This is a genomic window from Streptomyces sp. NPDC107559 (genome assembly GCF_055657365.1).
Map to the genome: position 1 here is coordinate 228,485 of NZ_JBVKBD010000008.1, position 112,635 is coordinate 341,119.

Below are 112,635 nucleotides of genomic sequence, written 5' to 3' on the forward strand. Positions count from 1 at the left end.
AGAAGCGCAAGCAGAAGGCCCAGGCCGCGCTGACTGCCGAGCGGCAGCGCGCAAAGGACACTGCCGAGTTCTCCTCCGCCTTGATCACCGCAGCCAGGGAGCAGGAACTGCAGCAGGTGGTCCTGACCCGGCTCGCCGCGACCTTCGGCGCCGGTGGCGCCCTGCTCGCACTCGTCGACGACAGCCGCCTGCGCATCTCCACCGACGCCAGAATAGACATGCACGAGGTCCAGGCCCTGCACGGCCTGCGGCTGGACCAGCCGACCCCGCTGTCGGAGGCGATCCGTACCGGAAAGCCGCAGTTCATCACCGACCGCGCGGACTTCGTCCGCCGCTGGCCGCAAGCCCCACTCCTGCGGTTGCTCCGGCTCGGCTCCGACTACGCCATCTCGATCACCCCTCTCGGCGAGCCCGGCGACCAGCCACTCGGGGCCTGGGCGATGCTGTACCGCCGCGGACACCTGCCGCCCCTGGACGAGCGGATCCTCGTGGGCACGCTGGCCGACCTGGCGGGCCAGGCACTCAAGCGGATCAGGCTGCAACAGGCACACGTCGAGCTGGCCACGGCGCTGCAGCAGACCATGCTCCCCGCGCTGCCGGAGCACCTCCCGGGCCTGGAGGTCGCCGCCCGCTACCGCCCCAGCCGGGTCGGGCTGGACATCGGCGGAGACTGGTACGACGCCTTCATGATGCCCGACGGCGCGATCGCGCTGGAGATCGGCGACGTGCAGGGGCACGACGCCGACGCCGCCGCCTTCATGGGACAGGTCCGCGTCTCCCTGCGCGCGATCGCCGCCCAGGAACCGGATCCCGGTAGCGTGCTGACCCGCGCCAACGATCTGCTCGTCACGACCGCCCCCGCACGATTCGCCAGTTGCACCATGCTGCACATCGACCCGCACGACGGACAGGTGACCGGCACCAGCGCCGGCCATGTGCCGCTGCTGTACGCACACGGAGACGGCAGTCACGAGGTCCGCGAGCTGCCGGGCGGGCCGGTCCTGGGCGTCCTGTCCGGCACCGAGTACCGCGAGGAGATCTTCACCCTGGAAGACGACAGTGCGCTGGTCATGGTCACCGACGGAGTGGTCGAAGGACCGGGCCTGACGCTGGAAGCCGGACTGGAACGAGCCGGAACACTGGCCGCCCGAGCCGTCCACGACGGACTGAACGCCGAAGAGACCGCTGATCGCATTCTCGACGCCGCGTTCGCGGTCGACCACCTCGACGACGTGGCCGTGCTGGTCATTCGACGCGCCTGACGAGGAGGCGGCCGTCACGGTCTTCTCCCGGTCCCGGTCGCCGCCGAGCGGACCGACTGGGTCACCCCGGCCGGTGAGGCGAACTGGATGGAGGAGGCCGGCCACCTCGGAGCGCCACCGGCTGGTGACGACGACCGAACGCTGAGAGGGCAGCTCGACCACGGCTGCCGCACCGGCATGCAGGGAGCCTGTCCTGTGATCCCGGCTACAGAGGGCGGCAGCGACTGGCATTCTGACGAGATAGAACGTTCTATATACCTAACGCATCGTTTCCGAGAGGGTCCACGAGCAGTCGCCGGACCCTGATCCCCTCCGAGAGGAACCCTCATGTCCGTGCCCGAGATCGGTACCCCCGCACCCGACTTCACGCTCCGTGGCGTCCTGCTGGGCGACGGCGGCGCTGTCGAGCGCCGCGACTTCTCCCTGTCGGCGCACCGTGGGGCCCCGGTGGTGCTCGCCTTCTACCCGGGTGACGACTCGCTCGTGTGCACCAAACAGCTCTGCTCCTACGCCTCCGAACTGGACCGCTTCCGTGATCTCGGGACGACGGTCTGGGGGATCAACTTCGGAGACCTGGACAGCCACGAGCAGTTCGCCCGCAAGCGCGACCTGCGTTTCCCGCTGCTCTCCGACGTCGACCGCAAGGTCGTCGAGGCCTACGGCATCCAGATGCCCGGCCTGGGCCTGAAGCGCTCGGTGTTCGTCATCGACGCCGACGGCGTCGTGCGCTGGAAGCATGTCGCCCGCCTGGGACTCACCTTCCAGGACACCGACACGATCACCAAGGAGATCGCCGCGCTGAGCCCGCGCTGACCTGTGTCTCCTCGTGCTCGCCCGGCCGGGCGAGCACGATCTGCCGTGCCGCAGATTCTCGCGCCGCCACTGTGGATCGCGGTCAACGGAAATGGCCGGGCGTGAGCCGCTGGTGTCGGACTCGGACTCGTGGCATTCATGTCCCGCGGCCAGACCACCCTCGCGGACATCAGCGAGATGCTCTGCGCAGTCGCGGGCGGCGCCGCCTCGCTGCCGCTGCCGATGATCGGATCACTGCTGGAGCAGATCCGCACCCGGCGCTGGAACGACCAGGCTCCCGAGGGCGACGGCGCCCGGTCGCCCTTCACCGCCAGAGAGCTCGCCGTGCTTCGACAACTGGCCGCCCTGAGAGAACCTCAGTGGTACGCGTTCCTCGGCGACCGTACCGAAGCGGGCGTCACACGGCGGATGGAGCAATGACGTCCGCGATGGGGCCGGCGAGGTGACGCAGTCTCGGCAGCGCGGCGGGAGACCCGTTCAGTCGGCGACCGCATCCTCGGCGGGAACAATTCCATAGGCACAGAGCGCTACTACTTCATGTACGGCTCAAAAGGTGCGGCCGGGGGACAGCTGGCGCCGGGGACGACCCGGCTCGGCGGCGAGGGAGTGAGACCGATGGCAACGGTGGAGGACGGGTCGCTTCACGAAGGTGCGCAGAGCCGGACCGGTGACGGTCCCCTCGTCACCGGGTGCGGGCGCAGGATCGAACTGCGGCACCTGCGGATCGGCCGCCCGGACCGGCCCGCTCACCGGATCGCGTTGGCCGTGGGGGAGGCCCGTGGCGGCGTGTCCGGCGCCTGGGCGGCGCTCAGCCTCGACGAGGCGCGCGCCCTGGGCCGGCTCCTGCTGCAGGAGGCCGGTGCCGAGGGCTCCTCCGACTCCCGGGCCGGGGATCTCACTCGGTGAGAGCGTGTCTGGTGAGCCTGCAGGGCTCTCCAGCCTCCGGTGCTGCACCGGGGTTGAAGCCACTGGGGTAGGGCCGAAGCGTCCGCCAGCCGAGGCGGCGTCGCCGACGCCCCCGCGGACAGCCGCGTGAGGAGCGCAGGCGGCACGCATGCCGATCAGGCTGTCGGCCTCCCCGGGCTCGAGGTCTTCCCACTCGGCGACTCCGGCAGCCGCGCTGCGCCGATTTCGGCGAGCATGCCGGGAAGGTCCTCCTCCAGGCAGAGGCCGTCGATGACGATGTCAGCGACCTGCTCGCCGTCGGCGGCGTAGGTGACACTGGCGTCCCCGTGCATGGTGTACACGGCTGTCCGCCCACCTCCGGACACGGCCTGCCCGTCGTCTGTGGGGTGCGGGTCGCGGCCCGCTGAAGCGGGGGCCTGAGTACGTCGGGAAGACCTTGGGGAAGACCTGCTGCCCGAGTCGGCGAGCCGGTGGCGGGGGCGGCCACGGGCGGCGTCGGGGCAGGTGGACGCGCTGGATGCCGGCTCGGGGGTCCGGCGGAACAGGAAATCGGGCGCAGCCGGAATAGGTCGGCGGACCGCGGCGTTGTATAGGTTGAATGTTCAACTAGCTCGGTTCTTTCTACCGCCCGAGCCACCTCTCTTTCAGGAGCAGACAGACCATGGGCATCTTCGGACGCAAGAACAGCGCCCCCCAGACCGCCGCCACCGCCACCGTCGCCGCGAACCCGCACACCGCCGCGATCAGCGGCGCGTACACCATCGACCCCACGCACTCCACGTTCGGATTCGTCGCGCGGCATGCCATGGTCACCAACGTCAAGGGCAAGTTCAACAACTTCGCCGGCAGCCTGCACCTGGACGGCCGCAACCCGGCCGTCTCCACCGCGACCATCGACATCACGATGGACAGCATCGACACGGGATCCGCCGACCGCGACGGTCACCTCAAGAGCGCCGACTTCTTCAAGACCGACGAGTTCCCGGTGATGACCTTCCGCTCCACGAAGGCCGAAGCGCTGGGCGGCGACGACTTCAGGATCACCGGAGACCTGACCATCCTCGGCGTGACCAAGCCGCTGAGCATCGACCTGGAGTTCAGCGGCGTCGCCAAGGACCCCTTCGGCAACGAGCGCGTCGGCTTCGAGGGCAAGGCCGAGATCCTGCGCTCCGAGTGGGGCCTGACCTGGAACGCCGCCCTGGAGACCGGGGGCGTGCTGGTCTCGGACAAGATCAAGCTGCACTTCGACATCTCCGCGATCAAGAACGCCTGATCCGGGCGCACCGCGCGCCACAGCCCCGGCCCGGGCCATGCCGCACGGGAGAGCCCCGCTCCCATGCGGCGCCGGACGACCGGGGAGCGAGGGCCGGCCGCGGTCCGTGGACACCCACGGACCGCCGGACCCGCGACATCGCTCTCACTCCGGCGGCCGGGCCGGTCCCTGCCGGTCCGAGCCGAGGGACGACCCATTCTGATGACTGCGTACAGCGACAAGCGGGCTGACTCCCCCTCGGGGCGAAGCCGGCCGTTTCCGGGCACCTCGTGAAGGCCGCTGTCACCGCCAGCCGAGCGACGGGGCGACGTGGGTGAGGATGCTGTCGATCACGTGGGCGTTGTAGTCGACTCCAAGCTGGTTGGGCACGGTGAGCAGCAGCGTGTCGGCGGCGGTGACGGCCTCGTCCTCGGCGAGCTGCTCGACGAGGACGTCGGGTTCGGCCGCGTAGGAGCGTCCGAAGATGCTGCGCGTGTCGGCGTCGATGTAGCCGATCTGGTCCTTGGAACTGCGTTCCCGGCCGAAGTGCGCGCGGTCCCGGTCGTCGGTGAGCGCGAAGATGCTGCGACTGACCGACACCCGCGGCTCGCGGGTGTGGCCCTCGGCCCGCCACGCCTCGCGATAGGCATCGATCTGCTTGCGTTGCTGGACATGGAGCGGCTCGCCGCTCTCGTCGTCCTTGAGGGTGGAGCTCTGCAGGTTCATTCCGAGCCGGGCGGCCCAGACCGCGGTGGTGTTCGAGCCTGATCCCCACCAGATGCGCTCGCGCAGTCCCTCGGAGTGCGGTTCGATGCGCAGCAGGCCCGGCGGGTTGGCGAACATCGGATGGGGTTCGGGCTCTGCGAAGCCCTCGCCCCTGAGGACTTCGAGCAGTCGCTCGGTGCGCGCCCGTGCCATGTCGGCGGCGGTTTGGCCCTCCTCGGGCAGGTGGCCGAAGTGCCGCCAGCCCTCGACGACCTGCTCCGGGGATCCCCGGCTGAGGCCGAGCTGGAGCCGGCCGCCGGAGATCAGGTCGGCCGCGCCCGCGTCCTCGGCCATGTACAGGGGATTCTCGTAGCGCATGTCGATCACGCCGGTGCCGATCTCGATCCGGCTGGTGCGCGCGCCGACGGCCGCGAGCAGCGGGAACGGAGAGGCGTACTGCCGGGCGAAGTGGTGGACCCGGAAGTAGGCGCCGTCGGCACCCAGTTCCTCCGCGGCGACCGCGAGGTCGATCGCCTGGAGCAGGGAGTCCGCCGCGGAACGCGTCTGCAAGTGCGGTGACGGTGCCCAGTGACCGAAGGACAGGAACCCGATCTTTTTCGTATAGGTTTCAACAATCAGAGATCGACTTCATTCCCCGGTGACCTGGTCTTGGGCGTCTTGGCGGTCCGCATCCTCGGTGCGGTGGCGCCTCGTCGGACCGGCCGCACCGGGCTCGCTACAGCCGCACGGCCGAGGGGGTCCAGTCAGGGGATGACGCTGCTCACCACGCCGCCGTCGACGCATAGCGCGGCGCCTGTGGTGGCGGAAGCGCCGAAGCCGGGGCGCCTGCTCGCCGGACGACGCCGACGTTGCCGGTGTGTCGGAGGCCGCGCCCGTGACGATGATCGAGCCGAGGATGACGGTTCGCGACTGGCATTCGAGCAAACTTGTTTTTTGCAAGTTAGCGTTCTAGTGTCCTGTGCCATGGACGAGCAGCAGGGCTCGAGGCGCGGGCGGTGGGGCCGTATGGCCCAGGTGCGGCCATGTGCCGGACGGGAGGCGCTCTTGGGGCGGACTTCAGCCCGGGAGGTCACGGGGCCCGGGCCCGCTCCGGCGGTCGCGGTGTGACGGTTGAGGGGCGTGCCGGCGGCCTGGGCGCTGCCTCTTGCCGTCGCCGCGTCGGCTTTGCCGGAACCTCGGCCGCCGGCGTCGCGCGCAGCAATCTGATGGCCCATCGGAATGGCCCCAAAGGGTATGCAGTTCAAAAGCTTCGGTGTGGGGGGCGCGGTGTTCGAGCGAGGGCTCAACGATGACTGAGGCCGCGGAAATGATCAAAAGGGGTCAGATGTCGTTTCTGCGATCGCGTCGGGAGCAGCTGAGACCAGAGCAAGTGGGTTTGCCCTCTCATGGCCGACGACGGACCCCCGGGTTGCGGCGGGAGGAACTTGCTGCGCTTGCTGGCGTGAGTGTCGAGTACGTGGAACGGCTGGAGCGGGGCCGGGACACGAATCCCTCGCATGCGGTACTCGCCGCGCTTGCCGATGCACTGCAGCTCTCCGACGAGGAGAAGCAGTACCTTGCGGCGTTGGCCATGAAACGCCACAGCGCCGCTCTCCTGCCGCCTCCGCATCCGGTCAGCGACGACACGCGACCCACGGTGCGCACGCTGCTTGCGAATCTCGGCCCCATGCCGGCCAGCGTGTTCGGGCCGATCTGTAATGTCGTGGCATGGAACAGCGCATGGGAAGCAACGGTCAGGCCGCTGGGACTGCTGGATGAGGAATCGCCCAACTTGCTTCGCTACCACTTCCTGCATCCCATGTCGCGCCGGATATTGGCCGAGAGCGAGTGGGCGGCGAAGGCGGACCAGGTGGTGGGCTGGCTGCGGGCTGCCCAGCCGGACTGGGGCGGCGATCACGAGTTCCGGACCCTCCTCGACGACCTGAGCGGGGTTGACGAGTTCACCTCGCGATGGGCCGCTCATCCTGTTGCGTGCCAGCGGCCTTCCGGCGCGAGTTTCTCTCACCCGGTTGCCGGGATCATGAACGTCACCACCGAGGTTCTCCACGTCGGGGAGGCGGGCCAGTGGCTCCAGATGTGGCTTGCGGCAGACGAGGCGACCGCGTCCGCCATCGCGTCCCTCTGCGCACGCCGCCCCTCCACGCCGTGAAACCGGGGCAGGGCTACGGGGTGATGGCGCGCCATGGGCAGATCTCGGACAGCATCCGCTGATCGCGCCCCATGGAGGGGCCAAGCCGGGCCTGGTCTCGCCAATGTGCGCGGGTGCCTGCTGGGGGTGCACATCCGTCGGCGGGGCATGCTTCCCGGACAAGGGGCAGGGCATCGCGCAAGCCACCTGGCGAATGCCGGGTTCGGCCAGGGAGGGCAACACGATGGCCGTGTTCGGGTCGGAGAGGGTGCGGCTGCCCTGGTCGCCACGCCAGGCCGACGGAGCCGAAGCAATCAGGAGGGTGTGGGAATGCATCCTGCAGGAGCTGATCGGGGCCCCGCCGCCGAGCTGATTGATGCCACCCCGGGGCGAGCGCTTTGGCAGTCGTTCGGCATGGCGCAACGGACACTGCGAGTGCCTTCCGGCCGTTGAGGCCAGGCGCTCCTGCAGCCGCCGTAGCTGGCCGAGAAGCGTATCGACGCCGTCGGGCTGAGCGGATTGCGCCCTCCGCGTCGAATGCCTCGACCGGGCCGCCGACCGAGCGGGCCGAGACCCCGCGCAGGCGCGCCCCCATCACTACGGCGAACAGCGCCCTGCCGATCCGTTATCGGCGTAACGGCGCCGAAGAAGAGAACGTCTTGGCGCCTACCGTTGGGATCCTCAGGGCCGGGCCGCCCGGCCCGGCCGAATGCGTCGGGTCTACACCGTAGTCGAGTCTGGTGCTTCTACCCCCGTACTGGCAGGGGGAGGCTAGCGCTCCGTCTGCGCCCTAATGTGGCCCAGGTGACGCCAGGTTGCAGCGGGACGAACCTCCGCACCCGCCGCAACCCACCTGCCGGCCCGCGCGCCTGGCTGGCGGCGGGCGGCTGAATCAGGACGGCGCCGTCACTCTGGACGGTCGCAGGCCCCGGCAGGTCCCGGCCCGTGTTCCGAGGCAGATCAACGCTGTTGAAGCGACCCCGGGAATTAGTCGAGAGATCAACTACATGCCCGAACTATTTCAATCATCAAGTAATCCGCGCGCCGGATCTGTATCAGCAGGAGGAGTGCAATGACGGCCACAGTGTTCGAATTGGGGCTGAACTCATTCGGGGAGGTCGCCACCGACGGTGGCCGGCCGATGAGCGATGCCGAGACCGTTCGCCTGCTGATCGAGGAGGCCCGACTCGCCGAAGCCGTAGGGATCGACGTGTTCAGCATCGGTGAGCACTACCGCGCCGGCCACAACGACAGTGCCACCCCCGTCCTGCTCGCTGCGATCGCCACCGCCACGCAGCGGATCCGGCTGGGCACCTCGGTGACCGTACTGAGCACCAATGACCCCGTGCGGCTCCACCACGAGTTCTCCACGCTGGATGCCGCCTCGAACGGCCGCGCCCAGCTGGTACTGGGGCGGGCGTCGGCCACCGAGTCGTTCCCGCTGTTCGGATACGACCTTGCCGACTACGAGGCGCTGTTCGAGGAGAAGCTCGACCTGTTCATGCGCCTCCAGCGTGAGGAGACGGTGACCTGGTCGGGCCGGTTCCGGCCGCCGCTCGTCGAGCAGCAACTGCGTCCCCGGATGCCGCCCGGCGGCATTCCCACCTGGATCGGCGTGGGCGGCAGCCCGAACTCCGTGGTTCGTGCGGCCCGCTACGGCCTGCCGCTCATGCTGGCGGCCATCGGGGGACACCCACAGCGCTTCGCCGGCCATGTCAAGCTCTACCACCGGTCGCTCGAACAGTTCGGGCACGCCAGGCAGCCCGTCGCCCAGCACTCGCTGGGGCTCGTCGCCGACAGCGACGAGGAGGCGATCGAGACCTGGTGGCAGTACTGGCAACCGGTCGTCGCCGCCCTCGCGCAGGAGCGCGGGTTCTACCAGCCGACCCGCGAGCGCTACCTGGCGGAAGTGGACAAGGGTGCGCTCTTCGTCGGCTCCCCCGAGACCGTCGCACGCAAGATCGCGACGATGGCCCGTGCTCTGCACCTCGACCGTTTCGATCTCAAGTACGACGTCATGCACCTTCCCCGCGAAACCCGGGCCCGCACGATCGAGCTGCTGGGCCGCGAAGTCGCGCCGCGGGTGAGGGAACTGCTCGCGAAAGAGGCGGCTCGTGCCTGATCTCGTCTCCGGCCTGGACACGTTCGGTGAGGTGCCGCAGGACGACAGGCATCCCGGCGTCCGACGCGCCGCCCGTCGGACAGATCCTCGACGAGACCGTCTTCATGCAGCAGCAGGCGGGCGTCGACGTCTTCCCGTCGAGCATGACTCGCTCGACACAGGCCGGCCCGAGGCGGCCGTCCGAAGTCGGCTCGCGCCCTCCAGGCACTCGGTGCCGGCCGCTTCGACCTCATCCACACCACGGGGCACAGCCGATCGCGACACCTGCGCAGGCTGACTCCACGAACGGAGCAGACATGGACACTACCTCCACCACGGCCGTGCGCACGGTCGGCATTCTGGGCGCGGGGAAGGTCGGCACGGCGCTGGCGCGCCTTGCCCTGGTGGGCGGCTATCGCGTGCTCATCGCCGGATCGGGCGACCCAGCCAAGATCGCACTCACCGTGGAAGTCCTCACCCCGGACGCCGTCCCCGTCACCGCGGCGCAGGCCGCGGAAGCGGACGTGGTCATTCTGGCGCTCCCGCTCGGCAAGTACCGCACGATCCAGGCGGAGAAGCTGCGGGGCAAGGTTGTCATCGACGCCATGAACTACTGGTGGGAGGTCGACGGCATCCGCGATGACCTCGCCGACCCGCTCACCTCCTCGAGCGAGATCGTGCAGGCCTATCTGCCGGAAGCACGGGTGGTCAAAGCGTTCAACCACATGGGCTACCACGATCTCGAATACGGCGCGCAGCCCGAGGGAACGCCCGGGCGCAAGGCGATCGCGATCGCCGGTGACGACCCGGACGACCTCGCCACCGTCGCGCGCCTCGTCAACGCTCTCGGCTTCGACTCCGTCATCGCAGGTTCCCTCGCCGAAGGAGTACGGCTCGAACCGGGCACCGAGCCTTTCGGAGCCAACGTCACCGCCGGGGAACTGCGCGGGATGCTCAGCCGCTTCCCGGAATCGGAGCGCGGACGGGCCGTGATCAGCGCGCGGACCGTCGCGTCGGCGGCGAGCTCCCCAGCAGCTTGACCGCCATCCCCGTGCCGGTCTGCCGACGTACGGCCGAGCCGCCCTGCACGGCCTGCACGGCAGCGTGGTCCAGTGACGCATGTGACGCGATCACCCGGCCGTACGCGACGGCGCTGCGGTGCAGTTGATCCGAGACTTCGTGCCGACTGCTGACGGCCATAGCCCCTGATGCTCGACGCGTCGCGCGTCAGGTGCCTTCATCCACCGATCAGTTGATTGATCAGTAAGTTTCAATGCCAATCGAGGTGTTCCCCATGGGAACTTTCACTGCGGCCGTGACAGGCGGCTCCTTCGCACCCCACCGCTCCGTCGGCCGGTCAGACCGCTCACCACGCACCGGGGCGCACTTCCGACGTAGAGGTGCACGCATGGAGCCCGTCCGCGGCATGTCGGCGGTCAGGGGTGTCGGGCGGTCTCCGGACGTGTTTGTGGGGCAGTGTCTGACCCCATGCGCCAGTGACATCCGAACCGGAAACCGCAGCAGCGCTGTCGAGCCCGGGTGCAACCGGTGAAGTCGGCGATGCGTGGTCCCGCATACGGTCGGTCGCGATGAAGCGGATGTTGGGCCGGGCGGGAACGGGCGCGGCGGCGCTCGCTCTCCTTCACGCGGCCCTTCTCGCACTGTTCCCCGGCGACCGAGGCAGCCTCGGCCTGCTGCAGACGTCGCACGCAGTCTCACAGGTGCAGGGCGTTGTTGCCCTGGCGCTGATGGCACCGACCCTGCTGTGGCTGGCGCACCGGCATCCCGCGGCCTACGCTCGCGCGGCCATTGCGCTGCTGCTGTGCGTCACGGCCGGCCTCGTCGTCGCCGAGTCTGCATCCGTGCGCGGGCTGCGAACGCCTGAAGCGTCTGGCATCAGTGACTACGCCGCGCTGCCAGGTGTCTTCGCGGGCTGGTACCTGCTGACGGGACTGGCATGGGCCGCCGGCTTCGCGACCGTGCGGGCAGGTATCGCCGCAATGACGGTCGCGGTGTCGGCTGTTTGGGCGTCTGTGCTGAACGCCAACAATCCCGTGCACGGCGCAGTGTGGGCCGCGGGCGTGCCTCTTGTCGCGTGGTACGTCGCCGGACGCATCCAGCGGCCCGGGGCACACAGTTGCGGGCACGCGGACATCGGGGATTCCGATGGCCGGGTCGTGCCGTTCCCGCCTCGTGGCGGAGCGATGCGGCAAGGGCAGACCACCGCCTCCCTGCCGCCGCGCAAGGCAGGCTGACGACCTTGCGTGCCGAGGGTTTCATCGAAGCTGCCGGATGGTGGTCCTACGCTGCCGTGTTCGCCGCGACAGCCGGCGAGACCAGCGCCTTCGTCGGGCTGCTGGTCCCTGGGGGGTCCGTCGTCCTTGTCGCGTCCGCCGTCGCCGGCCGAGGCGACCTCAACGTCCTGATCGTGGTCGCAGCCGTCGTCACCGGGGCAGTCACCGGTGACAACCTCGGGTATGCGCTGGGGCGTCGGTGCGCGCGTCGTCCCGGCGGACGGTGCACACGCAGGGCCGGCCGCTCCCACCCGCAAGGACGGGCCCAAGCTCTTCTGACGCATCACGGTGGCGCGGCGTTGTTCACCGGCCGGTTCATCGGTTTCGTGCGGGCCTTCTTGCCCTACGTTGCCGGTGTATCGGGCATGCCGTATCGCCGCTTTTTCGTCTACAGCACCACTGCTTCGTTGGTCTGGGGTATCGGAAATGTGCTGCTCGGCTATTTCGCCGGGGCGGCCGCCGCCGACTTCCTGCATACGGCCGGGCCGATCGGCGTCGCTGTCCTCGCCACCCTGACCGTGGCGGCCTGTACCGTCAGAAAGTTCCGAGGACGCCGCGGAGGCCGCCCCGTCACGCCGACCACGCCCAAGCCCCTGGCGCACGGCGAGACCGAGCGAGCCCCCGATCCCAGGCCGACACATGCTGGCACGCAGTCACAGCGGTAGCCGGTTCTGTCCGTCGACGATCTCGAACGGGCTGTCGTACCGCTGGACGCCCCTGAAGCCGAGAACCCGAACCTCACCGGCGCACAGGCCGCGCACCCGGCCCGCGTGGTCATGGCGCGACTGCCCGTGCGGTCCGGCCCACCCCTGGCCCCTCTTCAAGAGCAGCGAACAACCCACCCCTGGGAAGGAAGCCATGTCTACCTCCATCAACGACAGCCAGACCGATCGCTCCTGGTCCGCGAGTTCCCCTCGTCTCCCCGGCGTCGGCCGGCACCGGGGCCGACGCGCGGACGACGATCGCTGCCCGCGTGGAGACGAAGCCTTTGCGGGGCACGGCCGTCACCGCGGAACCGTCCTCGGCCTCGCGGTTGGGCTCACTCCGGTCGAGAACGTTCCACGCGACGAGAAGGCATCCGACACGCAGGGACTCCTCCGCAAGGTCCCGGCACGGACTTCGTGCTTCGGTCGGGGGCGGGCCTGACGGCCCAGGCCGTCCGGCGTGCGGCCGTCAGACGCCGGAGGGCACGCTGACCGGCTGCGACAGGGCGGCTTTGATGCGCCGGGTTTCCTCGTCGGCGAGGACTTCGAACCGGTCGCCGGCCAGGGCGTCCATGGTCAGCTCGGCCACCGTGGCCGGGCTGATCTTCGCAGCGTCGGTCCAGGCGCTGAGATCCGTGTCGACGAACCCGGCATGCACCCCCACCACCAGGGTTCCCTGCGCGTGCAGGGCCTGTCGCAGGGCGTCCGTCAGTGACCACTGCGCCGCCTTGGATGCCGCGTAGCCGGGAAACTGCGGCTGGCCGGCCCAGGAAGCCAGCGAGAGCATGTTGACCAGTGCTCCACCACCGTTGCGGGCCAATACCGGAGCGAAGGCCCGGGCCACCGCCCAGGTGCCGAAGTAGTTGACTTCCATCGCCTGGCGCGCCCCGTCGAAGCTGCCTTCCAGGAGCCGGGTGCTTGCACCGCCGATCCCCGCGTTGTTGATCACGATGGTGACGTCGTCTGCGAGGGCGGCGGCCGCGGTGACCTCCGCGTGGTCGGTGACATCCAGGCGCAGCGGGACCAGATCGGCATCTGTCACGCTGGCAGGATCGCGGACGCCGGCGTAGACCTTCGCGGCCCCGTGGTTGATCAGCGAGCGGGCGAATGCGCGGCCGATGCCGCGGTTGGCGCCTGTCACCAGGGCGACCGATCCCTTGATTTGCATCGTGAGTTCCTCTGCAGCAGGCACGCCTTGTCCAGGCGGGCTCATGGGTACGTGGTCGTCTGCCGGCCAGGTATGACCGGCAGGAACGCGAGGGGAGGCCGGCTCGACGGCCCCAGCCGCTCCATCCGGGAACGGCCTTGCGTAGTCAGGTGTTGCTGAGCGGCTCGCAAGCAGCTCACCCCTCATGACGTGCGACTCTATCGGCTGAATTTAGATTTGCAAGTCAGATGGCCGGACCGGAGCCGCGTGACCTGACGGAGGTGTGCCACCGTCGGCAGCCGCAGGCCTGAATTGCGATATACAATCCAGAGGGGCGAAGACTTTGGTGCGCCGTGGCGTCTACGCCGCGGGCGGCAGTGCGTGGGAGGTGGACGATGTCAACCGGACGGCAGCGGTCAGGGCCCAGTAACGACGAGCCGCCCTGTTCCATCGAGCGCAGCCTGCAGATTCTCGGCGAACGCTGGGCACTCCTGGTGCTTCGCGAGATCTTCGCCGGCAGGCACCGGTTCGCCGAGATCCAGTCATCCCTCGGCATCGCAACGAACCTGCTCAGCTCCCGTCTCAAGCTACTTGTCGAGGCCGGCGTACTTCAGACGCAGACCTACCAGGAGCCGGGCAGCAGGCCGCGGCAGAGCTATCACCTGACAGAGGCGGGGCGCGACTTGCGCATCGTGCTGATCGCGCTCCAGCAGTGGGGCGACGTCCACCGTCCACGCCCGTCGGGCCCCTCCGCATTGCGGCGGACCCGGTCGACCGGCCGGCCCGTCCATGTCGGGTTCCTCGACGACAACGGTCATGAAGTGCCCAGCACCGCAGTGGTCACCATCGCGGCCGTGGCGGACGAGAGTTGACCGAAATCACGGAGGGACCGAGCCGTCCCCCTGCCCGTCGCAGCCTGAGAGCCGCTTCGCCTTCCGGGTGAATTTCACGCTGTCCGGGCCGTGTTGCTCAGCCGACTGGTCCTGCACGGACCCGGATCTCCACGGTGGCCACGTGACCGGAGGACCGCCCTTCAGGGTCTGTCCAGGGTCATGGGTGACATCGGTGCGGCACCTCGAATGGCCTGCCCTCGGCGCTTGGCCAACGACCCACAGGCCGTACGGAAGGCCCTGGACATCAACAACGGAACCTATCCGCCATGACGTACAACCTTCTCGCCCTGGAGCCTCTGACTCTCGACAGGATCACGGCGGCGCTCGCGCAGTGCCTGCACGTGCGGGCACAAGAAGTGGACGTCGCCGACGAGGACACCGAACCGGAGCTGCGCAATTGGGACGCTCCGGTGCTCTGCGAGAAGGTGACCGTCCAGGGTGACGTATCCACTCGCCTGGACATCTACGTGCGGGAATCGGTGCGCCCGCGGCCCACCGAGTGCGAACTGGCCTGCGCTTTCGCCCGTACGACAGGTACCGCGGTTCTCTTCCCCGCTGAGGAAGCGCGGCCGAGCGCGTACTGGCTGGCCACAGAAGGCGGGGTCGTCATGCGAGCGCGCGTGGATGAGTCCGACGACGAAGAAGCCCACTGCACGATCGACAGGATTGAGGCTCCGGTCGGCCGACTACCGCATGTCACGGTTGCCCGTATCCCCGAAGTGATCGGCGATGCGAAGATCGCCACCCCGATCGCCGACATCTTTGCGGCGCACCTGCAGCGCATGTACCCGCAGAAGGACGCCACTCCGGGAGTGGCGCTGTGGCAGGCGCGAACCTCCTTGGGGGCGTGGGAGAAACTCGTGAGGCCGATGCATGCGGCCTGGGCGCCCTCCGGCTGGTATCCGTGCGACCTCTACCACCAACGACTCCACTCGCGCGGTCAGTTGGAGCAGGTATCCGGTCAACTCCCGGAAAATGTGACCGTCCTGCTCCGGAACGCTCTTGAGCCCCTGGACGCCCTGTTCGTCGAGCTGACGGTCGAGGACACCGGCGGTCTGCTCGACACAGAACCGGCTGACGGGGAGGGTACGGCCTCGGAACGAGGCTGGTGGTGGAGTTGCCGACCTGACTCGCTGCCCTGGTGGCAGGAGCCGGCCCGTCCAAGGTGTTTGCATGTGCTCGCCTGGCATCGTCCGCGCACATGGCTGACCTGCGGCTTCTGGCGGACCTTCCGACGGCCGACCGAGCGGGCCTCGTGGGCAATCCCCGGGTGTGTCAACGCTCTCGCGGAACTGAACACCCACCAGTCGCGCAGAATTACCCCCTGGGGGCTTGCGGTTGGGTCAAGCGGCTCGCTCTGCCCGGCATCATGGGCGTATGGAAGAGGATCTCGCGACCGTGTCGGTGCGCCTGTGGCGTGCGGATGCCATCGTGTTGTTCGACTGGCTGATGACCACGGATCTCGACTCGGTGCCGGTCAACCATCCTGCTCAGAAACAAGCCCTGGCCGATCTGCTGTCACGGCTGGAGTGGGCCGCGGACGCCGATGTGACCGGGGCGAGCGCCGAGGACATCGCGGCGGCTCAGAGCGAAGTCGCCCGGGACATGGGTTGGTAGTTCGGCCGTGGTGCGCGTGCTTCTCCTCGGCCGGCAACTCGCCTCGCTGGCGGGTCCGGTAGGAGTCTTCGGTGAGGGTGAGAACTCCGGCTGGATGGTAGTCATGAACCCTTGACGGAATGCCGACCGGGCCGAAGCCCTGCCCTGGCGCTCGAAGCATGGAAAACGGCGTGGACCGTCAGTTCGCTGCCCACAATCTCACTGTGGTGTCGACGCCGCAGCCGGCGAGCATCCGTCCGTCCGGGCTGAACGCCAGACTCCGTACGGCCTTGCGGTGGCCGGTGAGATGGGCGGTCGGGGTCAGGTGCGTGGGGTCGGTGACATCCCACAGGGTCACGGTCGCGTTCTCGCATCCGGAGGCCAACAACCGGCCGTCCGGACTGAACGCCACTGCATACATCTGCCCTGTGTCCCCACCACTGGCCAGAGGGAGGGTGCCTACGCCCGTTCTCACGGGATGGGCCGGGTCGGTGACGTTCCACACCGTGACGGCACCCTGTCGCCACGACCCGTAGGTGCCGGAGACGACGCCCAGATCACCGCTGCTGGTGGCCAGTAGCCGCCCCCGTCATGACGGAATCCCACCGAATGGACGGCCGGCGCCCCACCCGAGGACAGGGCCTTTGGCCAAGTGCGGGCTTGTGGTCGGAGGACGGCGGTCCGGACCGGATGGGCCGGATCGCTGACATCCCACAGCACGCCGGTGTTCTTGGCGCCGTCGCAACCCGAGGCCAGTAACCGTCCGTTCGGACTGAACATCACCGATGTGACGGGACCTGATCGCCACAGACGCCGATGGTGGGTGACGCGGGTGCACCGGCTCGGTCGTTCCGGGTCGGAGAGGTCCCAGACGACCACGGTGCGGTCGCTGGCGCAGGCGATGAACCGTCCGTCCGGGCTGAAACTCACCGCGTGGACACCGCCTTGCCGCCAGCCGTCGCGTGACAACCAGCCGGGGCGTTTATGGGCGAGGACCGCCGACCGGGTCGGATCGTCCGGGTTCGTGACGTCCCAGAGGATCACGCTGCGGTCGGTGCTTCCTGACGCCAGCAGCCGTCCGTGCGGACTGAACGCCACCGCGTTGACCGCTCTGCGGTGGCCGGTGAGGGCGGCGGTCGGGGTCGCCCGGCATACGTCCGCCACATCCCAGAGGACTGAACCCAGGCTGCCTGGCCTTGCCCGGATCAGCGACCGGGCAGCGCTTCGCCTCGGTTCTCGACCTGCCGGCCAGCCAGCCGGCAGGAACGCCCGCAGGCGGTTCGGTACCGCCCAGCGAGCACGAGCACGAGCCAGCCGCACGAGTGAGGGATCGAACTCTCAAGCGGTGCTTCCCGAAGTCATCGCATCATGGGTACATGGTGCTGCAAGGGGAACCGGCCCTGGTGGAAAGGGCGTTGCTGGCGAACGAGCTGCGCCTCGATCCAGACGCCATTTACGAGCTGGAACGCTCTCTGCTGCTCATGCCCGGAGACCAAGTCCACCGTCGGGGTCAACAAGTGATCGTCGAGCGTGCAACCGGGAACGTGGAGGCGCTGGCCGGCCGCTGGGAGCCATGGTGCTGGGAGTGGCGTCTTCTCTGACGATCGCACCCGTACGGCAGTGCTCAGGACGCCGCACCAGAACCGCACCAGATCGAGCGGGGAACAGCGGGCACCACGGTGACAGCAGTCGAGCCCGACGAGGCCACACGCCTGCTGTTCGACCGGGTCAGCCCTCGAGCCCAGGCGCGAGTGAGGTGCGCAGGACGTTCTCGGCATGTCAATTCCAGGGCTACTCGGCCGCGGGGATGGCGAGCGGCAGATCGGCGGTGACGGTGGCACCCTCGGGGGTGGTCTCGATGGTGAGTGCGCCACCGATCTCTTCGACGCGTTCGTGCATGGACTGGATGCCCACACCGGGTGTCCACGGCAGGGTGCACCGGCCGCGGTCGCTGACGGTCACGCGCAGCAGCGCGGGGTCCGTGAGCTGCACGGACAGGTGGGCGACGGTGCCGTCGGAATGCCGGGCGATGTTGGTGATGGCCTCCACCGCCACCCGGTACGCGGCCACTTCGACTGCCGCCGGGAGCGGCGGCAGCCGTGGGGGAGCGTCGATCGTGACCGTCAGAGCCCGGTCGTCCGCGGCGCACAGCGGGGCGATGCGCTGGCGTACGGCGTCGACGAGGCCGAGTTCGTCGAGGGCCCGAGGTCGCAGGCCGTAGACGATCCGGCGGATCTCGGTGATGGCGTCGCCTATGTCGGCGCGCAGTCCGCGCATCGTCTGGACGGCACGCTCCGGGTCGGCGGCCATGAGGTTGGCGGCCGCGTCGGCGGTGTAGGCGATGCCGGTCAGGGCCGGGCCGAGACCGTCGTGCAGATCCCGGCGCATCCGGCGGCGTTCCTCTTCGAGCGCGGTCACCACCCGGCCGCGGGAGACGCGCAGTTGCTCGCTCAGCCGTGCGGCGTGCAGGGCCTGGGCGAGTGGTACCGCCACGAGTTCGAGCACCGCCGTGGCGGCCTGGGGCAGCCGCAGGTGTCCGGGTGGGAGGCACACGACGAGGTCGCCCACGTGGTCGGCCCCCGCGCTCAGGGCGATGGGGGTGGTGTGGCCGTCGTCCATGCTGCCCGCCAGGCCGACGGTGGTTCCTCCCTGGCGCAGGGCGATGCCGGGCACACCGAGGGTGGAGCGCAGGGTCTGCAGCCATCTCGGGGGCGGGGCGCCCGCCGTGAGATCCGTACCGAGCCGGGTCAGCGTCTCGACCGGGTCGGCCGACCTGCCGAACAGCATCTCGTCCATGCCGGCCTCGACCTGCCGCTTCACGGGCTGGTACCCGGCGGCTATCGCGGCCGCCAGCAGGGCCGGCACCCCCTTGCCGGGCCGGGCTCCGACCACCAACTCCCAGACCGCCGCGGCCCCCTCGTACACGGCCGCGCTCAGCGCCAGCATCACGATGAGGATGGTCGCCCCGCGGATGACGACGCGTACGTCGGCCCGGCGCGGCGCGACGAGCGCGACGGTGATGGTGAGGGGGAGCAGCAGTGACACCGCGCTCGTGATCATCGCCGAGGGTACGGGGCCCACGGGCAGGGAGTTCTCGGCGGCGAACTGGAATATGCCGGCCAGCGTTGTGGCGGCGGCGCCCAGCACCAGCCACAGTACGCGGCGTCGGTCGTCCCCGGCCGTGAGCTCGAAGAGCACCCATGTTCCGGCGAGCATGACGGTGCCGGCCGCGATGATCGCCGTGACCTGGGCGGTCTTCACATCGGTCGTCGCGGCCACCGCGCATCCGGTGCCGGTGACGACGAGGGCCGCGTCGACGCCGAGCAGCAGTCGGGACGGCGGTCGTTCCGGTACGACGCGTAGGGCCGCCAGGGGCAGGCTCACGGTCGCCGCCAGGACGGCGAGCGCCACGGCGAGTGCGTGGGCACCCGCGGCGAGTGCGAGCGGGGCGGCCAGCAGACCGGCCGCGGACGCGCCGAGGAACGGAAGCGCCGCCACGCCAGGGCGTCGGGCGATGACCGTCCCGCAGCAGATCCCCAGGAACGTGCCGACGACGACCGCCCAGATCACCCACTGCTCGGAGGCGGGCGAGGGCGGGGCGAGGCCGAGGGAGGCCAGGTCGGCAGCAGAGAGAAGCGCGAGCGGGCCGCAGACGCTCAGAACCCGTACGCTCACGGTCCTGCCGCCTCCGGTGCACCACCGCCCAGCCCGTGTTCGCGGGCCATGATCACCGCCTCGGTCCGTCCGCTCACGCCCAGCTTGAGGAAGATCGCGGACAGCCGGTTCGACACGGTCTTCTCGGCCAGCGACAAGTCGGCCGCCACCCGGGCGTTGGAGTATCCCCGGGCCAGGCGGTCGAGCACCTCCCGCTCACGGTCGGTCAGTTCGGGGAAGGGGACGGCCCGCGCCGGCGCGGGGGAGAGGCGGCCGAGGAGGCGTGCCGCGACCCCGGGCGTGATCACGTACTGCCCGGCCGCGACCGCGCGCAGCGTGGTCAGGATCTCCTCCTGCTGGGCGCCCTTGAGGAGGTAGCCGTGGGCGCCGGCGCGCATCGCGGACATCACCGTCTCGTCGTCCTCGAACATGGTGACCACCAGCACCGCCACGTCCGGCAGCAGTGCGGTCATCCGCCGGGTCGCCTCGACGCCGTCCAGCGCGGGCATCTGGATGTCCATCACGACGACGTCGGGCCGACTCAACTGGGCCTCACGTAACGCCTCTTCGCCGTTCGCCGCCTCTGCCACCACCTCCACGCCGTCCAGCGAGGCGAGCAGCGCGCTCATACCGCGTCGTACGACGGGGTGGTCGTCGGCGATGAGGACCCGGATCGGGCCGGCGGGGGAGGTCATGTCCCGATGATGGCCGACGGGATTCCCGGCCGGGAGAGTTCACGGTCCCTGAGGACGGGGAAATCCTCCCGGGCGGGCGGGAGTTTCTGACGATGCGCGCCGAGGGGCCGTGCCGCGACAGTCGGTTCATCGGCCGTCGCGTGAACGGCCCCAACACCCGGACGGGGGAGACGACATGAGCCGGAAGGAAGCGGTGCGGCCCGCGCTCAGCCGCAAGAACAAGGTGGGCCTCGGGCTCGCCGCCCTACTCGGGCTGATGGACACGAGCTCCGCGAGCGACGTCCTGGCGCCGGACAGCGGCGAGGCAGGGCCGCCGACAAGCATCATCGTCGCCGACGTCGTTCTTGGACTGATCACCGTCGTCGCCGTCGTCTACACCTGGCGTACCGGCAACCGCACCGGGTCCCGCGTCGTCGCGGGGTCCCGCATCCTGTCGGCGATCACCGCGCTCCCGGCACTGTTCGTCACCGGTGTCCCGGCGTGGGTCGTGGCGGTCGTCGCCGTCTTCATCTTGGTCACCGTCGTCACGACCGGCCTGGTCCTGTCCCGTACGGCTCCGGAATCGGCGCTCACGTGACGGCGTAACACCTCCACGGATCCGGGCCGCGGCGGTGTCGCACGCGCCCGCGTTCCGCTCACCGCACCGGCTCGTGCGTCGTCGCGGCCGGATTCCGCCGGCTCACCGCCGTCCGCGCGCTGTTCGTCGCCGGGGATGCGCGATGAGTCCGGAGGACCGCCCGCCCAACGGCAACTCCTCACGCAACCGTCCCGCAGGCGCCGGCCTGCTCGGGATCTCCTCATCGCGCATGCGCAGAAAGGCAGTCATGGGGCGCATCATTCGAACTCAACTCGTAGAGGCCGTCGTCGGTTTGATCATTTCCGCGGTTCTGGCGCACTTCGGTGACCTCGCCGCGTTCGCCGGCATCACCGGCACCAGTGTGGTGATGGCGCTGACCGCCCTGGCCGCCCGATCGGCCAAGGCCGTTTTGGCCGTGGTGGCACTCGCCCTCCCCTTCGCGTCGATCACGACGCTGGAGGCAACCCTGGGCCAGCCCCTCTCGGCGCTGGCCCACGGACCCGCCGACGGGGGCGGAGGCACCACGGTCCGGTCCGTGTACGACAAGTACCGCGACGACTGGGACCTCCCGTCCCTTCCCATCTCCAACACAGGCCCGGAAAAGATCGACAAGAACGCGGGTGCCGAGGTGTCCCCGGCCTCGCTCGAACTGTCCTGCGTCGGCAAGGAGTGCCGACAGGAGGTCACCATCAGGAGTACGGGCAGCGCAGATCTGCGGCTCACCTCCATGGCGTTCGAGGGCGAGGGCGCCGCCGCCTGGCACCGGAGCGACGACTGCGAGAACAAGGTCATCCCGCCGGGACAGGACTGCAGGTTGCGGGTCTGGGCCGTGCGGACTGACGGGCTGACCGACTACGCCGCGCGGTTCGTCATCCACCAGAACACTCCGGGCCCGGCCTCCCAAGTGGCCCTGACCGCCCGGACCGACCAGGTCACACCGCCGGTCACCCCCACGGAGGAGCCGACCCTCTCCGCCGCCGGCTCCACCGGCATCGCCCCCGCCGACTGCACCGCCCTCGACGGCTCGGTCACGGTCCTCGCGTCCGACGGCCCGGTCGAGTGGACCGCGGCCCTGACCGACACGGCGGGCGCCGCCGGCGCCGACTTGCTGTCCGGCGTGACCGTGGATCCCCCGTCGGGGTCGGTGGCGGCCGGGGAAAGCCAGACCATCGGGATCCACGGTATCTACACCGGTTCCGGTGGAGGATTCGAGCTGGCCATCCGATACGGCGGCAAGAGCGTCGACTTTCCTGTCGGGTGCTGATCACGTGCGGGTGCGCGGATCCGGACGCCGGATGCCGATGCCTCTGGCCGAGTGCCCGTATTCGGTCGACCATGAGCAACTCTGGCAAGAAGGTCGCCGGGCCGCCGGTCACTGAGCGGTGCTGGGAGGCTGCGCCTCCCAGTAGGGAGGGGACAAGTCGTGGCGCCGGCCGCCTTCGGGCACGGAGCATGGACCGAGTGAGGCGCTGGGCACCGCGGGCCTCCCAGCGACCGGACAGTCAGAGACGCCCGTCGCGCACGGCCCGGAGGCGCCCGATGAACGGCAACCGTCCTGGAACGAACGCGCTGAGGGTCACGGTCTTCGTGTTCCCCGGCGTGCGACTGCTCGATGTCACGGGCCCCGTCGAGGTGTTCGCCTCGGCCAACGAGTTCGGGGGCCGCTATCAGGTGCAGATCGTCTCCGAGGACGGGGCAGCCGTGATCACCTCGGCCGGGACCCGCATCGGTGCCGACCGCGCCGCCGACGAGGTCCGTGAGCCGTCCGACGTGCTGATCATTCCGGGGGGTCCGGAGTGGGAGACGCTGATCAAGGACGATGTACTGGTGGATGCCGTCCGCCGACTGAGCGGGACAGCGGCCTGTACGGCCTCTGTGTGCTCGGGAGCGTTCCTGCTGGCCGCGGCCGGTCTTCTGGACGGCCGTCGTGCCACGACCCATTGGCGCTTCACACGCCGATTGACGCAGCGTTTCCCGTCCGTGCGGGTCGAGCCGGACGCCATCTTCGTACGGGACGGCACGATGATGACATCGGCGGGCGTGAGCTCCGGTATCGATCTCTCCTTGGCGCTGGTGGAGGAGCACTACGGTGCGGCGGTCGCTCGGGCGGTGGCGAAGGACATGGTCGTCTTCATGCAACGACCGGGAGGCCAGTCGCAGTTCAGCGTCCGGTCTCAAATTCCCCACTCCCGGCAGGAGTTGCTCCGCCGGGTCCTGGACGCTGTGGCCGAGGACCCGGGAGCCAACCACAGCCTCGCCGCGATGGCGCGACGGGCAGGAGTCAGCGCCCGCCACCTGACCCGGCTCTTTCACGAGGAGACGGAGACGACACCGGCCAGGTACGTGGAGCAGGTGCGGGTCGAGGCGGCCCAGGTCCTGCTGGAGACAGGGGACGACCCCATGGAGGTGGTGGCGCGACGCACAGGGTTCGGCTCTCCCGAGTCGCTGCGCAGAGCGTTCGTACGGCACCTGGGCGTCACGCCCGGCGCTTTTCGCACCAGCTTCCGGACGACGGGCGTGAGACACAAGTCCCCGGAATCGGCGGGGGCTTCGGGATAGTGGGGCGATGCTGACGCCCGCCTGCTGCGTCGCCCTGAGCTACACCGCCGCCGACCGCAAGCCCCACTACGCCGAGACCGACTTCGGAGGATCACGTCCCGGGGTTCAGCCGACGATCCGACGGGCGGAGCGGCGCATGTGCTGGGTGGCGTGGCGCAGGGACCGGCCCGCCACCACCAGCCAGGCGAGGACAAGAGCCGCGTACAGCACGGCGGTCACCCAGCCGAGCGGTGCGGAGCCCGTGCGGGAGGCCAGGGTCCCGGTGGCCGTGACGCCGGCACCCATCGGGAAGATGAAGGACCACCACGTGGGCGCGAACGGCAGACCGGCCCGGACCGTCCGTATCGTCAGCCCCGTGGCGAGGGCCAGCCACAGCATGGCGAAGCCCCACACCATGATGCCGCCCACCAGCGCGAACACCTCCGCACCACGCGTGTAGGGCGCGGTCAGCGCACTCGGTGCCGCCGATGCCAGCGCGCCGAGGGCCGTCACGGACTGCCCCAGCGCGCCCAGGCCGATCCATACGGTGGGCACCGCGGCCCCGGTGGGCACCTCATGGTGCACCAGACGGCCGTAGATCATGGTCAGTATCAGCAGCGTCGCGACCAGGCCGAGGCCCAGCATCGCGTAGCAGCCCAGCAGGAGGCTGAGCCGCAGCTGGCCGGCCGGTGCGTACGGCACCAGCAGCGCACCCGTCGCGGCGGAGACCATCGGCGGCACCACCGGCATCAGCCAGCCGCCGAACGCAGCGTCCGGGGAGAAACGGTGCCGCGTGACCATGAGGTGCGGCACCGCGCAGGCGGTGGCCAGGCCGAGTGCGGTACCCGTGAGCCACAGGACCCAGTCCACGGTTACTGCCGCGTCGAGCCCGATCAGGTCCTTGCCCAGCAGCAGCGCGCCGGCGCCCACGGTGAGCAGTGCCATCGGTGGAGCGCCGAGGAACTGGGCCATCGCCGGGTCGGCGGCGTGGGAACGGATCGGTTTCTGCCGGAGGTAGCACGCGGCCAGTACCACCAGCAGGATCCCGGCGCCCGCCCAGACCACCGTGGCGGCCGTCCGTTGCCCGGGAAAGGTCCATGGGAGGAATGTCGCTGCGTCGGCCACGATGCCTGTGCCCATCACCGCCGCGAACCAGGTGGGGCCGAGGAGCGGAGGTGTCGTCGTGGTAGCGGTGAGCGGTGAAGGGCGGGTCGGCAGCGAGAGATCCATGATTCGGAGCCTAGGCTCGGGCAGGTGCAGGTCTGTTGACCATGTCCTCATGTGATGGGCTGCTGGCGCACATCGAGGTGCCGCATGCCGTGCGGGCCGGTGTGTTCCACCGGCGCGCCCGACCGCCTTCGCGGGGCGCCGTGACGGGAGCCGGTGATTTCGCGCTGAGGGCGCGGGGCCGGATCATGGGCACGTCTACGGCAGTGCCCGATCGGTGCCTGGTTCCCGGGCACCTGTGGCGCGGGGGAACCGGGCGGCCGCCATCGCCGCGAACACCAGGACCCACACGGCTGCGGCCAGCCAGATCTCCCAGCGCCCCGTACCGGTCATCCACGAGGTCCCGGTCGCGCGCCCCAACTCGTGGGTGGTGACCGCATACATACCGATGGGGAAGACGAGGTTCCACCAGCCGACCTCGTAGCGCAACGGGATGCGGCGCAGCACGTGCCGCCAGACCCCGAGGGCGAGCAGGAGCGGGATCAGCCAGCTGGAGAAGGCCCACAGCACCACGGCCACCCCGACCAGCAGCGGACGCGAGAGCAGCGTGTCACTCGGTGGAAGAGCCGTCAGCCGGACGGCGGCGAGCACGGCGATCGCCGCCGCTCCCATGAAGATCCAGACGGATGTCAGGAGACCATCCGGCTGGATGGGGCGCGCGAGCAGCCTGGTCAGGACGATCGGGGCCGTGAGCAGGTACTGGAGCAGGCCGATGCCCCAGCACACGACGGCCAGTACAGCCAGGGCTTGGCCGTGCGTGGTCCGGGCCAGCGCGGCTGCGGCGACCGCCACCGATTCCGAGCCCACCGCCCACAGGAACCACGTGCCGTTGGCCTGGTCCAGCGAGGGGGCCCGCTTCACGGTGGTGATGAGCGCGAGTGGTACGGCGTAGTCCAGCACCAGCCATCCCAGCGTCCCGAACGCCAGGAACGCCGCGGCCACCGCGGTGTGACCGTCCAGCACCAGACGCGCCGCCAGCACGTTGGCAGAGATGGTGAGGGTGAGCAGCACGAAGGACCGCGGCCCGACGAAGGCCGCCACGAAGCGTCGGCGTCGGCGCAGCATCCACCAGCCGCAGGCGGGCACCAGCACCGCGAAGCCCGCCAGAGCCACCCACAGCAGTACCGCGGAGGCCGTGCCGGCGCCGTTGACGTAGAGACCCGTGGAGACGATTCCGGTGCCCATGACCAACGAGAGCGACGCGGCGTTGAAGTTGGTCACCGCCGCCGAGAGGATCGCGCGGTATCCGGACGGTGGCGGAGCGTGCTCTGTGGCCCCCGGGCCGGGAGGGCGGGTGCCCGGGCGCTGTGCACCGTCCTGGTCGTCGGTGAGCCATTCCGCGAGGACGGCGGCATGGCTGTGATCCGTGTCCCGGGCGGCGGTCAGCAGGGTGAGACTGCGGCGCTCGGCCATTTCCCGCAGCCGGGCGGCCGCGTGCCGATGTCCCGGGTCGGTCAGTTCGGTGAGATGACGGCGACGGAACTCGCCGAACTGCAGTGGGTGTCGGCCGTACCAGTCCTGCAGTTCACGGGACGGCGCGATGTCCGACAACCACTCGTCGAGCGGAGCAGTCTGCCGCCGAAGACCCTCCGGCCAGAGCCGGTCGACCAGGATGCGCCCGCCTGCATCACCGTCCTGGTCGGAGGTCGGCTCGGTCATCCTGCGGTAGGTGATCTGCCTGGCCATGACGCACCTTTCGGCCGCTTTCGCCGTATGGGTATTTTACTGTTATGCGCATTTAGTCGGCGTTCTGGCAGCGCGACTGTGCGGGCCGGGACGGCCACCATGAAGACGGTGCGCTGACCGAGCTGTGTCACGTCGCGTCGGCGAGCAAGGTGCTCCCGTGTCCTGATCCGAGGCCGTCGTGTCCGTCAGGCGCGCCATCGGAGTCGTACCGGACCTGGTTGCAGACAGTCATGAGCACCCTTGATCCGTCGGACACCACACGACAGTCCCCGTCCCTCCTGCCGAGCCTCGCGCTCCTGCATGGAGAGTTGCGGATGCTGCACGGTATGTCGCTCCACGAGTACCTCGTTCTCGGCGTCGTCGGCGCGGCCGAGGGGCGGGCTGTGCCCGTGGCTGAGCTGACGGCGTCCCTCAAGGAAGCGGGTACCCGTATGACCTTCGTGCTCAAGGGGCTGCAGGCGGCCGGACTGATCGAACGCGCTCGCCGTGCGGGAGACCGCAGGACGGTCGAGGTCACCCTGACCGGCACGGGACGCGCCCGGCTCGCCGAGGCGGAGGGAACAGCGCGCACCTGGCTGCGCCGCCATGCCGGCCTTCAACCGGCCGGCTGACCGAACGGGCCGTCGCCGATCAGGCCCGAACGATCGGGCAGACCGGTGGCGACCCGTAGCCTGGCGAACTCCACGGCGAGTGCCGAGGGCGGATAGTGCGCGTTGAGACCGCTGGGATTCGGCAGGACCCATACACGCGCTCCGCCGATGACCGCCGACTGTCGGCCCACGCCCGCGTCGACCGCCCCGAACGCGGCGCGGTACCCGGTGACGCCCAGGAAGGCGAGCCATTTCGGGTGCAGGGCTGCCATACGCCGGACCAGGTCCATACCTCCCTGGGCATACTCGGCGGCCGTGAGCTGCGATGCCCGAGCCGTGGGCCGCCGGACGATGCTCGTGATACCCAGGCCCAGGCCGAGCAGGTCGCGCTCCTGCTCGGGCCGGAACCGGTGCGGCGTGAACCCTGAGCGGTGGAGGGCCGGCCACATCCTGTTGCCCGGCGTCGAGAAGCTGTGGCCCCGAACCGCCGATGCCAGACCGGGATTGATCCCCACGAAGACGACGTCCAGGTGCTCGGCGACGACATCGTCGAGGGTCGGGTACGTATCGCTGTCGATGGTCGCTCCACGGTGCCTCGAAACACAAGCCGATTCCGGCGGGCGGCAGTTCAGCGGAAGGCGGCTGCCACCAGCGACTTCTGCTCGTCGGCGTGCCGGCGGGCGGAACCCACTGCCGGCGCCGATGCCGGCGGCCGACTGACGCATGTGACGGGACGGCCCGTCAGGCGCTGCAGGTGGGGGGCCACGAACATCCAGGGCCCCTGGTTCTCCGCCTCCTCCTGCACCCACCGCACTTCGGCGTCGGCGGGGAAACGAGCGAGCTCCGCGCCCAGTTCCCTCTTCGGGAACGGGTGGAGGGGCTCCACGCGGATGATGGCCGTGTCGGCCGCGTCCTGGGCGCGCCGGTAGGCGTCGAGGCCGTAGAAGATCTTGCCCGAACACACCAGGACGCGCTTGATCCGTCCGGCATCAGCCGTGTCCTGCGGCAGGATCGCACGGAAGCCCGACGTCGTGAGTTCCGCCAGCGTGGACGTGGCCGACTTCAGGCGCAGCATCGACTTCGGGGTGAAGACGACCAGGGGCCTCTTGTTCTCCCGTGTACCGAGGGCCTGACGCCTGAGCAGATGGAAGTAGTTGCCGGGCACGGAAGGCATGGCGACACTCATGTTCCCCTGCGCGCAGAGTTGGAGGAACCGTTCGATCCTGGCCGAGGAGTGGTCCGGACCCTGGCCCTCGAGCCCGTGCGGCAGCAGCAGTGTCACCCCGCAGCGCTGTCCCCATTTCTGCTCCGACGATGCGATGTACTCGTCGATGACGGTCTGGGCCTCGTCTGCGAAGTCGCCGAACTGCGCCTCCCAGAGCACCAGCGCGTCCGGTCGTGCGAGGGCGTAGCCGTACTCGAAGCCGAGTGCCGCCAACTCGGACAGAGAGGAGTCGTTGGGCGCGAAGCGCGCCTGTGCGCCGAGCGTGTTCAGCGGTGTGTGCTCCATGCCGGTGTGCCGGTCGGTGAGCACGGCATGCCGTTGCCCGAACGCGCCGCGGCGGGTGTCCTGTCCGGTCAGACGGACCGGAACCCCGTCGAGGAGCAGGGAGCCGAAAGCGAGGGTCTCCGCGGCGGCCCAGTCGATCGTGTCGCTGTCGAGCGCCGCGACCCGTCCGTTCAGCTGCGGCAGCACACGGGGGTGCACGGTGAAGCCGGGGGGCAGGTCGGTCTGGGAGGCCATGACACGGCGCGCCGCGGCCTCGGAGATCGCGGTGGCGACTTCGCAGGCACCCGCTCCACCGGCGTCACCGGGTGTCTGCGTGGCGGATGGGCCGGGCGTGGTGCGGGTCTCGGCGAAGGCACGTTCGAGGCGTCCCCGGAAGTCCTGCAATGCGCCCTGCACCTGCCGTGCGCTCACCTCGCCCCGGCGGAGCAGCGTATCCGCGTAGAGCATGCGTACGGAGGGCACGGCATCGATGCGGTCGTACATCGCAGGCTGGGTGATGGACGGGTCGTCCACCTCGCTGTGCCCGTGGCGCCGGTAACATACGAGGTCGATGACGACGTCCTTGCGGAAGGTCTGGCGGTAGTCGAACGCCAGCCGTGCGGCGCGCACGACAGCCTCGGGATCGTCACCGTTCGCCCGGTAGGTTCCTTCGGCGCCGAGGTGGTACTTCACGTCTCCGGAGCCTTGGACCGACTGGACGTCCACCGTGTCCTCGAACTCCTGGAAGATCTCGGCGTACGACTTGCCGACGATGTTGGCCAGGACGTTCAGCCGGCCGCGGTGGGCCATGCCGATGACGGCTTCCTGCACCCCGTGACGGATGCAGCGGTGCAGCAAGGCGTCCAGCAGGACGATCGCCGATTCGGCGCCCTCGAGCGAATAGCGCTTCTGACCCACGTACTTGGTGTGCAGGAATCTCTCGAATGCCTCCGCGGCGCCCAGCCGGTACAGGATCTGCAACTGTTCGGCGCGGTCCGGTCGTGCCAAGGGCGCTTCGAACCGCTCCTGGACCCAGCAACGTTCGTCGGAGCTCTGGATGTGCATGTACTGAATGCCGATGGTGCGGCAGTAGGACTCCCGCAGTACGTGCAGGACGTCGTCGAGCATCATGGTGACCTGCCCGGCGAAATCGTCGACGACGAACGTCCGCGGCAGGTCCTCCTCGCCGAGTCCGAATGCGGCGATGTCGAGTTCGGACGGGGTGACCGGCTGCTCCGTCGCCAAGGGATCAGTGTCGGCCATCAGGTGCCCGCGGACGCGATACGCGTGGATGAGCGCCGCTACGCGGACCGCCTTGACCGCGGCCTGCTCGACGCCGTCACCCGTCGTGGCGGCCTTGTCACGGGATGCTTCAGGCGCTCCCGATGCGGAGGAGAAGAGGTTGTGCCATGCCGGGGCGACGGAGTCAGGGTCCTGCAGATAGCGCTCGTGCTGTTCGTCCACGAACCATGCGTTGGGGCCGAAATCGAAGTCGTTGGTCACCGGTTGTCCGGTGCGGGATCGCGATGCCACCGTGTGGATCGCCTTCTTTCCTCATCGCAAGCCGACGCCCGACGCCGACGGCACGGCGGCGCGCCGTTTCACTCCAGCCACGCTATGCCTGTGTCCCGGAGGACGCAGCGTGCGGTTGTGCCATGGCGGCGTCACATCTGGACATGACTCCAGGCGGCACCTGTGTGCAAGTGGAGCCGGTTCCGAGGCGGCCTCCGCAACCCGGCCGATTGCGGAGCCCCCGCACCTGCCGGTGCCTGGAGGCCAGAGTTACGGGGCCGCGGGCGCGGTACGGCAGAACGCGGCCGCGGTGAGGGCAGTGGGAACCTCGATTGTGGCGGCGTCCCCGACGGCGCCTTCGGTCTGCCCCTCCCCCCACGATGCACGGCTGCGCACAGCGGGTCGGCGGCGTGCGCGCCGAAGCGGGCGTGTGCCTCCAGGGCCTGCGCGCCGGCCCCCGGCCCGCAGGCCGGAGAGTTCGAAGATCAGGCGGAGAGACTCGACGACACCGGAGAGGCACCGCCCGTTGAATCCATGATCACGCCACGGCCGGAGTCAGTGCGGCGACCGCCGTGCGGTAGAGGACGTCCTCGGCGCGGTCCCAGGACCAGCCGCTCTCGATCACCAGGGTGCGCCAGCCTGAGGGGCCGAACCATTGCCAGAGCAGGTCGGCTGTCTCCTGTACCGAATAGAAGGGCGGCGGAGTCAGCGTGTGCAGATGGCGGGCGGTGGCCTGGAGTGCGTCGCGGTAGTCCGCCGTGGCACGCTCCCACAGAGCCTCGCCGTCCTCGTGCACAGGCAGCGCCTTACGGATCGCCTCGTGCACGCGGAACTGCCCCTCGTTGCCCATTCGTGTGCCGTGGGCCAGTGCCCGCAGCACCGAATCCGGTGTCCGTCGCGCGAGCAATGTCTGCATGGCGCGTTCGTAATCGGATGCGCTCACGCCTTCGTCGACGATCCGGTTCAGGATGTCGCTCTTGCTTCCGATGCTCGCGAAGACGGTCTTCGGGGCCACGCCCGCAGCCGCGGCGATGTCGGCGACGGTCACCCGGCCGTAGCCGCGTTCGGCGAACAACTGCGTGGCCTGACGCACGATCAGTTCGCGGGTCCGTGTGGCGGCCTGCTCGCGTAGCGGGGAGACGTAGGGGCGCTTTGGCGGCATGATCGGATTCTATCGCGATGAATTCATTAGGTGTGTTGTAACCTCAATTGGCGTGGTCGCGCATCCGCGTGTGGATGCGCGACCCGATCGCCGGCCCCGCGGGCCGAGCCACGTCATCACCACGAACGCAGGGACACGAGAGGCAGCGCACCATGGGAATGGACCCCACAGCATTGGCCCACGGACTCTTCCGGGTCCTTGAGTCGGCTGATCCGGCACTGGCCGCCGACACGGTGCACGAGGACTTCCGTAACCGCGAGGCCGCCGTGGCGCCTCCGGCCTGCACTCTGCCCGGTCCGGCCGGCGTCCTGGCGTCGAGCGCCTGGATGCGATCCGCCTTCAGCGACCTGCGCTTCCCGGTCCTGGGCATCGCGCGCAACGACGACCAGGTCTGGGTGCGGCTGCGTATGCGCGGGCGCCACTCTGGACCCTTCGTCCGCTATCGCAACGGCGTACTGGACCAGGCCATACCGCCCACCGGGCGTGACATCGACTTCGAGCAGATCCATGTGCTCGGCCTCCGCGAGGGCAAGGTGGTGAGCCATGAAGCGGTACGAGACGACATCACCATGCTCGGCCAGCTCGGCGTGTTTCCGCCGGCCCCGCCCACGGCACTGCGCATGGTTGCCTGGCGCATGACGGGGCGAGCCGCCCGCGCCGCAGCCCGCGTGACGGCAGAGGCTGCCGACGCGGCTGCGCTGCTGCACGGCAGACGCGCGGAGGGCCGCTGAGCCGATCGGTCGGCTGTCGGCCTGCGCCGACGCCATGGGAGCGACATCGTCGACGCGGTGCTCTTCCTGGAGACGGCGCCGTTCATCACCGGCGAGATCCTGCACGTCGACGACGGCATGAGTGCCGGACATCGACGGTATGTCAAGTCGCCGACAGGGGAACGGACATGACCACCAGGAACGATGACAAGTCCCGGCGGTCCACCGCGTCAGCACGCTCGCGCCCGCGGACGAAACCGCTCACGGATGCGCCGGCAGCGGCGCGTTGAGGGTCTTCACGACCTGGTCGTAGTCGCCGCGGGCCTCTCCGTAGCGCAGGAACTTCACACGCTCGACCTGGATCTCCCTGGCATCCGGCTGGGATTCGATCAGGTCCATCACCTCGGTGACGAACTCGTCCAGCGGCATGGCGTGTGCGTTCTCCTCGTGGCCGGGCATCAGCGCCGTGCGCACGGCCGGCGGTTCGAGCTCCACGACCTTCACCGAGGTACCGGCGAGCTGCAACCGGATGGACTCGCTGAGCATGTGGATGGCGGCCTTCGTCGCGTTGTAGCTCGGTGTGATCCTCAGCGGGGTGAATGCCAGGCCCGAGGAGACGGTCATGATCGTGGCGTCCGGCCGGGTCTGGAGGTGCTCGACGAACGCGGCGATGAGCCGGATCGGACCCAGCAGGTTCGTCGTCACGGTGGACTCGGCGGTGGCGAGGAACGCTTCGGGCTTGCGCCAGTCCTCGGGGTGCATGACTCCGGCCATCGTCACCAGGACGTCGAGGTCCGGGTGAGCGGCCAGCACCTGCCGTGCGGCGGTGCTGATGCTCGCCGCGTCCGCGGTGTCGATGTGGACGGTGCCGATGCCGGGGTGCTCGGCCGCGATCCGTTCGAGGAGTTCGGTGCGTCGGCCGCCGATGATGACGGTGTTGCCCCGCGCCTTCAACGCGAGGGCGAGAGCGAGGCCGATGCCGCTGGTGGCGCCGGGGATGAAGACGGTGTTTCCGGAGATGTTCATGCCCCGATCCTCACCTGCCCGCGGCCGCGGGTGCAGGGACCACTTATCGGGGGACCGGCGATCCCTGGTTCGTCCGCGGGGGACGGACGACAATCGTTCCATGGACCGAGTAGCCCTGGCCGACTTCCTGCGCCGCCGCCGTGAGGCGCTTCAGCCGGAGGATGTCGCACTACCTCCCGGCCCGCGTCGGCGGACCCCGGGCTTGCGGCGCGAGGAGGTGGCCTCCCTCGCCTTGATGTCGACCGACTACTACACCCGGCTGGAACAGCGGCGTGGTCCGCAGCCCAGCGCTCAGATGCTGGCCTCGCTCGCCCGCGCCCTGCGGCTGACCAGTGGCGAGCGGACCTACCTCTACCGGATCGCAGGGCACCACGCGCCGACAACGCTGTCGGCCCACACGCATGTCGCCCCCGCGCTGCTGCGGGTGCTGGACCGCCTCGACGACACACCCGCGATGATTCTGACCGACCTCGGTGAAACACTGGTGCAGAACCCGATGGCCATCGCCCTCTTCGGGGACGCCTCACGGCACACGGGGTTCGCCCGCAGCGCGATCTACCGTTGGTTCACCGATCCGGCCGAGCGCTCGATCTACCCCGAGGCCGACCACGAGCGGCAGAGCCGTGCCCAGGTCGCCAATCTGCGGGCCGCCCACGGGCTGCGCGGACCGGGCTCGCGCGCCGGTGAACTCGTACGCACTCTCCAGAGGACGAACGCGGAGTTCGCCGAACTGTGGGACCGGCACGAGGTCGCGCAGCGCTTCGAGGACCACAAGACACTCCTGCATCCCGAAGTCGGTCCGATCGAGCTGGACTGCCAGGCGCTGTTCACCGAGGACCAGTCCCAGACTCTTCTCGTCCTCACCGCCACGCCACGCACCGAGAACTACGAGAAGCTGAGCCTGCTCGCTGCCCTCGGCCTGAACCGCTTCACGGAGGCGGAGGCGTGAGCAGTCGTTGTCTTCCTGCGTTCACCCGTGTACGGCCGTGAACTGGCCGACCTCGGCATGCACGAGTTCATGAACGCCAAGACCGTCTGGGTCGGCGAGTGACGGGATGGAGGGCGCGACGATGAACAGTTCGAATCCGGCGTCCTCCGGACGCGACCGACCCATGGTGGCGGTGCTGGGGATCGGCACCATGGGCGCGGCCATGGCCAGGAACATCGCGGCGGCGGGTCTGGCGCTGCGCGTGTGGAACCGCAACCGTGCCCCGGCGGAGGAACTGGCCGACACGGGAACGGAGGTCTGTGACAGCCCGGCCGACGCCGGCAGCGGGGCGGACGTCGTCCTGACCCTCCTGGCCAACGAGAAGGCCGTCGCCGAAGTGATGGAACAGGCCCGCGACGGCCTGGACCCCCGCACGGTGTGGGTGCAGTCGTGCACCGTGTCACCCGAGGGCCTGCGCTACGACCTCCTCGCATCGGCCGGTCCCCTGCTGTTCGTGCTCCCGCCACCGGACGACGCGCTCATCGCCCCCGCGGTCGAGTTCATGCTGGCCGGACTGCCGCAGATGCAGGGCCACGAACTCGACGCAACTGTGGACGAACCTCTCGTGCTCGACCTGACGGGTCCGGGCGGCACGACCGTCACCGTGCTTCCCGCCCAGGGTCCGCACGAGCATCTGAGCGTCGTGCCCGGAGACACGGGCGCCACCACCCGCGTCCGCAGCACGGCGGGCAACTTCGTCTCGTGGGGCACGACCCGGACACCCTGGCGCGAGAGCTGCGAGATCACCGGCGACCCAGCCACCGCGGAGCAGTTCCTGGACCGCTTGAACATTGTCTGAGGCAGCCACCTGGAACACCGGCATCGTCACGGCTGTCCCCGCCTTCCGCCCTCCGCCTCGCGTCGGCGTTATGTGAACTACGGCTCGCTCTGCGCCCGACACCCGTCCGCAGGTGCGGAAGCCGGTTCTGGAGTACTTTTGAGGCGGTGCTGTAGACATCGCAGTGCCCGCTCCGGAGGGCATGGAAACACCGGAAAGTGCCCTGTGCCGGAAGCCGTACATCCCGACATGCTGCTCAGTCTTCCCGCTGTTCGGAAGGGGTCCCATGTCTGCACAACCCAGCATCCCGGCCGAGTCGCTGAATGGCCGTGTCGCGGTCATCACGGGAGCCTCCAGCGGAATCGGCGAGGCCACAGCCGAACAACTGGCAGCACAGGGTGCTCGCGTCGCAGTCCTCGCACGGCGCGCCGAGCGGCTCGACAGTCTGGTCGACCGCATCGAGAAGAGCGGCGGGCACGCTCTGGCACTCGCCGTGGATGTGACCGACACTGCCGCCGTTCAGACAGCCGCGGACCGTGTGGCCGACGACTTCGGCGATGCCGACCTGCTCGTCAACAATGCGGGTGTGATGCTTCCCGCTCCCATCGAGGAGCGTGCGACCGACCAGTGGCAGCAGCAGATCGACCTCAATATCACCGGGCTCATGAACGTGATCGCTGCCTTCACACCTCAACTCGTCAGGGCAGCCGAGGACCGCGGCGTTGCCGATCTCGTCAACATGTCCTCGATCGCCGCACAGAATATTTTCCCCAACTTTGCGGTGTACTCCGGCACCAAGGCTTTCGTCACTCACCTCTCCCGGCATCTGCGTGTCGAGCTCGGGCCCAAGAACGTACGCGTGTCCGCCCTTGAACCCGGGATAGTCGGCACCGAATTGCAGAGCCACGTGACCGATGAAGGTGCCCTGCAGTGGCTCGCCTCCTCCAAGGAGAGCGGCATGGCCTGGCTCACCCCCAAGGACATCGCCGATGTGGTCGGATTCCTTACCGCTCTCCCTTCGCACGTCAATCTCCAGCAGGTCACCATCATGCCTACCGCACAACCAAGTTGAACCGAAGGCATGCCATGGAGCCGAAGGCCGGCGGCGTGCTCGTCGTACCGTGCCGAGGCGTCGGCGAGTGCCCCAGCACCCGCGAAGCGCGGCGGAGCGATCCCTGCGGGACTTCGGTGTGCGATCACAGAGTTCGGAGGTGAGCATGCAGCGCCGTTCAGATGGTGGGCAAGGACGCCAATGCTCGTACCACTGATGTCGGGCCGATCCTGAGAAGGTTTCCACCCATGAGAATGCCCGGTGCCAGAGCCAGGCGCTCTGACAGCGACGTCCGAGGAGGCCGCTCAGCCGGCTTGTGGCCGGTCAAGGCAACGCGATGGGTGCGGGGGCACGACCCGGGACTGTCGGCACTGCGGCGCGGGCTGCGGGCTGCCATTATCTCGCCTTCACTTCTCGCGCTGTCGCTTTATGTGATCGACAGCCAGACCGTGGCGGTGTTCTCGGCCTTCGCGCCTTTCGTGCTGATGATGTTCGTGGATTTCACGGGCCCGATGCGCGAACGAGTGGCCGAGCAGAGCGCTCTCGTGGTGGCGTCGATCGTTCTGGTGGGCCTGGGCAGTCTCGCCGGCCAGGTGGTCTGGGTGGCGGGCGTCGTGACCCTGGTGATCGTCTTCGCCATCTTGTTCTGCGCGATTCTCAGCTCCGTCCTGGCCGGTGCCACCACTTCGCTTTTGATCAGTTTCGTACTCCCGGCGACGCTGGTCGGACCGATCAGCTCGATCCCGGAGCGGATTGCCGGGTGGGGTATGGGGGGAGCGGCCACGGTCGTGGCGGTTGCCTACATGTGGCCTCGGCCGCCATGGGAGCCGCTTCGCGCCGTGACGGCGCGGGTGTTCTCCTTGGCGTCGCGGCAGTTGCGGGCCGAGGCGGACTGCGCCGGGACGCCGTCCTCGCAGACTCCGCCGGTGCCGGAGTGTGTCGCACAGGAGACGACCGACGCCGTCGCCGCGGTCATGGAGGTCTTCCTCGTCGCTCCGCACCGCCCTACGGGCCTGTCCACCACCGCTCGAGCCATGGTCCGGCTCGTCGACCGGGTCGCTTGGATGGGGAAGTTGCTGGAGCGGTCTCCACCGCCCCCGCGGCACATGGCTGTCGGGGAGGCGGTGAGTGAGGTGGAGCGGGCCGCGGCGGTGCTGCTGGAACATGCGTCCGCGGCTCTGCTCGCGTCGTCCTTGCCGGCCGCGGGCGGACAGGGCGGCTCAGGTTCGGAGCGGGCCCGGACGGGCGTCTTGGCCGAGGAGACCGCCCGCCTCGAGACCGCTCGGGCCAGGCTGGAGTCGGCGGTGACCGATTCCTTTCCCGTGAGGCAGGCCGCTGCTGAGGGTGAGCCGCTCACCGCGCTCGTCGGCTCGCTGCTGCCGGCCTTCCGCGCCCAGCGGATGAGCTTCGTCTGCGCGGTCATCGCCGCGGATGTCGATCTTGCGGTCAGCGCGCGTCATCGCACCTGGTGGCAGCGGCTGTGGGGCCATCGTCCCGCGGGAGACCAGACCGGCATGGGCTCGGCTCGACAGCGTCTGGTGGAGCATCTGAACCGTCACTCGGTGTGGCTGCACAACAGTGTGCGCGGAGCCGTCGCGTTGGCGATCGGTGTGGTGCTGGCGCAGGTGACCGGAGTGGAACACGCTTTCTGGGTCGTGTTCGGCACGCTGGCCGTGCTGCGGACCAACGCGGTGAACACAGGACAGACCATCGGTCGTGCGCTGTTCGGCACCGTGGTGGGCTTCGTCGTCGGTACGGCGCTCATCGTCGCGCTCAGTCCATACCCCGTCGTGCTGTGGTTGCTGCTGCCACCGGCGATCATCCTGGTGGGACTCGAACCGTCGGTGGCCTCGTTCACCGCGGGGCAGGCCGGGTTCACCATCGTCCTGCTCATCCTCTTCACCATCGTCCAGCCGGTCGGCTGGCGTGTCGGGCTGGTACGCGTCGAGGACATGGCGCTCGGCTGTGCGGTGAGCCTGATCGTGGGGCTAGTGTTCTGGCCCCGTGGAGCGGCTGCGGCCCTGGGGCGGGCTCTGTGCGAGGCTTTCGGTGCCGGCGCCAGGTATGTGGGTGCTGCGGTCGAGGACGGACTGACCCGGCCGGACCGGTCCGGCGTGCCTTCTCCGGCGGCCGCCGAGGAGCGGCGAGAGGCCACCGCTGCCGCACGGATCCTGGACGATGCCTTCCGGGGGTACCTGGCCGAGCGCGGGACCAAGCGGCTACCACTGTCGGACGTGGTCTGCCTGGTCAACACGGTCACCGCCCTCCGGCTCACCGGTGATGCGGTCGTCGATCTCTGGGCCGGTGCAGACCGCGTCGCGGGGACGTGCAGCACGGCACGCTCGGGGATCCTGGACGACAGCGACGCGGTCCTCGCGTGGTACGAGACCTCGGGCCGTGCGCTGGTGGGGGCGGGTGATGTTCCGGTTGATGTGATGACGGGTGTGGTGGCAAGTGCGGAACTGTGGGGTGCGCTGAGCAGGGACGTGGTCGGTGCTTCTGCCGACGGTATGGTTCCGGTCGCAGTACGGGAGGTGTGGACGGCGGATCATCTGGATGCGCTGCGTCGTCTGCAGACGCGTGTCCTCGGGCCGGTGGAGGTGGCGGCGAGGGAGACGGCGGCTTAGCTTGGCTCAGTCGGGCACCCGCGGAAGCGTTGGCGCACCGGGGTCCACGGACCCTGCACGGATCTAGATGCGCGAGTTGCGCAGCGACTGCCGCACTGCGCCGGCCAGGGCCCGCGTCGCCCGAGGGACCGACAGCTGCTCGTGCTCGCGGTACAGGGCCCAGTTGTACTGCACGAGCGAGAGCTTGTTGGAGGACAGTGATCCCGCCTGGTGGGCCCTGTACACCGCAAGCGGCTCGGCCAGGCCCCGGGCGTCAGCGCCGTCCCGCATGATCGACAGCCAGAGGGCGTAGTCCTGGCGCTTGCGCATCTCCGGCATCAGCCTCGTGCCCAGGACATTGCGGTCGTACATGGCGGTGAGAGCACCGATGTGGTCCTGGACCAGCATCGCGCGGTAGTCCACGTGCTCCCGCGCACGGATCACGCGCCCGTTGGGAACCCAGTCGGTGCTCTCGCCGTCGTAGGCGGCGTCCATCTTGAAGTACGAGGTGAACGTCAAAGGCGCATCGCCTTCCGTGGCGAAGGCGAGCTGCTTCTCGGTCTTCTCCGGGAGCCACATGTCGTCGCTGTCGAGGAAGGCGATGTAGTCCCCGCGGGCCCGCTCGATCGCGAGGTTGCGGGCCCGGCCGGCACCGCCCCGCTCGGGTGCCGACTTCGGCAGGACACGCTCGTCCTGCTCGGCGAACTCACGGAGCAGGTCCATGGAACCGTCGGAGGACTGGTCGTCGGTGACCAGCAGCTCCACGTCGCTGTGGGTCTGTGTGAGCACTGATCGGACGGCTGCGCCGAGGGTGGCCGCCGAGTTGTACACGGGCATCACGACAGACACCAGGGGCACAGCGCTTCTCCTTGCCGGACCAGGAACGACGGTCCATTCAAGCACCGCGATCGAGCCGGAGCTGCCATGCGTGTTGTTGTCGCTGGTCAGGCCCTACGGGATGAGGTCTCCCGGAGGGCGCCCCCCGGAGGAATCAGTCGATCACGGCGGAGCGCCAGGTCTCCTCCTCGGCGTCCAGGAGAGCCGCGAGGAGTGCGGGGTCGGGCAGCGGACCGTGGTCGGCGGCGACCCTCAGCGCCGAGGCCGCGGTCAGATGGCCGAGGCGCAGGGCGCGGTCCACGGGCAGCTGCCGGAGCAGGCCGCCGAGGAATCCGGCGGCGAACGCGTCGCCCGCGCCCACCGGTTCGGCGACCCGTACCTTCAGGGCGGGCACGCGGTGGACGGCGTCGCCGACGAATGCGGTGGCCGCGCGGTCCCCGTCCTTCACCACGAGGACGTCGGGCCCGGACAGGAGGTCACGAACCCCTTCGGCATCGGTGATCCGGTCCCCCCACAAGGCCTGGGCCTCGTCGAGGCCGACGAGGACGATGTCGGCCGAGTCCGCGAGCGGGCGCAGCACGTCGGCCGCGGAGCGGCCGGACCACAGGGCGGGGCGGTGGTTGACGTCGAAGCTGACGGGCCACGGGCGGTCTGGGCGCAGCGCGCGCTCGACGAGGGCCCGGCAGCCGGGCGACAGGGCGGGGGTGATCCCGCTGAGGTGGACCAGCGCGGCGTCCGCGAACGCCGGGTCGTCGAGGACGTCAGGGGTGAGGGCCGAGGCGGCGGAGCCGGCGCGGTGGTAGTGGACGCGGGTGCCGTGTGCGCCCGGGTCCTTGAAGAGCAGTCCGGTGGGGCGTTCCGGGTCGGTGCGGACGCCGCTCACGTCGACCCCGCCCGCGGCGATCCGGGCGCGGACGCGACGGCCGAAGGGATCGTCGCCCACCGCGGAGACCCAGCGGGCGGGAACGCCGTGGTCGGCGAGGTAGAGGGCGACGTTCGACTCGGCGCCCGCGATGTCGACGCGCAGCAGGTCGGCGCCGTCCAACGGCCCCAGGGGGTCCGGGGCGAGGGCGGCCATGGTCTCGCCGACGCAGGTCACAGGACCGTGCCGCAGTGGCCGATCGGTGTTCATGGTGGGCTTCCTAAGGGGTGTCGGCGCGGTCCGGCGGGGCCGGGGCGGAGGAGATCGCCGGGCGGTACGGGGCGGCCGGGATGCCGGGCACGTCGACCCGGACCGCGAGGACGGCACCGTCGAGCGGTCCCGGATCGGGCAGGCCGATGCGCGCGCTGGTGACCAGGAGCGTACGGCCGTCCGCGCCGCCGAGGCAGAGTCCCGCGGGCTGCCCGACGGGCAGTTCGACGACCCGGTCGAGGCCGCCGTCGGGCCGGTAGCGGTGGACCTGCCCGGCGCCCCAGACCGCGGTCCACAGGAAGCCCTCGAGGTCGGTGGTCATTCCGTCGGGGCTGCCGGATTCCAGGGCGACGAAGGGTTCGGGTGTGCCCGGGTCGCCGGTCGCCGGGTCGACCGGGTAGCGGCGGATGACGCCCCGGGCGCTGTCGGCGAGGTACATGACGGTTCCGTCGGCGTTGAAGGCAGGCCCATTGGGAATCGTGATGTCCCGAAGGACGCGGGTGACGCGGCCGTCGCGGTCCAGGCGGTACAGGGAGCCCGCGTCCTCCGTCGCCTCGTACGCCATGCTGCCGGCCCAGAAGCGGCCGTGCGGGTCGGCGACGCCGTCGTTCATCCGCATCGGCACGCGTGAGTCGTCCTCCGGGCGCCCGATCCAGTCGACGCGGCCTGCGGGGCCGATGTGGCAGATGCCGGTGCCCGCCGCGGCGATCCAGTGGCCGGGGCGACCTTCCACCGGTGCCACGGCACCCAGCGGGCAGGACAGTTGCGTGATCCGCTCGAGCGGTTCGTCGGGCCCGTCGGGCAGGGCGAGCAGCCTGCCGGTGAGGATGTCGGTGAGCACGGCGCGGCCGTCCGTCCAGCGGATGCCCTCGCCCAGCTCCAGACGGTCGCTTCCCAGGACCGGGGGAGTGGTCACGGGCGTTCCTCCGTGCGGACGACGTCCAGGAAGGCACGGGCGCGCTCGCGCAGGGCGGTGAGGTCGCCACCCGCCGCGGCGTCGCCGATCAGGGGAGAGCCGACGCCGACGGCCGTGGCCCCCGCGCGCAGGTAGTCGGCGGCCGCCGCGGCGTCCACTCCTCCGACCGGTACGAAGGGCAGGTCCGGGAAAGGACCGCGCAGGTCTCGTAGGTAGCCGGGCCCCCCGGCGCTGCCGGCCGGGAAGAGCTTCAGGGCGTCGGCGCCGAGCCGCTGGGCCTGGAGGATGTCGGTGGGGGTCATCACGCCCGCGAGGACGGGGAGTCCGAGTTCCCGGCCGGTGGTGATGGAGTCGCTGACCGCCGGGGTGACCAGGAACGCGGCGCCGGCCTTTTGGGCGGCGTGGGCGTCGTCGGAGGTGAGCACGGTTCCGGCGCCGAGCATCGCGTCGGCGCCCAGCGCGGCACGGGCCCGGGCGATGACGTCGAGCGCGTCACGCCCGGAGAGCGAGACCTCGATGAGGGCGACCCCCTCCTCGGCGAGGGTGAGCACGGTGCTCAGCGCGGCGTCCGGGTCGCTGCCGCGGACGATGGCGAGCAACCGGTGGGCACGCAGCGCGGCGAGCAGGTTCATCCGGATTCCTTTCTGGTGACAGGTGTTCAGAGGCGGCGGGTCTGGTGACGGGTGTTGAGTGTTGGCCGGGCTGGTGACGGGTGTTGAGAGCTGGCCGGGCTGGTGACAGGTGTTCAGAGGCGGCGGGTCTGGTGACGGGTGTTGCGAGTCGGCCGGGCTGGTGACTGGCGTTCAGAGGCGGCGGTCCGCGGTCACGGTCAGCCGCCAGGTGACCTCGCCGCTCGCTGGCACGACCGCGGTGTCGCCTTCGCCCGCAGTGGCGCGGTCGAAGACGCGCCCGAGCATCGGCTCGACGCCGATCGAGCGGTACGGCGCGTGCTGGGGGAAGCCGCCGAGGTTGCGCCACAGAGCGACCGCGACCGGCTGTCCGTCGGCCTCGACGGACAGGTGCAGGGTGTCGGTGCCGTCGTGCACGGACACCCGGGAGGTCAGGACGACCGCCCCGACGGCGCTGGCGTCGTCCGGGCCGAGCCGGTCCAGGGGTACGCCGTCGACGGTGGGCCAGGCACCGGTGACCCATCGGTGGCCCTCGTCCGGGTAGAGCCGTGCGAGGGCCGGTCCGGCGACGCCGATCCGGGCGGCCGCGGAGAGGTCCAGCAGGGCGTGGGCGGCCCAGACGAAGCGGTAGCCGGGCTCGGCGGCGAGCGTGTAGTCGGCGACGACCGCGTTCCCCCGCTCGCCGATGCGCCGGGTCAGCCGGAAGTCGGGGCACTCCACGGTGTCCTCGTCCCCGGTCCGCCGCCAGGACCGCGACCAGGCGTCCCCGTGGTCGGGCAGTCCGCGCACGGTGGGCACGCACTCCTCCAGCCCTCCGGCGTCGGCGAAGACATCACCGGGCCGGACCAGGTGGCGGCGGGGTTCGTCGCGATGCCACAGCCACTCGCGGTCGCCCGCGGTCAGCGATGTCCAGCGTCCGCCGTGGTCCACGTCGGTGGCGACACGGACGGGCAGCGAGATGACGCTCACCATTCGGCGAAGGAGCCGTCGGTGTGCCGCCAGACGGGGTTGCGCCAGGCATGGCCGGACCGGTCGGCACTGCGTACCGCGTCCTCGTCGACGGCGATCCCGAGTCCGGGCAGTTCGGTGCGGTGCGCCTGGCCGTCGACGAAGCGGAAGGGCTCGGTGTCGACCAGGTAGGACAGCAGGTCGGCGTCCTTGTTGTAGTGGATGCCGCGGCTCTGTTCCTGGATCAGGAAGTTCGGCGTGGCGAAGGCGACCTGCAGGCTCGCGGCGAGCGCGATCGGACCGAGCGGGCAGTGCGGCGCCAGGTGGGCCCCGAAGGTCTCGGCGAGCGAGGCGATCCTGGTGACCTCGGATATCCCGCCGGCGTGCGACAGGTCCGGCTGGGCCACGGCGATGCCGGCCGTCAGCACCGGGAGGAAGTCGGCCCGCCCGTAGAGCCGTTCACCGGTGGCGAGCGGCACCGGTGAGGCGGCGACCAGGCCCGGCAGCAGGTGTCCCTGCTCGGGCAGGACGGGCTCCTCGACGAACAGCGGGTGCAGGGGGGCTATCTCGTGCAGCACGCGCCGCGCGTTGGCGGCGCTGAAGCGTCCGTGGAAGTCGACGGCGACGTCCCGGTGCGGGCCCAGTACCTCGCGGGCGGCCGCCACGCGCTCCACGACGGCGGCCGTCTCGGCGGGGCTGCCGATCGGCGGGGTGCGCCCGGCGGCGTTCATCTTGACCGCGGTGAAGCCGGCCTCCACCTGGGCGGTGACCTCCTCCTTGAGCCGGTCCGGTTCGTCGCCGCCGACCCAGGCGTACACCCGAACCGTGTCGCGGACCGGGCCGCCGAGCAGGGTGTGCACCGGCACTCCGAGGGACTGGCCGGCGATGTCCCACAGGGCCTGGTCGAGGCCGGCGACGGCGCTGGACAGGACCGGCCCGCCCCGGTAGAAGCCGCCCTTGCTCAGCACCTGCCAGTGGTCCTGGATACGCAACGGGTCCTGGCCCACCAGGTACTCCGACAGCACCTCGACGGCCGACCGGACCACCTCGGCCCTGCCCTCCACCACCGGCTCGCCCCAGCCGACGACGCCGTCGTCGGTCTCGATACGGCAGAACAGCCAGCGGGGCGGGATGAGAAAGGTCTCGACGCGCGCGATCTTCACTGTGCCTGGCCGTCCTTCTTCTCCGGTGAAACGTCCGCGCCCTGCGGCGCCTGCGGGCCGCTGACCCTGTCGAGATCGCGCGACGCCTGGTCGAGCAGGGCGCGCATGGCGTGTTCCGCGGCGTCCGGGTCCCGGTCGCGCACGGCGTCGAGGACGGCTCGGTGGCTGGGGACCGGGTCCTCGCTGTGCGGGGCGCTGTGCACGAGCTGGTCCCGCTGGGCCAGGCCCGACTCGATGACCATCTCCATGCGTTCCAGCAGCTCGTTGTGGGTGGCCGCGAGCAGCGCCCGGTGGAAGGCGAGGTCGGCCTCGACGGCGTCGCTCGCGCCCTTCTGGTGACCCATGGCGGTCAGGGCCGCCTCCAGCGCCTCCAGGTCGGCGTCGGTGCGACGGTCCGCCGCGAGGCGTACGGCCGCGGGCTCGATGATGCCGCGGACCTCGCCGAGGTTGCGCAGCAGTGCGGTGTCCGCACCGGTGGCGCTGCTCTCGGAGAACTGCCAGCGCAGCATGTCGGCGTCGAGCAGGTTCCAGTCCGAGCGGGGCCTGACGAAGGTGCCGCGCTTCTGCCGGGCGTCGACCATGCCCTTGGCGGCGAGCACCTTCAGGGCCTCGCGCAGGGCGGTCAGGCTGACGTCCAGCTCGCTCTGCAGGGCCGCCATGTCGAGCGTCGCTCCCTCGGGGATGGCGCCGCTGAGCACCCGGTGGGCGAGGGCCTCCACGGTCTGGCCGTGCACCCCGCGGCGTGCGTAGGGCCTCATAGGTATGCCTTTCTTGCTGTTCGGTCGGTGGCTGGAGCGGTCGGTGTGGTGTCAGGCCGAGGACTTGGTGACGCTCCAGCCGCCGTCCACGAGCAGATGCGATCCGGTGATGTACGAGGCTTCGTCGGCGGCGAGGAAGGCGACGGCGGCGGCGACTTCCTCGGGGGTGCCGAAACGGCGGGCCGCGGTCTCCGCGACGCTGAGCTCGCGGTCGGCCTGCGCGACCCGGTCCCACGCGGCGGTCAGGATCGGCCCCGGCAGTACCGCGTTGACGCGGACGTCCGGACCGTACTCGACGGCGAGTTGACCGCACAGGGAGAGCAGGGCGCCCTTGCTCGCCGCGTACGCGGGGTGGCCGGGGATGCCCCGGTGGGCGTGGACGGAGGAGACGAGCACCACGGACCCGCCGTGCGCGCGCAGATCCGGCAGTGCCGCCTTCACGCCGAGGAAGGCACCGGTGAGGTTGACCGAGAGCTGCCGCTCCCAGGAGGCGAGCGTGGTCTCGTGGGCCGGCGCGACGGCCACCGTGTACGCGTTGCTCACCAGGACGCCCACGGGCCCGAAGCCGTGCGCGGCGGTGACGACCCGTTGCCAGTCCTCCTCGCTCGCGACGTCGGCGGCCACGAACACGGCCCTGGCCCCGTCCTTGCGCAGCCGCTCGGCGGTCTCCTCACCGCGCTCGGCGGCGATGTCGACGAGGACGACGGCCGCGCCCTCCGCGCTCAGGCGGGCCGCGCAGGCCGCGCCGATGCCTGAGGCGGCGCCCGTGACGACGGCGACACGGTGGGTGAAACGGGCGGCTGGATTCATGGGGTGGATCTTCTCCTGTTCGAGGGGCCTGCGGGGCGCGGATTCGTCCGCTGTCGTCACTGACGGGTCAGGACGGTCAGCTCCGCGTCGTGTTCGGGGGTCCAGGCGTACGGCAGCCCCGAGTGCAGCAGATGAGCGCCGCTGTAGCGGGTTCCGGTGGCGGTGTCGGTGTAGACGGACGCCGGGGCGAGGCCGCGCAGGCGCAGCCGGGCCGGCCGTCCGGGCACCAGGGGCGCGCCGTCCAGCGGTCCGGTGTTCCAGGCCGTCACCACCACACGGGCACCGCCTCGTTCCTCGAACTGGACACCGCACGTCGGGTCGGCGGGGCTGCCCAGCAGATGGACCTCGCCGTGGTGGACGACGTCCCGGACCTCCTTGTACCGGGCGATCCACCGCGCGGCCTCGGCACGCTGCCCCGGCGTCCAGTGACGGATGTCCGCGCCGATACCGAGCACACCCGCCATGGAGTTGACGAAGCGGAAGGCGAGCGAGCGCGGCCGGGCATCGAAGACGCCGGGGGCGTCCGTGACCCAGGAGCTCATGGTGTGCGGGGCGTGCGCGTGGAGGTAGCCGTACTGGATGCGCAGCCGGTCCATGGGCGCGGTGTTGTCGCTGGGCCACACCACATCGGTGCGGGCGATGGTGGCGTGCTCGACGCGGGCGCCGCCGCCGGCGCAGCCCTCGACCGTGACGTGCGGATGGGCGCTGCGCAGATGGTCCAGGACGCGGAGATAGCCGGCGACGTGCGCGGCGTCCAGGTCCTGCCGCTCCGGGTCGGGACCGTCCGGGTGGCCCGGGCGGCCGCGTTCGGTGGGAGGCCGGTTCATGTCCCACTTGAGGTAGCCGATGGCGTGGGAGCCGAGCAGCCGGTCCAGGGCGTCGATGACGAACTCCTGGACGTCCGCACGGCCGAGGTCGAGCAGGAGCTGGTTGCGTACGAGTGTCACCGGGCGGCCGTCGATCCGGTACACCCACTCGGGGTGCTCGGCGTACAGCTTCGAGCGGGGGCTGATGCCCTCGGGCTCGACCCACAGGCCGAAGTCCATGCCGAGGGCGCGTACGTCCTCGACGAACCGGTCGAATCCGCCGGGGAATTCGGCCGGGTCGGGGTGCCAGTCGCCGAGGCCGCCGGTGTCGTCGGGGCGGCCGGTGAACCAGCCGTCGTCGACGACGAAGAGTTCGGCGCCCAGCTCGGCGGCGAGAGTGGCGAGTTCGAGCTGGCCCGCGGCGTCGACGTCGAAGCCGGTGGCCTCCCACGAGTTGTACAGGACCTTGCGCGGACGGTCGATGCGCTCGCCGGTCAGCTGCCGCTCGTAGCGGTGCCAGATGCGGGCCAGGCCGTCGAGGCCGTCCGGGCTGAAGGCGCAGGCCAGGCGGGGCGTGACGAGGGTGGTGCCGGGGGCGAGGCGGACGGCGCCCTCGTGGGGCACCCGGCCGGCGCGGACCCGCACCGCGCCGCCGGGCTCGGCGTCGGCGGTGATCCGCCAGTTCCCGGACCACTCCAGCGCGAGGCCGTACGTGGGGGTGGCTCCCTCGGCGGGGAAGGCGGCGTCCTGGACGGCGAGCCAGGGGTGGTAGGCGTGGCCCGCCGAGCCCTGGGTGCTCTCCATCTCGAAGCGCCCGCGCTGCAGTTCCACGTGCTTGAGCTGGAACTCCTGCGACCACTGGCCGGCCAGGTACGTCAGCCGCGCGCCGCCCTGGACGGGCACGTTGACGGCGGCGGAGTCGAAACGCTCCAGCCGCATCTCGTCCTCGCCGGTGCAGGCGAGCTCCGTCCAGCGCAGGACGACATCGGTACCGGGCACCGTCTCGTAGCACAGCGTGGTGCGCAGTCCGAGGAGGTCGTCGGCGAACTCCAGACGCAGGGCACGGTCGCCGTCCTGCGTGGCGCCGTCGAACCGCCACCAGCTGCCGCGGTCGCCGCCGGGGCGGGAGGCGATCAGGTCGGCGCCGGTGAACGGCCGCAGCCCGTACGGGATGTACTCGGCCGGGGCGGCGTCGGCGGGGGTGATGAAGTGGGTGCGACGGGACCAGTCCATGGGCGACGGTCCGTCCTCGGCGCCGTGCGGCCCCCACGCGGCGAGTTCGGCCCAGCGTCCGTCGCCGCCGAGGGTGACGGCGTAGGTGGTGGTGTCGGTGCGCAGCAGCCACCGGTCGGGGGCGGTCACTTCACGGCTCCGAGGTTCAGTCCGGCCACGAAGTGGCGCTGGAAGCGGAGGAAGACGGCCACGGTCGGGGCGGCGGCGATCACCGAACCGGCCGCGATGACGTTCCACATGGACACGTACTGGCCCTGGAGTCCGATCAGTGAGGCGGTGACGGGCATCTGGCTGTCGGTGCGCAGCACCGTGATGGCCCACAGCAGGTCGTTGAAGATCCAGGTGAACGACAGGGCGGTCAGCGCCGCCAGTGCGGGGCGGGCCAGCGGCAGGATGATCCGCCAGTAGATCTGCCACGGGCCCGCGCCGTCGATGACGGCGGCCTGCTGGATCTCGCCGGGGATCGCCCGCATGAAGCCGTGCAGGACGAAGACGTAGAAGCCGACGCCGAAGCCGACCTGCACGCCGACCAGGGCGTACAACTGGTCGTAGATGCCGAGTACTTCGCTCAGCTTGGAGACCGGGATCAGCAGGATCTGCGGAGGCAGCAGGTTGCCGCCGAGCATGAGCAGCAGCAGGACGCGCCGGAAGGGCAGGTCGTAGCGGCTGAGCGCGAACGCCGCCATGGAGGCGAGGCCGAGCGAGAGCGCCACGGTGGGCAGGGTGACCAGCATGCTGTTGATGAGAGCGCGCTGCTGGCCGCCGTCCACCCACGCCTGGCGGAAGCCGTCGAGGGTGAACGAGTGCGGCCGACTGCCCACTCCGTGAGCGGCGATGTCGTCGAACGTGCGGGTACTGGTGACCAGCACGAGGACGATCGGCAGCAGCCACAGCGCGGACAGCGCTCCTGCGGAGAGGTGGAAGCCGGCCGTGCGCAGCCTGCGGCCGTCCAGGACGGGGCGGCGGGGCGTCGCGGTGCGGGTGGGTGCGGCGCGGACCTCGGTGTCCTCGGCGTGTGCGGCCGTGTGGGTGGCGGTCATCAGTCGGCCTCCCGGAAGGCGCGCACGAGGTAGCTCACGATGACGCCGAAGGCCAGGACGAAGATGACGACGGCGAGTGCGGAGCCGTATCCCAGGCGCAGGGACTGGAACGCGGTGGAGTACATGTAGGTGCTCAGCAGTTCGGAGGAATGGTAGGGGCCGCCGCGGGTGAGCGCCCATACGACGTCGAAGGAGCGCAGCGAGTCGATGACGATCACCGACAGGACGACCGCGTTGACGCTGCGCAGCTGCGGCAGGGTGATGTGCCGGAACTGCTGCCAGCGCGTGGCGCCGTCGACCTTGGCCGCCTCGTAGAGGACGGGGTCGACGCCCTTGAGGCCGGCCAGGTACAGCACCATCACATAGCCGACCTGGCGCCACAGCGCGGGCACGATCACCGCGTAGAAGGCGGTGTCCTGGTCGGCGAGCCAGGCATGCTGCCAGCCGCCGAGGCCGACGGCCCCCAGCACGTTGTTGATCAGGCCGTCCGGCTGGTACATGGCCTGCCACACCAGCGCGGTCGCGACCAGCGAGAAGACCACCGGCAGGAAGAGCGCCGCCCGGTAGAACCCGATGCCGCGCCTCTCCTTCTGCAACAGCATCGCGGTACCGAGCCCGAGGGCTGCGGAGAGCCCGCCGAAGAGCAGCAGCCACAGCACCGTGTTGACCGCGGCGGTGCGGAAGACCGCGTCGTGCACCATCTCGCTGTAGTTGCCCAGGCCGACGAACTTCGGGGCCGCCAGGCCGTCCCAGGAGGTGAGGGAGAGATAGAAGCCCTGCAGGGCCGGCCAGAAGACCCAGAACCCCTCGGCGAGCAGCGGGACGAGGACGAAGGCCAGGACCACCGGGGGCACCCGGGTGGCCCTGGACCGTCGTGCGGAGCCGATCAGCGCCATCGTCACTGGCTCCAGATCTTCTGTGCGCTGCGCTGCCAGGTGGTGAGGATGGAACCGATCTCCTTGGGCTTGGCCAGGTAGTGCACCAGGGCCGTGTCCGCGGTCGGCTGGAGCGCGTCGCTGGAGTCCCGGTTGAAGAACTGGGTGAGCTCGGCGGCGCTCTCGATGAGCTTGCGGCCCTTGACGACGAGCGGGGTGCCCGCGTCCTTGGCGTCCGGGTGGGTCGGCAGCGAGGTGCCGGACGAGCTCTTGAGGTAGAGCTCCTGCGCCTCGGCGGTGGCGAGGTAGCGCATCAGCTCCTTGACGTCGTCGGCACGTCCGGTGCGGGCGCTGGCGAAGTAGCCGTCGGTGGGCGCCTCTTCGGCGACCGGCACGTTCGGGTCGATGATGGGGAACTGGAAGAAGTCCAGGTCGCCCAGGGCGTCCTTGGGCGCGGCGTCGGCGAAGAAGGTGCCGATGAGCATCATGCCGGTCCGGCCCTGGAGCAGGGCGGTGGTGGCGTCCTGGAAGGGGATCGCCGTGCCGTTCGGGTCGAAGTACGGGCGGACCTCGTCCCACTTGTCGAAGACCTTGCGGACCTCGGGGCCGTCGAAACGGTGCTTCCCGGCCAGGAGTTCGCGGTGGAACTTGGCGCCGTTGACGCGGATGTCGAGGTAGTCGAACCATGCGGAGGCGACCCACGGGGTGTCGCCGCCGGCGCCGAGGCCGATCGGGGCGACGCCCTTGCTCTTGAGCTTGTCGCACAGGTCGAGGAACTCGTCCCAGGTCTTGGGCTCCTGCACGCCCCACTTCGCGAAGTTGGACTTGCGGTAGAACATGCCCCACCAGTAGTAGCTGGTGGGCACGAAGACCTTCTTGCCGCTGGAGGCCGAGGTGGACAGGCTCTTCAGCGCGTCGGAGTAGCCGGAGAGCTCGGGCTTGGTCCAGATGTCGTCGAGGTCGAGGAGCAGGTCCTTCTTGGCGTACGACTCGGCGACGGAACCGGGGTACCAGGTGTAGACGTCCGGCGGGTTGGCCGACGTGAGGTAGGTCGGCAGCTGCGTGCGGAAGGTCTCCGAGGCGACGGTGTTCAGCTGTGCCTTGGCGTCGCCGCGCTTGTCGAAGGCGGCGACGATCTGCTGCATCGCGGTCTTCGCCTGCGGCGAGGAGAGGTTGGACTGCAGGGTCACGGGGCCGCCGGACTTACCTCCGGAGGCGGACTGGCTCTGGGTGACGCAACTGCTGAGCAGCGCGCCGGCGCCGACTGCGCCTGTTCCTATGAGGAATCTGCGGCGGGTGGCGTTGAAGGCGGTCATCTGTGCACTCCCTTGGTGCCCATGGAACGGAGCTTGAGGCCCCCTGACGGCCCGGCTCAGGGCGCGGCAGGCACAGCTTGGCTCAGGGGTCAGAGGGCCGTCAAGATTAATTAGTAATTTATTTCGTGGAGGGTGTGCCCCAGGGCGGACAAGCCCCCGGGGTACACCCGTTGCCGCGGTGTGAAGCCGGATCGGGCGGTGGTGCGGTGGTGCGGTGGTGCGGTGGTGCGGTGGTGCGGTTCGAAGCGGGTGGAACCTGCTTGAACCTGCTGAAACCGGCTGAAACTTGATGGAGCCGGATCGAGCGGATTGAGGGGGTCGAGGGGGTCGAGCGGGTCGAACGCGGAGCTCAGAGCTCGGTCTGGTGGACGCGTCCGTCCACTCCGCGGAAGGCGGCCAGCACGCCGGCGTCCGGCCCGGCCGCGGCACCGAGCGCCCCGTCGAAGGCGCCGCTGACGAAGGTGTCCACCTTGCTCCAGCCGGCCCAGCCGCCGGATGCCGTCCAGCTGCGGGTCCAGAGCGTGTAGTCACCGGCACGTGCGTACAGGTGCACCGTGCCGCCGGACGCCACCAGCGTCGGGCTGCCGCTCACCGTGCCGCCGAGGGCCGTCCAGTCCGACCACTTGCCGGAGGCGTCACGCGTCCGCTCCCAGACCGCGTCGTCGGAGGTGCGCACGGCCACGTGCAGGCGGCCCGCGTCGTCCACGACGCCCGAGGGGCGGCCGTAGAACGCCGTGTCCTGCGGGGCGCCCTGCGAGGTCCAGCCGGAGGCCGGGCCGCGCGACCACAGCCTGCCGTCCGCGCCGCGGGCGACGAGCGTCCAGTTGTCCGGGGCGGCGAAGGCCACGGTCGGCGCGTCCGTCAGGGTGCCGCCCAGGCTCTGCCAGCGACCCCAGTGCCCGTTCGCGTACACGCGCCGGTAGGCGGTGTCGTCGGCGCCGCGCACGAAGACGTCGATCCGGCCGCCGGCGGAGGCGTACGCGGCGGGCTGGCCGAGGATCCGGCCGTGCACCGGGCCGCCCAGATCGCTGCTGCGGGCCCTGGACCAGTCACCGCCACGGGCCGTCTGCGCCCGCAGGGACCCGTCGGTGCCGCGGGTGAATACGGTCATGGTGTCCCCGTCGCGCACCAGGGCCGGGCTCGCCGAGGCGCGGCCGGGCAACTGCACGCCGGGGGCCTGGTCGGTGCCGGTCAGCTTCAGGAACGCGGTGCCGTGTGCGGGGACGCGCACGGTGTACGAGCCGGTGAAGGTGCCACGTGAGGTGCGGGCCCGCAGATCGCGGACGTCGACCTCGCCCGCCAGGCCGGCGTCGGCGAACTTCACCGTGCGGTCCTGCGCCTGGTTGGAACGGTTGAGCAGGACGACCGCCCGCCTGCCCGCGCCTTGGAGCACCTTGCTGTAGACGTCGCCGACGGAGTCGGTGGCCACGCGGGCGCCCTGGATGCCCAGCGGGTCCTGGTCGACGGCGATGATCTCGGGATTGCGCAGGGTGTCGAGCATGGACTGCGACAGGGAGCGCGGGTCGCTGCCGAGCATCAGCGGCGAGGCCATCTCGGCCCACATCACGAACTGGGTGGTGGACTCCTCCTGGTCGAGTTCGTAGCCGCCGTCGGCGAGCTTGCGCATCGGGATGAGGTAGTCCGGGTCGTTCCAGTGCCCGGGGCCCTGAGCCTCGGGGTGCCAGGCGTTGGCATCCATGTTGCGCAGGATGTTCGGCCACTCCCCGGCCGTCGGGGTGCCCCAGGCGATGTCGGTGCCGGTGCGCCAGGAGTCGGCGGTCGTCGGCCCGTAGACGAAGGTGTTGTGCGCGTCCTGCGCGGGGGAGTGCGACATGCCCCAGTCGTCGGTGAGCGGGTTGCACACGTTGAGCAGCATCTTCCGGCCGGACTTGGCGACGGCGTCGCTGAACTCCTTGAAGGCCGGGCCCGGGTCGAGTCCGGCGCCGATGCCGCACAGGAAGTCCGCCTTGATGGCGTCCACCTTCCACTCGGCGAACTGGCGCGCGTCCTCGGTGTAGTGGCCACGGCTGCCGAGCCCGCACCACTTGCCGCCGTCGTACTCACCCGCGTCGGTGTAGATGCCGGCCTTGAGGCCGCGCTTGTGAAGGTACGTCACCAGTGCGGGGATGCCGGAGGGGAAACGCGTGGGACTGGCCACGAGCCGGCCCGTCTCCGGGTCGCGCGGCTGGTCGGCCTGCCAACCGCCGTCCAACCAGACGACGTCGTATCCGCTGTCGCGCAGTCCGCTGCTGACGAGGTAGTCGGCGACCTTCTTGACCTGATCCTCCGTCGGGGCGCCGAGCCCGTAGTAGGTGTTCCATCCCATGTACGGCGTGGGGGCGAGGCCGCTGTCGTAGTACTGCGGCGCACCCTGGTCGTCCGCGGCGTGCGCCGTCGGAACAGCCGACCCGACCAGTACCGCGGCGCCGAACACCGCCGCGGTCCGCCGCACACGCGCCATCTCTGCACGATGCGAAGTCACTTGTCTCTCCCGAGAGTTGGGGGCATGAGGCACCCCCGCTCCGGCTGGTACGCCGGGGGTCGGTGCCACGGCGGAAACCCTGCCGAGGCCCCTGAAGCCTGTCAATATTAATTGCTAATTAACTTAAAAACGGGATCCCGGAGTGACGTAGCCGCCTCTGGGAGGGCTGAAGGGGCATGCGAAGTGGGCGGATTGCCGTTTACGCCCAGGTGTGTTGATCACGGGCGCTGTTGACGGCCACGGGGCTCGATCACGGCGAAGGCCACCGGTGTGGTGGCTCTTCGCCGTTGGGGTACCAGTCCGAGCTGCAGCCCTGCCCGTATCCAGCGCATCGGCCAAGCGGCGCAAGGAGGCCCTGCCGGGTCGACGGCCGTTTGTCATGGTGTCTGCCGCCCCGACAGGTCGTCCACCACCTGGTCCCCGGACGCGACCGGCCCCCACCATGACATTCGGCCGATGTCCTGGCTCGCCTTCCGGCCGCGGGACAGTGATGCTCTCCATCCACCAGGGGTGTTGGTCGTCCATGCAGTCGGCAGTGATCGCGACCCCGGAATCGGTCGGGTGGATCCAGTCCCAGCGAGGGCGGAAGGAGGACTGGTCCACCTTCCCGTACCCGTCGCTGCTCATTGCGTGGTGCCTCGACGGGCCAGGCGAACTTGATGAGCGCCTCGACGGCCCTCCCGAGTCCGTCGGGATGACTGCCGGGTCACTCGGGGTGTGCCACCGCCTCTCTTTGGAGTTGTACCGCCGCGAGCAGGCCAAGGGTCGGCTCTGCTTGCCGTAGTGCCTTCACCGCGGCGACGGAGGTGATGTCCCCGGTGAAGCCGGCAGCGGCCAGCCGGGAGTGGACCCAGCGGGCGCGCAGCCCGCTCTCGGTGGCGGAGGCAGTGGACTCCACCAGTGCGGCGGCGCGTTCCAGGCCCGGGCGTTCCTCCGGTGAAGCCTGCGCCAGTGCCTGGCGCAGGGCCGCCGTGACCACGTCCGCGTCCCGTATGACCAGCACGCACGTGTTCTTCCTGGTCAGTCCCGTGATTCCTGTCATGAGGATCATCCTGGCGGCCATGTTCTGTGCAGACCAAGCGACTTGAGGAGTCTCAGAGGTGGTGTCCTTACGCAGCGGCTTCGGCGTAGGTGCTGCCGATGGAGATGGTGTCCCACCGAAGGGTGCAGCGGCGGTCTCCGCTTCGCCCACCGCCGAGTTGGTCCGTTCCCAGCTCAACATCGTCCCGGACCTGCTCGGACGACCGTTCCCCAAGGTCAAAGCCGTGCCCCTGGCGGCCAAGGCTGGCCTGACCGCCGTCGCCGACGTCTCCGAACGAGATGGGTAGGAGATCCAGTCCACGAATCCTCTGAAACGGGTCAACTGCAAGTCTCAGCGCCGCGTCGACGTCGTCCAGATCGTCCCCACCCCGCCGCCTTCGAACGGCTCGCCACCGCCTGCTCGGCGCCTTCCGCTGTGGGGCCCAGGCAGGTCGCGTCGGCGGGCGGCCGGGGTACGTCTCGCGAACCCAACACCTCAGGAGCCTGCCCGTTGGTGACCAGACAGTGTTGGGCTCGGGTGGGAGTCAGGAAAGCCGGTGGCCATCAGGGCCGGGGCACGCGGAGGTGTTGCCTTTCGGCCAGCTCCTCCGCGCTGACCACGGTCAGAACCGGGGTACCGGCCGGCGCGAACATGGTCACGACCAGCTGGGACTGCGCGTCGGGAAGGTTGTTGGCGCCTTGGTAATGGATCACGTCACCGCCGGGCTCGAATACGGCGTCACCGGCCTTGAGAACCCGGGGCGGCTGTCCCTCCAGCTCGAAGAGGATCTCGCCCTGGGTCACGTAGCCGAAGAGCGGCCCCGGGTGCCGGTGCGGCGGCGCGCCGGGGTCACCGGGCTGCAGGGTGACCAGGACGGTCCTGGCCTCGGTGTCGGCCGCGATCCGGGATGCGACATCCGGCAGGGTCACGATTATCTCAACGCCCGGGGGCAGGTGCGTGGGTGTGTGCTCAGTGCTCATCTATGCCTCCTGAAAGGGATGTCGACAGTAGAGACAAGACTGCTTGCTCGTTTGTGACACGCCTGACGGCTCCCAGCGCGGGGTCGCTGCAGGTGCCGACGACCGCCCTCGCGGCGGTACCGGCGACCGCGCACGAGATCCAGGACGTGCGGTGGTGCATGGTTGCCCACGGTGGTTGTACTCGGTTGGTCATGTCAGGGGCAGCCCGCACACGTCCCTCGACGCATGACTGCGTGTGGCACGTGCTCGAACCGATCCGGTCGCTGATCACCTCTGAGCCGGACGTGCATGAGCCGCTCCAGACTGACGCCGGCGTGCCACTGGACTGCGCCCTTTCCCGACCGACCGGCGGCACCGCCGTGTCACACATGGCTGGGGCGCGCGGCCGTAGTGAGTGACGATCAAGGTGATCGGAGCGGACCCGGCTTCCAGGACCTCGCGCATGCCCTCGACCGCAAGGCCGCCGAGGGAAAGCCCGCTGAGTGACGCCCCGAGCCCGCGCGCCGCGCGCCCGTCGGGCCCCTGTCACAAAAACCGTCGCTGCTTGGTCTTTGCTGGTACGCAGAGAACTTCCCGAAAGGATCCCCCCATGAAGGCCGTAGTCGTCGGCGGAACCGGGCTCATCGGCTCGAAGGTCGTCCGCAAGCTCAACGACCACGGGCACGAAGCCGTCCCGGCCGCGCCCAGCACGGGCGTCAACACACTGACGGGAGAGGGCCTGGCCGAGGTGCTGAAGGGCGCGCAGATCGTGATCGACGTTTCCAACTCGCCCTCGTACGAGGACGAAGCCGTGATGCAGTTCTTCCGCACCAGCACCACCAACCTCCTCCAGGCGGCCGCGGAGGCAGGTGTCACTCACTACGCCGCGCTCTCCATCGTCGGTACCGACCGGCTCCCGGACAACGGCTACTTCCGCGCCAAGCTGGCCCAAGAGGAGCTGATCAAGGCGTCGGGCCTCTCGTACTCCATCGTGCACGCCACGCAGTTCTTCGAGTTCATGAACGGGATCGCGGACTCGGCGACCGAGGGTGACACGGTGCGCATCGCTCCCGTCAAGTTCCAGCCCATCTACTCCGACGACGTGGCCACCGCCGTCGCCCGCACCGCGGCCGGCGCTCCCCTCGACGGGACGGTGGAGATCGCCGGCCCCGACACGTTCCGGTTCGACGAGCTGGTCCGCGACGTGCTCACTGCCCAGAACGACCCCCGCTCGGTGGTCGCGGACCCGCACGCCCCGTACTTCGGATCCGAGCTGCAAGAGGCCTCGCTCGTGCCCGGTGCCGGCGCGCAGCTCGCCGGGACCCGGTTCGCCGACTGGTTCGCGCAGCAGAAGTGACGTGCGCGGATGGCCCTGCCCCCCCCCGGGAGGGGCAGGGCCATCCGGCACGCGGGCAGCGGCTTCACCCCGCCGCACGTGTACGTCTTCACCGGCCGACCCGGGTGGGTACGCCGGGCGCTCACGGTACGCACCCTCAGTACCCGGGACACTACGACCGGTTCGGGACGTCCTGAAGCGCGGCCCCGGAATCGAATGGCGGCATGCCGGTCGCGGCGTGTCCGTTCGTCGAACCCGGGAGGGTCTGTTCGGTCCAGATGGCCTTTCCTTGAGCGGTGTAGCGGCTGCCCCAGCGTTCGCACAGGGCGCTGATGAGCTGGAGGCCCCGGCCCCCTTCGTCCGTCGCCGAGGCGCGTCGGATGCGGGGCATGGTCAAGCTCGCGTCGGACACTTCGCAGACGAGGGTTCCGCTGCACAGGAGCCGCAGCCCGATGGGCCCCCTGGCATGCCGGACGACGTTCCCGACGAGCTCGCTGGCCAGAAGTTCCGTCGTCATGACCAGATCGTCCAGATGCCATTGAGCAAGCTGCTCCCGTACGTGTCGGCGGGCCTCGCCCGCGGCCTGCGGTCCCTCCGGCAGATCCCAGGAGGCCATCTGCCGGTCGGCCATGGTGTGCAGACGCGCGATCAGCAAGGCCGCGTCGTCGGTGGTGGGCTGTCCACCGGGCAGCAGGCCCGCGGTGACTTTGTCGCACAGATCCTCCAGATCCGGGCAACAGGCGGTACGGGGGAGCAGATCGGCGAGCTGGGCCATGCCCTGGTCGATCTCCCGCTTCGGTGATTCCACGAGGCCGTCGGTGTAGAGGATCAGCAGGCTGTCCGCCGGCAGCCGTAGTTGCGTCGTCTCGAACGGAGGCAGCGCCGCGCCCAGGGGAGGGTTGACGGCGACCTCGGGGAAGTAGGCGCCGCCGTCGGGCCGGACGACGAGCGGCGGTGGATGTCCCGCCCGTACCAAGGTGCACGACCCGTCGGTGGAGTCGTAGAGCGCGTACAGGCACGTCGCGTACGACTGATCGCTGAGAGCGCCGACGATGTCGTTGAGGTGGCCCATGATCTCGTCGGGCGGCAGTTCCAGGGCGGCCAGCGTGTGCAGCGCGGTGCGCAGGCGTCCCATGGTCGCGGCCTGGGGCAGACCATGGCCCATCACGTCACCGACGACCAGGGCGACCTGGCCCGCGGACAGCGGGATCAGGTCGTACCAGTCGCCGCCCACGTCACGGGTCTCCCCGGCCGGCAGATATCGTGCCGCCGCGGTGACCTCGGGCACGGTGGGCAGCCGCAGGGGGAGCAGCGCCCGCTGGAGTTCCTGGGAGCGGGTGAGCTCGGCGTCGTAGAGCCGGGCTCTTTCCAGGGCGTGCGCCACGAGCGCGCTGATGGTGATGAGGAGCGTGCGTTCCTCGGACGTGAGATGTCGCGGGGTGTCGAAGGAGATGACACACACGCCGAAGGTGCGGTCGGAGACCGTCAACGGGAGGAAGGCCCAGGCCTTCTTGTCGGTCGGCGGCCGGGCGGCCCTGTCGGGGAAGGCTGAGGCCCATTCGTCCTGGGACGAGTAGAAGCGTGGCTCCCCGGTCAGGACCGCCTGTCCGGCGGGATCGGTGTCGGACAGGTCCATGCCGTGCGATCCGCCCATGTGACGCAGAAAGGTACTCGGGTAGCCGACGGAGCCGATGTGCACCAGCTTCTGGTCCTCGGTGACCAGCACGAGCAGCCCTTGGGCGTCGAACGGCGGCAGGACCCGCTGGGCGACGGCGGTCACCACGTCCTGCGAGGTGGTTGCCGCCGCGAGCTGTGTGGTCAGCTCCGCCGTCCGGCTCGCCCGCTCGGCCGCGGACTGGATGGCCGCCGCCTGCTCGGCTTCTCGGCGGCGCCGGTCGGTGACGTCCGTGAAGTACAGGGTGAGCCCGCTGGGCACGGGAACGAGCCGCAGGTGGTAGCAGCGGCCGGTATCGGCCATCTTGACGTCGAAACCGACGGCGACGGACTGTTCGGCGCCGCTGCGGCACCGCCTCTCCAGGTCGGGCATCCGGCGCAGCGCGGGCAGGTCCCACAGCTCGCGTCCGAAGAGCTGTTCGCCCTGCGAACCGAGAATCTGTTCCGCCTCCAGGTTGGCGAACGTGATGCGCCAGTCGTCGTCCACGGACAGGAAGGCGTCACTCATGTGCTGCAACGCACGGCTCAGCGCGTCGCGGGTGGAGCGTGCGCCTTCGCTCGCCCACCCCTTGCCGATGATGCGCGTGACCTGGCCCTGGTCGTCGAGGACGACGTGACCGGATGCCCGCGTCCACGTGTAGTGCCCGCTGCTGTCCCGGACCCGGTATTCGGCTTCGAACGGAGCGTGCGTGCGGATGGTGCGTTCGGCGGCTGCCAGGGTGCTCGCCAGGTCGTCGGGGTGCACCACCCGCATCCAGCTCTCGACGGCGGGCACGAAGGCCGCCGGATCGGTCTGGTAGACCTTCATGGCGACCTCGTCCCACAGCAGCTCACCGGTGCGCACGTCCCACTCCCAGGAGCCGACCGGTGTGGTTTCGAGGTCGGTGCACAGGCGTGCGGGAGCGGGAATCCTTTGCAGACGGTCCGCGGCCCACTCGGCCACCTGGGTGAGAAACGTCCACTGCGCGGGGGTCGGTTCCTCGTTGCCCCCGGTGAGGCAGGTGATCGCCCCGATGGCCCGGTGCACCTGGTTCAGGGGTACGGAGATGAAACCGAGCCGTGAATGAAGCGGCGCGGTGGGTTCGGCAGAGTCGCCGAGGAGGGGGGCCACCCACACGTGCTCACCCGAGCGTACGGCGCGGGCCGTCGCGGTGGGCCCGTCCTGGTCGACGACCTCCCAGGTCCGCATGAGGGACGACGGCAGCCCGGCGGACGCCACCAGGCGCAGAGCCGACATGGGGCCTCGCAGGTAGACGGTTCCCCCGGCGCAGCCCAGCTCCGCGACGGAGTGCTCAAGGGCGAGCCGAAGGACCTCGCTCTCCGTGATGTCGTCGTCAGCGGTGTCGAGTAGATCCAGCCGCTTGATCACAAGGACAATATAAGAGGAAATACGGCACATGACACCGACGGTTCTGCCCGCTGGTGTCCCTTGCCCGGCATGAGGTACATCGGCAGAAGCGGGAGTGGACGCGGTGGATCGGCCACGGCCGGTGTCCGGCCCTGGTGCAGATCGGCGCCGCGCTGGACATTCGCTCGGTGCCTTGCGCGGCGACCCGCACGACCCGGGTGTGGCCACGGCGGCCCTCGGGCGGTCTCGGGCTCCGGTCTGCTTCGTCCTCGCGGCAGACCCAGGCGACCGGGTCCGTCGCGATGCCGATTCCCATGCGTCGGCCCGGCCGGCTGGGGGAGTTTACCTGGGCAGTGATCCTGGACTCCCGGTGAAGACAGCCCCGCCTCGTGCTGGAAAGCCTTCAACAGCGGGAGCGCAGCATGCGGCGCATCCGGTCGGCCCGGTCCAGGAGGTTCGTGCGGACGACCGGGACAGCCTGTGCCGCCAGGTCTTCCGCTCGTCCCACGAAGGCCAGGTCGATACCGAACGGCGGGAAGAGCCATTTGGTGTAGGTCGTCGCCGGCATGGTTCCGCTGTGGTGCATGTTCGGCACGAGATCGAGGTAGGCCTCCGCATAGGGCCTCAGCAAGTCGTTCTGGCCCGCGCTCCAGAACGGCGTCGCAACTGAGTGGACCGAAGCGATGGGCACCGCGCGGTCCGTCACCAGCGTCTGCCACACCGCCTTCTTCTCTGCCGCGTCCGGGGTCGCAGCGCGGACCTGGAGTCTGCTGACCCACGCTTCGGGGTCCGGGTCGCGGTCGAGCAGAGCCTGTGCTTCGGCTGCGGTCGGGCTTCCGAGCTGAGCCTTGCGAACCAGGGCTCGCCACTGGAGATCGATGTCCTCCCCGGCCTCGGTCTGGAGCCACGCGACGTCCTCCGGTTCGGCCGCAGTGCGAGCGAAGCCGCGCAACGCCGCTTTACGGTAGGCGCCGACGCCGGAGAGGGTGCGGCACGCCGCAGCCACTGCTCGCAGCAATTCGTCCCGCTCCGATTCCGGGCTCCACAGATCCGCGGCCTCGACAGCCAGGTTGAGGTACGGCTCGATCACCGAGGCGGACGTCTCGACAGCAAGCACTCGGGTCAGGCACTGCACCGCTTCGGCGGCACTCGCTTCGCCGTTGATCAGCATGTCCCAGGCCGTGGTGACGGCGACACCTCGCGCGGTCGCAGTGGGCAGGCGGGCGGCGTTACCGAAGAACGCGTCTCTGGTCGTGGCGTCAGGTCTCGTCGAGGCGAAGGTCAGGTCTTCATCGTTGACCAGATACAGGTCGGCTCCTGCCGGCAGGTCGAGCCGAGTCCGTTCGCCCGCGACCTCGACTTCGACGAGTGCCATCCGCTCAAGGCGGTCTCCTGAACGCTCGTAGGCGCCGACGGCCAGCACATGCCGGCGCGGCGAGCCATCCGGACCCTGGGCGACCAGGGCAAACCCATCCTCGTCGTGGTCAAGAGTCAGCCGGTCGGTGCCCGCTGTTTCCAGCCATCCCGCGCGCCACTGGTCCAGGTCACGTCCGCTGGCGTCGGCGACCGCATCGATCAGGTCCGTCAGCGTGGTGCTGCCCCAGGCATGCGTGGTGAAGTAGCTGGTCAGACCCGCGGAGAACTCCGCCTCGCCGACGTACGTCATCAACTGCTGCAGGACGGACGCGCCCTTGGGGTAGGTGATGGCGTCAAAGGTCGCTGCAGCCTCCGCCACGTCGCGGACCTGCTGGCGGATCGGGTGAGTCGTCGGTCCCTGGTCCATGAAATAGGCTTTGAGTTTCTCGCCGGCCAGATGTGCCGTCCAGGCATCGGTGTACGACGTCGCGCTCACCGCGGCCCAATTGCTGGCGAACTCCGCGAACGCCTCGTTCAGCCAAAGGTCGTCCCACCAGCGCATCGTGACGATGTTGCCGAACCACATGTGCGCGAGCTCGTGCAACAGGTAGCGCGAGAAGATGTCCCACTCCGCTCTGGTCGGCGTGCTCCTGCGCAGGAACCAGTCCATCCAGGTGACGCAGCCGAAGTTCTCCATCGCGCCGGGGAACTCGGGCGTGAAGACCTGGTCGTACTTGTGCTGCGGAAACGGCATGCCGAACTTGGCGGCGAAGAACTCGAGCCCTTGGGTGGTCAGGGTGAACAGCTCGTCGGCGTCCCGGTCCAGGATCGAAGCCAGCGACTGGCGGGCGAAGAGCCCGAGATCATGACCGGCTCCGTGACGACGCAATTCGTAGTACGGGCCCGCGTTGATCACGGTGTTGTACGCCGCCAGCGGCGGCGTCGGCGGGAAGCTCCAGCGTCGCACGGTGCCGAGGTCTTCGATCTGCGGGTCACCGCTGTTGCTCAACACCCGCCAGCCGGCGGGAGCGGTCACGGTGAACGCCCACGGCGCCTTGAGGTCCGGCTGATCGAAGCAGGCCGACACGTACCGGGCGTAGTCGGGAGCGAAGTCGGTGTAGACATACGTCTCGCCGTCGGCGGGATCGACCGCCTTGTGCACGCCCCGGCCATCGGCCGAGCACTCCGTCACCGAGGTCACCGCGAGGACGTTGCGCTCGGCAAGATCGGTCAGTGCGATCCGGCCCCCATCAGCCGGCCGCAGCACGACCCCGTTGAGCGTGGCGCTCTCGACCGTCGCCGCGCAATCGACGAAGGTCTCAGCGCCGGACCGGTGACACGTAAAGGTGATCGTCGACTCGCACCGGACCCGCGAGCCGGTCATCAGATCCGAAAGGTCGACGGCAACGTCATACCGCTCCACGGTCAGCATGCTCGCCCGCGTCTCGGCCTCGGTTTGGGTGAGACTCCTGCCGCTCATCGCTTTCCCTCTCGAAGATTCGTTCATTCCCTACGAACAATCCACCCAAAAACAAGAAGCCCATATGAATCGGGCGTCTCCAGCGCATCGCCTGACGACGGACATGACTGGCCTTCCATCACTACAAGCCGAACTCAGAGTCGGCTCCACGAGGGCCTCCTCGCCGCCGTGATCGCACCAACACGTGATGAGATCATTCGACACCTGTGGACCTCGGAAAGTCGCGCTTCAGCCGCAGCGGCTGTTCCGTGGCTCCGTCGAACCCACCCGTTCCATGCGCCGGATCTCTCGCTCCGCCGCTTCCAAGTGCCCCAGATCGAGGGCCATCGCGGCACGCCCGGCGAGGTAGAAGATGTCCTGTCGGATCCGACAGTCCAATCCCGGTTGGCGGCACAATTGCAGGAACCGCACCTCGAGACTGAGTTCGATGCGACCCGTCTCGTTCCGGACAGCGGCCGGGAGTGCGGCGTGCCAGAGGTCCTTGGCGTAGTCACGCGTCTGACGGTCGGCCTCGTCAGGCCGGGCTTCCACGGGACGATAGGGGTGATCGGTCCACTCCTCGTCAGCCCAGCAGACGAGTTGGTCCAAGTGCTCTGAGGCGACCGCCAAATCCGGGGGCGAGGAGGAGAGAGCAGTGTCCGCGCCGGCAACCAGCCGGGCGAGACGGTGTCGCGCGTCATCGTTCCCCGCCACGCACATCGCGATGAAGCCCGCCAACACGTCGAGCCTGCGCGCCACCTCTGCCCGCTGCCAGATCTCGTACAGTCCCGCCATTCACCGTTCCTTCTCCGCTGATCGCATCTCCGCGCCCCGAACCCTATGACCCACCCCCGTCAGCGGGTCCAACGGTTTTCCCGGGCTCAGCGAACTGACGAGTAGCCGGTCGACGAACTCCGCAGTGGCCGGTCGCGGAACTGGCCAGGGTCCGGGAACTGTGTCGCTGCTGAGTTCGTGGCGCCGGTATCGTCCGGTTTCCCGGCCCACCGCACGGGCGTCCTATGTTCAGAGAGCGATGCAGATGACCAGCCAGCGAGCAACGACGACCCTGTGGCGCCCCACCGGCCCCAAGGAGCTGGATCTGGTTCGGGAGCTGAACTGGCGTGCCTGGCCGCCCCGGCTGCCCGAGCAGCCGATCTTCTACCCGGTCCTCAACGAGGAGTACGCGGTCAGGATCGCGCGGGACTGGAACGTGAAGCACGACGGCGCCGGCTTCGTCACTCGTTTTGAGGTCGAGTCGGAGTTCTTGAGCCGGTATCCCATCCAGCAGGCCGGCGGGCGGACGATCCTCGAGCTGTGGGTTCCGGCCGAGGAACTGGACGACTTCAACGCCCACATTGTCGGCGAGATCCAGGTGGTCCACGAGTTCCGCTGAACGGGCTTCCCGCGGGAGCTCCACTGGTCAGCCTTGGGATCGTGGCCGCTGCGGGAGCCTCGACCCGTTGCTGATCGAGTTGCCGTGGGGGTGTCGGATCCTGACGATGCGGGCGGTTCTGGAAGCGCGGCGGAATCAGGCCGATGAGATCGTGCGGCCAGGCGGCGGTTCATACGGGCGATCACCGACCAGCGGATGACGGCTTCGCTCGTGTCAGTGCGTCGTTCGTACCGATGTCCCCAGCCGTCAGGCCACTTCACTCGTTGATGCCGCGCTGGTCGGGCGCATCCCACTCGTCGTCCTTGGGGTTCGGTCGCGTGCCCTCCCCGCGGGCAGTGGACGCTTGGGTCCGTTGTCGCGACGGCGTGGTGCGATGTTGAACACCGTCACGCCGGTGACGATGAGCGCGAGGGCGACACTCACGCCGGGGGTGATGGGCTCGCCGAAGAGGGGGACGGCGAGGAGAGCGGTCAGAACGGGGCTGATCGCGCCGGCCGTTGCAGCAAGGGTGCTGCCGAGGGCCCGCACCGCGTAGGCGTAGCACAGGGCCGAGAGCAGTCCTGTCCCGATGCCCTGGAGGCCGGTGAAGAGCAGAACGTCGGAGATGCCGGCGGTGCCGGTCATCAGATGCGAGGGCATGGCGGCGGAGGCGGCAAGCAGGGCGGCTGTGATCGCGGCGGGCGTGCACACGGTGAGCACGACGCCGGTAAGGCCGAGCCCCGTCTGGCGCAGGCCGATCGTGTAGACGGCCCAGGCGCACCCGGCGGTGAGGAGTATGCCGATGCCCGCGGTGGTGGCGGTGGACGTCGTCTGCATCGCAGTCGCTGCGATACCCGTGGTGATCGCGGCCAGGGCGATCAGGCGCCGGGAGGAGATCGGTTCCCGCCACCGGAGATACAGGATCACCGTGACGAACAGCGGGACCGTGCCGGGGATGAGGAGACCGATGAGCGCGGCGGAGGTCAGGTGTCCGCCGAGTTCGGAGAGGAGGAAATGCGGCAGTCCGCCGATGCCGAGCATGAGCAGGACACCGATCCGTTCGCCACGCAGCGCGCGGACGGTCCGCGGCAGCCACGGCGCCAGGATGACGGCCGGTGTCGCGAAGCGGAGAAACGCCACGTCGATCGGGGCGAGGCTGGACGAGCTGATCCCCCTGACCGTCAGGGCGAACGAGGACCACAGGACAACCGCGGCCGCGAGAGCGGCCACTCCCGTAAGCCTTGCACGCATCTGATTGGCCATGGCCAACTCCTTCCATCCCGGCTCGACAGCGAGCAATTTTAGGAAGATGGATGGGGCAGGCGATTGCAAATGCTGCTGCTCTAGGGGCTCTCTGTGGCAGAATCTGCCACATGGTGACCTTGGATGACATCGACCGGCACATCCTGCTGGAACTCCAGAGAGACGGCCGACTCACCAATCAGGAGCTGGCGGATCGCGTGGGTCTCTCGCCGTCGCCGTGCCTGCGGCGTGTGCGGCTCTTGCAGGAGAGCGGCGTGATCAGTGGCTACGCGGCGATGCTCTCCCAGGACGTGCTCGGACTGTCGATCACCGCCTTCGTGCGGATGACGCTCCTCGCCCACACCTCGCAGGTCGTCGATGCCGTCGAAGAGAAGCTCCGCTCGATCCCCGAGGTGGTCGAGGCGTACCTGCTGGCCGGCGATGACGACTACCTCGTCAAGATCGTCATCGACTCCTTCGCCGCGTACGAAGACCTCGTACGGCGAGAGCTGCGGACCCTTCCGTCACTGTCCTCGATCAAGACGACATTCGCCTTCGCCGTCACCAAACCGCCATCGCCGCTCCCCATCCCCTGAGCCGCGCATTCTCACCGCCGTGACCACGGTGAACTGGGCGCGTCTTCTCGTATGCGAGTGGGGACGATTGTGGGTCCGCCCCGCCCTGGAATGAACCATCAGGATCACCAGTTACAGGTGAAACAGGCGAAACCATGTCCTTCTGCTCGGCTTGGAGGTTTCCATGACTGCAGAACTGGACGGATCCACCGCTCTTGTCACCGGCGCCACGGCCGGCATCGGCCGGGCCATCGCCCTTCGCCTGGCAGCGTCGGGAGCCGCGGTCATCGTCCACGGGCGGGACGAGCAGCGAGGTGCTGCGACCGTCGAAGAGATCGCTGCCGCAGGCGGGAAGGCCTGGTTCGTTGCTGCGGATCTGAGCCGCTCCGAAGATGTCCTGCGCCTTGCCGCCGAAGCAGGCGATGTGGACATTCTGATCAACAACGCCGGTATCTACCGGTTCGCCAGTACGCCGGACACCACCGCCGAGATGTTCGACACGCAGATGGCCGTCAACTCACGCGCGCCGATGCTGCTGGTCGGTGCCCTCGCGTCGGGAATGGCTGCACGGGGGCGTGGGGCCGTCGTGAATGTGAGCACGGCGGCGGCTGCCACGCCGGTGCGCGGAGCGGGCGCTTACGGGGCATCCAAAGCCGCACTCGAACTGCTCACACGAGTGTGGGCTGACGAGTTCGGCGCCCAAGGCGTCCGCGTGAACGCCGTGGCTCCGGGGCCCGTCGCCACCCCCGGGACGGAGGTCATGGGAGACGACGCCCTCCAGGCGATCGGGCGAACCACCGTACTGGGGCGGGTTGCAGACCCTGAAGAGATCGCGGAGGCGGTTCTGTTCCTTGTCTCCTCCCGCGCCAGCTACATCACCGGCGCGATTCTGGAGGCACGTGGCGGACAGCTCGCGATCGGCTGACTCCGGGCCGGGCCGCGATGGGATCTTCCTTTCGTGGTGGGCCCTCGAAGCAGGGTCGCCCAGGGCGCAGCGCGCTTCCGACGCCGCCGGCTGCGAACGGGCAGTTGCTGTGTGACAGCGCCGTGAAAGTACGGGACGGGCGTGCGGGGGATCGAGCAGCGCGTGCCCCTGCGCCACGCCGGCGGCAGCCTGCACACTGCGCCCAGCGAACGCTAGAACAAGGAGGACACGGGAGCGGTCGTGGTCCCGCCGTGGGGCGGGGGGTCTGGCAGAGCCGGGACGTCGACGGCTTCCATGCCGTCCTGGACGAGGCGCAAGTACCGCCGCCACAGGTGCGGTTGCGTGTCCTGCAGGCGTGATGCTGTCAGGTAGATCTCGCTCATCAGCAGCAGGATGTGCTGTCCGGTGATGTCCTGGCGAAAGACAGGAGCCACTGCCAGCGTCTGCGCTCCGTGACGAGGGTGGTGGCGACGAGGAACGACACGGGCACTGCCGCGTAGGCGGGCCACACCACCCACGCGGCGATCACGGCCGCCGCGAGCTGGATCAGCACGAGCAGGATCGTGACCGTACCCGAGACAGGGGCGATCACCTGCTTTTTGTCCCCCGGAGTGGCGAAGACGGTCGGCAGTCCGATCAGCGCCACCACTGCCAGGACGGCGAGGAACCAGGAGTACTCGGACACTGCCCATGGCGCGGCCACCCAGGCGACGAGTTCCGTCGTGAAGCGCAAGGCGGATGCGATGCGGTCGTCCGGTCTCTCCATGTCCCTCCCCCCAGAAGCGTTGACCACCGGCGGGAGATCTTACGACGATTCACGCGAACGCGGTCTGATGAGCCGCATCAAATCACCGTCACCACCGTGCTGTTCCGACAGTGCCTTGTCGTACATGACCGCTTCACTTGCCCGCGCGGCGGCTACCGGGGCAGTTCCGTGCCGGCCTTTTCGGCGACCATGTAGCGCGCGTACCAGTCGGGCCAGTCCGGGTCCTCGGCGCCGGTGCGTGCCTCATGCTCGCCGTGCGCGGCCGCGGCCCGGCGCAGGGCGCCCACCAGGTCCTCGGTCGAGGCGAATGCCGTGCTCGCGGGGTCCAGCCGGCCCGGGAGCCGGGTGGTGACCTCCTGCAGGATCCAGCCGTTGCCGTCCGGGTCGTCGAACGACAGGAACGAGCCGTAGCTGCTGCGCTGCGGGTCCGGACCGGGCACCCGGGCATCGGCCCCGGCGTGGTGGAAGACTCCGCCGGCGTCGTGGAAGACCTCGCTGGGCTCGGCGCCGCGCCGGTTCAGCTCGTCGTGGGCGGCGTCGATGTCGTCCACGATCAGGTGCAGCCCCCGTGCCGACCCCGGCGCCTGGTCGGTGACCGAGGTGCCGAAGATGACCGACGCCGGGGAGCCGGGCGGGGTGACCTGGACGACCCGGAAGTCCTCGCCGTTGGCCACGTCCGCGTCGAGCCGCCAGCCCAGGGCCGTGTAGAAATCCTTGGCCCGGTCGACATCGGACACCGGCACCACCACGACCTCGAGTTTCATGTCCATGACTTGTGCCTCCTGTGCGGGAACGACTTGCCGACGCTTACGAGACTGACCGGGCGGCCGCCGCTTCGCACCAGGAGAACTCACGGGTCGGCAGGCGGCAGGGGACACCGGGGGAGGGGGAGGGGCCCGGCGGCGGATTCCGGATCTCGGCCCCGGCGCTCGGAGCCGTGCGCCTACCCGAGTCGCGGAGTTCTTCCAGCCCCAGGACTGGTAACAGCTGTTACCATCGGGGTGTGGCGAAGACACAGCTGGGCGCGCGCGTCGACAGCGAGATCAAGGAACTGGCGGAAGCCCGCGCCAGGGACCGAGGCCTGAGCCTCGGCGACTACATCGCCGTCCTCGTGCAGGAGGACACCGAAGGACTGCGGCAGCGGGGTCTGGACGCCGCGGAACGGTTCCTCACCGAGCACCAGGGTGTCTTCGACGAAGCCGAAGACGCCGACTGCCACACCCCCGGAGCACACGCCGCGTAATGGACCTGCACATCGACGTCCCCTGGATCCTGAGGGTCGCGGAGATCGCGGGGGCAGGCGATCCCGCCCCCGAGGACTACGGAGTGCCGGTGGCCGCGGTCGCTGCTCACCGGGCCGAGCTGCTGGACCAGCCCGTCTACGACGGCCCCTACGCCCGCGCCGCCGCCCTGGTGCACGTCCTCGGCCGCTGCCGATGGCTGGAGCGCTCCAACCTGGCCGTGGCCGCTGCGACGGGCGTGATGTATCTGGAGGCTTCCGGGATACCGGTCAAGCCCGCCCGGGAGGATGCCGTCGCCCTGCGCGACCTGCTGCGGCATCCCGCCTGCACCACTGCAAAGATCGCCACCTTGTTGCGCGGCTGGCCCAGGGCCACCTGATCCCCAGCCGGGTATGAGGCTCGCGCGATCCTGCGCAGACGGCGTCTCCCCTCACCAGGTGCAGTGAGCGAGCTTGGCGGGTGGTCAGTAGCGGGCGCCGACCGGGGCCGGGATGGCGTCGAGGTCCGCGATGTCGGCAGGGGACAGCCGGACGTCCGCGGCAGCCGCGTTGTCGGCGAGGTATTTCGGTGTCTTGGTGCCCGGAATGGGGACGACGTGCGGGCCCTGGGCGAGGAGCCAGGCGAGGGCGACCTGTGCGGGGGTGGCGCCGATCCGCTCGGCGACCTGGCGGACCTTGGCGGCGATGTCGAGGTTGGCGTGCAGATTCTTCTGCTGGAAGCGCGGCAGACGGCGTCGCTGGTCGTTCTGCGGCAAGTCGTCGAAGGAGGCGAAGCGGCCGACGAGGAAGCCCCGGCCCAAAGGCGAGTAGGAAAGCAGCCCGATGCCGTGCTCTCGGCAGTAGGGCAGGACTTCGGCCTGGACGTCACGGGTCCACAGGGAGAACTCGGCCTGCACGGTGGCGACCGGATGCACGGACTGAGCACGCTGGATCTGCTCGACGCTGACGGTGATCTCGGACAGGCCCAGGTGGCGGGCCTTACCGGCCGCGACCGCCTCGGCCATGGCGCCCCACGTCTCCTCGATGGGGACCTCGGGATCGACGCGGTGGAGCTGATAGAGGTCGACGTGGTCGGTGCCCAGGCGGTGCAGGCTGGCGTCGATAGCCGCACGGACATGTTCGGGCCGGCCGTTGGGCCTGACGACCGGGGACCCGCCCGGGCCGCCGGTGGGATCGACGGCCTCCAGGCCGACCTTGGTGGCGATCACCGCCCGTTCGCGCCGGTCGGCCAGGCTCCGGCCGACGAGTGACTCGTTGGTGTGGGGGCCGTAGACGTCGGCGGTGTCGATCAGGGTCACGCCCAGATCGAGTGCCTGATGGATGACGGAGCGGGAAGTGGCTTCGTCGCGTGGCGTGGCCATGTCGTAGGCGAAGGTCATCCCCATGGCGCCCAGACCGACGACGCCGACCTCAGGTCCCTTGGTGCCCAATGTGGTGGTACGCATGGTGTTTTTCTCTCGTGTTGGTTCTCGGTACCCACGGCTCATGGACGGGAAGTACCGGGAAGGGTCTGGCCTGGCGGCAGGGGAATGCCGAGGCTGTCAGCGTGTGCTGGTGGGGCGTGGTCGGCCGAGTTCCTCAGCCGCGGCCGACCCTGCCGGTCGGCGCCCTGCGGTGATCTGGTCGTGCAGGCTTTCGAGGGCGGCGACCCAGCTCTCCGAGCACGTGGGGAAGGGCTGGGACGGTGTCGCGCAGTGTGTCCGCGGGGGACGTGGGCGCGATCTCCACGGTCGCCTGCTGCGGCTACGCCCGCGGCAGGCCGAGTGCGTAGCCGTCAGCGATGATGTGCCCGTCACTGAGCAGTGTGAGGAAGGCGTTGGAGTGGGGATGAACGGGTGCAGGTGGCGGGTTCGGCCGTTACGGAGATCGGGGCGGTTGGCGCGGAGCCTGCCCTCATTCGCGCCGGCCGAGTACGCCCGCCCCGGGTGGCAGGCCCGCCTGCTCCCGAAAGCCGTCACCCCTGCGCGGCCGGAATCAATGGTCCAGGCGCGAGACCTGGTAGTGGGCGATGTACCAGCCGTCCTCCAGATGCCTCACCAGGACCGCGAGTTTGACGGCCACCGGCGCCCGGTCGGTGAAGGTGAACACGGCGTCCAGGTAGCCGAGTACGAGGTCGTCCGCGAACCGTCGGGTCTCGAGGACGCGGTAGGCGGCCTTCATCCCGAGCGGCTGGGAAGCGTAGTACTCGGCAACACTCGGTCTGCCGACGCCGTAGGGGTGCAGCCCCTGGAACACGGCGTCCTCGGTGAAGCCCGCGGCCACATCCTTCGGCTCGTGGGCGTCGACGGCAGCCTTCCAGCGGTCGAGGACGTCGCGCAGGACCAGTTCGTCGTCCTTTGTCGTGCTGTTCATGACCTCTTCCTTGCTCGGTGGTCCGGCGGCTGCTCAGTGACCGGCGCTCATACCGCCGTCGACGTGCAGGATCTCGCCGGTGACGAACGGAGCCGTCTCCAGGAAGAGCACGGCGTCGACGATGTCCCCGACCTCGCCCATCCGCCCGACCGGGTGCAGGGCGGCGAGGAAGTCGTGGGTCTCCTCGGCGTGCATGGGGGTCTTGATGGTGCCGGGCGACACCGCGTTGACGCGGATGCCGCGGGTGGCGTACTCGATCGCGAGGGACTTGGTGGCGGACTGCAGACCGCCCTTGGTCAACGAGGCCAGCACGGAAGGGACGTTGGAGTCCGCGTTGTCGACCAGGCTGGTCGTGACGTTGACGATGTGACCGCCGCCCTGTGCCAGCAGATGCGGGACGGCGAGCTGCGTGATGTGGAAGAAGCCGGTGACGTTGATGCCTGTCACGGCGGCGTAGTCCTCGGCCGTGTACTCCGTGAACGGCTTGGCGACGAAGATGCCCGCGTTGTTGACCAGGGTGTCGATACGGCCGAACCGCTGGACCGCTGCGGAGATGACGCGCTCCGCGGTCGCCGGGTCGGCGATGTCGCCCTGGACGGTCAGGACGTCGGCGTCGTCGACGGGCGCGATCGTGCGCGAGGTGGCGACGACGGCGTACCCGAGCTTGCGGTAGCCCTCGACGAGGGCGGCGCCGATACCCTGGGACGCGCCGGTGACGACGGCGACCTTCTGGTCGGGCGTCTGGTCCTGAGTGCTCATGGTGATCTCCTCCGAATGATTGACCGGCACTAATCGACCGGTCGACTATTTGAAAGGTAGGTCGGACCCCCGACCTACGGAAGGATCTGTTTCCTACCGTATGGGAGGCGCAGGCTCCCAGCGCAGATCAGCCACGGAGCGCGTACGGATCGCCGGCGGGCAGCCAGGCATCCGGGGCTCTGATGCCGAGGTCGCCGATGCCGTCGCAGAGGGCGTCGACGACGGCGAGGACCCCGTCACGGTTCTCGTTCTCGCGCCGGACCAGGGACCAGGTCCAGTAGGCCTTCGGGGCGACGATCTCGCAGCGGACGAGGTCCGGGGGGAGCGGATTTGTCTGTCCCTTGGGCGAGTTGACGACGGGGCGGGTGCAGCGGCGCACGTGGTCGAAGAAGGCGGGGCCGGTGATCGCTCCGTCCGAGATGTGTACCGTGCGGGCGCCTGTGGCCCCTGCGAACTCCTCGCCGTACACGTTCCAGGATGCCCAGGAGGTGACGTCCTCGTCGATGAGGACGTCGGTGTCCTGGGCCGCCACGTCGGGCGCGTCGCTGCTGTCACCACCCCTGGCGACGGCGTAGAGCCGGTCGGCGCCGATCAGACGGGCCCGCAGCCCGAGCCGCTCGAGGTCCTCGCTGCGCACCCAGCACACGGCGAGGTCAAGGCTGCCGTCGGCGACCCGCGCGGCCTGGGTGTGGGAGGGGGCGACCCATGCGTCGACGTGTACCTGGGCCACCGCGGCCGTACGCGAAGTCAGGTCCGGAGGAAGCCAGTTGACGTAGCCGAGCCGCACGGCCTGGGAGCCGGACAGACGGCCGGCCCGCTGTTTGAGGTCGTCGGCGCGGTCCAGCAGGGCGCGGGTGTGCGGGAGCAGGGCGGCTCCGGCCGGGGTGAGGGAGACCTTGCGGCGGTCACGGTCGAAGAGCCGGACACCCAGGTCCCTTTCGAGCGCCTTGATCTGCTGGGAGAGCGAGGGGCCCGCGATGAGGAGCCGCTCGGCGGCCCGGCCGAAGTTCAGTTCCTCGGCGACCGCGACGAAGTACCGAAGCTGACGCAGTTCCACACGCGCCATCGTACGCACGCTGGGAGGCTGCGCCTCTCAGCAGCGAGGAAGCCGGTCGTGGCATCGGCGCAGGTGAAGGGCACACGATGGGCTTATCAACGACGAACGGAGTGCATCATGCGAGAGTTCCTGGTCGAGATCACCACCACCGTTCCCGAGGGCACCGGCCAGGAGGAGGTGGACCGGCGGCGGGCCGCCGAGGCCGTCCGTGCGAAGGAGCTGGCCGCGACCGGCAATCTGGCCCGGCTGTGGCGTCCCGTGGGCGAGTTGCGCAGCATCGGCGTGTGGCGGGCCGCCGACGAGGAGGAGCTCCACGAGAAGGTGCTCGGCACCCTGCCGCTGCGCCCGTGGATGATCCTCACCGTCACCCCGCTCGAGTCGCACCCCAACGACCCCGGCCGCAACGACGGTACGAAGTGAGCATCTCCTCACCCTGGACGCATGTCGCCCGGGCAGCCGCCGCGCTCGCGGCGGGCATGGGGGTCGGACGCTTCGTCTACACCCCGATCCTGCCCCTGATGCACACCCAGGCGGGCCTGTCGGCCGGGGCCGGGGCGAGCCTGGCCACCGCCAACTACGTCGGCTATCTCGTCGGCGCACTCGCGGGCATCCTGGCCCCCGTACTGGTCCGGTCGCGCACCGTCCTGCGCGGGTCCCTGCTCCTGTTGACCGGCACGCTCGGTGCGATGCCCCTCACCCACAGCACCGCCGTGTGGGGCCTGCTGCGGCTGCTGGCCGGCCTGGCGAGCGCCCTGGTGTTCGTCGTCGCGGCCGGGTCGCTCCTGCACCACCTGCGGGAACACCCGCCGCACCTGTCCGGCTGGGCGTTCGGCGGGGTGGGCGGCGGCATCGCGCTGTCCGGTCTGCTGGTCCTGGTGCTGCGGTCCGTCGCCGACTGGCGGGCCGCCTGGTGGGCCGCGGCCGCGCTCGCCGCGGTGCTCGCCGCCGCCTCGTGGAATCTGCCGCCGGAGGACGCGCCCGTCGCCCCCGCGGCCAGGAGCAGCGCGAGGCCCCGTACGCACCGCTGGTTCGGTGCGCTGTTCGTCAGCTACACGCTGGAGGGCGTCGGCTACATCGTCGCCGGGACCTTCCTGGTCGCCGCGATCGGACAGGGCTCTCCCGGCTGGCTCGGCAGCGTTGCCTGGGTGCTCGTGGGCCTCGCCGCCGTGCCGTCCTCGGCGCTCTGGGCCCGGCTGGGGCGCCGCTGGTCACGTCCCGGACTGCTGCTCACCGCGCTCGTGGTCCAGGCGGTCGGCATCGCCCTGCCGGCCCTGGTCGGTGGTACGGCCGCGGCCCTCGGCTCGGCGGTGCTGTTCGGCGCCACGTTCATCGGCGTCAGCACGCTCGCCCTGGCCGCCGGAGCCCATCTGCGGTTCCCCCGCTCGGTGGCCCTGCTGACCGCCGGATACTCGGTCGGCCAGATCCTCGGCCCGCTGGTCGTCGCGCCGATCCTCCACCATGGCTACCACCGGGCGCTGCTGCTGGCCGCCCTCGTGGTCCTCGCGGCGGCGGCGGCCGCCGCCGTACTGCGGATCGGCTTCCCGCACCACATGGTCGCGGCAGGACACACGGCATCCGTGCGACAGCGAGAATCGACCGAGGACGACTTGCCCGCCGCGGCCGGTCCCGACAGCACTCGTGGCGCACTCGGCCACCTGACGTGACGCCGCTGATGACCACACCACGGGATCTCGCGATCGTCGCCTTCGACGTGGCGACCGACAAACCTTGGAGCAGGGCGATCTGTTGCTCGCGCGCGGAAGCCGAGGTGCTCGACCTCATCTAGCTAGGCAGTTTCGTTTGGGTCAAGATGGGGGCGAGTGATCGGCAGGCGCTTCCGGGTGGCACCCTGGGGTGATGCAGTCATGGACCCCGTCCACCGAGAACGACCTGCGGCATCTGTTCAATGAGTGGGATCCGATCGGCGTCGCCGAGGACGTGCAGGACGAGTATGACTGCATGCTCGCCCCCTTGCTTCAGCGACTCCGCAGCGGTGCCAACCAGACGGAGATCGGTGAGTTTCTGCGACACGAGCTGCAGTATCACTTCGGACTCGATCCTCTCGGCCTGCGGCCCGAAGCGATGACCACCCGAGTGATCACCTGGTGGTCCGCTGCCAGCAGGCCCGATGGCGCCGGCGGCAGCGTGTAGCCGCTCCCTCCAGATCGCCGGATCGTTGGTCAAGGCGTGCCGTTGACTGACGCGCAGTGGGCGCGGATCGAATCCCTGCTCCCAGATCGGATGCCGAAGCGGGGTGGCCGGTGGCGGGACCACCGAGAGGTGATCGACGCGATTGCATGGAAGTTCCACACCGGATCACAGTGGGTGCACCTGCCGGAGAAGTACGGCAACCGGCGAGGTGTCTACAACCGGCTACGGATGTGGTCCGTCGACGGCACCTGGGACAGGGTGTTCCAACGTCGTCCAAGCACACCTGGAACTGCACGACCTCAGCCGACGGCCTTCGCGACAGTTCATCCCGCAGCCACGCGAGCCGTTCGTCCGGGCTCTGTGACTGGCGCCGGCACTTCCCGATGAGCTCCCAGAAGGAATCAATGTCCACAGCGGCACTGTGCCAGGCACCTCTGACAACGCATGGTCAACGGACCATGTTCGAGCGGTGGAGAATCCGGAGATCATCATCCAGCTTACCCAGGATGAGGCGCTGGTCCTGTCGGACTGGTTGGAGCAGGTGCAGATGACGAACCTCAGTCGTCTCGTCGGCGATGCGGCGGTCTGGGCGCCGCTTCACCGCATTGCCGGAACGCTCGACAAGTCGCTGCCAGGGATCTTTGCGGCGGACTACGCCGAACGTCTGGAAGCGGCCCGCAGCAGGCTTCGTCCAGCGCTGGACGACAGCGCCAGTGACGAGGAGGGTGCGGACGCATGAAGCACCTCTCGGAGATGACCGAACGCGAGTACTTCGCCGGCATCGGTCAGCCTCCCGGTATGTTCGTCGACAAGACCTCCTTCCGCATGCTGACTGCGTTCCTGACCGGCCATGTATGGCCGGTTGCGTAATTTCGCACGCTCGTGGTGGCGTAATTCCCCAGGTGCTGAGCCTGCTTGGTCGCCGTGATGTGGCCCAGGGCAGGACGTTCAGGCGGTGATCAGGGACGGGTCACCGACGGCGGAGACGACGTTGGACAGCGTCGTGAAGAACGGTCCCGGCCAGCTGTCCTCGCGGGCGTGCGCGTCGTTGTCTGCCCAGTCGCTCTCCCGCAGCATGACCGCGGTCATCCCTTGCCCGGCTGCGCCGCTCAGCTCGTCACCCCCGCCGTCACCGACGTAGAGGCACTCACTGGTCGGTGTTTCCAGTTCCCTGGCGACCTGGCGGAACAGCTCCGGATCCGGCTTCCTGCGGCCTTCCTGACAGGACAGCACGACCGCATCGACCAGGGGAGCGATGACCAGCGTCGGCCAGGTCTCCGCAAGTTCGATCGTGCAGTCGCTGAGAACCCCGACCCGAAGGCCGCGGCTGCGAAGCTGCTCCAAGGTGTCGAGTGCGTCGTCGCGGAAGACGAACAGCTCCCGCTGGGAGGCGAGCCTGGCTGCCGTGGCCGCGGCCAGCGCGTCATCGGCCGGATCGAACCCGCAGCGCTGGGCCAGTGTGCGGAGCGTCTGACGCAGATCGCCCAGGGCTCCCGTGGCTCGCTCCGGGAAGGACTCGTCCAGTGCCCGGCGCCATTGCTGCATCGGAATCCCGAGCGGGGACGCGCTGCGGGCTGCGTGATCGTCCCAGATCCCGGCAGGGGTGCTCGGAGTCAGCGTGCCGAAGAAGTCGAAGATCACAGCGGAGTAGGACATGGCCGGAACCCTATCGGCCCTGCGGTTCCGGCCGCTGTGGAATCGATCTCCAAGCGGTGAAGCGGCACCGACCGCTTCGCTGCGGGCGTGTGCGATGACGTCCTGGACAAGTGGGACGTGGGCTTACCGGTTCTCGCCGGGGACGAGTGGGTCGCTTGCCGCAGCCAGAGGAGGCGGCTACCCCTTCGTCCGCGCTGCGTTGATGCTCGACGGCCGTTCCTGCGTCGGATGAGAAATCCTGTTGGCCGGCTGCCAGCGACCTGCGAAGATGCGTCTGTTCGTCAGGCGGAGGACATTTGTTCGTTTTCGTGTGTGCGGGATGCGGCGCCGAGTTGACCACCTCGCTCACCCAGGTCTCACTGCCGGTCCATGCCCGTCAGAAGTACGGGAACGGGGCCCAGCTGCCGGTGCTCATGGAGTCCGGGACGTTTGCCGTGGACCCGGACTCCTGGGGAGGGCCGTGGCGGAGGTGGGACGAGATCGATCCGGGCGAAGCGGAGGCACGCGGCATCTACGCGCCGGTCTACGCCCTGTCCGACAGCACGCCCGGGGCGAGTGTCATCGCGCCCGGTGATATCCGTGGAACCCGGCTGATTCCTGAGAAACGCGGCGGTGCCTGCTGCGGCCTCGACGGCGCCGACGGGCCCAACATGGCCTGCCAGGCATGCGACCTCCCCGTGGCGACCAGGGTCGACGACTGCTCGCTCTGGCAGGCAGTGCGGCTCAGCCCGGACGCCGTGCACCGCGTCCCCGTTGACGGTATCCACGCTGCGCCCCTCTCCTGGCCGGAGCTGACAGAGAACGGGGAGAAAACGCCTCCGTTCGAGCCGATCGCCACCTGGGGAGGACCGCTGGGGCCGAACCACTACTGGTCGTGGAGCCCGCAGTGGGAGGCGGCAGCCGGCCATGCGCTCGCCCACCTGCTGGTTGCCTCCCAAGGGCAGCCGGTGGAGGTCCCGGGCGGTCTGACCGCGGACATGTTCCAACGCGCGCTCGACGCCCTGCTGCCCGCAGGCGCCCCGAAGCGGCGCGCCGTCCTGGCCGGACCAGGACAGCCCTCCCCGGACGCGGGCGTCGACATCCTCCTCGTACCGGTCCACCCCCAGACAGGCCAGACCTGGACCCCCGCCGGCCCGGCTGCGTCGGCATACCTGGTGCCCCTGCCTCTTGGAGTGTGGCTGTGGTTGGTCTCTCCCCAGCCCTACCTGCCGGTCCCCGCGTCAGGCCGCATACCCCAAGATGTACTCCGCGACGACCCCCTCCCACTGCTTCCCAACTACCTGTTCCGGGCCGACTGGGGAACGTTGCAGCACACCTTGGTCCGGCTACCAGCCGTGCGCAGCCCGTGGCTGCGCACGATCGTCGAGAACCTCACACAGGGCGCCTCGGCCAACTTCTTCTAGCCGTCTGGCAATCGAACAGCGCCTGACTGTCGTGTCTCTCGAAGTGGTCGACATCTGCTGTCCAAGCTCGGTTCTGGCACAACTTCGGTGGTGACGGGCAGAGGGTGTGTCACGCGAATCCGCCTCAGAACCCAGGTGCCGGACTCGGCTCAGTGTTCAAGCGTCGCTGACACTGGCTGACTGGTCGTGACGAGCCCGCCGCCCCGGACATCGCACGCCGGACGTCCGGCCGTGCTGTCGGAGGCGGCTTGTATCCTGCACGCATTCGACGATCGGACGATCACGGGTACGGGCATGCGGGCACGGGGCCGGCGTCCAGGGGCGGGAGCGCGGGATTTCGATGAGTGACGCACATCCGATACGAAGCCGCAGACCGGGCGTCTCGGGTGTTGCGTGCATCATCGCCGGGGTCGTCCTTGCCGCCGTCGGGGCCATCGGCGCCTTGCTCCAGCACGACGCTCCCGGCCGGAGTGCGGAGCCGCGTACGGAGTTCACCGCGAACAACCCGCCCGCCGGTCTGCCCACCGCGCTCACCACCGGCCAGCACCTCCGCTGGTCCGGCTGCACCTCGCCGCCCACCGCGCGCACGGGCTACGACTGCGCCACCATGAAGGCCCCCCTCGACTACCGGAAACCCGACGGCAAGACGATCGACGTCGCCCTGGTCCGCCGTAAGGCCACCGGCCCGAACGCCCGGCGCATCGGCTCGCTCGTTCTCAACTTCGGTGGCCCCGGCGTGTCCGGCGTGAGCGGACTGCCCGAATTCCTCAACCAGTACGAGCCGCTCCTCGACCGCTACGACCTGGTTTCCTTCGACCCGCGCGGCGTCGGCGCGACCATCCCCGTGCGCTGCGGGAAGACGGCGGACGACACCGGCTACGACGGGGCCGACGCCTGCGCCGAGCACTCCGGGGCGCTCCTGCCGTACATCGGCACCTCGCACACCGCGCGCGACCTCGACCTGATGCGCTATCTACTCGGCGACGAGCGGCTGCACTACTTCGGCGTCTCGTACGGAACGGCGCTCGGCGCGGTCTACGCCCACCTGTATCCGTCCCACGTCGGACGGCTCGTCCTCGAGGCGCCCGTCGATCCGACCGAGGACCTCGACGAGAGGCAGGTGTCGCAGGTCAAGGCGGTCCAGGCGGCGTTCGACCGGTTTGCCGCGCACTGCGCGGCCCGTATCCGCCACTGCCCGACCGGCAACGGGCCCGAGGAGGCCGCGCGGCGCATGGCGCACCTGGCCGACCGCCTGAAGAAGAAGCCCGCCCCGGCCGGCGCAGGAAGGACCCTCGACGCGGACGACCTCGCGTACGCCGTCAGCGACCATCTCGACTCCGGCACAGACGGCTGGGCGCCGCTTGCCAAGGCCCTCACCGCGCTGATCGACCACAACGACGGCCGTCCGCTGAGCAAAGGCGCGGACGACATCGGCTCCGCCGACCGCGCGGCGACCCCGCACGACAACAGCATCGCAGCCCAGACCGCGATCACCTGCGCGGACTCCAGCCTGCGCCCCGGCTTCGAACGCCTTGACAGCGACGCGGCCCGCATCAAGACCGCCTCACCCGTCTTCGGCGAGGCCTGGTCCACCGGTGTCTACCTCTGTTACGACTGGCCGTTCGACGGCGAGCGCGCCACGCTCCAGGTGAACGCCGACGGCGCGGCCCCCGTCCTGGTGGTCGGCGGCACCGGCGACCCGACCACCCCCTATCCCGGCGCCCGCCACATGGCCCGCGCCCTGGGCGACGGCGTCGGCGTCCTCCTGACGGCCGAGGAGGAGGGCCATGGCACATACCCGCAGAACCGCTGCGTCACGGAGAGGGTCGACCACTACCTCCGCACGGGCCGCACCCCGGCCCCGGGGACGGTGTGCCGGGGCAGCATGCCCTGAGCTTGTTCTTCATGTACCAAGATCTACCGGGTTTGCCGATGGCCTTGAGGGTCTCGGGGCGCTTGACAGTCTTGTCGACGCTGTAGCGAGGTGCCCGGTGCATGTTCTTGGCGCGGGGTGGCCGTCTGGGGCTGGCTCCTCGGGGTTTGGGAATACGGGCTGGGCAGGCGAGGCGACCACGGATGTTGCTGAACCTCCTGGCGGACCCGGGCCGGGGTGAGCCGGTCGGAGGTGGCCGGCTTCACTCAGGGCCGACGGAGGTCCGCGGCGAGGAGCTGAGCGAGCCGGAGTCGGGTGTGCGCGACGATCAGGGTCCAGGTCCAATGGTCCGCCGCCTCGGGAGTGTGGAGCTTCGGGGTGGTCCATCCGAGGGTCTGCTTCGCGAAGCGGTAGGTGTGCTCCAGGTCGAAGCGGCGGAGAAATGCCTGCCAGAGGTGGTCCACACCGTCCGGGGTGGCACCTCTCTTGGAGGACCATCACCGCAGCGGCGGAGCGTCCCGCCTCTTCGACGGATGCTCGACCTGTAGCCGCATCAACGTCTTTTCAAAAAAGGGCAGTTCACCGTCGTGATCGAGCCATGAGGAGCGGTAGGCGAGCCTCGGGTGGACCCGTCTCATGCCTGGGCCTCGGCCTTACCGTAGTTGGTGGTGTCATTGACCGTGGTGGTCGCGGGCTCGGGTCAGGTCTCCGCCTTGGTGAACCGGAATTTCGGGCCGTGCTTGGGTGGCCCGGGCGGCGGACGGGTCCGACGGCGAGGAGGCCGTGGAACTGGGGGAGGACGCCCGTCGACTGCTGGACGGCCCGCTGTCGGAGGGCGACCTCCACACGGTGTGGCTGGCCGTGACCGGCCGGACCTTCGATCCGGCCGGTCACGGCATGGACGTCCGCACCTGGCTGCGGGCGGTCTCCGACCTGGCCACGGACCGCCTCCGGCAGAACGGACGCTCCTACGTCCCGCCGCCGGTCCAGCCGGTACGGGACGAAGGCCTGTGCGGGGAGATCGTGGCGGAGATCCGGGGGCTCGCCACGGAACTGACCGGCGCCACCGGGCTGCCGGACCTCGCCGCGGGGCTGGAGCAGGTAGTCACGAAGGCCGACGCCGATGTCGGCTTCCGGCTTCTCCTGCGGGCCCTGAAGGTTTACTCCGCACAGGTCTCGAAGGAGCGGTACGACAGGTTCCGCGAGCTCGGCGAGCGGCTTGGGTACCCGGTCGCGGTCGTCCGAGACGGTCTCACCGTCGACTGGCCGCCCATCGACACCACGTGCCGCGACACCGAAGGGGACTTCGGTCTCTCCCGGCTCGCGGGGAACGCACATCAGGACTGGCGGGAGAGCACCGCCCGGCGCGAGGTCCGCCGAGTGGCCGACGCGGACGAGCCCGGCCAGTCTCCGGGCACGGCGGCAGCCCTTCTCCTGGAGGACGCACTGCGACTGCTGCACTCCCCACTGACCGACGCGACGATCACCACGCTGTGGCTCGCTGCCTCGGATGCAGCACTGCGCGGCGACGGCCGCGACCGGCTGCGACTGGTCGCCGACGTCTGCGAGGAGCGGCTGCGGGAGGTCGCCCCCGGGTACACCGCCGTAGTGCCGCCCGCGCGTACGGAGTTGGCTGACCTTGCGATGCGCGAGGTCCGGGAGGCGGCACACACGGTTGCAGGCAGCGCCGTCAGCCCCCACTGGCAGCCGATCCCGGCCGAGGAGGCCATGGCGGCGCTGGAACAGGTCGTCGGCCGGGTCGATCCGGACCTCGGGTTCCGACTGCTCCTGCGGGTCCTGCGGGCGCTGTCCGCACGGATCACGCCGGGACAGTACGAACGGTACGAGGCGCTCGGCGAACGGTTCGGCTACGGGGAGTACCACATCTACGAAGTGGAGCAACTCGTCCGGTCGGACAACTCGGCGGCTCGGCCCAGAGGCTGAAGGCTCAGGCCCGGCAGATCCGAGCCCGCACGCATGGCGTTCCTCACCGGGACCGTTCCCGGTGAGGAACGCCGTTTCGCGTGGGGCGGTCGGAGGGTCAGCGCAGGCTGCACGTGGACACCCGTACCCCCTGTGACAGCATCAGGTACACGTCGGTGCGTCCCTTCGTCGCAGTCGCGAGGTCCGTCGAAACCGTCTCGTAGTCGTACGGCGACGACGTGCCGGTGAAGTGGACCGTGCCGGCCAGGCGGCCCGTCGGGGAGCCCAGGCGGATCTCCACCGGGTCCGGCGAACCAGCCACCTGGACGCCGAACTGCCAGACACCCGAGCCCAGTTTGCGTGTCCGTGGACCTCAGCCACGCCCCGTCCGCCGTGGCTGAGACCGTCATGTCGGCCGCCTTCGACTAGTGGACCTTGCTGCTCGCGCCGTGGCGAACGTGCAGCTGCTGTTGGCCTGGGTCGTCGTCTACGACCGGCAGGCCACTGAGGAGCGCGGCCCGTCGCCGACAAGGCGGTCGGACGTGCCGAGGACTGCGCCAAGGATGCCCGCTCTTGAGCCACCAGGCGGCCCCAGGCGTGCTCCTGTGACCACCCCGGCCGGGCGACGGCGAATTACCGGACGCGGCGTTTGTGACGGGCCCGGCGAGCATGGTCGTCACCGTGTTGCCTGCGACGGCCAGGGCGATCGTGGGTCCGCTCCGGAGTCTCACACAAGAGCCCCGGCAACCGAGGCAGTGTTCGTCCTCGCACCAGCGTTGCTGAGGGGACATCACGCATCGCCATCCGTCCTGGTCACGAGGGCCACCCCGAGTCCGAGGCCTCTACTTCTCCGGCGGAACAGCCCTCGTGGACCGTGGACGAGGGTGGGTCTGGGCCACGGTGTGCACTGGCTGCCGCACGGCGCACTGGCCAGCGGCCACCGCGCCGCCTTCACCAGGCCACGCAGCCTCTGACGTTCCCCCAGCCGACCCACGAGCGAGATCAAGGTCTATGGCTGGAGGTCGCGCTGGTACCAGGTGCCTGACTTGCCGCCGAGATCAGCCGGGGTGGCAGGGATAATCGGGACGAACCCGGCCTTGGTCAAGACTCTTTGGGATGCGGCGTTGTCGTGGGAGGTGGCCGCACGCAGTGTGCGTATCCCGTACCGCGCTGCCGCAATCCGGCACAGTTCCCGGACGGTCGCGGTTGCCACGCCGCGGCCGGCGACCCGCTCCGCGACCCGGTAGCCGAGTCTGGCAGTGCCGTCCTCCAAGTCGTACAGGTTGAACCTGCCGAGTACCGAGCCGTTGTCGTCGACGAGCACGTAGAAGGCGCAGCTGCCGGCCTCCTGCTCGGCCAGCGAGGCGTTGTACCCGTCGGTGAACTGGTCGAAGAAGTCGTCGCCGCGGTCGGAGATCGAGGCAGCGAAGTAGGTTCGGTTCGCCAGTTCGAAGGCCAAAACCGCCGCGGCGTGGCTGGCATGCAGCCGCTTCAGCTCGGGCATTGCCCAACTCTATCCAGAGCGTGCGCTGAGGCCACCTGAGTTTCCGCCAGCGGCAGACAGCCTCAAGATCAGGGCACATGACGAGCTACTGCAGGAGTATTAGGGCCACTTTCACGAGTACGCCGACACACGTAGAGGATGCCAGCCAGGGCAGTGCGGTTCATATGGGTGCTGAGGGTACGCCGGGCAGCAGGTTGGGCAGGGGTGCTGCCATGGGCGGAGTCTCTCGTAGAAGCGCCGCGACAGACAGTTCCCTGGATGTCCCGTAGAGGGCGTCGATGTGGTCGTCGATGTGGTCGTCGATGTCGGTGGGGCCGGTGCTCCTTCGCCTGGGCCAGCACCGCCTCGGCGACACGGTGGATGAACTCCGGCACTGGCTTGGACGCCCCAGTTGTTCGACGTGCCCATCAGGGTGACCTCTGTGCTGAACAGCTTGCGCAGGATCCGGCCCGCGCGCACCGTCTGGTTCCCTGCGATGTCCAGCCACAGCGCGTCGGCCCGCAGCGCGGTAGGCGTGTCGCGTACATCGGGATACGGATCTGCCTCGCCGAACGTCTCCAGCTGCCCTGCCTGCGTGCGGAGGTTCGTCACAGTGGCCAGCGACATCACTGCAGGATCGTTGCACTGCAGGATGACGTCGATGCGGCCTCAGAGGGTGAGGCCGGTGGGCCCGTAGGTGCTGCAGAACTCGCAATGGCAGCTGGTCAGGGAGTTCGCCTGGCAATGGGCGGTCGGCCAGTATTGGGATGCGCAGGGGGTTGGGTCGAGCAGCGTCTCGTCGCGGGGCACCGTCCTGTTGCACCAGGTGCAGCGGACGGCTGTAGGCACATCGGCCTCCTGCAGTTGCCGGGCCGCGAGGACGGCGGTCTCGAGCGGCGCTTTCTCCAGAACCTCCGCAGGGGCGCTGTCCAGTAGAAGCTTGCTCGGCCACAGGCTCAGTCCGGTCACCGCTCTGATTGCCTGCAAGGCCTTCTGTCCCACGTTCCCGGATTCGGTCACCAGTACGGTGAACGCTGGTTCTTCCATGGACACATCTCCTAGAGCAACGGTCAGATGACGAGAAGGAGACTCGCTGGCCTCATGCGTGCTGCGGGGGGCCGATGACCGGGCTGCTCGGAGCTGAGCGGCCCGTCGGTCTTCAGCCGGTGCGGCGTCGGATGCAGCGTGGCCGGGCCGCGCACACGATGTAACCGCCACGGCGCGCTTCGCCGATCCGGCGCCGGTCGCCTCCTATGGTGTCCGACGCCGGACGTGGGGGACCAAAGCGCCTATGACGGGGCGAACTGACTCAGAGGCAGGAGCCGATGGCCACCGTTGAACGACAGCCGGACCAGACCGCCGTGGTGACCGCCGAACCCGCCACCACCGCCGGGCAACGACCACCGGGCCGGCTCCGACGCATCGCCGGGCCCATCACCCGTGCTGTCCGGCCCTTCGACATCGCCGTCGTCACGTTTTTCCTCCTCGCCGCCCAACTCCTCTACGTGAACCTGTGGCACGACCTGGCCCACCAGTACCTGACCGACTCGGGAGGGGACCAGAACCAGGCCGAGTGGTTCATCGCGATCACCGCCGAGAACCTTGCGCACCTCCACAACCCGTTCTTCACCACCGTCCAGGGGTTCCCCGATGGGGTGAACCTGATGGCCAACACCGCCATGCTCGGCCTGACCGTGCCGCTCGCACCGATCACGCTGGCGTTCGGGCCGACCGTGACCTACGCGCTCTTGCTGACTTACGGCCTCGCGGCGACGGGCATCGCGTGGTACTGGGTGCTGCGCCGGTGGTCGGTGCGCAGCCGTCCCGCGGCCGCGGTCGGCGCGGCAGTCGCCGCCTTCGCCCCGCCGGTGATCAGTCACGGCAACGCCCACCTCAACTTCACGGCGCTCTTCATGATCCCGCTGATTGTCGACCGGGTGCTCTGCCTGTGCCGGGGTGACCGGGTCGTACGGGACGGAGCGTTGCTCGGCCTGTTCACCGTCTACCAGATCTTCATCGGCGAGGAGGTGCTGCTGCTCGCCGCGGTGGGAATGCTGCTGTTCGCCATCGCGTACGCCCTGGCGGACCGCGGTCGCGTGCGGGACGCCGTGAAGTCCCTCGGAAAGGGTCTGCCGATCGCGCTCGCCGTGTGCCTGCCGCTGGTCGCAGGGCCCTTGTACTTCCAGTTCTTCGGACCGGGCAGCTACACGGACGTGCCGCACGGCCCCGTCGTCAACAGCCCGCTTTCCTTCCTGCAGTTCTCCGGACGAGCGCTGGCCGGCGACCAGGCGATCGCGGACCGGTTCGCCGTGAACCGCCTCGAACAGAATGCCTTCTACGGCTGGCCGCTCGCCGCGCTCGCTCTCGCGATCGCCGTCCGCCTGTGGCGGCGGCCGCTGGTCAAGGCGCTGGTGTGCACCGCAATCGGTGGGGCAGTGCTCTCCATGGGGTCACGCATCGAGATCCCCGGCACCGGCGTCGTCGTGTCGGGACCGTGGCGGCTGATCGCCGAGCTGCCCCTGTTCGGGTCGGTCATCGAGAGCCGGTTCGGCATGGTCTGTGCACCCGTGCTGGGCGTGCTCGTGGCGCTGACGGTGGACCGCCTCGCGGCCACGTCCGATCTCCGGCTGAAGATGTGGGGGCTCGCCGCCGTCGCCGCGGCCCTGCTGCCTATCGTGCCCACTCCGTACCCCACGAACGTCCGTCCGTCCGTGCCCGACTTCATCGCCCACGGGACATGGCGCCGGTACGTCGACGAGGGCCAGACCCTCGTCCCCGTACCGCTCGCCCACGCGTACACCACCGAGTCGCAGCACTGGCAGTCCGCGACCCGCATGGCCTTCACCATGCCGGGCGGTTACTTCATGGCCCCCAACGGCCCCGAACACACCGGTGGTTACAACCCGGATCCCCGCCCCACCTACCGGCTGCTCGGGACCGTGTACACGAGCGGGAGAGTCCCGGAGATCGGCCCGCAGCAGAAGACCGAAGCCGAGGAAGACCTGGCGTACTGGAAGGCGGGGGTCGTCGTGCTCGCGCCCGGGTTCAACGCTCCGCCTCTCTACGAGACCCTGAAACAGCTCCTGGGCCGGGACGGCACGCAGGTCGGCGGAGTCTGGGTGTGGGACGTGAACTACGGCCCGTCCGCCGCTCGGACCCCGGAAGGCGAACGGCCCGGTACCGCCTGAACGGCCGGTACCGGCTGCAAAGGGCCCGGCTCCGGCCGACTGCCGCACGCACGTCACTCGCTGCAGCCCCGCCTTGATCCCGACCTGCCGAGCGTCCAGCGGTCTCCGATCGTCACGACACCACGAGCCGACCGACCGACATCATGCGTTCAAGTTCCTTACGTTGTCGAGGGGTTGATTCCGATCACTCGTAGGAGCAAGAGCCCCAGGGATGCTGGGTGCGGCTGTCAAGCTCATGGCGCACAAGTGGCTTCTGCTGATTGGTCATGTCTGATGCACGATCGGGTGACATCGAGCACGCCGATGTAGGCGACCTGGTCAACGCGTGAAGCCTCTCGGTACCCGGAATCTGTTCTTCGCTGGCGGCATACTCTGAGCCCTGTCCGCACGGTCTGGGAGAGTCATGACAAGTAGGTTCACCGAGTTGACCGTTGACTGCCACGATCCGGAGATGCTCGCGGCCTTCTGGTGCGAGGTCTTGGACTTCAAGGTGATCGACCGGAGCGAGGGCAAGGTCGAGATCGGCTCCTGGGTGCCGACCGTCGAGGATGTTCGGGCCCGCCAGATGCCGCCCACCCTGCAGTTCATTCAGGTGCCCGAGGGCAAGACCGTGAAGAACCGGCTTCATCTCGACGTCAGCCCGATCGACGGCAGCACCGAGGACGAGGTGACCCGATTGCTCGGCCTCGGCGCCACCACGAAGGATGTAGGCCAGGGCTCGGACCGAAATTGGGTGGTCATGGCAGACCCCGAGGGCAACGAGTTCGACGTCCTGCGCACCCTGGCACCGCAGAACCAGGCCGCGATCGGGCATCCGCTCCCGCGGTCGTAGACCTGGATGACCGCGTCCGCCTGCTCGGTGGTCCCGTACTCGCCCCGAACTGCTTGAACTTCGCCGGCGTTCCCGGGGTGTCGACAATGTCGGAGAGCGGCAGCGTAATTTTGGAGATCACGTGCCCAAGTCGTGGTGGTGGCAGTCCTGGACGCGCGCCCCCACTCGAACCGCTCGCCAGTGCTGTGACCGCATTGGTTCGCCAGGTTGCGTTCAGGTCACCTGTGACTTGCAGCGATAGCTGGCCACTTGCAGCCGTGGAGGGCCACTCCCGAGGCGGCATCGAGCGATGAGTTCCGCTACGAAGAGAGGTCTTCTTGGGCGGGGCTGCTCGTGAGGTGCCGGTAGAGGCGCCGCCCAGTCCTCGGATCGTGGGCACGTACGAACTCGACCAGGCTTGATGACGAGTGAGGAGGCTCCTGCGTGAGCGACATTGTGGTCCAGAAGATCGTCCGGCCTGAGCGTGCAGCATCGGGCTCGTGGCTGGAGGTGATCGCCTCGAATCTCGATTACCACCGGGCGACCTTCTTGTGGAAGTGCGAGGGGCTCTCGGATGAACAACTGCGGCTACGTCCTGTGCGGTCTTCGGCGTTGACCCTGCTGGGGCTCATGCGCCATCTGCAGGGGGTTGAACGTGCCTGGTTCCAGCGGACGTTGGCCGGCACGACGCCTCGCTTCTTTCCCTATCGGACCTACGTCACCGCTGACGGTGGCGAGTGGTACGACGAGTCGGACGCCACGTCGGCCAGGGACGTCTACGAGGACTACCTCAAGGCATGCGAGGAGTCGCGGCAGGTATTCGCGAAGGTGACCGTCGACCTCGCGCGCATCGTGCCGAACCCGGAATTCGGTGACACCGATGTGCGGTTCATCCTTGAGCACGTGATCGAGGAGTACGCCCGCCACGTGGGCCATGCGGATCTCCTCCGCGAGGCCATCGATGGCGTCACCGGCGAGTAGCCGACCGCCGCACCCCACGAAACATGCCCGCGCACAGCATGCGACGGATCGCAGCCGTACTGGCCGGCCACCGGAACTCATGCGCAGTGCATCGGGCTTCGGGCCGGTGGTGAAGCGAATCCGATGGTCGCGACGCAGAGCGTCACGGATTCAGGTCCGACAGAGCCGGACACCGCAGCTCTTCGGGCTACGGCGCGGAGCGTCGGCAGGGCTGATCCCGGCGAAGCCGGGCGGTGCTCGTACCGGCCGGTGCTCTGCTGTCCGATGTACTGCCGGCCCGCCTCCATTGGTCTCACATGAGCATCGGCGAACACCCCGTGCCTGGTCATGAGCGATGGCTGCGCAATCGGTGCGCAGTCCATTGCGCGGCTCTGTGACCTGGACGGTCGGGCTCATGGCTGGGGTCTGGGCGGAGGTGCACGGCGCCCTCCATGGCCGCCTCTGGTGGGGCTGCTGCGCAGACCTGCGGCGGACCGCTCCCCATCAGGAGAGCCCGGACACCCTGAGGACGGCCTGCGTCGTCTCCTCGTCGATCCGCCGGCCGAGTCGCTCCAGGACGTCAGCTCCGTGGCGCAGGGTGCCGCGCTCGGCGGAACGACGTACGCCCGTGTCGAGTTCGTGCCAGATCAGCGGATTGGCGGCAAGGACACGGGGGTCGAGCTCCAGGCGGTGACCGTGGACGTCCCGCAGGACGAGGTGGGAGGCGACGCCCTCGTACTGCGACGCGGTCGCCAGGACGTCGGTGTGGACGACCCGCCGACGCCAGAGGCTCCGGACCGCCAGCCATCCGGGCCCTGCACTCACCCGTGGTGGCAGCAGCACGGCGCACACTGCGGTCGACAGGACGAACCAGAGCAGGGCGCGGAGCGACGTCAGGCTTCCCGCATCCCAGTCGATCAGGAAACTCATCACGCAGAAGGCCAGAGCGCAGCTCGCCGCGAGCCGGGCGCTGCTCCGCCAGTGGCGATCGCCGGCCGAGCCTCCTGATCTGCTCCGTCGCATGTGGCTGACGCTAGGTGCCTCAGCGGCGGTCCGGCGACCGCCTCTGACGGAGTCCTGACGCGTCCCCGCCGATCCTGACGGGACCCTTACGCGTACCGGCCCCGGCCTCCGTGGTGTGTCCTCGGGGAGGAAGCCGGGTGCCGGGTCAGGGCCGGATGCCCAGTGTCATGTCGTACGACGTCTCCGTGCCGCCGCGTAGTCACGTGATACGGGCCTGCGGACCGGTCGCGTCCGCACGCAGGGAGGGTTGGGCGGTGAGGCTGCCGTCGGTGTGTGCCGTCCGGGTGCGTGCCGTAGGGGTCGCCCAGGTCGCCGTATGCGGTGCCGAGGTCGTCCAGGGCTTCGAGGAGCGGCAGGACGAGGGATTCGCCGGCGGGCTCGGGAAGCGGCGGTGTGATCCGGTAGTGGAGGGTGAGGGAGCCGTCCTCGCGTTTGAGCCGGGTGATGGCGAGCTCGTGGCGGCCTTCGAGGATCGGGAGGGTGAGCAGAGGGGGCTTCCCGGACACGGGCGCTCCTTTGTCGGGTGCTTCGCTATGCGCTGAGCCGGTGGTGTGACACCGGACTCCCCGCCGCGTAGTGGACGTATTCGCGGACCAGGCGGAAGCCGGCCGTCCAGGCCAGGAGGCGGCTGGCGCGGTTGTGCACCGAGCAGTTCCAGCCCGGGGTGTGGCCGCGGGAGGTGATGTCCGCGCACAGGGAGGTGACACAGGCCAGGGCGAGGTGATGGCGTCGGCGGTCGGGGACGGTGTACACCGCCACGTCCTCGTAACCGGTGCCACGGAAGTAGGTGCAGGCCACGGCCAGGATGCGGCCGGTGCGGCCCACCGCCGCCCAGGCGTGTCCGGAGGCGGCGAGGCCGGCCGGTCCGCCCCAGCTCGCGGAGAGCCAGGAGGCGTCCGTGCCGAGGGCGTGCAGGGCGCCGGAGTCCGTCGGATTGAGGCGCCGAACGGTCACCGCGTGGTGGACGGCAGCGGGCTGCGGCGGGGTCTGCAGCGTCCAGACCATGCGCTCCCACGGGGTGAGCCGCTCGAAGGCGGCATGCAGGACGGGGAGGAAGCGGGCCGGAGCCTCGACGCGGTGGCGGGCCAGTGGGGCGAGGAGATCGGGCGTGAGGTCCTCGGCACTGCCGCGCAGCACGACGTGTCCGGCGCAGGAGACGGCGACCGTGCGTGGCTGCACGGGCCGGTCGGCCCACCAGCGGCCGATGCCCGTGGCCAGGACGTGCTCGCCGACCGTGGCGGGACCGGGGGAGTTGGTGGGCAACCAGAGTGCGAGCGCCCGTGCGTCCGGCGTCGAGATCTCGATCATCAATACCTCTCGGATGTAGGGGGATGGACAGGAACCGGGCGGGCGACCAGGAGTGCTGCTCCCGGTCGCCCGCCCCATGGCCGCTCGTTCAGCCCTGGTTGGCCTTGCCGCCGTGGTTGGCCTTTTTCCTGCGACGGGCCCTCTTCTTGCGGGCGCGCTTCGACATGTTCGTCAACTCCTCGGTTCGGAAGGGTTTTTCAAGCGGTGCGGCCGACCAGCAGGTCCGCGAGCCTGCTCAGGCGCCGGATCGTGCGGTCCTCCCTCGCGGCCGGTGCCGGCTCCATCCGCGCGTCGCGGTCGTAGTAGGCGCCGTTGACGATCTCGACCGCCGGGTCGCACAGCCGGACCACGTGCGCGGCGCCCTCGGCCGCGGTGACGCCCTCGTGGGCGTAGAGCGGCAGCAGCGCGGTGTCGCACACGCCCGGGTGCACGGATACGGCCGTGACGCGCGGGTCGGCCGTGAACACCGTCAGGGCGAGCTGGGACTGGGCGTAGGCGGCGAGGCGCGAGTAGCGGCGGGCACGGTTGGGGTCGGCCCACTGGATCGACCCCGAGCGGTGCAGGGAGGAGGAGACGTTGACGACGCGGCCGCCCGGGTCGCTGGTCAGCGCCGGTTCCAGCCGGCGGGTCAGCAGGTAGTGGGCGAGGAAGTTGACCTGGAAGGCGATCTCGTTGCCGTCGGCGGTCACGGTGTGCTGTTCGGGGCCCGCCATGCCGGCGTTGTTCACCAGCACGTCGAGATGCGGGTGAGCGGCGATCACCAGGTCGGCAAGGGCCTCGACCTCTTCGAGGCGGCCGAAGTCGGCACAGTAGGTGTCCAGTTGGTCGGCCTTCACGTCGGACGTGGCGATCAGGCGGTCGGCGGCGGCCTGGGTCTCCTCGGCGGTGGGTCCGTGCATCAGCACGGTGGCGCCGAGCTCGGCCAGCTGCCGGGCGGTTTCGTAGCCGATGCCGGACGTGGCGCCGGTGACGAGGACGGTGCGAGACGAAAGGGTGGATTCGGGCATGATCACATCCGGGTGCGGGCACGTCGGCAGCACGCCCCGGCGAGGGGCGGTGGACGTGCGGGGAGGACGATGAAGGAGGGGCGCCGCAACGGATCACGGCGCCCCTCGGTCACGGAAGGCGGCATCGGGGAGACGCAGCGTCCGCGGGGGATGGCATCAGCGGGACGTGATGCCTGCGGGTCGCGTTCGCTTCCGGTCAGCGCGGCGCGCGACGGGACGGCCGAGCGGGACTCGGCGGCCGGTCGAGCAGGAGCCAGGCGCTGTTCACGTCGTCCATGGAAGCCGCCCCGAATCCGCCGGGCAAGCCGAAATCCCCGTTTCTGACGGGGCTCTGACGTCTGCATACGGGGATTTGACGACGCGGCCGGCCAGGCGGGCGCGACGCGGACGGCGGCCGGGCCCCTCCGAGAGACAGATCGTTCGCCGGGATCGTTCTTGCCCGCCTGGATCAGTACGAGGCCGAGGGCTTTCAAGCGCGTGGCTGCCTCCCCGTGCGGAGGGGAACGGCCGACACGCGGACGACTCGGGCGCCCGAGGCCGTCAAGACGTCGTCAAACAAGGCTGAGGAACCATCAGGGGACCGTCAAGGTCCGCAGACGTTGCCTGAGTCCGGTCGCAGACTGATCACCAACGGGGGACGGGCGACCGTCCGTGGTGGTGACGTTGGAGGGACCGTGACTCTCACGGCCGGATCAGCGAAGGGTCCTCGGACCAGGGAAACAGCACCGCCACGGAGTGAAGTGGCCGCCCGCCCCGGGGGCAGCCCCGGACCGCGGGGACGAGGGTATCCGCGGACGGCCGGACCGGGTCCGGGGCTGCGCCCGAGGCGACGGACCGAGGCCGCGCGGGCCGCTCTGCGCCGCCGCTACTGGGCATCCGTGCCCGCGCGACTGCGCCTTCTGCGCGCGGCCGCGGTCCTGCTCGCCGCCGCCCTCGCCGCGCTGGTGCTCGTGGCCGGGCTGGCCATGAACGGCACCTGGAACAGCGTGGCCGACAACGACGCCCCCCGCACCACCAGCGCCGCCGACCTCGACCTGGCCCTGAACGACATGGATGCCCAGGCCGCCAACATCCTGCTGTCGAGCGGTGACGCGGGAGAGGGACGCCTGCGGACGCCGTACACGCAGGCCGTCGGCCACTACGCCGGCGCCCGGCGCGACATCGGACATGACCTGCGGACCCTTTCCGTCGCCGCGCAGGGCAGCACGGCCGACGAGAAGACGGTGGAGTCGCTCACCGATGACTTCGCGGAGTACCAGGAACTGATCGGCCGGGCCCTGGAGAACGACGGCCATCGCGGCGGCAAACCTCCCGCCCTCGCCGACTACCGCCGGGCGACGGACCTGTTGCGCACCCGGCTCCTGCCCGCGGCCCGCACCTTGGTGGCCTCGAACAACTCGAACTTCGACGCCGAATACGCCTCGGCCCGCTCCACTCTCTTCTCGCAGCTCATCGCCGTCCTCGCTGTCGGTCTGCTCCTGCTGGCCGTGCTCGGTGCCCTGCAGTGGTACCTGGCCCGCACCTTCCAGCGCATCCTCAACCCGGGCCTGCTGGCAGCCACGGTGTGCACGCTGCTGGCGGTGATACTCGGCGCGCAGTTGCTGTCCGGGTCCGCCGACCGGCTGCGGGTGGCGCGGCACGACGCCTTCGATTCGGTCGTCGCCCTCGCGCGCGCCCGAGCCATCGCCTACGACGCCAACGCCGACGAGAGCCGATATCTGCTCGACCCGCAGCGCCGCGCGCAGTACGCGGGCTCGTTCCTCGCCAAGTCGCAGGCGCTGTACGGCCTGAAGGGCGCAAGTCTGTCGACGTACGACGCGGAACTGGCCACCAGCTGGCAGGCGTACCGGAGCGACCACCACGATCTGCGCTTCACCGGCGAGTTCCGCCGCGAGCTGGACAACATCACCTTCCCCGGCGAGCGGGCCGCGGCGGAGAGGACCGTGGAGACGTACGCCGTCTACGAGCGGGACGACCGGAAGATTCGCGCGCTGCTCGCGGCCGGCCAGGAACGCCAGGCGGTGGAATTCTGCATGGACTGGCAGCCGGGTACCTCCAACGCGCACTTCGGGGCGTGGACGGCCGCGCTGGACCGAGTGGCGGGCATCAACCGCGCCCACTTCACGTCCTCCGTCGCCGAGGGCCGCTCGGCGGTGCACGACGTGCTTCCGTGGGTGGGCGGGTTGTTGTGCGCGGCGGTGCTTCTGGGCGTGCTGGGGCTGCGTCCACGGCTGGCGGAGTTCCGCTGAGGAACCGTTCCGCGCTGGTCAGACGTCGGCGAGCCGGGCTTCCTCCAGGTCAAGGGAGCGTTGGAGGCGCCTGCGGGTGGTGTCGCTGATGTGGTGCGTGTCGTAGAGGTGCTGGAGTTCCTCCGTCTCCACGGCGATCAGGTCACGGCGGAGCTGGCGGTAGACGAGGTCGGCGGACTCGGCGGCCGTGCCGTCGGTTCCGTGGCCGGCCGCGAGGCGGTCGCGGGTGTCGTCGAGGCGGGCGTTGAGCCCTCTGCGGAGCCGGTCCAGGACGACCTCGGGCACGACCTCCAGTTCCGCGAGTTCCTCCAGGCGGGCGAGGCCGGCGTGGGCGAGCCGGGAGCGGGCCTGGGTCTCCTCCCGGGCGGTGTGGGCCGGCTCCAGGGCGATGCCGGAGGCGCGGACGACCGGAGCGAGGGTGAAGCCCTGGACGACGAGGGTGACGACCACCACCGATGTGGTCAGGACCAGCACCAGCGGGCGGTCGGCGAGCGGTGTGCCGTTCCTCGCGACCTCGGGGATGGACAGGGCGGCTGCCAGTGGCATCACCCCACGGGTGCCCGCCCAGGTCAGGACCATGGGCAGGCGCCAGTTCAGGCGGCCGATCCCACCCTTGCGGTGCACGACCGCCGACAGCGGCGCCAGCCACAGCAGCCGTACGGCGACGAGCGTGGCGGCGACTGCGAGGGCGTACAGCGGCCAGGATTCGTCGCCGTCGGACAGCGCCCGCACCTCCCCCGGGAGAGCCAGCCCGATCAGGCTGAAGACCACGCTCTCCAGGAGGAAGACGACCGTGCCGTACACGGCGTGCAACTGGAGTCGGATACGGGCGTTGGTGAGCCGGTCACCCCTGCCGCCGAGCACCACCCCGGCGACCACGCAGGAGGTCACTCCAGAGGTGTGCGCGACCTCCGCGAGCAGGTAGGCGGCGTAGGGGGTGACCAGGGCGATCACCGTCTCCAGCACCGGGTCCTCGGTGCGGCGCCGGATCAGCGTGATCACTGTGGCCACCGCTGCCCCGATCACCGTGCCGCCGCCCGCGAGCACGAGGAACTTGCCGCCCGCCGCGCTCCAGTCGGCGGCGGCCGAGGCGATGGCGATGCCCGCCGCCACCCGGACCAGCACCAGGGAGGTGGCGTCGTTGAACAGGCTCTCCGCCTGCACGAGGACCTGCACCCGCGGCGGCAGGGCGAGCCTGCGGCCGAGCGCGGTCACCGCGACCGGGTCGGTGCTGGCCAGCACCGCGCCCAGCACACAGGCCATCTGCCAGGACAGCGGTGTGAGCCAGGCGGCCACCGCGGCGACGGCCGCCGCGGAGGCGAGCACCAGCCCTATGGCGAGCACGCCGACCGGTTTCCACACCGCGCGCAGCTCCCGCCAGGGCATGTCCTCGGCACTCGCGTACAGCAGGGGCGGCAGCACGACCAGGCCGATGATCTCGGGGCTGATCTGGATCGGGGGCGTGCCCGGCAGCAGCGCCACCACCAGACCGGCGACCACCAGCAGTGAAGGGGCGGGTATGCGCCAACGGCGCGCGAAGGTGGCGACCATCGTGGCCAGGACCACAAGGGCGAGAACCGTACCGACGCTGCGCATGCCGTCCCCCGGGAATGGGTGAAGGGGATTGCGGAAGCCGCTCCGGCCCCCGGCCGACCAGACTTCCCGGCACACCTGCCGTCACCTTATCGGGTGAGGGCCCCATCAAGGCACTGTCAATGTCTTCGCAGGCGCCGCCAAGGAGTCGCTAACAGCCATGTCGATCGCCCCGCGATGCGGCTTCCTTGAGGGCAGGAACCCCTCTCCACGGAGGGAGTCGGATCAGTGAGCGGAGAGCGTCGACGGCGATGAGTGACGTACGGCCTGGACGGCTGAAGGTCTACCTGGGTGCGGCCCCGGGGGTCGGCAAGACCTATCGGATGCTCGATGAGGGGCGGCGCCGTGCCGCACGCGGGGCGGACGTGGTGGTCGGGTTCGCGGAGTGCCACGGCCGCCGGCACACGGAGGCGATGCTCGACGGTCTGGAGGCCGTCGGCCGTCTGTCCTGCTCGTACCGCGGCGGTGCGTTCGAGGAGATGGACCTGGGCGCGGTCCTCGAACGACGTCCCCAGGTGGCGATCGTGGACGAGTTCGCGCACAGCAATGTCCCCGGGGACGGTCGCAACCCCAAGCGCTGGCAGGACATCGAGATTCTGCTCGACGCCGGCATCGACGTGATCACCGCGCTGAACATCCAGCACCTGGAGTCGCTCAACGACGTGGTGGAGAAGATCACCGGGGTGCCGCAGCACGAGACCGTGCCGGACGAGGTCGTCCGCCGTGCCGCCCAGATCGAGCTGGTGGACATGCCACCCGAGGGGCTGCGACGGCGGATGGCGCACGGCAACATCTACACCGCGGAAAAGATCGACGCCGCCCTCGCCAACTACTTCCGGCCCGGCAACCTCACGGCCCTGCGCCAGCTGGCCCTGCTGTGGACGGCCGACCGGGTCGACGAGGCCCTGCAGGAGTACCGCTCGCAGCACGGCATCGGGCGGGTGTGGGAGACCCGGGAGCGGGTCGTCGTCGCCCTGACCGGCGGCCCGGAGGGCGACACGCTGGTACGGCGGGCCGCCCGGATCGCCGACCGGTCCGCGGGCGGTGATCTGCTCGCCGTGCACGTGGCCCGCAGCGACGCCCTCGCGGCCGGCGTCTCGCACGCCTCGCTGGCCCGGCAGCGACGCCTCGTGGAGGACCTCGGCGGCACCTACCACTCGGTCGTCGGCGACGACGTCGCCACCGCCCTGGTGGACTTCGCCCGCGCCGAGAACGCCACCCAGCTGGTCCTCGGCACCAGCAGACGGGGGCGGCTGGCACGGTTTCTGACCGGGCCCGGCACCGGGGAGACGGTCACCGAGCTGTCCGGCGACATCGACGTGCACCGGGTCACCCATGAGCGGGCCGGGCGTGGCACCCTGCTCCCGTCCCGGCGGCGCACCCTGTCCACTGCCCGGCTCGTCGCCGGTCCCGTGGCCGGACTGGTGCTTCCCGTCCTGCTCACCCTCGCCCTCGCCCAGATGCGGGGCACGCTGAACCTGACCAGTGAGGCCCTGCTGTTCCTGCTCGCGGTGGTGGGCGTGGCCTGCATAGGCGGCGTCGCCTCGGCGGTCATCGCCTCCGTGACAGCGTCCCTGCTGCTCAACTACTGGTTCATCCCGCCCATCGGCGCGTTCACGCTGAGCGACCCGAACGCCCTGGTGGCTCTGGCGGTGTTCGTGGTGGTGGCGGCCGTCGTGGCCGCGGTGGTGGACCGGTCACTGCGGCTGTCGCGCCGCTCAGCCCGCACGACGGCCGAGGCGGAGACCATGTCGTCCCTGGCGGGCAGCATCGTGCGCGGCGAGGCGACCATCCCGGCCCTGCTGGAGCGCACCCGCGAGACCTTCGGCATGGAGTCGGCCGACCTGGTGGACGAGCCGCCCGACAGGCCGGGGGACACGGTCGTTCCCGCCGGGCCCGGCGCCTGGCTCGCGCTGCGCGGTCGCACGCTGTCCTCGTCCGAGCGGCGCGTGCTGGCCGCGTTCGCCGCGCACGTGGGTTCCGCCGTGGAGCGATCCAGGCTGGCCGAGGCGGCCGCCGAGGTGGAGCCGGTGAAGGCCGCAGACCGGCTGCGCACGGCCCTGCTGCGGGCGGTCGGCCACGACCTGCGCACCCCGCTGGCCGCCGGCTGGGCGGCCGTCACCTCACTGCGCAGCCAGGACGTGGCCTTCTCCGAGGAGGACCGCGACGAGCTCCTCGCCACCGCCGACGAATCCATGGCGAAGCTCAACCGCCTGGTGGAGAACCTCCTCGACCTCAGCCGGCTGGAGGCCGGCGTCCTGCCCCTCAGCCTGCGGGCCACCACCTTGGAGGAGGTGCTGCCGATGGCGCTGGCGGACGTGCCGGACGTCGAGGTGGCCGACCTCGAGGCGATTCCGGCGGTGCTGGCCGATCCGCCGCTGCTCGAGCGAGTGATCGCCAATCTTGCGGGGAACGCTGCTCGGCACACGCCACGCGGCCGGAAGGTGCTGGTCACGGCCAGTGCACTGGCGGGCCGGGTGGAGCTGCGGGTGGTGGACCGTGGGCCCGGGCTGCCCGCCGACGGCCGGGAGCGGCTCTTCGAACCCTTCCAGCGGCTCGGCGACACCGACAACACCACGGGACTCGGCCTCGGACTCGCCCTCGCACGGGGCCTGACCGAGGCGATGGACGGCAACCTCAGCCCCGAGGACACCCCGGGCGGCGGCCTGACGATGGTGGTGTCGCTGCCGATTGCGGCACACGCGAGGGAAGCCGCACCGACCGGACAGCGCACACGAAGTACCTGATGAGCGCAGTGCTCGGCACATGGCAGCCGTACGGCGGGTGTGGTCGCGGCACCTGGCCGCCCGGGCACGGTGCTTGCAGGTCTTGACAGTGACGGACACGGCCAACCCCGGCGCGCGTCGACCGCACGGCCGGTCACGTTCGGTCCGCCGACTCGGCCGGCACCGTGGTGGACCGCGGCGGCGGTGGTAGGACTCCGTCAGGGCTCCGGTTCACCTGCGTGGACGTGACGGGGCATCCGGAACTGGAGGGCCTCTCGGTCCGTGAGGCGTTCCGGCAGAGCGAGTGGCGGGTGCTCGCCGCGGGTGCCGTCGATCCCTCGGGGCAGCCCGCGTCCCTGGACACCCTCACCGGTCTGCGGGTGGACCGATCCGGCTTCGACCGGTGTCCGTCGCAGCGCCGGATGCCGCGGGCCGGTGACCGGGTGGTCCTGGTGACCATGCGACGAGGGCTGGACATCGTGCCGACGGGCGTGCAGTCGCATCCGGCGAACCACAGGGGCTGAGTTGTGCTTAGGGCCTTGCGTTTGGACCAGGCCGGCCATGACCGACTTGACCGACCGGCCGACCCGAGCGGGGTGTGGTGCGTGCAGCTGCAAGGCGGAGGAGGGAGTCGACGCGGTGGGGGCACCTCCCGGCCGAAGGCTGGGGGACGTCGGCGACCGACGACAACGGCGCAGATGCGCGGGTGACGGGGAGAGCCGTCAAGATCACATCAGAGTGCGCCGGCCCGGCCGAGGGGACGCCGCAAGGTGCGGTCGGAAGCGGTCGGAATCCAGCTGGACCGGCTGGATCCGCGTGCTTGCCGGATAACCGAGGGTTGCGACGGCCGGCCGACCGGTACGGGCCCAGGAGCGTAAGAGTCCCGTCAAAGGTGCGGTCGTGGCCGTAAGAGGGCCGTCAACGGGTGACCGAAACCGGCCAGGCAGGGGTTCTCCTTTTACACGTCCGTTTCAATCGAACCTCACTCCAGGAGTTCGCGATGGCCGATCTGGCCTTCGTTGTCACCGTGCTCGCGGGTTTCGCGCTGGTGGCCCTTGCCGCCAAGGCGGTGGCGAAGCTGTGACCGCCGAGAACGTCGTCGGCCTGATCGTGGCCGTCGCCCTGTTGGGCTATCTCGTCCTCGCCCTGATCTTCCCGGAGAGGTTCTGAGACACCACATGAGTCCCGAACTCGCCGGCGTGCTCCAGCTTCTCGCCCTCATAGGCGCACTGGCACTGGTCTATGTTCCCGTCGGCAACTACATGGCCCGGGTCTATTCCTCGAGCAAGCACCTGCGTGTCGAGAAGTGGATCTACAAGGGCATCGGCGCCGACCCCGACACCGAGATGACCTGGCCCGCCTACCTGCGCGGTGTCCTCGCCTTCTCGACCGTCTCGGTCCTCTTCCTCTACCTGCTCCAGCGCCTCCAGGGCGTGCTGCCCGGTTCGCTGAACTTCTCCGCCGTCAATCCGGCACAGTCGTTCAACACGGCCGTGTCGTTCGTGACCAACACGAACTGGCAGTCGTACTACGGCGAGCAGACCATGGGGCACGTCGTGCAGACCGCGGGTCTGGCGGTGCAGAACTTCGTCTCGGCGGCCGTCGGCATCGCCGTCGCCGTGGCCCTCGTCCGGGGCTTCGCCCGCTCGCGCACGGGTGAGCTGGGCAACTTCTGGTCCGACCTGGTGCGCGGCACGATCCGCATCCTGGTTCCGGGTGCCGCGATCGCGGCCGTTGTGCTGGTGGCCTGCGGGGCGATCCAGAACTTCTCCGGCATCCACGAGGTCGGCCAGTTCATGGGCGGTTCCCAGCAGTGGAACGGCGGTGCGGTCGCCTCGCAGGAGGCCATCAAGGAGCTGGGCACCAACGGCGGCGGCTACTTCAACGCCAACAGTGCCCACCCCTTCGAGAACCCGACCCCGTTCACCAACCTGTTCGAGATCTTCCTGATCCTGGTGATCCCGTTCGCACTGACCCGCACCTTCGGTGTGATGGTCGGCAACGTGAAGCAGGGGTACGCGATCCTCGCCACGATGGGCACCATCTGGCTGGGCTTCGTCGCCCTGATGATGTGGACCGAGTTCGCCCATCACGGTCCGGCGTTCCAGGCCGCGGGCGCGGCGATGGAGGGCAAGGAGGTCCGCTTCGGTGTCGGCGGCTCGTCGATCTTCGCGGTGTCGACCACGCTCACCTCGACCGGCGCGGTGGACTCCTTCCACTCGTCGTTCACCGGCCTGGGCGGCGGCATCACGATGCTGGGCATGATGCTGGGCGAGATCGCGCCCGGCGGTACCGGTTCCGGCCTCTACGGCATGCTGATCATGGCGGTCATCGCGGTGTTCATCGCCGGTCTGATGGTCGGCCGCACGCCCGAGTACCTGGGCAAGAAGCTCGGCGCGCGCGAGATGAAGCTCGCCGCCTGCTACATCCTCATCACCCCGGCGCTGGTGCTCGTCTTCACGGCGGCCTCGATGGCGCTGCCGACCCCGCCGCACTCGATGCTGAACTCCGGCGCGCACGGCTTCTCCGAAGTGCTGTACGCCTTCACCTCCGCGGCGAACAACAACGGCTCGGCCTTCGCCGGCCTGAACGCGAACACCGACTGGTACAACACCATGACCGGGCTCGCGATGCTGTTCGGCCGGTTCCTGCCGATGGTGTTCGTGCTCGCCCTTGCGGGCTCGCTCGCCGAGCAGAAGCCGGTGCCGGTGACCGCGGGCACCCTGCGCACCGAGAAGCCGCTGTTCACCGGTCTGCTGGTGGGCGCAATCCTGATCATCACCGGTCTGACGTACTTCCCCGCGCTCGCGCTGGGCCCGCTTGCCGAGGGGCTGGCGTCATGACGACCCGAACGGACAACCACGAGGACTCCATGTCCACTCCCACTCTCGCGCCCCATCAGGACACACCCACCGGGCACAAGCCCGCCGAGGACCGTGTCGGCGCAGGCTTCTTCGACTCCCGGCAACTGCTGAAGTCACTGCCCGAGGCCTTCCGCAAGCTCGACCCGCGGGTGATGGTCAAGTCGCCCGTCATGTTCGTGGTGTGGATCGGCTCCGTCCTGACCACCGTGTTCTCCTTCCAGCATCCGGGGGACTGGTTCGGCTGGGCGATCAGCGCCTGGCTGTGGCTGACCGTCGTCTTCGCCAACCTGGCGGAGGCGGTCGCCGAGGGCCGCGGCAAGGCGCAGGCCGACACCCTGCGCAAGGCCAAGACCGACACCGTCGCCCGCCGTCTGGTGAACGGCTTCGAGGAGCAGGTGCCCGGCACCGAGCTGAAGATCGGCGACCTGGTGGTCTGCGAGGCGGGCGACATCATCCCCGGCGACGGTGACGTCGTCGAGGGCGTCGCCTCGGTCGACGAGTCGGCCATCACCGGCGAGTCCGCGCCGGTCATCCGCGAGTCCGGCGGCGACCGCAGCGCGGTCACCGGCGGCACCAAGGTGCTGTCCGACCGGATCGTCATCAAGATCACGACGAAGCCCGGCGAGACCTTCATCGACCGGATGATCGCTCTCGTCGAGGGCGCGGCCCGGCAGAAGACCCCGAACGAGATCGCGCTGAACATCCTGCTCGCCTCGCTCACGATCGTCTTCCTGCTGGCCTGTGCCACGCTGCCGCCCCTGGCGAACTACGCGGGCACGCACCTGACGATGGTCGTGCTGGTGGCCCTGCTGGTCTGTCTGATCCCGACCACCATCGGCGCGCTGCTGTCCGCGATCGGCATCGCGGGCATGGACCGGCTGGTCCAGCGCAACGTCCTGGCGATGTCGGGCCGCGCGGTCGAGGCGGCCGGCGACGTCTCCACGCTGCTGCTGGACAAGACCGGCACCATCACGCTCGGCAACCGGCAGGCGTCCGAGTTCGTGCCGGTGAGCGGCACCACGGAGGCCGAGGTCGCCGACGCCGCCCAGCTGTCCTCGCTCGCGGACGAGACCCCCGAGGGCCGCTCGATCGTCGTCCTGGCCAAGGAGAAGTACGGGCTGCGCGAGCGCCACCAGGGCGAGCTGGCACAGGCGGAGTGGATCGAGTTCACCGCCCAGACCCGGATGTCGGGTGTGGACGTGGACCGCCGCCGGATCCGCAAGGGCGCCACTGCCTCGGTCATCGCCTGGGTCGAGGAACAGGGCGGCACCGTGGCCAGGGACGCGGACGCGATCGCGAACCGGATCTCCGAGTCGGGCGGCACCCCGCTGCTCGTCGCCGTGCAGGACGACCGGGGCGCCCGGGTGCTGGGTGTCATCCACCTCAAGGACGTCGTCAAGGACGGCATGCGGGAGCGGTTCGAGGAACTGCGCCGGATGGGCATCAGGACCGTCATGATCACGGGTGACAACCCGCTGACGGCGAAGGCGATCGCCGAGGAGGCGGGCGTCGACGACTTCCTCGCGGAGGCCACTCCCGAGGACAAGATGGCCCTCATCAAGCGGGAGCAGGCGGGCGGCAAGCTCGTTGCGATGACCGGCGACGGCACCAACGACGCCCCGGCCCTGGCCCAGGCGGACGTCGGGGTGGCGATGAACACCGGTACGTCGGCCGCCAAGGAGGCCGGCAACATGGTCGACCTCGACTCCAACCCCACCAAGCTCATCGAGATCGTCGAGATCGGCAAGCAACTGCTGATCACCCGGGGCGCGCTGACCACGTTCTCCATCGCCAACGACGTCGCGAAGTACTTCGCGATCATCCCGGCGCTGTTCGCGGCGGTCTACCCGGGCCTGGACAAGCTCAACATCATGCACCTGTCCTCGCCCGACTCCGCGATCCTCTCCGCGGTCATCTTCAACGCGCTGATCATCATCGCGCTGGTACCGCTGTCCCTGCGGGGCGTGCAGTACAAGCCGGTCAGCGCGGACCGGATGCTCCGGCGCAACCTCGGGATCTACGGCCTCGGGGGCCTGATCGCCCCGTTCATCGGCATCAAGATCATCGACCTGCTCATCTCCCTCATCCCCGGGATCGGCTGACCGCCATGAACAACTCCGTAACCAACACCGTCCGGTTGCTCGGGGCGGGCCTGCGCGCCCTGCTGGTCCTCACCCTGGTGACGGGCGTGATCTATCCACTGGTGGTCACCGGCATCGCCCAGGGCCTGTTCAGCGACAAGGCGAACGGCTCCGAGATCAAGGCGGACGGCAAGGTCGTCGGCTCCTCCCTCATCGGGCAGTCGTACGACCTGCCGCTGAAGAAGGGCCAGGAGACTCCCGAGCCCGATCTGAAGTGGTTCCAGGGCCGGCCGCACAACGGCCTCGGCAGCAACAGCGTCAACACGCAGTACCAGCTGATCCTGTCCGGCGCCACCAACCTGGCCGGGGACAGCGGTGCCGTCAAGGGCCGATGCCCGGCCGCACCCGAGGACGGCACGCTGTGCGCCCAGGTGCTCGCCGCCAAGGCCGCGGTCGTCAAGGACAACTCCGTCCCCGGCTACGCCGTCAAGCCCTCCCAGGTCCCGGCCGACGCCGTCACCTCCTCGGGCTCCGGTCTGGACCCGGCCATCTCCCCGGCCTACGCCGAACTCCAGGTGCACCGGGTCGCGGCGAAGAACGGGCTGTCCGTGGCGGCGGTGGAGAAGCTGGTCAAGGACCACACGCAGGGCCGCACCCTGGGCTTCATGGGTGAGCCCCGGGTGAACGTCCTCGAGCTCAACATCTCGCTCAAGGACCTCGCAGGGAAGCAGTGATCGCCTTACGCGACCCGTTCGGGAGCCGGTGGTCCGGGTGCATCCCGGTCCGCCGGCTTCCGCAGCCGTGGCCGTCGGCCGACACTGCGCCGACGGCCACGGCCCGACGCACGACAGGAGAGGCACATCACCCATGACCAGGGTGCTCGTGGTGGAGGACGACCCGCAGCTCGTACGGGCCCTCGTCATCAACTTGCAGGCACGTCATTACGGCGTGGACGCCGCTCCCGACGGTGCCACCGCGCTGCGTCTGGCGGCCTCGCGCCAGCCCGACGTGGTCCTGCTCGACCTCGGACTGCCCGACATGGACGGCACCGATGTCATCAGGGCGCTGCGCGGCTGGACCCGTGTGCCGATCATGGTCCTGTCGGCCCGCCAGGCCTCCGACGAGAAAGTCGCCGCGCTCGACGCGGGTGCCGACGACTACGTCACCAAGCCGTTCAGCATGGACGAACTCCTGGCCCGGCTGCGGGCCGCCGTCCGCCGCACCGTGGACACCCCGCTCGTCCCGGAACGGACCCGGGTCGAGACGGAGCACTTCAGCATCGACCTGGTCGCCAAGAAGGCCACCCGTGACGGCAGGGACATACGGCTGACCCCGACAGAGTGGCACCTGCTGGAGATCCTGGTGACCAACCCCGGCCGACTGGTGACACAGCGGCAACTGCTCCATGAAGTCTGGGGAGTCACTCAGAGCAACAAGACCAACTACCTGCGGGTCTATATGGCCCAGCTGCGCCGCAAGCTGGAGACCGACCCCTCCCACCCCCGCCATCTGATCACCGAGCCCGGCATGGGCTACCGCTTCGAGGGATGACATGAAACGCGGCAGGCTCCGGATCTACCTCGGCGCGGCACCCGGCGTCGGCAAGACCTACGCGATGCTGTCGGAGGCGCACCGTCGCGTCGAGCGCGGTACCGACTGCGTGGTCGCCTTCGTCGAACACCATCACCGGCCCCGCACCGAGGTGATGCTGCACGGCCTGGAACAGGTGCCACGCAAGGAACTCGCCTATCGGGGAACCACGTTCACCGAAATGGACGTGGACGCCGTCCTCGCACGTCGCCCCCGGGTGGCCCTCGTGGACGAACTTCCGCACACCAACATTCCCGGCTCGCGCAACGCCAAGCGCTGGCAGGACGTCGAAGAGCTGCTCGCGGCCGGGATCGACGTGATCTCGACCGTGAACATCCAGCATCTGGAGTCGCTGGGTGACGTCGTCGAGTCGATCACCGGGGTGAGACAACAGGAGACCGTCCCCGACGAAGTCGTGCGCCGGGCCGACCAGATCGAGCTGGTCGACATGTCGCCGCAGGCGCTGCGCCGCCGCATGGCGCACGGCAACATCTACCGGCCGGACAAGGTCGACGCGGCCCTGGCCAACTACTTTCGCCCCGGAAACCTCACCGCCCTGCGCGAGTTGGCGCTGCTGTGGGTGGCCGACCGTGCTGACGAGTACCTCAACGAGTACCGCCGTGAGCACCGTGTGTCGGCGATCTGGGGCTCACGGGAGCGGATCGTGGTCGGCCTGACCGGCGGCCCCGAAGGGCGCACGCTGATACGGCGTGCCGCGCGCCTGGCGGAGAAGGGCGCCGGCGGCGAGGTCCTCGCCGTCTACATCTCCCGAAGCGACGGGCTGACCTCCGCATCCCCGAAGGAACTGGCCGTCCAGCGCACCCTCGTGGACGACCTGGGCGGCACCTTCCACCATGTCGTCGGCGACGACGTACCGGCCGCCCTGCTCGACTTCGCCCGAGGCGTCAACGCCACGCAGATCGTGCTCGGCGTCTCCCGCCGTCGTACCTGGCAGTACGTCTTCGGGCCGGGTGTCGGCGCCACCGTCGCCCGGGAGTCCGGTCCCGACCTCGACGTGCACCTCATCACGCACGACGAGGTCGGCAAGGGCCGCAGACTGCCGGTGCCGCGCGGCGCGCGGCTCGGCCGGTCCCGGGTGATCTGGGGCTGGCTCGTCGGCGTGCCGGGCTCGCTGCCCCTGACCTGGCTGCTGGCCGGCGCCGCCCCGGACGTGGGCCTGGCCAACGACATGCTGCTGTACCTGACTCTGACGGTTGCGGCGGCCCTGCAGGGCGGACTCTTTCCCGCGCTGGCCTCGGCGGTCGTGTGCTCCCTGCTGATCAACTGGTACTTCACCCCACCCGTCCACACGCTGACGATCGCCGACCCGAAGAACATCGTCGCCATCGCGATCTTCGTCGGGGTCGCGGTGTCGGTGGCGTCGGTGGTGGACCTCGCGGCCCGGCGGACCCACCAGGCGGCCCGGCTGCGCTCCGAGTCGGAGATCCTGTCCTTCCTCGCCGGGAACGTGCTGCGCGGCGAGACGAGCCTCGAGGCACTCCTCGACCGGGTCCGTGAGACCTTCGGCATGGAGTCGGCGGCGCTGCTGGAGCGGGCCGGGGAGACCGCTCGCTGGACCTGTGCCGGCAGTGCTGGGCCCGACCCGGCGCAGGCACCGGAGAACGCGGACGTCGCCGTACCGGTCGGCGACCACATGGCCCTGTCCCTGCGGGGCCGGGTGCTCCCCGCCGCCGACCGCCGGGTACTGGCCGCGTTCGCCGCCCAGGCCGTCGTCGTCCTCGACCGCCGTCGCCTGCAGAACGAGGCCGACCGCGTGAAGGAACTCGCCGAGGGCAACCGCATACGGACCGCACTGCTCGCCGCCGTCAGCCACGACCTGCGTACCCCTCTCGCCGGGATCAAGGCCGCCGTCACCTCGCTGCGTTCGGACGATGTCGAGTGGTCCGAACAGGACCGGGCCGAGCTGCTGGAGGCCATCGAGCAGGGTGCCGACCGGCTCGACCAGTTGGTGGGCAATCTGCTGGACATGTCGCGCCTGCAGACCGGCACCGTCACCTCCATCATCCGTGAGAGCGACCTGGACGAGGTGGTTCCCATGGCCCTCGGCGGAGTGCCCGAGGACAGCGTGGACCTGGACATCCCCGAGAGCCTGCCCATGGTGTGGATCGACCGGGGTCTGCTGGAGCGGGCCGTCGCGAACGTCGTCGAGAACGCAGTCAAATACAGCCCGCCGGGGCAGCGGGTCCTGGTGTCCGCGAGCGCCGTCGCCGACCGGGTCGAAGTACGCGTCGTGGACCGGGGTCCGGGCGTCCCGGACGAGGCCAAGGGCCGTATCTTCGAACCCTTCCAGCGTTACGGCGACTCGCCCCGTGGGGTCGGTGTCGGCCTCGGCCTCGCGGTGGCGCGCGGTTTCGCCGAGGCCATCGGCGGCACCCTGCACGCCGAGGACACCCCTGGCGGAGGGCTCACCATGGTGCTCGCCGTGCCGGTGGCACCGGGGAGAGGACATCCGGAGCAGCCCGACTCGTCTGCGGCCATCATGTCCTGAGGGCGCCTCTCAAGCCTTGGGCGGCACGGTTCCGAACTCCTTGCGGACGTCCCCGGTGTCCAGCCGCAGCCGCCAGAGGTTCCGACGGTGCGCCGCCGCCGGCGCGGCCTGCAGCGGCGACGGCGGCACCGCCAGCACGGGGGCAGCAGCCGTGGGCGAGGCAGTAGTGGCCGACCGACGGTGTGAGCATGCGGCGCAGTCGTCCGCGCCTGCCGGCGCCGATCACCAGGAGGTCATCCGCTCGGTCGGCCACGTGCACCATTGCCGGCCCAGGGACGCCCCGCGCGAGGAGCGCCTGGCCGGGCAGCCCGGTGTCCGTGCCGCCGAACATCCCGCGCGGCGCGGCGAGAAGTCTCTCTCCATGCCGACCGAAGGCGCCCCGGCCGACGGATCTTCCTGGAACCGCTTCCATCTCACCCTGAACCAGTGTTTTCGCACAGTGCGTACGTCAGTTCTTGGCACCCTTCTGACGGACCTCGACGTCAGCGGTGGGTTCGGACCGGACGAGGCTTCTCAGGCTGTGCGGCCCGCCCCTTCTGCGCCCCGTTCGACGAGCGTGCTGCGACCGGCGCCTATACCTCGATCTGCGAGCCCATGATGACCGTGCGGTCACGGGGGAGGCCGAAGTACTCGGCGGCGTCTGCGGTGATGTAGGAGGTGGCGATGAACAGCCGCTTGCGCCAGGGCGCCATCGTCGGTGCCTTGCCCCGTCGGAGATCGATCTTCGAAAGGAAGTAGGACGCCTGCTCGAACTGCAGCGGCCCCTCGGTCCGGGCCGGCTCCAGCATGGACAGGGCGCCGGGCACGTCCGGTGTCTCCATGTAGCCGAACCGGGCGCTGACATGGATGATCCCGTCGTCGGCGTAGCCGAGGTCGTCGACGACGAGTCGCCGGTCGGCCGGGACACGGGGCACGGGCTCCGTCTCGATGGACAGGATCACGACGTGGTCGTGCCGCACGTGGTTGTGCTCGACGTTGGCCCGCATGGCCAGTGGCGTGGTCTGCTTGCCCCGGTTGAGGAAGACGGCCGTACCGGGGATCCGCAACGTCCGCACCTCGCCACGGCGCAGGCGGTCGATGAACTCGGGCAGCGGACCCTCCTGGCGCACGCGTTCGGCGGTGACGAGTTCGCGGCCGCGTTGCCAGGTGGTCATGACGGTGAACGCTGTGAGGCCGATCAGCAGCGGCAGCCAGGCGCCGTGGACGAGTTTCGTCAGATTGGCTGCCACGAACAGCAGATCCACGACGAGCAGCAGACTCGCGCCCCCGGCGACCAGCCACTTGGGCGTGCCCCACTTGGCACGGGCGACGAAGAAGAACAACAGGGTGGTGATCGTGATCGTGCCCGTGACCGCCATGCCGAAGGCGAAGGCCAGCGCGGTGGAGCTGCGGAAGGCGAAGACCAGGGTGAGGACCGAGACCATCAGCAGCCAGTTGATCCAGGGGACGTAGATCTGGCCGATCGTGGATTCGGAGGTGTGCGCGATCCGCAGCCTCGGCAGATAGCCGAGCTGGGCGGCCTGTGAGGTGACCGAGTAGGCGCCGGTGATCACCGCCTGGGAGGCGATCACCGTGGCCGCCGTGGCCAGCAGGATCATCGGCCATCTGCCCCAGTCCGGCACGAGCAGGAAGAACGGGCTGCTGATGTTGCGGGGATCGGCAAGAATCAGCGCGCCCTGGCCGAGGTAGCTCAGCACGCACGCCGGGAAGACGAGGAACATCCAGCCGCGGGTGATGGCCGGGCGGCCGAAGTGCCCCATGTCGGCGTAGAGCGCCTCCGCTCCGGTGACCGCGAGCACGACCGCGGCCAGGGCGAAGAATGCGGTGCCGAAATGGCCGAACAGGAAATCCAGGGCATAACCGGGCGACAGTGCCCTGAGGATCGCTGGGTGGCCGACGATACCGACCACGCCGCATGCCCCGATGGCCACGAACCAGACGACCATGACGGGCCCGAACACTCGGCCCACCGCCGCTGTTCCTCTGCGCTGCACGACGAACAGCAACACGATGATCACCGCCGTGATCGGCACGACCGCGCTTCCCAGCGACGGCTGGACGACCTTGAGCCCTTCCACCGCGGACAGCACCGAGATCGCCGGAGTGATCATGCTGTCGCCGAAGAACAGCGAAGCGCCGAAGACGCCGAGCGCGGCCAGCGCGGCCGTGGCCCGCCGGCCACGCCGTGAGTCCCATCGCTGCACCAAGGTGATCAGCGCCATGATGCCGCCCTCGCCCTGGTTGTCGGCGCGCATCGCCAGCAGCACATAGGTGACCGTCACAACGATCATCACTGACCAGAACACGAGCGACACCACGCCGTACACGTTCAGCGTGCTGACCGGGACGGGGTGCGGATCGCCCGGGTTGAACACGGTCTGGAGGGTGTAGATCGGGCTGGTGCCGATGTCGCCGAAGACCACGCCCAGAGCGCCGATGACCACAGCGAGACGCACCGGGTGGTGCGCGCCGGGACCATGAGCCTTCGGCGGCTGCGTCGCGGATCCGCCGCCTGACGCGGCCTCGTGCCGGGGATCGGCCATGGCATCCTCCTCAGCTCGGGCTGCTGCGCTGCGGCCCAGGTGCCGTACCGGGCGGGTTACGGCGTGACGATACCGATCACATGGACAGCCGTTCGTGGCGCACGCCGTTCGTGGCGCACGTCGTTCGTGGCGCACGTCGGGAACCTGCCGGTCTTGAGCCGGACGCTGTCCGGAGGCCGAACGCCGCCTTGCCGCGGCCGTCGAACGGGTCTGTGACGCACAGGTGTCCGCCTCGGTCATCGCGGCCCGTGCCGCGGTCGCCGCCGAGGTGGGCGACGCGTCCGGGTCCGCCGGCCACGTAAGCGCGGCGGATCATGTCGCACTCGACGGTCCTCGCCACTGCCGCCTGCTGGTGGTCGGCGCGGCGGCCGTTCCGCCGCACCGCCGCCCACCCGGGGTTGCGGCGGCGGTGCCGACCGACAGGCCGCGACCCTCCTCGTCTCGACCGACCGCAGCGGCGGAAGCTGACGGAGCGCCGCCGGCTCGGTGACCCACATCACATTCCATGCCTGTCAGCAATCGGAGCGCTGCCTCGTTCAAGGGGCACGCGAACGAGACAGGAGCAACGCCATGAAGCACCGCATCGTCGTACTCGGCGCCGGATACGCCGGGGCCTTCGCCGCCGGAGACCTGGCCCGCCGGCTTGCTCCCGCCGACACCGACATCACCGTCGTCAATGCCGCGCCCGACTTCGTCGAGCGGATGCGGCTGCACCAGGTCGCGATCGGCCAGGACTTCGCGTTGCGCAGGCTCGCCGACGTCTTCGCGGGAACCGGGGTGCGGCTGTGCGTGGCCCGTGTCACCGGAGTCGACCCCGAGCGCAGGACGGTCGCGGTGACCGGTGATGACGGCGCGAGCGAACTCGCCTACGACACGCTTCTGTACACGCTCGGCAGTTCGGTGGCCCACCACGGCGTCCCCGGTGTGACCGAGCATGCCTTCGATGTGACCGGCCTGGCCTCGGCGCTGCGTCTGCGCGAGCGCCTGGCCGGCCTGAGCGAGGGCGGCACCGTGCTGGTCGTCGGTGAGGGGCTGACCGGCATCGAGAGCGCCACCGAGTTCGCCGAGTCCCGGCCAGACCTGTCGGTCGCGCTCGCCGCCCGCGGCGAACTGGGCGCCTGGCTCGCCCCGAAAGCCCGCCGTCATCTGCGCGAGGCCTTCGACCGGCTCGGCATCGCCGTTCTCGAGCACACCGGCATCGAAGCCGTCGAACCGACACGGGCGATCGCCGCCGACGGCAGGTCCGTCCCGGCCGACGTGACGGTATGGGCCGCCGGGTTCGCCGTGCAGCCCATCGCGGCCGCGGGCGGTCTGGAGGTCACCGGGACCGGCCGGATCGTCGTGGACCGCACCATGCGCTCGGTCTCGCACCCGGACGTCTACGCCGCCGGTGACTGCGCCTACGCGATCGGCGAGAACGGCCGGCCGCTGCCGATGTCCTGCGCCTCGGCCGGCTACACCAACATGCAGGCGACCGCCGCGATCATCGCGCGACTGACGGGCGGCGAAGTCCCGACCACCGGGCTGAAGTACCACGGCAACCACATCAGCCTCGGTCGGCGGGACGCGATCTTCCAGATGGTGGACGCAGACGTCCGGTCCAAGTCCTGGTACCTGGGCGGCCGGACCGCCGCGCGGCTCAAGTCGGCAGTGCTCAAAGGGGCCGGCTGGAGCGTCGCCCATCCGACCTTCGGCCTGCCGAAGCGCCGGCGACGTCTGGCCACCACACCTGACCGCGTCGGTGTGACGGGCGCCGCATAGGCTGCTCGGCGTGGACAGCGCAGCCATAGACCGGTTCGAGGCCGGCCGGGACCGTCTGGCCTCGCTCGCGTACCGTCTGCTGGGCTCGGCGGCCGACGCCGAGGACGCTGTGCAGGACACGTTCCTGCGCTGGCAGGCCGTGGACCGGGAACGTGTGGAAGTGCCGGAGGCGTGGCTGACCAAGGTCGTCACCAATCTCTGTATCGACCGGCTCCGCTCGGCGCATGCCCGCCATGAGCGCGCCGCCGGAGACTGGCTGCCCGAGCCACTCCTCGAAGGTGACCCGATGCTCGGCCCCGCCGACGCCTTCGAGCAGCGTGAATCGGTGTCCTTGGCCGTACTGACCCTCATGGAGCGGCTCGCACCGGTCGAGTGGGCCGCCTACGTCCTGCGCGAGGCCTTCTCCTACCCCCATGCCGAGATCGCCGGGATCCTGGACATCACCGAGTCCGCGAGCCAGCAGCATGTCCACCGGGCCCAACGCCGGGTCGCCGCCGAGCGCCGGGGCGGCGGTGAGGTGGACCCCGCGTCCGCGCTCCGGATCGTCGAGGAGTTCTTCGTCGCCGCCGCCTCAGGGCGCACCGAACGGCTGGTGGCGATGCTCACCGCCGACGTCACCGCGATCTCGGACGGCGCGGGGCTGGCCAGACGGCTGCTGCGGTACGAGACGCGCGAGCGCGTCGCCTCCCACGTGCGGGTCGGCTTCAGGTCCACTCCTGCGAAGCGGCGGCTGGCCGGCGGCTCTCCTGCCTTTCACGTCGCGCTGGTCAACGGCTCCCCGGCCGTTCTCGCCGTGGTCGACGGCCGACTCGTGGGCGCCGTGGTGTTCGAGATCCGTGACGGCAAGGTGGCGTGCCTGCGCGGCATCGCCGCCGCGGACCGGCTCGTCCGCCTCGACGAGGCCTGGCGGCGCAAGGATCGCGAGGCGTCGGTCATCGGCACCTGGTGACCACGGCCACGGAAGTCCAGTGCCCCGGGTCGCAGCGCGGCAGGCCCTCTTCCCCCGGCCGTCGCCGGGCCGTGCAGCAGCCAAGGACGGGAGCGTATGTCGGTCTGTTGTTCCGTCCGGCGGCCCGGGACTCCCGGAACAAGCTGACCGAGGTCACCGGCGCGCAGACGACGAACCAAGTGTGAGGCGGGTGCGGAAGGTCGTGCCGTCCGAGGTGTCGAGGACGGTGACGGTGCCGCCGTGGAGAGCGGCGATGTCCGCGGCGATGGGCAGGCCCAGGCCGGTCTGCGCCGGTCAGCTTGCCCAGGCTGCCGAGGCGGCGTGGCGCGGTGCCCGTGCCGGCTGCCGCGTCTCGTCACGCTGAGAGGACATGGCTACCGGCTGGGGATCCGATGATTCGCCTCCTGGGCCGGGGAATGCCGAAACGTCGCCCATCCCTTCAATGATCAACGGGCAGGTCGGCGGGGTGTTCGCCGGTGGCGAGGTA

The 112,635-nt window shown here is 69.7% G+C and carries 101 protein-coding genes and 6 pseudogenes (2 of these 107 only partly in view); 53 read left to right on the plus strand and 54 right to left on the minus strand.

The annotated features are described in order from the left end of the window. The 4 genes from ACZ7OY_RS24395 to ACZ7OY_RS24410 all read left to right on the plus strand — a co-directional run. Nucleotides 1-1,262: the 3' portion of a SpoIIE family protein phosphatase gene (locus tag ACZ7OY_RS24395; protein WP_471913470.1), read on the plus strand. 706 nt of this gene lie to the left of the window's left edge; the window shows 1,262 of its 1,968 coding nt (coding positions 707-1,968); the start codon falls outside the window, past its left edge; it ends in the stop codon at nt 1,260-1,262. Nucleotides 1,263-1,589: 327 nt separating this feature from the next. Further along, nucleotides 1,590-2,075, plus strand: coding sequence for a peroxiredoxin (locus tag ACZ7OY_RS24400; protein WP_471913319.1), 486 nt, complete (start codon nt 1,590-1,592; stop codon nt 2,073-2,075). 129 nt (nt 2,076-2,204) lie between these two features. Further along, nucleotides 2,205-2,495: a hypothetical protein gene (locus tag ACZ7OY_RS24405; protein ID WP_471913320.1), complete on the plus strand. Its 291-nt coding sequence runs from the start codon at nt 2,205-2,207 to the stop codon at nt 2,493-2,495. A 195-nt stretch (nt 2,496-2,690) separates the two neighbouring features. Continuing rightward, entirely contained in the window at nt 2,691-2,981 is a 291-nt protein-coding gene (locus ACZ7OY_RS24410; protein WP_471913321.1) for a hypothetical protein, read from the plus strand. Between the two features lie 155 nt (nt 2,982-3,136). On the opposite strand, the gene ACZ7OY_RS24415 is transcribed toward ACZ7OY_RS24410, so the two are convergent. Beyond that, entirely contained in the window at nt 3,137-3,322 is a 186-nt protein-coding gene (locus tag ACZ7OY_RS24415) for a hypothetical protein (protein WP_471913322.1), read from the minus strand. Between the two features lie 320 nt (nt 3,323-3,642). Between ACZ7OY_RS24415 and ACZ7OY_RS24420 the strand changes: the two genes are divergently transcribed. Then, complete coding sequence (locus ACZ7OY_RS24420) at nt 3,643-4,254, plus strand: YceI family protein (protein ID WP_471913323.1); 612 nt, start codon at nt 3,643-3,645, stop codon at nt 4,252-4,254. Nucleotides 4,255-4,536: 282 nt separating this feature from the next. Here the strand turns inward: ACZ7OY_RS24420 and ACZ7OY_RS24425 are convergent, their stop codons facing one another. Then, nucleotides 4,537-5,574, minus strand: coding sequence for an LLM class flavin-dependent oxidoreductase (locus tag ACZ7OY_RS24425; RefSeq protein ID WP_471913471.1), 1,038 nt, complete (start codon nt 5,572-5,574; stop codon nt 4,537-4,539). Between the two features lie 709 nt (nt 5,575-6,283). Between ACZ7OY_RS24425 and ACZ7OY_RS24430 the strand changes: the two genes are divergently transcribed. The 5 genes from ACZ7OY_RS24430 to ACZ7OY_RS24450 all read left to right on the plus strand — a co-directional run bounded on the left by ACZ7OY_RS24430 (nt 6,284) and on the right by ACZ7OY_RS24450 (nt 12,147). Further along, entirely contained in the window at nt 6,284-7,108 is an 825-nt protein-coding gene (locus tag ACZ7OY_RS24430; protein ID WP_471913472.1) for a helix-turn-helix domain-containing protein, read from the plus strand. A gap of 1,051 nt (nt 7,109-8,159) precedes the next feature. Next, nucleotides 8,160-9,209, plus strand: coding sequence for an LLM class flavin-dependent oxidoreductase (locus tag ACZ7OY_RS24435; RefSeq protein ID WP_471913324.1), 1,050 nt, complete (start codon nt 8,160-8,162; stop codon nt 9,207-9,209). Nucleotides 9,210-9,505: 296 nt separating this feature from the next. Then, the gene (locus ACZ7OY_RS24440) at nt 9,506-10,228 is read left to right on the plus strand and encodes an NADPH-dependent F420 reductase (protein ID WP_471913325.1); all 723 of its coding nucleotides are present in this window, start codon (nt 9,506-9,508) and stop codon (nt 10,226-10,228) included. Nucleotides 10,229-10,684: 456 nt separating this feature from the next. Next, nucleotides 10,685-11,443, plus strand: a complete 759-nt coding sequence (locus tag ACZ7OY_RS24445; protein WP_471913326.1) for a hypothetical protein — start codon at nt 10,685-10,687, stop codon at nt 11,441-11,443. Between the two features lie 5 nt (nt 11,444-11,448). Then, nucleotides 11,449-12,147 carry a DedA family protein gene (locus ACZ7OY_RS24450; protein WP_471913327.1) on the plus strand — a complete coding sequence of 233 codons (699 nt, stop codon included), beginning with the start codon at nt 11,449-11,451 and terminating at the stop codon, nt 12,145-12,147. Here ACZ7OY_RS24450 and ACZ7OY_RS24455 read toward each other — a convergent pair. Then, nucleotides 12,136-12,342 carry a hypothetical protein gene (locus ACZ7OY_RS24455; RefSeq protein WP_471913328.1) on the minus strand — a complete coding sequence of 69 codons (207 nt, stop codon included), beginning with the start codon at nt 12,340-12,342 and terminating at the stop codon, nt 12,136-12,138. The two genes, ACZ7OY_RS24450 and ACZ7OY_RS24455, sit on opposite strands and share 12 nt — an antisense overlap. 313 nt (nt 12,343-12,655) lie before the next feature. Continuing rightward, nucleotides 12,656-13,354 carry an SDR family oxidoreductase gene (locus ACZ7OY_RS24460; RefSeq protein ID WP_471913473.1) on the minus strand — a complete coding sequence of 233 codons (699 nt, stop codon included), beginning with the start codon at nt 13,352-13,354 and terminating at the stop codon, nt 12,656-12,658. 374 nt (nt 13,355-13,728) lie between these two features. On the opposite strand from ACZ7OY_RS24460, the gene ACZ7OY_RS24465 reads away from it, so the two are divergent. Continuing rightward, nucleotides 13,729-14,205 (plus strand): winged helix-turn-helix transcriptional regulator, encoded by a 477-nt coding sequence (locus tag ACZ7OY_RS24465; RefSeq protein WP_471913329.1) that lies wholly within the window; start codon nt 13,729-13,731, stop codon nt 14,203-14,205. A 1,398-nt stretch (nt 14,206-15,603) separates the two neighbouring features. Further along, a complete protein-coding gene (locus ACZ7OY_RS24470) occupies nt 15,604-15,843 on the plus strand; it encodes a hypothetical protein (RefSeq protein ID WP_471913330.1) in 240 nt (79 codons plus the stop codon). 178 nt (nt 15,844-16,021) lie between these two features. On the opposite strand, the gene ACZ7OY_RS24475 is transcribed toward ACZ7OY_RS24470, so the two are convergent. After that, the gene (locus tag ACZ7OY_RS24475; RefSeq protein WP_471913331.1) at nt 16,022-16,243 is read right to left on the minus strand and encodes a WD40 repeat domain-containing protein; all 222 of its coding nucleotides are present in this window, start codon (nt 16,241-16,243) and stop codon (nt 16,022-16,024) included. A gap of 50 nt (nt 16,244-16,293) precedes the next feature. Further along, entirely contained in the window at nt 16,294-17,142 is an 849-nt protein-coding gene (locus tag ACZ7OY_RS24480; RefSeq protein WP_471913332.1) for a WD40 repeat domain-containing protein, read from the minus strand. A gap of 56 nt (nt 17,143-17,198) precedes the next feature. Between ACZ7OY_RS24480 and ACZ7OY_RS24485 the strand changes: the two genes are divergently transcribed. Then, nucleotides 17,199-17,423, plus strand: a complete 225-nt coding sequence (locus ACZ7OY_RS24485) for a hypothetical protein (RefSeq protein ID WP_471913333.1) — start codon at nt 17,199-17,201, stop codon at nt 17,421-17,423. A gap of 190 nt (nt 17,424-17,613) precedes the next feature. Here the strand turns inward: ACZ7OY_RS24485 and ACZ7OY_RS24490 are convergent, their stop codons facing one another. Both ACZ7OY_RS24490 and ACZ7OY_RS24495 read right to left on the minus strand, forming a co-directional pair. After that, nucleotides 17,614-19,497 carry a sensor histidine kinase gene (locus ACZ7OY_RS24490; RefSeq protein ID WP_471913334.1) on the minus strand — a complete coding sequence of 628 codons (1,884 nt, stop codon included), beginning with the start codon at nt 19,495-19,497 and terminating at the stop codon, nt 17,614-17,616. Continuing rightward, complete coding sequence (locus tag ACZ7OY_RS24495; RefSeq protein WP_471913335.1) at nt 19,494-20,171, minus strand: response regulator; 678 nt, start codon at nt 20,169-20,171, stop codon at nt 19,494-19,496. The genes ACZ7OY_RS24490 and ACZ7OY_RS24495 overlap by 4 nt, the downstream gene beginning before the upstream one ends. A 175-nt stretch (nt 20,172-20,346) precedes the next feature. Between ACZ7OY_RS24495 and ACZ7OY_RS24500 the strand changes: the two genes are divergently transcribed. The 3 genes from ACZ7OY_RS24500 (at nt 20,347) to ACZ7OY_RS24510 (ending at nt 23,307) form a co-directional block, all read left to right on the plus strand. Beyond that, nucleotides 20,347-20,748: a hypothetical protein gene (locus tag ACZ7OY_RS24500; protein ID WP_471913336.1), complete on the plus strand. Its 402-nt coding sequence runs from the start codon at nt 20,347-20,349 to the stop codon at nt 20,746-20,748. A 292-nt stretch (nt 20,749-21,040) separates the two neighbouring features. Next, nucleotides 21,041-22,012, plus strand: a complete 972-nt coding sequence (locus tag ACZ7OY_RS24505; RefSeq protein ID WP_471913337.1) for a hypothetical protein — start codon at nt 21,041-21,043, stop codon at nt 22,010-22,012. Between the two features lie 275 nt (nt 22,013-22,287). Continuing rightward, nucleotides 22,288-23,307, plus strand: a complete 1,020-nt coding sequence (locus ACZ7OY_RS24510) for a GlxA family transcriptional regulator (RefSeq protein ID WP_471913338.1) — start codon at nt 22,288-22,290, stop codon at nt 23,305-23,307. Nucleotides 23,308-23,412: 105 nt separating this feature from the next. On the opposite strand, the gene ACZ7OY_RS24515 is transcribed toward ACZ7OY_RS24510, so the two are convergent. Then, nucleotides 23,413-24,516 (minus strand): TDT family transporter, encoded by a 1,104-nt coding sequence (locus tag ACZ7OY_RS24515; protein WP_471913339.1) that lies wholly within the window; start codon nt 24,514-24,516, stop codon nt 23,413-23,415. 195 nt (nt 24,517-24,711) lie between these two features. Beyond that, entirely contained in the window at nt 24,712-26,199 is a 1,488-nt protein-coding gene (locus ACZ7OY_RS24520) for an SLAC1 family transporter (protein WP_471913340.1), read from the minus strand. Nucleotides 26,200-26,513: 314 nt separating this feature from the next. Here ACZ7OY_RS24520 and ACZ7OY_RS24525 point away from each other — a divergent pair, with 314 nt between their 5' ends. Continuing rightward, nucleotides 26,514-26,810 carry a MarR family winged helix-turn-helix transcriptional regulator gene (locus ACZ7OY_RS24525; RefSeq protein WP_471913341.1) on the plus strand — a complete coding sequence of 99 codons (297 nt, stop codon included), beginning with the start codon at nt 26,514-26,516 and terminating at the stop codon, nt 26,808-26,810. Here the strand turns inward: ACZ7OY_RS24525 and mug are convergent. The 4 genes and pseudogenes from mug to ACZ7OY_RS24545 form a co-directional block, all read right to left on the minus strand. Beyond that, entirely contained in the window at nt 26,795-27,514 is a 720-nt protein-coding gene (mug, locus tag ACZ7OY_RS24530; protein ID WP_471913342.1) for a G/U mismatch-specific DNA glycosylase, read from the minus strand. The genes ACZ7OY_RS24525 and mug overlap by 16 nt on opposite strands. After that, a pseudogene (locus tag ACZ7OY_RS24535) lies at nt 27,418-29,427 on the minus strand (thiamine pyrophosphate-dependent enzyme); the annotation flags it as partial. The gene mug and the pseudogene ACZ7OY_RS24535, both read right to left, overlap by 97 nt. A 249-nt stretch (nt 29,428-29,676) precedes the next feature. Continuing rightward, nucleotides 29,677-29,811: pseudogene (locus tag ACZ7OY_RS24540) on the minus strand (2-oxoglutarate dehydrogenase E1 subunit family protein); the annotation flags it as partial. 517 nt (nt 29,812-30,328) lie between these two features. After that, on the minus strand, nt 30,329-30,952 hold the full coding sequence (locus ACZ7OY_RS24545; RefSeq protein ID WP_471913343.1) for a TetR/AcrR family transcriptional regulator: 624 nt from the start codon (nt 30,950-30,952) through the stop codon (nt 30,329-30,331). A gap of 158 nt (nt 30,953-31,110) precedes the next feature. Between ACZ7OY_RS24545 and ACZ7OY_RS24550 the strand changes: the two genes are divergently transcribed. Then, on the plus strand, nt 31,111-31,683 hold the full coding sequence (locus ACZ7OY_RS24550; RefSeq protein ID WP_471913344.1) for an ester cyclase: 573 nt from the start codon (nt 31,111-31,113) through the stop codon (nt 31,681-31,683). Nucleotides 31,684-31,923: 240 nt separating this feature from the next. Here ACZ7OY_RS24550 and ACZ7OY_RS24555 read toward each other — a convergent pair whose 3' ends face one another. After that, on the minus strand, nt 31,924-32,688 hold the full coding sequence (locus ACZ7OY_RS24555; protein ID WP_471913345.1) for an SDR family oxidoreductase: 765 nt from the start codon (nt 32,686-32,688) through the stop codon (nt 31,924-31,926). Between the two features lie 100 nt (nt 32,689-32,788). On the opposite strand from ACZ7OY_RS24555, the gene ACZ7OY_RS24560 reads away from it, so the two are divergent. The 4 genes from ACZ7OY_RS24560 (at nt 32,789) to ACZ7OY_RS24575 (ending at nt 38,132) form a co-directional block, all read left to right on the plus strand. Beyond that, a complete protein-coding gene (locus ACZ7OY_RS24560) occupies nt 32,789-33,637 on the plus strand; it encodes a helix-turn-helix transcriptional regulator (protein WP_471913346.1) in 849 nt (282 codons plus the stop codon). A 121-nt stretch (nt 33,638-33,758) separates the two neighbouring features. After that, complete coding sequence (locus tag ACZ7OY_RS24565) at nt 33,759-34,475, plus strand: NAD(P)-binding domain-containing protein (RefSeq protein ID WP_471913347.1); 717 nt, start codon at nt 33,759-33,761, stop codon at nt 34,473-34,475. A 265-nt stretch (nt 34,476-34,740) separates the two neighbouring features. Further along, on the plus strand, nt 34,741-35,526 hold the full coding sequence (locus tag ACZ7OY_RS24570; RefSeq protein ID WP_471913348.1) for an SDR family oxidoreductase: 786 nt from the start codon (nt 34,741-34,743) through the stop codon (nt 35,524-35,526). A 320-nt stretch (nt 35,527-35,846) separates the two neighbouring features. Then, nucleotides 35,847-38,132 (plus strand): FUSC family protein, encoded by a 2,286-nt coding sequence (locus ACZ7OY_RS24575; protein ID WP_471913349.1) that lies wholly within the window; start codon nt 35,847-35,849, stop codon nt 38,130-38,132. Between the two features lie 63 nt (nt 38,133-38,195). Here ACZ7OY_RS24575 and ACZ7OY_RS24580 read toward each other — a convergent pair whose 3' ends face one another. The 15 genes from ACZ7OY_RS24580 to ACZ7OY_RS24650 all read right to left on the minus strand — a co-directional run bounded on the left by ACZ7OY_RS24580 (nt 38,196) and on the right by ACZ7OY_RS24650 (nt 55,057). After that, a complete protein-coding gene (locus ACZ7OY_RS24580; RefSeq protein ID WP_471913350.1) occupies nt 38,196-38,969 on the minus strand; it encodes a glycosyltransferase family 2 protein in 774 nt (257 codons plus the stop codon). A gap of 133 nt (nt 38,970-39,102) precedes the next feature. After that, nucleotides 39,103-40,080 (minus strand): sugar kinase, encoded by a 978-nt coding sequence (locus ACZ7OY_RS24585; protein WP_471913351.1) that lies wholly within the window; start codon nt 40,078-40,080, stop codon nt 39,103-39,105. A gap of 10 nt (nt 40,081-40,090) precedes the next feature. Continuing rightward, nucleotides 40,091-40,996: an SMP-30/gluconolactonase/LRE family protein gene (locus tag ACZ7OY_RS24590; protein WP_471913352.1), complete on the minus strand. Its 906-nt coding sequence runs from the start codon at nt 40,994-40,996 to the stop codon at nt 40,091-40,093. Then, entirely contained in the window at nt 40,993-41,628 is a 636-nt protein-coding gene (locus tag ACZ7OY_RS24595; protein WP_471913353.1) for a bifunctional 4-hydroxy-2-oxoglutarate aldolase/2-dehydro-3-deoxy-phosphogluconate aldolase, read from the minus strand. Before ACZ7OY_RS24595 ends, ACZ7OY_RS24590 begins: the two co-directional genes overlap by 4 nt. A 171-nt stretch (nt 41,629-41,799) precedes the next feature. Continuing rightward, complete coding sequence (locus tag ACZ7OY_RS24600; RefSeq protein WP_471913354.1) at nt 41,800-42,597, minus strand: hypothetical protein; 798 nt, start codon at nt 42,595-42,597, stop codon at nt 41,800-41,802. Continuing rightward, the gene (gene dgoD, locus ACZ7OY_RS24605) at nt 42,591-43,736 is read right to left on the minus strand and encodes a galactonate dehydratase (protein ID WP_471913355.1); all 1,146 of its coding nucleotides are present in this window, start codon (nt 43,734-43,736) and stop codon (nt 42,591-42,593) included. The genes ACZ7OY_RS24600 and dgoD overlap by 7 nt, the downstream gene beginning before the upstream one ends. Beyond that, a complete protein-coding gene (locus tag ACZ7OY_RS24610; RefSeq protein WP_471913356.1) occupies nt 43,733-44,494 on the minus strand; it encodes a FadR/GntR family transcriptional regulator in 762 nt (253 codons plus the stop codon). The genes dgoD and ACZ7OY_RS24610 overlap by 4 nt, the downstream gene beginning before the upstream one ends. 51 nt (nt 44,495-44,545) lie before the next feature. Continuing rightward, nucleotides 44,546-45,304, minus strand: a complete 759-nt coding sequence (locus ACZ7OY_RS24615) for an SDR family NAD(P)-dependent oxidoreductase (protein WP_471913357.1) — start codon at nt 45,302-45,304, stop codon at nt 44,546-44,548. A gap of 56 nt (nt 45,305-45,360) precedes the next feature. Beyond that, nucleotides 45,361-47,472: an alpha-galactosidase gene (locus ACZ7OY_RS24620; protein WP_471913358.1), complete on the minus strand. Its 2,112-nt coding sequence runs from the start codon at nt 47,470-47,472 to the stop codon at nt 45,361-45,363. Then, nucleotides 47,469-48,383, minus strand: coding sequence for a carbohydrate ABC transporter permease (locus ACZ7OY_RS24625; protein ID WP_471913359.1), 915 nt, complete (start codon nt 48,381-48,383; stop codon nt 47,469-47,471). Before ACZ7OY_RS24625 ends, ACZ7OY_RS24620 begins: the two co-directional genes overlap by 4 nt. Beyond that, the gene (locus tag ACZ7OY_RS24630; protein ID WP_471913360.1) at nt 48,383-49,279 is read right to left on the minus strand and encodes a carbohydrate ABC transporter permease; all 897 of its coding nucleotides are present in this window, start codon (nt 49,277-49,279) and stop codon (nt 48,383-48,385) included. Before ACZ7OY_RS24630 ends, ACZ7OY_RS24625 begins: the two co-directional genes overlap by 1 nt. 2 nt (nt 49,280-49,281) lie before the next feature. Then, complete coding sequence (locus tag ACZ7OY_RS24635; RefSeq protein ID WP_471913361.1) at nt 49,282-50,574, minus strand: ABC transporter substrate-binding protein; 1,293 nt, start codon at nt 50,572-50,574, stop codon at nt 49,282-49,284. A gap of 349 nt (nt 50,575-50,923) precedes the next feature. Beyond that, nucleotides 50,924-53,035, minus strand: a complete 2,112-nt coding sequence (locus ACZ7OY_RS24640) for a DUF8189 domain-containing protein (protein WP_471913362.1) — start codon at nt 53,033-53,035, stop codon at nt 50,924-50,926. A gap of 727 nt (nt 53,036-53,762) precedes the next feature. Beyond that, the gene (locus tag ACZ7OY_RS24645; protein WP_471913363.1) at nt 53,763-54,098 is read right to left on the minus strand and encodes a hypothetical protein; all 336 of its coding nucleotides are present in this window, start codon (nt 54,096-54,098) and stop codon (nt 53,763-53,765) included. Between the two features lie 542 nt (nt 54,099-54,640). Next, complete coding sequence (locus tag ACZ7OY_RS24650; protein WP_471913364.1) at nt 54,641-55,057, minus strand: cupin domain-containing protein; 417 nt, start codon at nt 55,055-55,057, stop codon at nt 54,641-54,643. Between the two features lie 589 nt (nt 55,058-55,646). Between ACZ7OY_RS24650 and ACZ7OY_RS24655 the strand changes: the two genes are divergently transcribed. Beyond that, nucleotides 55,647-56,393 carry an SDR family oxidoreductase gene (locus ACZ7OY_RS24655; RefSeq protein WP_471913365.1) on the plus strand — a complete coding sequence of 249 codons (747 nt, stop codon included), beginning with the start codon at nt 55,647-55,649 and terminating at the stop codon, nt 56,391-56,393. 151 nt (nt 56,394-56,544) lie between these two features. Here ACZ7OY_RS24655 and ACZ7OY_RS24660 read toward each other — a convergent pair whose 3' ends face one another. The 3 genes from ACZ7OY_RS24660 to ACZ7OY_RS24670 all read right to left on the minus strand — a co-directional run bounded on the left by ACZ7OY_RS24660 (nt 56,545) and on the right by ACZ7OY_RS24670 (nt 63,004). Further along, entirely contained in the window at nt 56,545-59,445 is a 2,901-nt protein-coding gene (locus tag ACZ7OY_RS24660) for a SpoIIE family protein phosphatase (protein ID WP_471913366.1), read from the minus strand. Nucleotides 59,446-59,797: 352 nt separating this feature from the next. After that, nucleotides 59,798-62,257, minus strand: coding sequence for an aminopeptidase N (pepN, locus tag ACZ7OY_RS24665; protein ID WP_471913367.1), 2,460 nt, complete (start codon nt 62,255-62,257; stop codon nt 59,798-59,800). 201 nt (nt 62,258-62,458) lie between these two features. Beyond that, complete coding sequence (locus ACZ7OY_RS24670; RefSeq protein WP_471913368.1) at nt 62,459-63,004, minus strand: hypothetical protein; 546 nt, start codon at nt 63,002-63,004, stop codon at nt 62,459-62,461. Between the two features lie 238 nt (nt 63,005-63,242). Here ACZ7OY_RS24670 and ACZ7OY_RS24675 point away from each other — a divergent pair, with 238 nt between their 5' ends. Continuing rightward, entirely contained in the window at nt 63,243-63,602 is a 360-nt protein-coding gene (locus ACZ7OY_RS24675; RefSeq protein ID WP_471913369.1) for a hypothetical protein, read from the plus strand. 246 nt (nt 63,603-63,848) lie between these two features. Here ACZ7OY_RS24675 and ACZ7OY_RS24680 read toward each other — a convergent pair whose 3' ends face one another. Next, nucleotides 63,849-64,844 (minus strand): DMT family transporter, encoded by a 996-nt coding sequence (locus ACZ7OY_RS24680; RefSeq protein ID WP_471913370.1) that lies wholly within the window; start codon nt 64,842-64,844, stop codon nt 63,849-63,851. Between the two features lie 110 nt (nt 64,845-64,954). On the opposite strand from ACZ7OY_RS24680, the gene ACZ7OY_RS24685 reads away from it, so the two are divergent. Together ACZ7OY_RS24685 and ACZ7OY_RS24690 are read left to right on the plus strand one after the other, a co-directional pair. Then, a complete protein-coding gene (locus tag ACZ7OY_RS24685; protein ID WP_471913371.1) occupies nt 64,955-65,419 on the plus strand; it encodes an Lrp/AsnC family transcriptional regulator in 465 nt (154 codons plus the stop codon). Nucleotides 65,420-65,582: 163 nt separating this feature from the next. Then, nucleotides 65,583-66,323 (plus strand): SDR family NAD(P)-dependent oxidoreductase, encoded by a 741-nt coding sequence (locus ACZ7OY_RS24690; RefSeq protein WP_471913372.1) that lies wholly within the window; start codon nt 65,583-65,585, stop codon nt 66,321-66,323. 382 nt (nt 66,324-66,705) lie between these two features. Here the strand turns inward: ACZ7OY_RS24690 and ACZ7OY_RS24695 are convergent, their stop codons facing one another. Together ACZ7OY_RS24695 and ACZ7OY_RS24700 are read right to left on the minus strand one after the other, a co-directional pair. Next, the gene (locus ACZ7OY_RS24695; protein ID WP_471913373.1) at nt 66,706-67,089 is read right to left on the minus strand and encodes a hypothetical protein; all 384 of its coding nucleotides are present in this window, start codon (nt 67,087-67,089) and stop codon (nt 66,706-66,708) included. A gap of 152 nt (nt 67,090-67,241) precedes the next feature. Then, nucleotides 67,242-67,859, minus strand: a complete 618-nt coding sequence (locus ACZ7OY_RS24700) for a VOC family protein (RefSeq protein ID WP_471913374.1) — start codon at nt 67,857-67,859, stop codon at nt 67,242-67,244. A gap of 233 nt (nt 67,860-68,092) precedes the next feature. Here ACZ7OY_RS24700 and ACZ7OY_RS24705 point away from each other — a divergent pair, with 233 nt between their 5' ends. Continuing rightward, on the plus strand, nt 68,093-68,332 hold the full coding sequence (locus ACZ7OY_RS24705) for a hypothetical protein (protein WP_351615029.1): 240 nt from the start codon (nt 68,093-68,095) through the stop codon (nt 68,330-68,332). Continuing rightward, nucleotides 68,332-68,709 carry a fic family toxin-antitoxin system, toxin component gene (locus ACZ7OY_RS24710; protein ID WP_471913375.1) on the plus strand — a complete coding sequence of 126 codons (378 nt, stop codon included), beginning with the start codon at nt 68,332-68,334 and terminating at the stop codon, nt 68,707-68,709. The genes ACZ7OY_RS24705 and ACZ7OY_RS24710 overlap by 1 nt, the downstream gene beginning before the upstream one ends. 84 nt (nt 68,710-68,793) lie before the next feature. On the opposite strand, the gene ACZ7OY_RS24715 is transcribed toward ACZ7OY_RS24710, so the two are convergent. From ACZ7OY_RS24715 to ACZ7OY_RS24730, 4 genes are all read right to left on the minus strand, one after another. After that, on the minus strand, nt 68,794-69,774 hold the full coding sequence (locus ACZ7OY_RS24715; protein ID WP_471913376.1) for an aldo/keto reductase: 981 nt from the start codon (nt 69,772-69,774) through the stop codon (nt 68,794-68,796). A gap of 529 nt (nt 69,775-70,303) precedes the next feature. Continuing rightward, nucleotides 70,304-70,681, minus strand: coding sequence for a YybH family protein (locus ACZ7OY_RS24720; protein ID WP_471913377.1), 378 nt, complete (start codon nt 70,679-70,681; stop codon nt 70,304-70,306). Nucleotides 70,682-70,714: 33 nt separating this feature from the next. After that, a complete protein-coding gene (locus ACZ7OY_RS24725; RefSeq protein ID WP_471913378.1) occupies nt 70,715-71,440 on the minus strand; it encodes an SDR family NAD(P)-dependent oxidoreductase in 726 nt (241 codons plus the stop codon). A gap of 127 nt (nt 71,441-71,567) precedes the next feature. Next, on the minus strand, nt 71,568-72,506 hold the full coding sequence (locus ACZ7OY_RS24730; RefSeq protein ID WP_471913379.1) for a LysR family transcriptional regulator: 939 nt from the start codon (nt 72,504-72,506) through the stop codon (nt 71,568-71,570). 108 nt (nt 72,507-72,614) lie between these two features. On the opposite strand from ACZ7OY_RS24730, the gene ACZ7OY_RS24735 reads away from it, so the two are divergent. From ACZ7OY_RS24735 to ACZ7OY_RS24750, 4 genes and pseudogenes are all read left to right on the plus strand, one after another. Then, nucleotides 72,615-72,917: a muconolactone Delta-isomerase family protein gene (locus ACZ7OY_RS24735; protein ID WP_471913380.1), complete on the plus strand. Its 303-nt coding sequence runs from the start codon at nt 72,615-72,617 to the stop codon at nt 72,915-72,917. A 56-nt stretch (nt 72,918-72,973) separates the two neighbouring features. Continuing rightward, nucleotides 72,974-74,161 carry a YbfB/YjiJ family MFS transporter gene (locus tag ACZ7OY_RS24740; protein WP_471913474.1) on the plus strand — a complete coding sequence of 396 codons (1,188 nt, stop codon included), beginning with the start codon at nt 72,974-72,976 and terminating at the stop codon, nt 74,159-74,161. Nucleotides 74,162-74,354: 193 nt separating this feature from the next. Further along, complete coding sequence (locus ACZ7OY_RS24745; RefSeq protein WP_471913381.1) at nt 74,355-74,648, plus strand: hypothetical protein; 294 nt, start codon at nt 74,355-74,357, stop codon at nt 74,646-74,648. Between the two features lie 36 nt (nt 74,649-74,684). Beyond that, nucleotides 74,685-74,900 (plus strand): annotated as a pseudogene (locus tag ACZ7OY_RS24750) (transposase); the annotation flags it as partial. Nucleotides 74,901-74,925: 25 nt separating this feature from the next. Here ACZ7OY_RS24750 and ACZ7OY_RS24755 read toward each other — a convergent pair. Then, a pseudogene (locus ACZ7OY_RS24755) lies at nt 74,926-75,060 on the minus strand (DUF4240 domain-containing protein); the annotation flags it as partial. 57 nt (nt 75,061-75,117) lie between these two features. Here ACZ7OY_RS24755 and ACZ7OY_RS24760 point away from each other — a divergent pair. Beyond that, nucleotides 75,118-75,387: a hypothetical protein gene (locus tag ACZ7OY_RS24760; RefSeq protein ID WP_471913382.1), complete on the plus strand. Its 270-nt coding sequence runs from the start codon at nt 75,118-75,120 to the stop codon at nt 75,385-75,387. Further along, nucleotides 75,384-75,518 carry a hypothetical protein gene (locus ACZ7OY_RS24765; RefSeq protein WP_471913383.1) on the plus strand — a complete coding sequence of 45 codons (135 nt, stop codon included), beginning with the start codon at nt 75,384-75,386 and terminating at the stop codon, nt 75,516-75,518. Before ACZ7OY_RS24760 ends, ACZ7OY_RS24765 begins: the two co-directional genes overlap by 4 nt. Before the next feature lie 78 nt (nt 75,519-75,596). Here the strand turns inward: ACZ7OY_RS24765 and ACZ7OY_RS24770 are convergent, their stop codons facing one another. Next, on the minus strand, nt 75,597-76,304 hold the full coding sequence (locus tag ACZ7OY_RS24770; protein ID WP_471913384.1) for an HAD family hydrolase: 708 nt from the start codon (nt 76,302-76,304) through the stop codon (nt 75,597-75,599). A gap of 296 nt (nt 76,305-76,600) precedes the next feature. Between ACZ7OY_RS24770 and ACZ7OY_RS24775 the strand changes: the two genes are divergently transcribed. Next, entirely contained in the window at nt 76,601-77,707 is a 1,107-nt protein-coding gene (locus tag ACZ7OY_RS24775; RefSeq protein ID WP_471913385.1) for a hypothetical protein, read from the plus strand. Nucleotides 77,708-78,047: 340 nt separating this feature from the next. Beyond that, on the plus strand, nt 78,048-79,601 hold the full coding sequence (locus ACZ7OY_RS24780) for an alpha/beta hydrolase (protein WP_471913386.1): 1,554 nt from the start codon (nt 78,048-78,050) through the stop codon (nt 79,599-79,601). Nucleotides 79,602-79,617: 16 nt separating this feature from the next. Here the strand turns inward: ACZ7OY_RS24780 and ACZ7OY_RS24785 are convergent. Beyond that, nucleotides 79,618-80,328: pseudogene (locus ACZ7OY_RS24785) on the minus strand (NF041680 family putative transposase); the annotation flags it as partial. A gap of 35 nt (nt 80,329-80,363) precedes the next feature. On the opposite strand from ACZ7OY_RS24785, the gene ACZ7OY_RS24790 reads away from it, so the two are divergent. Continuing rightward, a complete protein-coding gene (locus tag ACZ7OY_RS24790) occupies nt 80,364-81,524 on the plus strand; it encodes a hypothetical protein (protein ID WP_471913387.1) in 1,161 nt (386 codons plus the stop codon). 97 nt (nt 81,525-81,621) lie between these two features. Here the strand turns inward: ACZ7OY_RS24790 and ACZ7OY_RS24795 are convergent, their stop codons facing one another. The 4 genes and pseudogenes from ACZ7OY_RS24795 to ACZ7OY_RS24810 all read right to left on the minus strand — a co-directional run bounded on the left by ACZ7OY_RS24795 (nt 81,622) and on the right by ACZ7OY_RS24810 (nt 84,033). Beyond that, entirely contained in the window at nt 81,622-81,825 is a 204-nt protein-coding gene (locus tag ACZ7OY_RS24795; RefSeq protein ID WP_471913388.1) for a carbohydrate-binding protein, read from the minus strand. A gap of 687 nt (nt 81,826-82,512) precedes the next feature. Next, a complete protein-coding gene (locus ACZ7OY_RS24800; RefSeq protein WP_471913389.1) occupies nt 82,513-83,007 on the minus strand; it encodes a GNAT family N-acetyltransferase in 495 nt (164 codons plus the stop codon). Between the two features lie 320 nt (nt 83,008-83,327). After that, nucleotides 83,328-83,586 (minus strand): annotated as a pseudogene (locus tag ACZ7OY_RS24805) (haloacid dehalogenase); the annotation flags it as partial. 69 nt (nt 83,587-83,655) lie between these two features. Continuing rightward, nucleotides 83,656-84,033 (minus strand): ribosomal protein L7/L12, encoded by a 378-nt coding sequence (locus ACZ7OY_RS24810; RefSeq protein ID WP_471913390.1) that lies wholly within the window; start codon nt 84,031-84,033, stop codon nt 83,656-83,658. Between the two features lie 278 nt (nt 84,034-84,311). On the opposite strand from ACZ7OY_RS24810, the gene ACZ7OY_RS24815 reads away from it, so the two are divergent. The 3 genes from ACZ7OY_RS24815 to ACZ7OY_RS24825 all read left to right on the plus strand — a co-directional run bounded on the left by ACZ7OY_RS24815 (nt 84,312) and on the right by ACZ7OY_RS24825 (nt 87,966). Further along, a complete protein-coding gene (locus ACZ7OY_RS24815) occupies nt 84,312-86,174 on the plus strand; it encodes a glycosyltransferase family 2 protein (RefSeq protein WP_471913391.1) in 1,863 nt (620 codons plus the stop codon). A gap of 403 nt (nt 86,175-86,577) precedes the next feature. Next, nucleotides 86,578-87,006 carry a VOC family protein gene (locus ACZ7OY_RS24820; protein WP_471913392.1) on the plus strand — a complete coding sequence of 143 codons (429 nt, stop codon included), beginning with the start codon at nt 86,578-86,580 and terminating at the stop codon, nt 87,004-87,006. A gap of 423 nt (nt 87,007-87,429) precedes the next feature. Continuing rightward, complete coding sequence (locus ACZ7OY_RS24825) at nt 87,430-87,966, plus strand: DinB family protein (protein WP_471913393.1); 537 nt, start codon at nt 87,430-87,432, stop codon at nt 87,964-87,966. A gap of 483 nt (nt 87,967-88,449) precedes the next feature. Here ACZ7OY_RS24825 and ACZ7OY_RS24830 read toward each other — a convergent pair whose 3' ends face one another. Further along, entirely contained in the window at nt 88,450-88,968 is a 519-nt protein-coding gene (locus ACZ7OY_RS24830; protein ID WP_471913394.1) for a hypothetical protein, read from the minus strand. Nucleotides 88,969-89,135: 167 nt separating this feature from the next. On the opposite strand from ACZ7OY_RS24830, the gene ACZ7OY_RS24835 reads away from it, so the two are divergent. Continuing rightward, nucleotides 89,136-89,510, plus strand: a complete 375-nt coding sequence (locus tag ACZ7OY_RS24835; RefSeq protein WP_471913395.1) for a hypothetical protein — start codon at nt 89,136-89,138, stop codon at nt 89,508-89,510. Here ACZ7OY_RS24835 and ACZ7OY_RS24840 read toward each other — a convergent pair. The 3 genes from ACZ7OY_RS24840 to ACZ7OY_RS24850 all read right to left on the minus strand — a co-directional run bounded on the left by ACZ7OY_RS24840 (nt 89,500) and on the right by ACZ7OY_RS24850 (nt 91,283). Further along, entirely contained in the window at nt 89,500-90,276 is a 777-nt protein-coding gene (locus ACZ7OY_RS24840; RefSeq protein ID WP_471913396.1) for a GNAT family N-acetyltransferase, read from the minus strand. The genes ACZ7OY_RS24835 and ACZ7OY_RS24840 overlap by 11 nt on opposite strands. A gap of 88 nt (nt 90,277-90,364) precedes the next feature. Continuing rightward, nucleotides 90,365-90,442 (minus strand): 50S ribosomal protein bL37, encoded by a 78-nt coding sequence (locus ACZ7OY_RS24845; RefSeq protein WP_471913475.1) that lies wholly within the window; start codon nt 90,440-90,442, stop codon nt 90,365-90,367. 31 nt (nt 90,443-90,473) lie between these two features. Then, nucleotides 90,474-91,283: an SDR family NAD(P)-dependent oxidoreductase gene (locus ACZ7OY_RS24850; RefSeq protein ID WP_471913397.1), complete on the minus strand. Its 810-nt coding sequence runs from the start codon at nt 91,281-91,283 to the stop codon at nt 90,474-90,476. Nucleotides 91,284-92,161: 878 nt separating this feature from the next. Here ACZ7OY_RS24850 and ACZ7OY_RS24855 point away from each other — a divergent pair. Next, a complete protein-coding gene (locus ACZ7OY_RS24855; protein ID WP_471913398.1) occupies nt 92,162-93,532 on the plus strand; it encodes a hypothetical protein in 1,371 nt (456 codons plus the stop codon). A gap of 18 nt (nt 93,533-93,550) precedes the next feature. Here the strand turns inward: ACZ7OY_RS24855 and ACZ7OY_RS24860 are convergent, their stop codons facing one another. Next, on the minus strand, nt 93,551-95,128 hold the full coding sequence (locus ACZ7OY_RS24860; protein ID WP_471913399.1) for a Na+/H+ antiporter: 1,578 nt from the start codon (nt 95,126-95,128) through the stop codon (nt 93,551-93,553). A gap of 248 nt (nt 95,129-95,376) precedes the next feature. On the opposite strand from ACZ7OY_RS24860, the gene ACZ7OY_RS24865 reads away from it, so the two are divergent. From ACZ7OY_RS24865 to ACZ7OY_RS24905, 9 genes are all read left to right on the plus strand, one after another. Further along, nucleotides 95,377-97,872, plus strand: coding sequence for an ATP-binding protein (locus tag ACZ7OY_RS24865; protein WP_471913400.1), 2,496 nt, complete (start codon nt 95,377-95,379; stop codon nt 97,870-97,872). A 224-nt stretch (nt 97,873-98,096) separates the two neighbouring features. Then, entirely contained in the window at nt 98,097-98,375 is a 279-nt protein-coding gene (locus ACZ7OY_RS24870) for a hypothetical protein (protein ID WP_471913401.1), read from the plus strand. A 401-nt stretch (nt 98,376-98,776) separates the two neighbouring features. Next, complete coding sequence (locus ACZ7OY_RS24875) at nt 98,777-98,935, plus strand: hypothetical protein (RefSeq protein WP_471913402.1); 159 nt, start codon at nt 98,777-98,779, stop codon at nt 98,933-98,935. Continuing rightward, nucleotides 98,932-99,021: a K(+)-transporting ATPase subunit F gene (kdpF, locus tag ACZ7OY_RS24880; protein ID WP_018566520.1), complete on the plus strand. Its 90-nt coding sequence runs from the start codon at nt 98,932-98,934 to the stop codon at nt 99,019-99,021. The genes ACZ7OY_RS24875 and kdpF overlap by 4 nt, the downstream gene beginning before the upstream one ends. A gap of 8 nt (nt 99,022-99,029) precedes the next feature. Then, entirely contained in the window at nt 99,030-100,694 is a 1,665-nt protein-coding gene (gene kdpA, locus ACZ7OY_RS24885; RefSeq protein WP_471913403.1) for a potassium-transporting ATPase subunit KdpA, read from the plus strand. After that, nucleotides 100,691-102,817 carry a potassium-transporting ATPase subunit KdpB gene (gene kdpB / locus ACZ7OY_RS24890; RefSeq protein ID WP_471913404.1) on the plus strand — a complete coding sequence of 709 codons (2,127 nt, stop codon included), beginning with the start codon at nt 100,691-100,693 and terminating at the stop codon, nt 102,815-102,817. The genes kdpA and kdpB overlap by 4 nt, the downstream gene beginning before the upstream one ends. Before the next feature lie 5 nt (nt 102,818-102,822). Beyond that, on the plus strand, nt 102,823-103,530 hold the full coding sequence (locus ACZ7OY_RS24895) for a potassium-transporting ATPase subunit C (RefSeq protein ID WP_471913405.1): 708 nt from the start codon (nt 102,823-102,825) through the stop codon (nt 103,528-103,530). 133 nt (nt 103,531-103,663) lie between these two features. Beyond that, nucleotides 103,664-104,347 (plus strand): response regulator, encoded by a 684-nt coding sequence (locus ACZ7OY_RS24900; RefSeq protein ID WP_471913406.1) that lies wholly within the window; start codon nt 103,664-103,666, stop codon nt 104,345-104,347. A 1-nt stretch (nt 104,348) separates the two neighbouring features. Continuing rightward, complete coding sequence (locus tag ACZ7OY_RS24905) at nt 104,349-106,895, plus strand: DUF4118 domain-containing protein (protein ID WP_471913407.1); 2,547 nt, start codon at nt 104,349-104,351, stop codon at nt 106,893-106,895. A gap of 572 nt (nt 106,896-107,467) precedes the next feature. On the opposite strand, the gene ACZ7OY_RS24910 is transcribed toward ACZ7OY_RS24905, so the two are convergent. After that, nucleotides 107,468-109,438 carry a potassium transporter Kup gene (locus ACZ7OY_RS24910; RefSeq protein ID WP_471913408.1) on the minus strand — a complete coding sequence of 657 codons (1,971 nt, stop codon included), beginning with the start codon at nt 109,436-109,438 and terminating at the stop codon, nt 107,468-107,470. 570 nt (nt 109,439-110,008) lie between these two features. Here ACZ7OY_RS24910 and ACZ7OY_RS24915 point away from each other — a divergent pair. Beyond that, nucleotides 110,009-111,199: an NAD(P)/FAD-dependent oxidoreductase gene (locus ACZ7OY_RS24915; RefSeq protein ID WP_471913409.1), complete on the plus strand. Its 1,191-nt coding sequence runs from the start codon at nt 110,009-110,011 to the stop codon at nt 111,197-111,199. Between the two features lie 10 nt (nt 111,200-111,209). After that, on the plus strand, nt 111,210-112,148 hold the full coding sequence (locus ACZ7OY_RS24920; protein WP_471913410.1) for a sigma-70 family RNA polymerase sigma factor: 939 nt from the start codon (nt 111,210-111,212) through the stop codon (nt 112,146-112,148). A 439-nt stretch (nt 112,149-112,587) separates the two neighbouring features. On the opposite strand, the gene phoU is transcribed toward ACZ7OY_RS24920, so the two are convergent. Beyond that, nucleotides 112,588-112,635, minus strand: the 3' end of a protein-coding gene (phoU, locus tag ACZ7OY_RS24925; protein ID WP_471913411.1) for a phosphate signaling complex protein PhoU. The gene runs 615 nt beyond the window's last position; 48 of the gene's 663 nt are visible here — the last part of the coding sequence; the start codon falls outside the window, past its right edge — the gene reads right to left on this strand; it ends in the stop codon at nt 112,588-112,590.

Bases quoted from the DNA above. Each gene is read 5' to 3' on its own strand.
- ACZ7OY_RS24595 (WP_471913353.1), bottom strand. From the start codon at position 41,628: ATGAACCTGCTCGCCGCGCTGCGTGCCCACCGGTTGCTCGCCATCGTC.
- ACZ7OY_RS24495 (WP_471913335.1), bottom strand. From the start codon at position 20,171: ATGACCTCCCCCGCCGGCCCGATCCGGGTCCTCATCGCCGACGACCAC.
- ACZ7OY_RS24770 (WP_471913384.1), bottom strand. From the start codon at position 76,304: ATGTCCTACTCCGCTGTGATCTTCGACTTCTTCGGCACGCTGACTCCG.
- ACZ7OY_RS24910 (WP_471913408.1), bottom strand. From the start codon at position 109,438: ATGGCCGATCCCCGGCACGAGGCCGCGTCAGGCGGCGGATCCGCGACG.
- ACZ7OY_RS24680 (WP_471913370.1), bottom strand. From the start codon at position 64,844: ATGGCCAATCAGATGCGTGCAAGGCTTACGGGAGTGGCCGCTCTCGCG.
- ACZ7OY_RS24685 (WP_471913371.1), top strand. From the start codon at position 64,955: ATGGTGACCTTGGATGACATCGACCGGCACATCCTGCTGGAACTCCAG.
- ACZ7OY_RS24545 (WP_471913343.1), bottom strand. From the start codon at position 30,952: ATGCCGCCAAAGCGCCCCTACGTCTCCCCGCTACGCGAGCAGGCCGCC.
- ACZ7OY_RS24675 (WP_471913369.1), top strand. From the start codon at position 63,243: ATGCAGATGACCAGCCAGCGAGCAACGACGACCCTGTGGCGCCCCACC.
- ACZ7OY_RS24475 (WP_471913331.1), bottom strand. From the start codon at position 16,243: ATGTATGCAGTGGCGTTCAGTCCGGACGGCCGGTTGTTGGCCTCCGGA.
- ACZ7OY_RS24470 (WP_471913330.1), top strand. From the start codon at position 15,604: ATGGAAGAGGATCTCGCGACCGTGTCGGTGCGCCTGTGGCGTGCGGAT.
- ACZ7OY_RS24625 (WP_471913359.1), bottom strand. From the start codon at position 48,383: ATGACCGCCACCCACACGGCCGCACACGCCGAGGACACCGAGGTCCGC.
- ACZ7OY_RS24515 (WP_471913339.1), bottom strand. From the start codon at position 24,516: ATGGATCTCTCGCTGCCGACCCGCCCTTCACCGCTCACCGCTACCACG.
- ACZ7OY_RS24525 (WP_471913341.1), top strand. From the start codon at position 26,514: ATGCTGCACGGTATGTCGCTCCACGAGTACCTCGTTCTCGGCGTCGTC.
- ACZ7OY_RS24650 (WP_471913364.1), bottom strand. From the start codon at position 55,057: ATGAGCACTGAGCACACACCCACGCACCTGCCCCCGGGCGTTGAGATA.
- ACZ7OY_RS24715 (WP_471913376.1), bottom strand. From the start codon at position 69,774: ATGCGTACCACCACATTGGGCACCAAGGGACCTGAGGTCGGCGTCGTC.
- ACZ7OY_RS24905 (WP_471913407.1), top strand. From the start codon at position 104,349: ATGAAACGCGGCAGGCTCCGGATCTACCTCGGCGCGGCACCCGGCGTC.
- ACZ7OY_RS24400 (WP_471913319.1), top strand. From the start codon at position 1,590: ATGTCCGTGCCCGAGATCGGTACCCCCGCACCCGACTTCACGCTCCGT.
- ACZ7OY_RS24520 (WP_471913340.1), bottom strand. From the start codon at position 26,199: ATGGCCAGGCAGATCACCTACCGCAGGATGACCGAGCCGACCTCCGAC.
- ACZ7OY_RS24850 (WP_471913397.1), bottom strand. From the start codon at position 91,283: ATGCCCGAATCCACCCTTTCGTCTCGCACCGTCCTCGTCACCGGCGCC.
- ACZ7OY_RS24845 (WP_471913475.1), bottom strand. From the start codon at position 90,442: ATGTCGAAGCGCGCCCGCAAGAAGAGGGCCCGTCGCAGGAAAAAGGCC.
- ACZ7OY_RS24725 (WP_471913378.1), bottom strand. From the start codon at position 71,440: ATGAGCACTCAGGACCAGACGCCCGACCAGAAGGTCGCCGTCGTCACC.
- ACZ7OY_RS24600 (WP_471913354.1), bottom strand. From the start codon at position 42,597: ATGGTGAGCGTCATCTCGCTGCCCGTCCGTGTCGCCACCGACGTGGAC.
- ACZ7OY_RS24895 (WP_471913405.1), top strand. From the start codon at position 102,823: ATGAACAACTCCGTAACCAACACCGTCCGGTTGCTCGGGGCGGGCCTG.
- ACZ7OY_RS24820 (WP_471913392.1), top strand. From the start codon at position 86,578: ATGACAAGTAGGTTCACCGAGTTGACCGTTGACTGCCACGATCCGGAG.
- ACZ7OY_RS24555 (WP_471913345.1), bottom strand. From the start codon at position 32,688: ATGAACATCTCCGGAAACACCGTCTTCATCCCCGGCGCCACCAGCGGC.
- ACZ7OY_RS24780 (WP_471913386.1), top strand. From the start codon at position 78,048: ATGAGTGACGCACATCCGATACGAAGCCGCAGACCGGGCGTCTCGGGT.
- ACZ7OY_RS24640 (WP_471913362.1), bottom strand. From the start codon at position 53,035: ATGGCGCGTGTGCGGCGGACCGCGGCGGTGTTCGGCGCCGCGGTACTG.
- ACZ7OY_RS24730 (WP_471913379.1), bottom strand. From the start codon at position 72,506: ATGGCGCGTGTGGAACTGCGTCAGCTTCGGTACTTCGTCGCGGTCGCC.
- ACZ7OY_RS24560 (WP_471913346.1), top strand. From the start codon at position 32,789: ATGGACCGAGTAGCCCTGGCCGACTTCCTGCGCCGCCGCCGTGAGGCG.
- ACZ7OY_RS24860 (WP_471913399.1), bottom strand. From the start codon at position 95,128: ATGCGCAGCGTCGGTACGGTTCTCGCCCTTGTGGTCCTGGCCACGATG.
- ACZ7OY_RS24735 (WP_471913380.1), top strand. From the start codon at position 72,615: ATGCGAGAGTTCCTGGTCGAGATCACCACCACCGTTCCCGAGGGCACC.
- ACZ7OY_RS24710 (WP_471913375.1), top strand. From the start codon at position 68,332: ATGGACCTGCACATCGACGTCCCCTGGATCCTGAGGGTCGCGGAGATC.
- ACZ7OY_RS24430 (WP_471913472.1), top strand. From the start codon at position 6,284: ATGTCGTTTCTGCGATCGCGTCGGGAGCAGCTGAGACCAGAGCAAGTG.
- ACZ7OY_RS24510 (WP_471913338.1), top strand. From the start codon at position 22,288: ATGAACGGCAACCGTCCTGGAACGAACGCGCTGAGGGTCACGGTCTTC.
- ACZ7OY_RS24550 (WP_471913344.1), top strand. From the start codon at position 31,111: ATGGACCCCACAGCATTGGCCCACGGACTCTTCCGGGTCCTTGAGTCG.
- ACZ7OY_RS24830 (WP_471913394.1), bottom strand. From the start codon at position 88,968: ATGCGACGGAGCAGATCAGGAGGCTCGGCCGGCGATCGCCACTGGCGG.
- ACZ7OY_RS24745 (WP_471913381.1), top strand. From the start codon at position 74,355: ATGCAGTCATGGACCCCGTCCACCGAGAACGACCTGCGGCATCTGTTC.
- ACZ7OY_RS24670 (WP_471913368.1), bottom strand. From the start codon at position 63,004: ATGGCGGGACTGTACGAGATCTGGCAGCGGGCAGAGGTGGCGCGCAGG.
- ACZ7OY_RS24915 (WP_471913409.1), top strand. From the start codon at position 110,009: ATGAAGCACCGCATCGTCGTACTCGGCGCCGGATACGCCGGGGCCTTC.
- ACZ7OY_RS24660 (WP_471913366.1), bottom strand. From the start codon at position 59,445: ATGTGCCGTATTTCCTCTTATATTGTCCTTGTGATCAAGCGGCTGGAT.
- ACZ7OY_RS24615 (WP_471913357.1), bottom strand. From the start codon at position 45,304: ATGAATCCAGCCGCCCGTTTCACCCACCGTGTCGCCGTCGTCACGGGC.
- ACZ7OY_RS24435 (WP_471913324.1), top strand. From the start codon at position 8,160: ATGACGGCCACAGTGTTCGAATTGGGGCTGAACTCATTCGGGGAGGTC.
- ACZ7OY_RS24585 (WP_471913351.1), bottom strand. From the start codon at position 40,080: ATGAACACCGATCGGCCACTGCGGCACGGTCCTGTGACCTGCGTCGGC.
- ACZ7OY_RS24500 (WP_471913336.1), top strand. From the start codon at position 20,347: ATGAGCCGGAAGGAAGCGGTGCGGCCCGCGCTCAGCCGCAAGAACAAG.
- ACZ7OY_RS24610 (WP_471913356.1), bottom strand. From the start codon at position 44,494: ATGAGGCCCTACGCACGCCGCGGGGTGCACGGCCAGACCGTGGAGGCC.
- ACZ7OY_RS24565 (WP_471913347.1), top strand. From the start codon at position 33,759: ATGAACAGTTCGAATCCGGCGTCCTCCGGACGCGACCGACCCATGGTG.
- ACZ7OY_RS24420 (WP_471913323.1), top strand. From the start codon at position 3,643: ATGGGCATCTTCGGACGCAAGAACAGCGCCCCCCAGACCGCCGCCACC.
- ACZ7OY_RS24695 (WP_471913373.1), bottom strand. From the start codon at position 67,089: ATGGAGAGACCGGACGACCGCATCGCATCCGCCTTGCGCTTCACGACG.
- ACZ7OY_RS24455 (WP_471913328.1), bottom strand. From the start codon at position 12,342: ATGGCTTCCTTCCCAGGGGTGGGTTGTTCGCTGCTCTTGAAGAGGGGC.
- ACZ7OY_RS24570 (WP_471913348.1), top strand. From the start codon at position 34,741: ATGTCTGCACAACCCAGCATCCCGGCCGAGTCGCTGAATGGCCGTGTC.
- ACZ7OY_RS24765 (WP_471913383.1), top strand. From the start codon at position 75,384: ATGAAGCACCTCTCGGAGATGACCGAACGCGAGTACTTCGCCGGCATC.
- ACZ7OY_RS24630 (WP_471913360.1), bottom strand. From the start codon at position 49,279: ATGGCGCTGATCGGCTCCGCACGACGGTCCAGGGCCACCCGGGTGCCC.
- ACZ7OY_RS24720 (WP_471913377.1), bottom strand. From the start codon at position 70,681: ATGAACAGCACGACAAAGGACGACGAACTGGTCCTGCGCGACGTCCTC.
- ACZ7OY_RS24800 (WP_471913389.1), bottom strand. From the start codon at position 83,007: ATGCCCGAGCTGAAGCGGCTGCATGCCAGCCACGCCGCGGCGGTTTTG.
- ACZ7OY_RS24440 (WP_471913325.1), top strand. From the start codon at position 9,506: ATGGACACTACCTCCACCACGGCCGTGCGCACGGTCGGCATTCTGGGC.
- kdpA (WP_471913403.1), top strand. From the start codon at position 99,030: ATGAGTCCCGAACTCGCCGGCGTGCTCCAGCTTCTCGCCCTCATAGGC.
- mug (WP_471913342.1), bottom strand. From the start codon at position 27,514: ATGCGTCAGTCGGCCGCCGGCATCGGCGCCGGCAGTGGGTTCCGCCCG.
- ACZ7OY_RS24865 (WP_471913400.1), top strand. From the start codon at position 95,377: ATGAGTGACGTACGGCCTGGACGGCTGAAGGTCTACCTGGGTGCGGCC.
- ACZ7OY_RS24645 (WP_471913363.1), bottom strand. From the start codon at position 54,098: ATGACAGGAATCACGGGACTGACCAGGAAGAACACGTGCGTGCTGGTC.
- ACZ7OY_RS24815 (WP_471913391.1), top strand. From the start codon at position 84,312: ATGGCCACCGTTGAACGACAGCCGGACCAGACCGCCGTGGTGACCGCC.
- ACZ7OY_RS24900 (WP_471913406.1), top strand. From the start codon at position 103,664: ATGACCAGGGTGCTCGTGGTGGAGGACGACCCGCAGCTCGTACGGGCC.
- ACZ7OY_RS24690 (WP_471913372.1), top strand. From the start codon at position 65,583: ATGACTGCAGAACTGGACGGATCCACCGCTCTTGTCACCGGCGCCACG.
- ACZ7OY_RS24485 (WP_471913333.1), top strand. From the start codon at position 17,199: ATGGTGCTGCAAGGGGAACCGGCCCTGGTGGAAAGGGCGTTGCTGGCG.
- ACZ7OY_RS24835 (WP_471913395.1), top strand. From the start codon at position 89,136: ATGTCGTACGACGTCTCCGTGCCGCCGCGTAGTCACGTGATACGGGCC.
- ACZ7OY_RS24465 (WP_471913329.1), top strand. From the start codon at position 13,729: ATGTCAACCGGACGGCAGCGGTCAGGGCCCAGTAACGACGAGCCGCCC.
- ACZ7OY_RS24740 (WP_471913474.1), top strand. From the start codon at position 72,974: ATGGGGGTCGGACGCTTCGTCTACACCCCGATCCTGCCCCTGATGCAC.
- ACZ7OY_RS24700 (WP_471913374.1), bottom strand. From the start codon at position 67,859: ATGGACATGAAACTCGAGGTCGTGGTGGTGCCGGTGTCCGATGTCGAC.
- kdpB (WP_471913404.1), top strand. From the start codon at position 100,691: ATGACGACCCGAACGGACAACCACGAGGACTCCATGTCCACTCCCACT.
- ACZ7OY_RS24840 (WP_471913396.1), bottom strand. From the start codon at position 90,276: ATGATCGAGATCTCGACGCCGGACGCACGGGCGCTCGCACTCTGGTTG.
- ACZ7OY_RS24655 (WP_471913365.1), top strand. From the start codon at position 55,647: ATGAAGGCCGTAGTCGTCGGCGGAACCGGGCTCATCGGCTCGAAGGTC.
- ACZ7OY_RS24635 (WP_471913361.1), bottom strand. From the start codon at position 50,574: ATGACCGCCTTCAACGCCACCCGCCGCAGATTCCTCATAGGAACAGGC.
- pepN (WP_471913367.1), bottom strand. From the start codon at position 62,257: ATGAACGAATCTTCGAGAGGGAAAGCGATGAGCGGCAGGAGTCTCACC.
- ACZ7OY_RS24410 (WP_471913321.1), top strand. From the start codon at position 2,691: ATGGCAACGGTGGAGGACGGGTCGCTTCACGAAGGTGCGCAGAGCCGG.
- ACZ7OY_RS24810 (WP_471913390.1), bottom strand. From the start codon at position 84,033: ATGGAAGAACCAGCGTTCACCGTACTGGTGACCGAATCCGGGAACGTG.
- ACZ7OY_RS24460 (WP_471913473.1), bottom strand. From the start codon at position 13,354: ATGCAAATCAAGGGATCGGTCGCCCTGGTGACAGGCGCCAACCGCGGC.